This window comes from Caulobacter sp. ALps2 (assembly GCF_058681635.1).
The window spans coordinates 1,790,958-1,903,509 of record NZ_CM178743.1 but is presented as its reverse complement, the minus strand read 5'-3'; the positions used below and the strand labels follow the sequence as shown (position 1 = coordinate 1,903,509).

At 65.9% G+C, this 112,552-nt stretch carries 102 protein-coding genes, 1 tRNA gene and 6 pseudogenes (2 of these 109 only partly in view); 44 read left to right on the top strand and 65 right to left on the bottom strand.

Features of this window, described 5'->3' with window-relative positions; all coding sequences use genetic code 11:
* Positions 1-1,029 carry the 5' portion of a feruloyl-CoA synthase gene (locus ACW173_RS09080; RefSeq protein ID WP_492084736.1) on the bottom strand. It extends 780 nt beyond the left edge of the window, so only the first 1,029 of its 1,809 coding nucleotides appear in the window; it begins with the start codon at positions 1,027-1,029; the stop codon falls past the left edge of the window.
* Positions 1,030-1,145: 116 nt separating this feature from the next.
* Here ACW173_RS09080 and ACW173_RS09075 point away from each other — a divergent pair, with 116 nt between their 5' ends.
* Complete coding sequence (locus ACW173_RS09075) at positions 1,146-1,496, top strand: YciI family protein (RefSeq protein WP_492084734.1); 351 nt, start codon at positions 1,146-1,148, stop codon at positions 1,494-1,496.
* Positions 1,493-2,701 (top strand): RNA polymerase sigma factor, encoded by a 1,209-nt coding sequence (locus tag ACW173_RS09070; protein WP_492084732.1) that lies wholly within the window; start codon positions 1,493-1,495, stop codon positions 2,699-2,701. Before ACW173_RS09075 ends, ACW173_RS09070 begins: the two co-directional genes overlap by 4 nt.
* Here the strand turns inward: ACW173_RS09070 and ACW173_RS09065 are convergent.
* Positions 2,698-4,032, bottom strand: coding sequence for a dihydroorotase (locus ACW173_RS09065; RefSeq protein ID WP_492084731.1), 1,335 nt, complete (start codon positions 4,030-4,032; stop codon positions 2,698-2,700). The genes ACW173_RS09070 and ACW173_RS09065 overlap by 4 nt on opposite strands.
* A 61-nt stretch (positions 4,033-4,093) precedes the next feature.
* Positions 4,094-5,227 carry a glycosyltransferase family 9 protein gene (locus ACW173_RS09060; RefSeq protein WP_492084729.1) on the bottom strand — a complete coding sequence of 378 codons (1,134 nt, stop codon included), beginning with the start codon at positions 5,225-5,227 and terminating at the stop codon, positions 4,094-4,096.
* A gap of 109 nt (positions 5,228-5,336) precedes the next feature.
* Between ACW173_RS09060 and ygfZ the strand changes: the two genes are divergently transcribed.
* Complete coding sequence (ygfZ, locus tag ACW173_RS09055; RefSeq protein ID WP_492084727.1) at positions 5,337-6,131, top strand: CAF17-like 4Fe-4S cluster assembly/insertion protein YgfZ; 795 nt, start codon at positions 5,337-5,339, stop codon at positions 6,129-6,131.
* Positions 6,132-6,196: 65 nt separating this feature from the next.
* On the opposite strand, the gene ACW173_RS09050 is transcribed toward ygfZ, so the two are convergent.
* Positions 6,197-6,619, bottom strand: coding sequence for a hypothetical protein (locus tag ACW173_RS09050; RefSeq protein WP_492084725.1), 423 nt, complete (start codon positions 6,617-6,619; stop codon positions 6,197-6,199).
* Positions 6,620-6,749: 130 nt separating this feature from the next.
* Here ACW173_RS09050 and ACW173_RS09045 point away from each other — a divergent pair, with 130 nt between their 5' ends.
* Positions 6,750-7,340, top strand: a complete 591-nt coding sequence (locus ACW173_RS09045) for a DNA-3-methyladenine glycosylase I (protein WP_492084723.1) — start codon at positions 6,750-6,752, stop codon at positions 7,338-7,340.
* Between the two features lie 113 nt (positions 7,341-7,453).
* Positions 7,454-7,951 (top strand): hypothetical protein, encoded by a 498-nt coding sequence (locus ACW173_RS09040; protein ID WP_492084721.1) that lies wholly within the window; start codon positions 7,454-7,456, stop codon positions 7,949-7,951.
* Here the strand turns inward: ACW173_RS09040 and hisG are convergent.
* Genes hisG through hisS form a run of 3 tightly spaced genes read right to left on the bottom strand, consistent with a single transcriptional unit; the run spans position 7,935 to position 11,582 of the window.
* Positions 7,935-8,915, bottom strand: a complete 981-nt coding sequence (gene hisG / locus ACW173_RS09035) for an ATP phosphoribosyltransferase (protein ID WP_492084719.1) — start codon at positions 8,913-8,915, stop codon at positions 7,935-7,937. The genes ACW173_RS09040 and hisG overlap by 17 nt on opposite strands.
* A complete protein-coding gene (locus ACW173_RS09030; RefSeq protein WP_492084717.1) occupies positions 8,912-10,120 on the bottom strand; it encodes an ATP phosphoribosyltransferase regulatory subunit in 1,209 nt (402 codons plus the stop codon). Before ACW173_RS09030 ends, hisG begins: the two co-directional genes overlap by 4 nt.
* Positions 10,077-11,582 (bottom strand): histidine--tRNA ligase, encoded by a 1,506-nt coding sequence (hisS, locus tag ACW173_RS09025; protein WP_492084715.1) that lies wholly within the window; start codon positions 11,580-11,582, stop codon positions 10,077-10,079. The genes ACW173_RS09030 and hisS overlap by 44 nt, the downstream gene beginning before the upstream one ends.
* A gap of 409 nt (positions 11,583-11,991) precedes the next feature.
* On the opposite strand from hisS, the gene ACW173_RS09020 reads away from it, so the two are divergent.
* The 3 genes from ACW173_RS09020 to ACW173_RS09010 all read left to right on the top strand — a co-directional run bounded on the left by ACW173_RS09020 (position 11,992) and on the right by ACW173_RS09010 (position 17,716).
* Complete coding sequence (locus ACW173_RS09020) at positions 11,992-13,626, top strand: hypothetical protein (protein ID WP_492084713.1); 1,635 nt, start codon at positions 11,992-11,994, stop codon at positions 13,624-13,626.
* Between the two features lie 1,567 nt (positions 13,627-15,193).
* Positions 15,194-15,478: a hypothetical protein gene (locus ACW173_RS09015; protein WP_492084712.1), complete on the top strand. Its 285-nt coding sequence runs from the start codon at positions 15,194-15,196 to the stop codon at positions 15,476-15,478.
* A gap of 189 nt (positions 15,479-15,667) precedes the next feature.
* Positions 15,668-17,716, top strand: a complete 2,049-nt coding sequence (locus ACW173_RS09010) for a TonB-dependent receptor plug domain-containing protein (RefSeq protein WP_492084711.1) — start codon at positions 15,668-15,670, stop codon at positions 17,714-17,716.
* A gap of 132 nt (positions 17,717-17,848) precedes the next feature.
* Here ACW173_RS09010 and pgi read toward each other — a convergent pair whose 3' ends face one another.
* The gene (gene pgi, locus ACW173_RS09005) at positions 17,849-19,483 is read right to left on the bottom strand and encodes a glucose-6-phosphate isomerase (protein ID WP_492084709.1); all 1,635 of its coding nucleotides are present in this window, start codon (positions 19,481-19,483) and stop codon (positions 17,849-17,851) included.
* A 108-nt stretch (positions 19,484-19,591) separates the two neighbouring features.
* Here pgi and ACW173_RS09000 point away from each other — a divergent pair, with 108 nt between their 5' ends.
* Positions 19,592-20,086, top strand: coding sequence for a hypothetical protein (locus ACW173_RS09000; protein ID WP_492084707.1), 495 nt, complete (start codon positions 19,592-19,594; stop codon positions 20,084-20,086).
* Here ACW173_RS09000 and ACW173_RS08995 read toward each other — a convergent pair.
* Entirely contained in the window at positions 20,083-20,703 is a 621-nt protein-coding gene (locus tag ACW173_RS08995) for a thioredoxin family protein (protein WP_492084705.1), read from the bottom strand. The two genes, ACW173_RS09000 and ACW173_RS08995, sit on opposite strands and share 4 nt — an antisense overlap.
* A 172-nt stretch (positions 20,704-20,875) precedes the next feature.
* Between ACW173_RS08995 and ACW173_RS08990 the strand changes: the two genes are divergently transcribed.
* Positions 20,876-21,607: a DUF1353 domain-containing protein gene (locus ACW173_RS08990; protein ID WP_492084703.1), complete on the top strand. Its 732-nt coding sequence runs from the start codon at positions 20,876-20,878 to the stop codon at positions 21,605-21,607.
* Positions 21,608-21,611: 4 nt separating this feature from the next.
* Here the strand turns inward: ACW173_RS08990 and ACW173_RS08985 are convergent, their stop codons facing one another.
* On the bottom strand, positions 21,612-23,762 hold the full coding sequence (locus ACW173_RS08985; protein ID WP_492084701.1) for a protein-disulfide reductase DsbD family protein: 2,151 nt from the start codon (positions 23,760-23,762) through the stop codon (positions 21,612-21,614).
* Positions 23,763-23,959: 197 nt separating this feature from the next.
* On the opposite strand from ACW173_RS08985, the gene ACW173_RS08980 reads away from it, so the two are divergent.
* A complete protein-coding gene (locus ACW173_RS08980) occupies positions 23,960-24,352 on the top strand; it encodes a hotdog family protein (protein WP_492084700.1) in 393 nt (130 codons plus the stop codon).
* Between the two features lie 98 nt (positions 24,353-24,450).
* Here ACW173_RS08980 and ACW173_RS08975 read toward each other — a convergent pair whose 3' ends face one another.
* Entirely contained in the window at positions 24,451-25,239 is a 789-nt protein-coding gene (locus tag ACW173_RS08975) for a SapC family protein (protein WP_492084698.1), read from the bottom strand.
* A 277-nt stretch (positions 25,240-25,516) separates the two neighbouring features.
* A complete protein-coding gene (locus ACW173_RS08970) occupies positions 25,517-27,556 on the bottom strand; it encodes a TonB-dependent receptor (protein ID WP_492084696.1) in 2,040 nt (679 codons plus the stop codon).
* Positions 27,557-27,702: 146 nt separating this feature from the next.
* On the opposite strand from ACW173_RS08970, the gene ACW173_RS08965 reads away from it, so the two are divergent.
* Complete coding sequence (locus tag ACW173_RS08965; protein ID WP_492084694.1) at positions 27,703-28,521, top strand: acid phosphatase; 819 nt, start codon at positions 27,703-27,705, stop codon at positions 28,519-28,521.
* On the opposite strand, the gene ACW173_RS08960 is transcribed toward ACW173_RS08965, so the two are convergent.
* From ACW173_RS08960 to ACW173_RS08945, 4 genes are all read right to left on the bottom strand, one after another.
* Positions 28,518-29,045, bottom strand: coding sequence for a GNAT family N-acetyltransferase (locus ACW173_RS08960; RefSeq protein WP_492084692.1), 528 nt, complete (start codon positions 29,043-29,045; stop codon positions 28,518-28,520). The two genes, ACW173_RS08965 and ACW173_RS08960, sit on opposite strands and share 4 nt — an antisense overlap.
* The gene (aguB, locus tag ACW173_RS08955; RefSeq protein ID WP_492084690.1) at positions 29,042-29,920 is read right to left on the bottom strand and encodes an N-carbamoylputrescine amidase; all 879 of its coding nucleotides are present in this window, start codon (positions 29,918-29,920) and stop codon (positions 29,042-29,044) included. Before aguB ends, ACW173_RS08960 begins: the two co-directional genes overlap by 4 nt.
* Positions 29,920-30,927 (bottom strand): agmatine deiminase family protein, encoded by a 1,008-nt coding sequence (locus ACW173_RS08950; protein WP_492084688.1) that lies wholly within the window; start codon positions 30,925-30,927, stop codon positions 29,920-29,922. The genes aguB and ACW173_RS08950 overlap by 1 nt, the downstream gene beginning before the upstream one ends.
* Before the next feature lie 162 nt (positions 30,928-31,089).
* On the bottom strand, positions 31,090-33,534 hold the full coding sequence (locus tag ACW173_RS08945) for a TonB-dependent receptor (RefSeq protein WP_492084686.1): 2,445 nt from the start codon (positions 33,532-33,534) through the stop codon (positions 31,090-31,092).
* A gap of 188 nt (positions 33,535-33,722) precedes the next feature.
* Between ACW173_RS08945 and ACW173_RS08940 the strand changes: the two genes are divergently transcribed.
* Entirely contained in the window at positions 33,723-35,321 is a 1,599-nt protein-coding gene (locus ACW173_RS08940) for an ArnT family glycosyltransferase (RefSeq protein WP_492084684.1), read from the top strand.
* A 66-nt stretch (positions 35,322-35,387) separates the two neighbouring features.
* Here the strand turns inward: ACW173_RS08940 and ACW173_RS08935 are convergent, their stop codons facing one another.
* Both ACW173_RS08935 and ACW173_RS08930 read right to left on the bottom strand, forming a co-directional pair.
* On the bottom strand, positions 35,388-36,029 hold the full coding sequence (locus ACW173_RS08935) for a 3-oxoacid CoA-transferase subunit B (RefSeq protein ID WP_492084683.1): 642 nt from the start codon (positions 36,027-36,029) through the stop codon (positions 35,388-35,390).
* Positions 36,029-36,739, bottom strand: a complete 711-nt coding sequence (locus ACW173_RS08930; protein ID WP_492084681.1) for a CoA transferase subunit A — start codon at positions 36,737-36,739, stop codon at positions 36,029-36,031. Before ACW173_RS08930 ends, ACW173_RS08935 begins: the two co-directional genes overlap by 1 nt.
* On the opposite strand from ACW173_RS08930, the pseudogene ACW173_RS08925 reads away from it, so the two are divergent.
* From ACW173_RS08925 to ACW173_RS08915, 3 genes and pseudogenes are all read left to right on the top strand, one after another.
* Positions 36,642-36,847: pseudogene (locus tag ACW173_RS08925) on the top strand (hypothetical protein). The gene ACW173_RS08930 and the pseudogene ACW173_RS08925 overlap by 98 nt on opposite strands.
* Positions 36,847-37,428 carry a glutathione-regulated potassium-efflux system oxidoreductase KefF gene (kefF, locus tag ACW173_RS08920; protein WP_492084680.1) on the top strand — a complete coding sequence of 194 codons (582 nt, stop codon included), beginning with the start codon at positions 36,847-36,849 and terminating at the stop codon, positions 37,426-37,428. Before ACW173_RS08925 ends, kefF begins: the two are co-directional and overlap by 1 nt.
* Positions 37,429-37,435: 7 nt before the next feature.
* The gene (locus ACW173_RS08915; RefSeq protein ID WP_492084678.1) at positions 37,436-39,340 is read left to right on the top strand and encodes a monovalent cation:proton antiporter-2 (CPA2) family protein; all 1,905 of its coding nucleotides are present in this window, start codon (positions 37,436-37,438) and stop codon (positions 39,338-39,340) included.
* Positions 39,341-39,352: 12 nt separating this feature from the next.
* Here ACW173_RS08915 and ACW173_RS08910 read toward each other — a convergent pair whose 3' ends face one another.
* From ACW173_RS08910 to ACW173_RS08900, 3 genes are all read right to left on the bottom strand, one after another.
* Entirely contained in the window at positions 39,353-40,384 is a 1,032-nt protein-coding gene (locus ACW173_RS08910; protein ID WP_492084676.1) for a helix-turn-helix domain-containing protein, read from the bottom strand.
* A gap of 386 nt (positions 40,385-40,770) precedes the next feature.
* Positions 40,771-41,823: a ceramide hydroxylase CerH gene (gene cerH, locus ACW173_RS08905; protein WP_492084675.1), complete on the bottom strand. Its 1,053-nt coding sequence runs from the start codon at positions 41,821-41,823 to the stop codon at positions 40,771-40,773.
* Between the two features lie 101 nt (positions 41,824-41,924).
* On the bottom strand, positions 41,925-42,608 hold the full coding sequence (locus ACW173_RS08900) for a YiaD family glycine zipper/OmpA-like lipoprotein (protein ID WP_492084673.1): 684 nt from the start codon (positions 42,606-42,608) through the stop codon (positions 41,925-41,927).
* 176 nt (positions 42,609-42,784) lie between these two features.
* Between ACW173_RS08900 and ACW173_RS08895 the strand changes: the two genes are divergently transcribed.
* Positions 42,785-43,720, top strand: coding sequence for an isopenicillin N synthase family dioxygenase (locus ACW173_RS08895; RefSeq protein WP_492084672.1), 936 nt, complete (start codon positions 42,785-42,787; stop codon positions 43,718-43,720).
* A 132-nt stretch (positions 43,721-43,852) separates the two neighbouring features.
* Here the strand turns inward: ACW173_RS08895 and ACW173_RS08890 are convergent, their stop codons facing one another.
* On the bottom strand, positions 43,853-45,475 hold the full coding sequence (locus tag ACW173_RS08890) for a ubiquitin-activating E1 FCCH domain-containing protein (protein WP_492084670.1): 1,623 nt from the start codon (positions 45,473-45,475) through the stop codon (positions 43,853-43,855).
* 130 nt (positions 45,476-45,605) lie between these two features.
* Between ACW173_RS08890 and trmD the strand changes: the two genes are divergently transcribed.
* The 3 genes from trmD (at position 45,606) to ACW173_RS08875 (ending at position 48,113) form a co-directional block, all read left to right on the top strand.
* On the top strand, positions 45,606-46,343 hold the full coding sequence (gene trmD / locus ACW173_RS08885; protein ID WP_492084669.1) for a tRNA (guanosine(37)-N1)-methyltransferase TrmD: 738 nt from the start codon (positions 45,606-45,608) through the stop codon (positions 46,341-46,343).
* A 3-nt stretch (positions 46,344-46,346) separates the two neighbouring features.
* Positions 46,347-46,748: a 50S ribosomal protein L19 gene (rplS, locus tag ACW173_RS08880; protein WP_492084668.1), complete on the top strand. Its 402-nt coding sequence runs from the start codon at positions 46,347-46,349 to the stop codon at positions 46,746-46,748.
* A gap of 399 nt (positions 46,749-47,147) precedes the next feature.
* Positions 47,148-48,113, top strand: coding sequence for a LysR substrate-binding domain-containing protein (locus tag ACW173_RS08875; RefSeq protein WP_492084666.1), 966 nt, complete (start codon positions 47,148-47,150; stop codon positions 48,111-48,113).
* A 194-nt stretch (positions 48,114-48,307) separates the two neighbouring features.
* Here ACW173_RS08875 and ACW173_RS08870 read toward each other — a convergent pair whose 3' ends face one another.
* On the bottom strand, positions 48,308-49,870 hold the full coding sequence (locus tag ACW173_RS08870) for an MFS transporter (RefSeq protein ID WP_492084665.1): 1,563 nt from the start codon (positions 49,868-49,870) through the stop codon (positions 48,308-48,310).
* A gap of 124 nt (positions 49,871-49,994) precedes the next feature.
* Between ACW173_RS08870 and leuC the strand changes: the two genes are divergently transcribed.
* From leuC to ACW173_RS08845, 5 genes are all read left to right on the top strand, one after another.
* Positions 49,995-51,437 carry a 3-isopropylmalate dehydratase large subunit gene (leuC, locus tag ACW173_RS08865; protein WP_492084663.1) on the top strand — a complete coding sequence of 481 codons (1,443 nt, stop codon included), beginning with the start codon at positions 49,995-49,997 and terminating at the stop codon, positions 51,435-51,437.
* Positions 51,437-52,045 (top strand): 3-isopropylmalate dehydratase small subunit, encoded by a 609-nt coding sequence (leuD, locus tag ACW173_RS08860; RefSeq protein ID WP_492084661.1) that lies wholly within the window; start codon positions 51,437-51,439, stop codon positions 52,043-52,045. Before leuC ends, leuD begins: the two co-directional genes overlap by 1 nt.
* Positions 52,046-52,179: 134 nt before the next feature.
* A complete protein-coding gene (locus ACW173_RS08855; protein ID WP_492084659.1) occupies positions 52,180-52,482 on the top strand; it encodes a putative quinol monooxygenase in 303 nt (100 codons plus the stop codon).
* Between the two features lie 14 nt (positions 52,483-52,496).
* Positions 52,497-53,549, top strand: a complete 1,053-nt coding sequence (gene leuB / locus ACW173_RS08850; RefSeq protein ID WP_492084657.1) for a 3-isopropylmalate dehydrogenase — start codon at positions 52,497-52,499, stop codon at positions 53,547-53,549.
* 64 nt (positions 53,550-53,613) lie between these two features.
* Complete coding sequence (locus tag ACW173_RS08845) at positions 53,614-55,197, top strand: long-chain fatty acid--CoA ligase (RefSeq protein ID WP_492084656.1); 1,584 nt, start codon at positions 53,614-53,616, stop codon at positions 55,195-55,197.
* Here ACW173_RS08845 and ACW173_RS08840 read toward each other — a convergent pair.
* The 3 genes from ACW173_RS08840 to ACW173_RS08830 all read right to left on the bottom strand — a co-directional run bounded on the left by ACW173_RS08840 (position 55,194) and on the right by ACW173_RS08830 (position 57,136).
* Positions 55,194-55,670, bottom strand: a complete 477-nt coding sequence (locus ACW173_RS08840; protein WP_492084654.1) for a GNAT family N-acetyltransferase — start codon at positions 55,668-55,670, stop codon at positions 55,194-55,196. The two genes, ACW173_RS08845 and ACW173_RS08840, sit on opposite strands and share 4 nt — an antisense overlap.
* Positions 55,667-56,062: an SRPBCC family protein gene (locus ACW173_RS08835; RefSeq protein WP_492084653.1), complete on the bottom strand. Its 396-nt coding sequence runs from the start codon at positions 56,060-56,062 to the stop codon at positions 55,667-55,669. Before ACW173_RS08835 ends, ACW173_RS08840 begins: the two co-directional genes overlap by 4 nt.
* Before the next feature lie 78 nt (positions 56,063-56,140).
* Positions 56,141-57,136 carry an aldo/keto reductase gene (locus ACW173_RS08830; RefSeq protein WP_492084652.1) on the bottom strand — a complete coding sequence of 332 codons (996 nt, stop codon included), beginning with the start codon at positions 57,134-57,136 and terminating at the stop codon, positions 56,141-56,143.
* A gap of 95 nt (positions 57,137-57,231) precedes the next feature.
* On the opposite strand from ACW173_RS08830, the gene ACW173_RS08825 reads away from it, so the two are divergent.
* Positions 57,232-58,131, top strand: coding sequence for a LysR family transcriptional regulator (locus tag ACW173_RS08825; protein ID WP_492084650.1), 900 nt, complete (start codon positions 57,232-57,234; stop codon positions 58,129-58,131).
* On the opposite strand, the gene ACW173_RS08820 is transcribed toward ACW173_RS08825, so the two are convergent.
* Positions 58,128-58,670: a hypothetical protein gene (locus ACW173_RS08820; RefSeq protein ID WP_492084649.1), complete on the bottom strand. Its 543-nt coding sequence runs from the start codon at positions 58,668-58,670 to the stop codon at positions 58,128-58,130. The two genes, ACW173_RS08825 and ACW173_RS08820, sit on opposite strands and share 4 nt — an antisense overlap.
* A gap of 203 nt (positions 58,671-58,873) precedes the next feature.
* Positions 58,874-58,977: pseudogene (locus ACW173_RS08815) on the bottom strand (hypothetical protein); the annotation flags it as partial.
* A 133-nt stretch (positions 58,978-59,110) separates the two neighbouring features.
* Between ACW173_RS08815 and ACW173_RS08810 the strand changes: the two are divergent.
* Complete coding sequence (locus ACW173_RS08810; RefSeq protein WP_492084647.1) at positions 59,111-60,250, top strand: hypothetical protein; 1,140 nt, start codon at positions 59,111-59,113, stop codon at positions 60,248-60,250.
* Positions 60,251-60,498: 248 nt separating this feature from the next.
* Complete coding sequence (locus ACW173_RS08805) at positions 60,499-60,936, top strand: uracil-DNA glycosylase (protein ID WP_492084646.1); 438 nt, start codon at positions 60,499-60,501, stop codon at positions 60,934-60,936.
* On the opposite strand, the gene ACW173_RS08800 is transcribed toward ACW173_RS08805, so the two are convergent.
* The 8 genes and pseudogenes from ACW173_RS08800 to ACW173_RS08765 all read right to left on the bottom strand — a co-directional run bounded on the left by ACW173_RS08800 (position 60,933) and on the right by ACW173_RS08765 (position 65,313).
* On the bottom strand, positions 60,933-61,736 hold the full coding sequence (locus tag ACW173_RS08800; protein ID WP_492084644.1) for a hypothetical protein: 804 nt from the start codon (positions 61,734-61,736) through the stop codon (positions 60,933-60,935). The genes ACW173_RS08805 and ACW173_RS08800 overlap by 4 nt on opposite strands.
* Entirely contained in the window at positions 61,733-62,341 is a 609-nt protein-coding gene (locus ACW173_RS08795; protein WP_492084643.1) for a C1 family peptidase, read from the bottom strand. Before ACW173_RS08795 ends, ACW173_RS08800 begins: the two co-directional genes overlap by 4 nt.
* Position 62,342: 1 nt before the next feature.
* Entirely contained in the window at positions 62,343-63,020 is a 678-nt protein-coding gene (locus ACW173_RS08790) for a hypothetical protein (protein ID WP_492084641.1), read from the bottom strand.
* A gap of 3 nt (positions 63,021-63,023) precedes the next feature.
* On the bottom strand, positions 63,024-64,097 hold the full coding sequence (locus ACW173_RS08785) for an IS3 family transposase (protein ID WP_492080530.1): 1,074 nt from the start codon (positions 64,095-64,097) through the stop codon (positions 63,024-63,026).
* Positions 64,064-64,216: pseudogene (locus ACW173_RS08780) on the bottom strand (transposase); the annotation flags it as partial. The pseudogene ACW173_RS08780 and the gene ACW173_RS08785, both read right to left, overlap by 34 nt.
* A 56-nt stretch (positions 64,217-64,272) precedes the next feature.
* On the bottom strand, positions 64,273-64,578 hold the full coding sequence (locus ACW173_RS08775) for an ImmA/IrrE family metallo-endopeptidase (protein WP_492084639.1): 306 nt from the start codon (positions 64,576-64,578) through the stop codon (positions 64,273-64,275).
* A gap of 62 nt (positions 64,579-64,640) precedes the next feature.
* Positions 64,641-64,988 carry a helix-turn-helix domain-containing protein gene (locus ACW173_RS08770; protein ID WP_492084638.1) on the bottom strand — a complete coding sequence of 116 codons (348 nt, stop codon included), beginning with the start codon at positions 64,986-64,988 and terminating at the stop codon, positions 64,641-64,643.
* Entirely contained in the window at positions 64,981-65,313 is a 333-nt protein-coding gene (locus tag ACW173_RS08765; protein ID WP_492084637.1) for a hypothetical protein, read from the bottom strand. The genes ACW173_RS08770 and ACW173_RS08765 overlap by 8 nt, the downstream gene beginning before the upstream one ends.
* A gap of 264 nt (positions 65,314-65,577) precedes the next feature.
* Here ACW173_RS08765 and ACW173_RS08760 point away from each other — a divergent pair, with 264 nt between their 5' ends.
* Positions 65,578-67,611 carry a DUF3363 domain-containing protein gene (locus ACW173_RS08760; protein ID WP_492084636.1) on the top strand — a complete coding sequence of 678 codons (2,034 nt, stop codon included), beginning with the start codon at positions 65,578-65,580 and terminating at the stop codon, positions 67,609-67,611.
* Positions 67,612-67,613: 2 nt separating this feature from the next.
* Here the strand turns inward: ACW173_RS08760 and ACW173_RS08755 are convergent, their stop codons facing one another.
* The 3 genes from ACW173_RS08755 to ACW173_RS08745 all read right to left on the bottom strand — a co-directional run bounded on the left by ACW173_RS08755 (position 67,614) and on the right by ACW173_RS08745 (position 69,323).
* Positions 67,614-68,048 carry a ribbon-helix-helix protein, CopG family gene (locus ACW173_RS08755; protein ID WP_426029595.1) on the bottom strand — a complete coding sequence of 145 codons (435 nt, stop codon included), beginning with the start codon at positions 68,046-68,048 and terminating at the stop codon, positions 67,614-67,616.
* On the bottom strand, positions 68,045-68,566 hold the full coding sequence (locus ACW173_RS08750) for a DUF2840 domain-containing protein (RefSeq protein WP_492084634.1): 522 nt from the start codon (positions 68,564-68,566) through the stop codon (positions 68,045-68,047). The genes ACW173_RS08755 and ACW173_RS08750 overlap by 4 nt, the downstream gene beginning before the upstream one ends.
* A 412-nt stretch (positions 68,567-68,978) precedes the next feature.
* Positions 68,979-69,323 (bottom strand): hypothetical protein, encoded by a 345-nt coding sequence (locus tag ACW173_RS08745; protein ID WP_492084632.1) that lies wholly within the window; start codon positions 69,321-69,323, stop codon positions 68,979-68,981.
* 129 nt (positions 69,324-69,452) lie between these two features.
* Here ACW173_RS08745 and ACW173_RS08740 point away from each other — a divergent pair, with 129 nt between their 5' ends.
* A complete protein-coding gene (locus ACW173_RS08740) occupies positions 69,453-69,776 on the top strand; it encodes a hypothetical protein (RefSeq protein WP_492084631.1) in 324 nt (107 codons plus the stop codon).
* Between the two features lie 437 nt (positions 69,777-70,213).
* Here ACW173_RS08740 and ACW173_RS08735 read toward each other — a convergent pair whose 3' ends face one another.
* The 6 genes from ACW173_RS08735 to ACW173_RS08710 form a co-directional block, all read right to left on the bottom strand.
* Positions 70,214-71,593 (bottom strand): transposase, encoded by a 1,380-nt coding sequence (locus ACW173_RS08735; protein WP_492085922.1) that lies wholly within the window; start codon positions 71,591-71,593, stop codon positions 70,214-70,216.
* A 304-nt stretch (positions 71,594-71,897) separates the two neighbouring features.
* Complete coding sequence (locus ACW173_RS08730; RefSeq protein ID WP_492084629.1) at positions 71,898-73,058, bottom strand: IS30 family transposase; 1,161 nt, start codon at positions 73,056-73,058, stop codon at positions 71,898-71,900.
* 202 nt (positions 73,059-73,260) lie between these two features.
* The gene (locus tag ACW173_RS08725; protein ID WP_492084627.1) at positions 73,261-74,019 is read right to left on the bottom strand and encodes an SOS response-associated peptidase; all 759 of its coding nucleotides are present in this window, start codon (positions 74,017-74,019) and stop codon (positions 73,261-73,263) included.
* 4 nt (positions 74,020-74,023) lie between these two features.
* Positions 74,024-74,419, bottom strand: a complete 396-nt coding sequence (locus ACW173_RS08720) for a hypothetical protein (RefSeq protein WP_492084626.1) — start codon at positions 74,417-74,419, stop codon at positions 74,024-74,026.
* 955 nt (positions 74,420-75,374) lie between these two features.
* Positions 75,375-75,956, bottom strand: coding sequence for a hypothetical protein (locus tag ACW173_RS08715; protein WP_492084624.1), 582 nt, complete (start codon positions 75,954-75,956; stop codon positions 75,375-75,377).
* Between the two features lie 11 nt (positions 75,957-75,967).
* Complete coding sequence (locus tag ACW173_RS08710; protein ID WP_492084622.1) at positions 75,968-76,864, bottom strand: hypothetical protein; 897 nt, start codon at positions 76,862-76,864, stop codon at positions 75,968-75,970.
* 250 nt (positions 76,865-77,114) lie between these two features.
* Here ACW173_RS08710 and ACW173_RS08705 point away from each other — a divergent pair, with 250 nt between their 5' ends.
* Positions 77,115-78,494, top strand: coding sequence for a transposase (locus ACW173_RS08705; protein ID WP_492085922.1), 1,380 nt, complete (start codon positions 77,115-77,117; stop codon positions 78,492-78,494).
* Between the two features lie 578 nt (positions 78,495-79,072).
* Here the strand turns inward: ACW173_RS08705 and ACW173_RS08700 are convergent.
* Positions 79,073-79,315 carry a helix-turn-helix transcriptional regulator gene (locus ACW173_RS08700; RefSeq protein WP_492084621.1) on the bottom strand — a complete coding sequence of 81 codons (243 nt, stop codon included), beginning with the start codon at positions 79,313-79,315 and terminating at the stop codon, positions 79,073-79,075.
* Positions 79,316-79,469: 154 nt separating this feature from the next.
* On the opposite strand from ACW173_RS08700, the gene ACW173_RS08695 reads away from it, so the two are divergent.
* The 4 genes and pseudogenes from ACW173_RS08695 to ACW173_RS08680 form a co-directional block, all read left to right on the top strand.
* Positions 79,470-79,940 (top strand): hypothetical protein, encoded by a 471-nt coding sequence (locus tag ACW173_RS08695; RefSeq protein WP_492084619.1) that lies wholly within the window; start codon positions 79,470-79,472, stop codon positions 79,938-79,940.
* Between the two features lie 254 nt (positions 79,941-80,194).
* The gene (locus ACW173_RS08690; protein WP_492084617.1) at positions 80,195-80,389 is read left to right on the top strand and encodes a hypothetical protein; all 195 of its coding nucleotides are present in this window, start codon (positions 80,195-80,197) and stop codon (positions 80,387-80,389) included.
* Positions 80,352-81,452: pseudogene (locus ACW173_RS08685) on the top strand (recombinase family protein); the annotation flags it as partial. The gene ACW173_RS08690 and the pseudogene ACW173_RS08685, both read left to right, overlap by 38 nt.
* A gap of 615 nt (positions 81,453-82,067) precedes the next feature.
* A pseudogene (locus ACW173_RS08680) lies at positions 82,068-82,184 on the top strand (hypothetical protein); the annotation flags it as partial.
* Positions 82,185-82,375: 191 nt separating this feature from the next.
* On the opposite strand, the gene ACW173_RS08675 reads toward ACW173_RS08680, so the two are convergent.
* Positions 82,376-82,840 (bottom strand): acyl-CoA thioesterase, encoded by a 465-nt coding sequence (locus ACW173_RS08675; protein ID WP_492085957.1) that lies wholly within the window; start codon positions 82,838-82,840, stop codon positions 82,376-82,378.
* Positions 82,818-83,084 carry a zinc-finger domain-containing protein gene (locus ACW173_RS08670; RefSeq protein ID WP_492085955.1) on the bottom strand — a complete coding sequence of 89 codons (267 nt, stop codon included), beginning with the start codon at positions 83,082-83,084 and terminating at the stop codon, positions 82,818-82,820. Before ACW173_RS08670 ends, ACW173_RS08675 begins: the two co-directional genes overlap by 23 nt.
* Before the next feature lie 240 nt (positions 83,085-83,324).
* Between ACW173_RS08670 and ACW173_RS08665 the strand changes: the two genes are divergently transcribed.
* The 3 genes from ACW173_RS08665 to ACW173_RS08655 all read left to right on the top strand — a co-directional run bounded on the left by ACW173_RS08665 (position 83,325) and on the right by ACW173_RS08655 (position 85,833).
* Complete coding sequence (locus ACW173_RS08665; RefSeq protein WP_492085953.1) at positions 83,325-84,287, top strand: ABC transporter ATP-binding protein; 963 nt, start codon at positions 83,325-83,327, stop codon at positions 84,285-84,287.
* A gap of 82 nt (positions 84,288-84,369) precedes the next feature.
* Complete coding sequence (locus tag ACW173_RS08660) at positions 84,370-85,692, top strand: NCS2 family permease (RefSeq protein ID WP_492084615.1); 1,323 nt, start codon at positions 84,370-84,372, stop codon at positions 85,690-85,692.
* 64 nt (positions 85,693-85,756) lie between these two features.
* Positions 85,757-85,833, top strand: a tRNA-Arg gene (locus tag ACW173_RS08655).
* Here ACW173_RS08655 and ACW173_RS08650 read toward each other — a convergent pair.
* The 3 genes from ACW173_RS08650 to ACW173_RS08640 all read right to left on the bottom strand — a co-directional run bounded on the left by ACW173_RS08650 (position 85,804) and on the right by ACW173_RS08640 (position 88,305).
* Entirely contained in the window at positions 85,804-87,465 is a 1,662-nt protein-coding gene (locus tag ACW173_RS08650) for a recombinase family protein (RefSeq protein ID WP_492084613.1), read from the bottom strand. The two genes, ACW173_RS08655 and ACW173_RS08650, sit on opposite strands and share 30 nt — an antisense overlap.
* A 15-nt stretch (positions 87,466-87,480) precedes the next feature.
* A complete protein-coding gene (locus tag ACW173_RS08645) occupies positions 87,481-87,681 on the bottom strand; it encodes a hypothetical protein (protein ID WP_492084611.1) in 201 nt (66 codons plus the stop codon).
* A 102-nt stretch (positions 87,682-87,783) separates the two neighbouring features.
* Positions 87,784-88,305, bottom strand: coding sequence for a hypothetical protein (locus ACW173_RS08640; RefSeq protein WP_492084610.1), 522 nt, complete (start codon positions 88,303-88,305; stop codon positions 87,784-87,786).
* A 131-nt stretch (positions 88,306-88,436) separates the two neighbouring features.
* On the opposite strand from ACW173_RS08640, the gene ACW173_RS08635 reads away from it, so the two are divergent.
* Entirely contained in the window at positions 88,437-88,673 is a 237-nt protein-coding gene (locus ACW173_RS08635; RefSeq protein WP_492084608.1) for a helix-turn-helix domain-containing protein, read from the top strand.
* 471 nt (positions 88,674-89,144) lie between these two features.
* Here the strand turns inward: ACW173_RS08635 and ACW173_RS08630 are convergent, their stop codons facing one another.
* Positions 89,145-90,656: a hypothetical protein gene (locus tag ACW173_RS08630; protein WP_492084606.1), complete on the bottom strand. Its 1,512-nt coding sequence runs from the start codon at positions 90,654-90,656 to the stop codon at positions 89,145-89,147.
* A 329-nt stretch (positions 90,657-90,985) separates the two neighbouring features.
* Between ACW173_RS08630 and ACW173_RS08625 the strand changes: the two genes are divergently transcribed.
* The 3 genes from ACW173_RS08625 (at position 90,986) to ACW173_RS08615 (ending at position 95,223) form a co-directional block, all read left to right on the top strand.
* Positions 90,986-92,473 carry a hypothetical protein gene (locus ACW173_RS08625; RefSeq protein WP_492084604.1) on the top strand — a complete coding sequence of 496 codons (1,488 nt, stop codon included), beginning with the start codon at positions 90,986-90,988 and terminating at the stop codon, positions 92,471-92,473.
* A 20-nt stretch (positions 92,474-92,493) separates the two neighbouring features.
* Complete coding sequence (locus tag ACW173_RS08620; RefSeq protein WP_492084603.1) at positions 92,494-93,429, top strand: DNA adenine methylase; 936 nt, start codon at positions 92,494-92,496, stop codon at positions 93,427-93,429.
* A 486-nt stretch (positions 93,430-93,915) separates the two neighbouring features.
* Positions 93,916-95,223 (top strand): alpha/beta hydrolase domain-containing protein, encoded by a 1,308-nt coding sequence (locus ACW173_RS08615; RefSeq protein ID WP_492084602.1) that lies wholly within the window; start codon positions 93,916-93,918, stop codon positions 95,221-95,223.
* 155 nt (positions 95,224-95,378) lie between these two features.
* Here the strand turns inward: ACW173_RS08615 and ACW173_RS08610 are convergent, their stop codons facing one another.
* From ACW173_RS08610 to ACW173_RS08600, 3 genes are all read right to left on the bottom strand, one after another.
* Positions 95,379-96,521 (bottom strand): acyltransferase family protein, encoded by a 1,143-nt coding sequence (locus ACW173_RS08610; protein WP_492084600.1) that lies wholly within the window; start codon positions 96,519-96,521, stop codon positions 95,379-95,381.
* A 153-nt stretch (positions 96,522-96,674) separates the two neighbouring features.
* On the bottom strand, positions 96,675-97,274 hold the full coding sequence (locus ACW173_RS08605; protein WP_492084599.1) for a polysaccharide biosynthesis/export family protein: 600 nt from the start codon (positions 97,272-97,274) through the stop codon (positions 96,675-96,677).
* A gap of 87 nt (positions 97,275-97,361) precedes the next feature.
* Positions 97,362-98,150 carry a metallophosphoesterase family protein gene (locus ACW173_RS08600; protein ID WP_492084597.1) on the bottom strand — a complete coding sequence of 263 codons (789 nt, stop codon included), beginning with the start codon at positions 98,148-98,150 and terminating at the stop codon, positions 97,362-97,364.
* 260 nt (positions 98,151-98,410) lie between these two features.
* Here ACW173_RS08600 and ACW173_RS08595 point away from each other — a divergent pair, with 260 nt between their 5' ends.
* Entirely contained in the window at positions 98,411-99,256 is an 846-nt protein-coding gene (locus tag ACW173_RS08595) for a transglutaminase-like cysteine peptidase (RefSeq protein WP_492084596.1), read from the top strand.
* A 171-nt stretch (positions 99,257-99,427) separates the two neighbouring features.
* On the opposite strand, the gene ACW173_RS08590 is transcribed toward ACW173_RS08595, so the two are convergent.
* On the bottom strand, positions 99,428-99,580 hold the full coding sequence (locus ACW173_RS08590) for a hypothetical protein (RefSeq protein WP_492084594.1): 153 nt from the start codon (positions 99,578-99,580) through the stop codon (positions 99,428-99,430).
* Between the two features lie 200 nt (positions 99,581-99,780).
* Between ACW173_RS08590 and ACW173_RS08585 the strand changes: the two genes are divergently transcribed.
* The gene (locus ACW173_RS08585; RefSeq protein WP_492084593.1) at positions 99,781-100,434 is read left to right on the top strand and encodes a sugar transferase; all 654 of its coding nucleotides are present in this window, start codon (positions 99,781-99,783) and stop codon (positions 100,432-100,434) included.
* Between the two features lie 24 nt (positions 100,435-100,458).
* Here the strand turns inward: ACW173_RS08585 and ACW173_RS08580 are convergent, their stop codons facing one another.
* The 9 genes and pseudogenes from ACW173_RS08580 to ACW173_RS08540 all read right to left on the bottom strand — a co-directional run.
* Positions 100,459-102,342 (bottom strand): O-antigen ligase family protein, encoded by a 1,884-nt coding sequence (locus ACW173_RS08580; protein ID WP_492084591.1) that lies wholly within the window; start codon positions 102,340-102,342, stop codon positions 100,459-100,461.
* A 52-nt stretch (positions 102,343-102,394) separates the two neighbouring features.
* On the bottom strand, positions 102,395-104,614 hold the full coding sequence (locus tag ACW173_RS08575) for a GumC family protein (RefSeq protein WP_492084590.1): 2,220 nt from the start codon (positions 104,612-104,614) through the stop codon (positions 102,395-102,397).
* A gap of 57 nt (positions 104,615-104,671) precedes the next feature.
* Positions 104,672-105,949 carry a porin gene (locus ACW173_RS08570; RefSeq protein WP_492084588.1) on the bottom strand — a complete coding sequence of 426 codons (1,278 nt, stop codon included), beginning with the start codon at positions 105,947-105,949 and terminating at the stop codon, positions 104,672-104,674.
* Between the two features lie 69 nt (positions 105,950-106,018).
* Positions 106,019-106,615 carry a hypothetical protein gene (locus ACW173_RS08565; RefSeq protein WP_492084587.1) on the bottom strand — a complete coding sequence of 199 codons (597 nt, stop codon included), beginning with the start codon at positions 106,613-106,615 and terminating at the stop codon, positions 106,019-106,021.
* A gap of 374 nt (positions 106,616-106,989) precedes the next feature.
* A pseudogene (locus tag ACW173_RS08560) lies at positions 106,990-108,130 on the bottom strand (methyl-accepting chemotaxis protein).
* Between the two features lie 121 nt (positions 108,131-108,251).
* On the bottom strand, positions 108,252-110,729 hold the full coding sequence (gene gyrB / locus ACW173_RS08555; protein WP_492084585.1) for a DNA topoisomerase (ATP-hydrolyzing) subunit B: 2,478 nt from the start codon (positions 110,727-110,729) through the stop codon (positions 108,252-108,254).
* A gap of 16 nt (positions 110,730-110,745) precedes the next feature.
* Complete coding sequence (gene recF / locus ACW173_RS08550) at positions 110,746-111,903, bottom strand: DNA replication/repair protein RecF (RefSeq protein ID WP_492084584.1); 1,158 nt, start codon at positions 111,901-111,903, stop codon at positions 110,746-110,748.
* 45 nt (positions 111,904-111,948) lie between these two features.
* The gene (locus ACW173_RS08545; protein ID WP_492084582.1) at positions 111,949-112,320 is read right to left on the bottom strand and encodes a VOC family protein; all 372 of its coding nucleotides are present in this window, start codon (positions 112,318-112,320) and stop codon (positions 111,949-111,951) included.
* A gap of 76 nt (positions 112,321-112,396) precedes the next feature.
* Positions 112,397-112,552 carry the 3' portion of an ArsR/SmtB family transcription factor gene (locus tag ACW173_RS08540; protein WP_492085951.1) on the bottom strand. 132 nt of this gene lie beyond the right edge of the window, so the window shows 156 of its 288 coding nt (coding positions 133-288); its start codon lies beyond the right edge, outside the window — the gene reads right to left on this strand; it ends in the stop codon at positions 112,397-112,399.

Below are 112,552 nucleotides of genomic sequence, written 5' to 3'. Positions count from 1 at the left end.
CATCGAGGCGCCGCCGTACTGCAGCACGCGGACCTTCTCGAAAAACTTCGCGGCCAGGGCGTCGTCGCGCTCCAGCTCGCCGACCAGCATGCCCCAGCCAGCCGGAACCATGTTGTGATAGGTCGTGGCGACCTCGCGCAAGTTGCGGATCGTCTCGGTGAAGCGACCGGGCACAGGCTGGCCGGCGTCGATGTACAGCGTCCCGCCCCGGTGCAGCACCATGTGCAGGATGGCGTTGGCGCCCAGGCTGTGGCTCCAGGGCGCGGAATTGACCAGCACCGGCGGCTCGGGGTCGGCGTAGCAGGCTTGGATCTGAGCCGCGTTCAACGCGATGTTGGCGTGGGTGCAGACCACCGCCTTGGGTCGGCCCGTCGAGCCCGAGGTCAGCAGCAGCTTGGCGACGTCATCGGGGCGCGCGACCCCCGCCATGGGCTCGCTCTTGAGCAGGTCGTCGAAGGCCACGTCGCCGGGTCGCGCGTTGCGGCTGACGACCGTGGGCAGGCCGGCCAGGAACGGCGCGGCCAGGGCGTCTCCGAAGGCCTCGGCGTCGTCGGCATAGACGGCGGCCGGCTTCAGTCGTTCGACGGCGTGTCGCAGGCGGGTCAGGTCGGCGCCCTTCAGCCCGTACTGCGGCGAGACCGGCGCGGCCGGCGCGCCCAGGCTCATGGCGGCGTAGGCGATCAGGGCGTGGTCGACGCCGTTGCGGGCCAGGATCAGCAGCGGCTGGCCGCGCGAGAGACCTAGACCCGCCAGCCCGCCGGCCAGGGCCGCGACGCGGTCCTTGGCCTGGGCGTAGGTCACCGTCCGCCAGCCGTCGCCCTGTTCCCCATTGGCGCGCTCCGCCAGCCAGACCCGGTCGGCCGCTTCGATGGCCCAGCGCGCCAGGGGTTCGGTCGTGGTCCGCGTCGCGTCCGAATAGGGCATCGGATTGCGCAGGATCAGTGTCTCCCCGTGACGCTCGACCTCCAGCGCGCGGGGCGCGTAGCGGGCGTCGCGGAAGGGGGCGGTGTTGAGGGTCGATCCGTCCATGGCCTCCGTTATGCGCCCCCCTCGACATTTTTTCCAAGACCTGTCGAATCCACGTGAGCCCGCGCGTCTCTCAGGTCGAAGCGTCGCGATGGCCGCGCGCTCATGGGAGTTGGACGATGCAATACGCCCTGCTGATCTACGAGAACGAAGACCTCTATCGCACCGACGCGGGCCGCTCGATGGACGACATCATCGCCGCCCACCGCGCCTTGGCCGCCGAACTGGCCGAGCAGGGGGTTCTGCGCGGCGGCCAGGGGCTGAAGACCGCCGACACCGCCACCACCGTGCGCAAGTCGGGCGACCAGCACGCCCTGCACGACGGTCCTTATGCCGAGGCTCGCGAGCAGCTGGGCGGCTTCTACCTGGTCGAGGTCCCGGACCTGGACGCGGCCCTGGCCATCGCCAAGCGGATCCCGCTGGCCGGCGACGGCGCGATCGAGGTCCGCCCGATGATCGAGGAAGGTTGAAGACCCTAGACCATACGGCGCGGGAGGCCGGCGGGCGCATCGTCGCCGCCCTGGCCGCGGCCTTCCGCGACCTGGACCTGGCCGAGGAGGCCTATGCCGAGGCCTGCGCGCGGGCCGCCGCCGTCTGGCCGACGGCCCCGCCCCTGGATCCGCCGGCCTGGCTGTACGCCACGGCGCGGCGGCGCGCCCTGGACATGATCCGTAAGCGGAACATTCGCCAGCGCCTGACGCCGGACGACCCGGAACCCGAACCTTCGGCCGAGGACCTGCTGGCCCGCGACACCCGCCTGATCCCGGACGAGCGGCTGCGGCTGATCTTCGTCTGCTGCCACCCGGCCGTCGCGCCCGAAGCCCGCGCGGCCCTGACCCTGCGGCTGGTCTGCGGCCTCTCCGTGCGGGAGATCGCCCGCGCCTTCCTGGTCGCCGAAGCCGCCATGTTCCAGCGCCTGACCCGCGCCAAGAGGAAGATCGCCCAGGCCGGGGTGTCGTTCGAGGTCCCCCGACCCGAGGCCTGGCCCGAACGCCTGGCCGCCGTGCTCTCGACCCTGGAGGTGGCCTATGCCCGCGCCCACGAGGACGCCGCCGGGGCCGGCGAGCATGCCGGCTACGCCCGCGAGATGCTGGACCTGACGGCGGTTCTGGCCGAGCTCTTGCCCGACGAGCCCGAATGCCTGGCCTTCGCCGCCACGGTGCGGTTCGCCGAAGCCCGTCGGCCGGCGCGGCTGGACGCCGACGGGGCCATGGTTCCGCTGGCGGAACAGGATCCGAGACTGTGGAGCCGGCCGCTGATCCACGACGCCGACGTTCTGCTGCGCCGCGCCGCCCGGCTGAACCGGCCGGGACCGCGCCAGCTGCGCGCGGCGCTGCATGGGGTCTGGTGCGTTCGTCGTTCCCTGGCCGAGCCGCCGCCGTGGTCGGCCGTGCTGGCGCTGTACGACCTGGCCGACCGGGACGATCCATTCGTGCGGATCAACCGCGCCGTGGCCCTGGCCGAGCTCGCCGGGCCGGCCGCGGCCTTGGCGGAGATCGAGGCGCTGGACGCGGCGCGGCTGGCCGACTTCCAACCGTTCCACGCGGTGCGGGCCGACTTGCTGGCGCGGCTAGGGCGACAGGGCGAGGCGCTGGCGGCCTATGACCGGGCGATTGACCTGGCGGCGGGTCCGGCGGAGCGGCTGTGGCTTCTCGGCCGACGGAGCGCGCTCTAGCGGGCCAGGGTTTCCAGGAACCGCACCGGCTCGCCACGGCCCTCGGCGACGATCTCGTCGTCACGCATGACCACGATGCCGCGCACGATGGTCGCTTTCGGCCAGGCCTTGGCCTCGAAGCCGTCGAACGGGGTCCAGCCGGCGCGGTTGGCCATCTGCTCGTGGGTGATGACCTTGCGGGCTTTCATGTCGACGATGGTGAAGTCGGCGTCGAAACCCTCGGCGATGCGGCCCTTGTCGGCCAGGCCGAACACCCGGTTCACCCCATGGCTGGTCAGGTCGACGAAGCGCTCCAGGCTCAGCTTGCCGTCGACCACGTGGGTCAGCATCACCGGCACCAGGGTCTGAACGCCCGGCATGCCCGACGGCGAGGCCGGATAGGGCCGGGCCTTCTCCTCGCGGGTGTGGGGGGCATGGTCGCTGCCCAGCACGTCCGCGATGCCGGCCTCGACGCCGCGCCAGACGCCGGCCACGTGATCGGCCGAGCGGATCGGCGGGTTCATCTGGGCAAAGCCCTTCAGCCGCTCATAGGCCTCGGGCGCCACCAGGGTCAGGTGCTGGGGCGTGACCTCGACCGAGGCGACGTCCTTGTTCTGGGCCAGGAAGTCGATCTCTTCCTTGGTCGTCACGTGCAGCACGTGGATGCGCTTGCCCAGCGACTTGGCGATGCGGACCAGACGGTGGGTCGATTGCAGGGCGGCCTGGGCGTCGCGCACCTCCGGGTGGCTGGTCCAGTCGCCGGGACGGGCGAGGGACCGACGCTCGGCCAGGCGATATTCGTCCTCGGAGTGGAAGGCCGCGCGGCGGTTCACATGCCGCAGCACGTTCTCGACACCCTCGTCGTCTTGCACCAGCAGGCTGCCGGTCGAGGCGCCCATGAACACCTTGATGCCGCAGCAGCCGGGCAGGCGCTCCAGCTCGCCCAGGAACGTCGCGTTCTCGTGGGTGCCGCCGACATAGAAGGCGTGGTCGGTGTGCATGCGGTTCTTGGCGCGGGCCAGCTTGTCGGCCAGGGCGTCGGGATCGGTGGTGGTCGGCTCGGTGTTGGGCATCTCGAACACGGCGACCACGCCGCCCAGGGCCGCGCCGCGCGAGCCGCTTTCCAGATCCTCTTTCCACTCCAGGCCGGGCTCGCGGAAGTGGACCTGGCTGTCGATCACGCCCGGCAGCACGGTCAGGCCCGTGGCGTCGAAGATCTCGCCGGCCGAGGCTTGGGACAGATCGCCGATCGCGGCGATCTTGCCGCCCCGCACGCCGATGTCGGTGAAGCCTCGGCCCGCGTGATTGACCACCTCGCCGCCACGCACGATCAGGTCGAAGGTCTGGGTCATGGGGCGCTCCTCGGTGGGTTTGGGCGGTCGTAGGACTGGCCCGCCGCCGAGGCAACCAAAACTAGCTGGCGTCGCGCTCGGAGACACGTTCCTCGGCGAGACCGTCCTCGACACCCTCCGTCTCGGGCGAGACTTCCTCGCCCGCCTCGACGACAGGCTCTGGCGTTTCTTCCGCGACCGCCACCGCCGGCGAGACCTCGGCGTCCGGCTCCGTACGCGCCAGCAAGGCCTTCGCCGCCTTGACCACTGTCGCCACCGGCAGGTCGCTCATATGGCGAATGGCCTGGGAGAGGTCGGGGTCGATGGCCACGAACTGGTCGAAGCCGCGCGGGCCGCGCACGGCCTCGGCGCGGTCGCCCCAGGGGCCATAGCGCCGCTCGTCCGAGGGACCGAAAAGGCCGATGGTCGGCGCGCCGGCGGCGGCGGCGATGTGCATCAGGCCCGAGTCGTTGCCGATGAACAGCCGCGCCCGCTTCAGGCAGGCATAGGCGGTCAGCAGATCCACCTTGCCGGTCAGGTCGATGGTGCGGCCCCGGGCCGAGGCCATGCGCAGCTCCTCGACCATGCGGGTGTCTTCGGGGCCGCCCAGGATCAGCAGGCGACCGCCGGCCATGGGGCCGTCCTTGTCCAGCAGCTGGGCCGCCGTCTGGGTGAAGCGCTCGATGGGCCAGACCTTGCCGATCCAGTTGGCGGCCGGCCCCATGGCCAGGATCGGTGCGCCGTCCTGCTCCCCGTTCAGGCCCAGCAGCTCGTCGGCCAGGGCCTGGACGTCGGGCGAGATATAGAGGTGCGGCGCCGGCGGATCGCCCTCCAGCTTCAGGGTGCGGGCGGCGTCGACCACCTTGTGCGCCACGTCGCCGGGCAGCTTCTTCCAGATCGCCCGCTTGTCGCGGCGCAGGAAGAGGGCCGTGGCGCTGCCGCGCAGGTCGACGACCAGGCTCCACTTCTTGTGGCGCACCTGGTTCCATAGCTTGAACCAGTGCCCCTTGCCTTTGCCCTTGGCCTTTTCCATCACGATCACGCGGTCCAGGCCCGGCACATGGGCGAACAGCGGCGCGGCCAGGGGGCCCGCGACGATGGTGAAGCGCGCGTTGGGGATTTGATCGGAAAGAAGTTTGATCAGGCCGGACGACAGCACCGCATCACCGATGCGTGTGGCCGTGATGAAAAGAATCGGGAAGGCCCGCTGTGTCATCGGACTATCTATAGATCGGTCATTGAGTCGGCGCATCCCACGTTAACGGTTGAGCTTTCCCGATTCTGAGGACTGGCGCGGGTGCGTTCTGGGCGCCACATGTGCGGGCATGAACTCGCTTCGTACCGCCCACCTGGCTTCCCGCGCCGTCATCGCCGTGTCCGGCCCGGACTGGCGCGGCTTCCTGCAAGGCCTGCTGACCCAGGACGTCGAGACCCTGCGGCCGGGCGAGCTGCGCTTCGCGGCCCTGCTGACGCCGCAAGGCAAGCTGCTGTACGACCTGTTCGTGGCGGGAACCCAAGACGGCGCCCTGCTGGACGTGGCGGCCGAGCACCGGGCGGCGATCCTGACACGCCTGACGCTGTACCGCCTGCGGGCCAAGGCGACGCTGGAAGCCGTCGATACGCCGGTGTTCGCGGTGTTTGGCGGCGAGGCGTCGGGCGAGGGCCTCTACCGCGACCCGCGTCTGCCCGCCCTGGGCGCGCGGACCTATGGCGAGCGTGACGCCAATGCCGATGAAGCGGCCTACGACGCCCACCGCCTGGCGCTGGGCGCGCCAGGTCCGGCCGACTGGGGCAGCGAGGCGAACTATCCTATCGAAGCCGATTTCGACCTGTTGGCCGGCATCGATTTCAAGAAGGGCTGCTTCGTCGGCCAGGAAACCACCAGCCGCATGAAGCGGCGGGGGACGATCAAGAACCGCATGCTGCCGATCACCTTCGAGGGCCCCGCCCCGGCCTTCGGGACCGAGGTGCTGGCGAGCGGCGCCTTACGGGCCGGCGAGGTGCTGAGCGGCGCGGACGGCCGGGCCATGGCCATCCTGCGGCTGGACCGGATCGAGGACGCCGAGTTGACGGTGGACGGCCGGCCAGTCCGCGTGGACCGGCCGACCTGGCTCACTTGAGCTAGAGCATTTTGATTTAGAGCCTTTTTATCCGACGGATCGTTTCGACCAGATCGGAAGGGGCTCTAGCGGCAGCTACGATAGCGATCGGGCGACGCGCCGGGACCACCGCGCCAGCCGGGCGGGTTCTCCCAGTTGGTGCCGGGACCACCGCGCGGACCGGGCGGGTTATTGTCGTTGTCGAACCAGCACTTGGCCCGCTGGTTCCACCAGCCGTAACGCGGGTGGTAATAGCCGTAGTCGCGATTGTAGTAGTAGCCGTTCTTGTAGCGGAACTCGACGCGCTTGCCGTGCCAGCGGTAGTAGCGCCGGTCGGGCGACGCGCCCGGACCGCCGCGCCAGCCGGGCGGGTTTTCCCAGTTGGTGCCAGGGCCGCCGCGCGGGCCGGGCGGGTTGTTGTCGCGGTCGCGATGCTGGGCCAGGACAGGCGTGGCGGCGAGCGTCGCGGTGGCCAGCACCATCACGGCCAAGGACTTGAGGCGCTTCATGGCGTCTCCTTCTCACGTTGTTTCGATCCCTCTGGCCCTTCAACGCACGAACCCGCCGATCCGGTCGCGGCCGAATGCATGTTCCCGAAAAGTTCTGGAAAGCCGGCGATCTTTCTGCCAGCTTCACCGCATGATCGAGCACACCCGCTGCACCTGGAGAGGCATGAACGGCGATCCGTTCTACGAGGCCTATCACGACCAAGAATGGGGGGTTCCCGAACGGGATAGCCGCGCCCTCTGGGAGAAGCTCGTCCTGGACGGCTTCCAGGCTGGCCTGTCGTGGATCACCATTCTGCGCAAGCGCGACGCCTTCCGCGCCGCCTTCGCCGACTTCGATCCGGAAAAGGTCGCCCGCTTCGACGAGACCGACCGCGCCCGGCTGATGGCCGACGCCGGCATCATTCGCTCGAACGGCAAGATCGACGCGGCCATCTCGGGCGCGCGGGTCTATCTGGACATGCGCGAGCGCGGCGAGGATTTCGGCGAATTCCTGTGGGACATGGTCGGCGGCGCGCCGATCCAGAACCAGTGGCGGGCCGGCGAGGTCCCGACCCAGACGCCGCTGGCCGTCGAGATGTCCAAGGCCCTGAAAGCCAAGGGTTTCAAGTTCTGCGGCCCGGTGATCGTCTACGCCTTCATGGAAGCCACCGGCCTGGTCAACGACCACCTGGTGACGTGCTTCCGCCACGAGGAATGCAAGGCCATGGGACACCGCCACTGAACGATCGGCGGAGGCGTCGCGAGCCCCCATCATCAGGTCCGAAGGGCTGGCGCCGCCGCCTCGTGACGACACACGGCTTTTCTTGATCATGCTTGGCGAATGCGCGCGCTCGCATGGCCAATCACGCGCGGCGGGGCCTGGCGATCCCCGAGAACGCGCGTGGGCGCGGCATGAGGCTCGGATCATCGCCGTCATGGCCCTGGCGCGGTTGGGCCATGGCGATCAGGGCGCGCCGGCCGCGCGATATTCTGGAAGCGCTTTCAGACCGTTCGGCCGATTTTGACTCTATCGTCAAAAAGCTTGGCCATGGCCCAGATACACCAAACCCGCCGCGGGGGATAATCGCGACGGGCTGGCTATTTTCTCGATCATTCGATCTAGGCGGGCGTTTCCTCCCCGAAACGCCGAAGAACGGGAGCTCTCTTTGGGCTCGTTTCGTCCTTGCAGTGTCTAGAAACGTCAAATTCATGACGGTGTCAACGCGGCAAATCCCTTTTTCGCAAAGGTTTGGCCGAAATTTTGACGCGACCGACGTTGTTTGGACCGAAAAGTCGATTTTATCTCGTGAATCGATGGTTATATTTGACTCATTCGTCAAAACTGACTTTTGAGTACGCCAACGAACCGGTCCAGCACCAGCGAGCGCGACTCGAACACATAGTCCGGACGCGAGACCGTCACCGGCTCGACCCCAGCGGCCGCCAGGGCGGCGGCGGCGTCGAACAGGTCGCCGGTGGCCAGCAGGGCGCCGTTGGCCCGGCGCGAACCGCCCTTGGCGACGAAAGCGGCGACGGCCGACTGCCCCGCGGCGTCCTGCTCGGCCGGCCAGACCAAGGTGGCCAGCTTGCCGGCCCGGCCCTTGGCCTCGACCACCGACAGCATGCGCTGCAGCGCGCCCAGTTGCTCCGGCGACCAGGCCGCGATCAGCGAAGCCGTCAGCTGGGCCTGGCTTTTCAGGATCACGCCGTCCGACAGGATCTTCAGGCCGTTGGCGGCCAGGGTCGCGCCGGTGGTGGTGATGTCGACGACCAGCTCGGCGGCCCCGGCGGCCGGAGCGCCCTCGGTCGCGCCGCTGCTCTCGACGATGCGGTAGTCGGCGACCCCGTGGCGGGCGAAGAAGGCGCGGGTCTGGGTGACGTACTTGGTCGCCACGCGCAGGCGGCGGCCGGTCTTGGCCAGGTGCAGGTGCCCGACCTCGTCGACATCGGCCATGGTGTCGACGTCCAGCCAGCTTTTGGGCGCGGTCACCACCAGGTCGGCGCGGCCAAAGCCCAGGGCCCGCAGCAGCATGACCCGGCTGTCCATGTCGTCGCCGCGCTCGCGCAGCAGGTCCTCGCCCGTGACGCCCAGGTGCAGGTCGCCGCTGTCGAGGCCGGCGGCGATGTCGCCCGCCGACAGCAGGCGCACCGAGACGCCGGGCAGGCCGCCCAGCTCGGCCGAATAGCCGCGCGCGCCGCCGGTCATTTCCAGCTTGAAGCCGCAGTCGGCCAGCCAGGCCTCGACCTGGTCCTTGAGACGGCCCTTGGAGGGGATGGCGAAGATCATCGGACCATTCTTGTCCTGGGCGCCGCTCATTCGCCGCCTCCCGCATAGGCGCGCGCCGGACGGACCATGAAGCCCACCGCGCCGGTGTCGGCGTCGACGCCGAGTTTGCCCACTCCTAGTTTTAGGGGCAGACCGTCATAACGACCGCCAGCGGCCAGCGGCCGCTCAGCGCCAAGAGCCGCTGAATGCACCTCGAACAGATAGCCGTCGTAATAGCCGAAGGCCCGGCCGAAGGCGGCGGCCAGGGTCGCCTTGTCCAGCGGCACGCCGCGCGCGGCCATGCCGGCCAGGCGCTGGCGCCAGCTGGCGACCGCCGTCCGCAGCGCCGCGTTGTTGGATCCCGCCAGCGCCAGGATGGCGTCGAGCGCGGCGTCCGGACGATCGGACACGGCCAGGAAGGCGCGGACCTTGCCGGCCTGCTCCGGATCCAGACGACCGGCCTTGGCGGCCTCGGCGCGCTCGACCAGGCGGTGAGCGATCTCGGCCGGACGGCGACCGCCGACGGGCTCGATGCCGGCCAGGGACCACAGCTCCTGCAACACCGCCGAGGCCTCGCCCTCGGGCAGGCCGGCCAGCAGGGACGTGATCCGCGACGGCTCGGCGCCCGTTTTTCCATTGGGAGGCGCGGCGACGTCGCCGTCCAGCTCGGCCTTCAACTGGCGCGGCTTGGCGAAGGCGCGCTTGAGGCGGGCGGCCAGGGGCGGCGCCAGGTCCAGGCTGTCGACGAAGGCGGCGAACAGCGAGACGTCGCCCAGGATCAGGCCCAGGTCCTCCCGCCCGCCGGCGGCCGAGGCGGCCCAGGCCAGGGCGGCGATCTCGGCGTCGGCGGCCACCGGATCGCCCGCCTCGAACGCCTCGACGCCCAGCTGCAGAAACTCCTCGGCGCGATCCGAGCCGCGCGGGGCGACGCGGAAGGCCTTGCCTTCGTAGCGGTAGCGCCCCGCCCCTCCCCCATTCGCAAAGTGCTGCCGGGCCACGGCCACGGTGAAGTCGGGCCGCAGGGCCGCTTCCTCGCCGCCGTCGCCGGACACGACGAACAGCCGCGAGCGCATGGCCTCGCCGGTCAGGTCCAGCAACAACCCGAGAGGCTGCAGCACCGGCGCGTCGGTCGCCACGGCGCCCGCGCTGAGCAGAGGAGCGCGGATGGCGTCGAGCGCCTCCGCCGGAATGGAACGCTCGAGCCTCAAGTCCTTAGCCCCCGATGATCTTGCGCACGGCGGCGACGAGCTCGCCACGCGGGATGGTCTGCTGGCCGGGCCGCTCGGCCTTCCAGGCGGCGTTGTCGGTCACCCCCTCGGCGGCCTGCCGGCCCGCGTCCAGGTCCTTGATGGTCACCGTGCCGGCGGCGATCTCGTCCCCGCCCAGCATGACGACGGCCGGCGCGCCCCGGCGGTCGGCATATTTCATCTGCGGCTTCATGCCCGAGGTTCCGAGATAGACCTCGGCCGGGATGCCCGCCGCCCGCAGCTGTCCGACCACGGAGAAGTACTCGCCCATGTGCGCCTGGTCGAAGGTGATCACCACCACCGGCCCGCGCGCCACGCCGCCCGGCTCGCGTCCGGCCGCCCGCAGCGCCGCCGCCAGACGGGTGACACCGAACGAGAAGCCCGTCGCCGGCGTCGCTGTCCCGGTGAACCGCGCCACCAGGTCGTCATAACGCCCGCCGCCGCCGATCGAGCCGAACGAGACCTTGTTCCCCTTCTCGTCCGTGGTGCTCAGCAGCAGCTCGGCCTCGAACACCGCGCCGGTATAATATTCCAGCCCCCGGACGATCGACGGATCGATGAAGGCCTGGTCGTCGGCGATCCCCAGGCTGGTCAGCGCCGCGTCGATCCGCGACAGCTCCAAGAGGCCCTCGTCGCCCTCGGCCGAGCCGCCGATCACCTTGGCGATATTGTCCAGCGTCGCCGAACGGCCACCCGCGCTTCCCCCAAGAGTCCCGGCCGACACGAAGTCCAGCACCGAGTCGATCGCTTTACCCTTGAGACCAGCGCCCTTGGTGAAGTCGCCGCTCTCGTCCAGGCGGCCCTCGCCCAGCAGCAGCCGGACCCCGTCCACGCCCAGGCGATCCAGCTTGTCGACCGCGCGCAGCACGGCCAGCTTCTGGCCGGCGCTCTCCGCCCCCGCCGAGGTCAGCAGCCCATTGAGCAGCTTGCGATTATTGATCTTCAGCACCGCCGCCCCGCGCGGCAGGCCGGCCGCTTCCAGCCCCTCGACCGCCATGGCGATGATCTCGGCGTCGGCCTCCGGACGGGCCGAGCCCACCGTGTCGGCGTCGCATTGGATGAACTGGCGGAAGCGCCCCGGCCCCGGCTTCTCGTTGCGCCACACCGGCCCGAAGGCGTAGCGGCGGAACGGCTTGGGCAAGGTCTCCCAGTTCTGCGCCGCGAACCGGGCCAGCGGCGCGGTCAGGTCATAGCGCAGCGCCATCCACTGGTCGTCATCATCCTGCAGCGCGAACACGCCCTCGTTGGGCCGGTCGCTGTCGGGCAGGAACTTGCCCAGCGCGTCGGCATATTCGAACGCCCCGGTGTCCAGGGCCTCGAAGCCGTAGCGCTCATAGACCGCCGACACCGCCTCCAGGATCGCCCGCTCGGCCCGCAGGTCGCGCGCGCGCTTGTCGGCGAAGCCGCGCGGCGCGCGGGCTTCGGGGCGGAAGGTTTCGGCGGTGTCGGGCGTGGTGGAGTCGGTGGTCATTCGTCGGTCCTGAGATCTTCAAGGCTTCGACGGATGGCGCTTGCGCATAAGCCCCATCCGCTAGGCGGGGCTCTGGCAGGGTCGCTGGCTTTAGAGCGAACGGACCCGGCCGATCCCGCGAGGCGAGGTCGGATGGTGGTGGCAGCCGTGGTGGTGCGGCAGGCGGGTCATCGGGCGGGGGTGTAGCGGATGAGGGGCGGCGGGGGAAGGGGTGAGGAAAAATAGGCATCGCAGGTGCAAAAAGATACGTGCGAGAGTTCGCCGAGGATGGACCGAGAGGTCCACCTCGCCTCAATATAGATTTTTCGAATCTATCAAACTCAAATCGAGTTCACAGGCGAGGTAGTAGAAACCTCAGAATGGCGGCAAACGCGTCGCCCTGTGACCTTTCCTCGGGGGAGGATTCAGCTTGATCGAGTCTCTAACGCTTTCTCGCTTTGCGAGGTCTCACATACAGCCAGTATCTCGGGTCTGGTTCGAACTCTCCGACACAGATGCCTTCGACAAGTGCGTTAAGCTTGCACTTCAATGGATGGAGGAGGAACCGAAGAGCAGCGATCACCAACGATCTGGAATTGCGCTACCCGATAAGGCCTGGGAGGGGCTCCCCTTCGACATTTCGGATGAGATCGGGGCCAACCCGACAAAGGCAGCAAGGCTGTCCGCTAGCGATGGGAACTTGTGGTCGTCCAGGCTTGATTGGCCAGACCCAAAACTACCTAGGACATGGATTTCAGAGTTCTTCGTAGAAAAGCGCACCGGCCGAATGGTCCGGTTTGGGGCTCAGGTTATATGTGTGAAGAGGGGAGATTCGTCCCCCTTTGAGATAACCCGACCTACTGTCGTGCAACGGGTCTTGGGCGAGCTGGCTGCCGAGGCAGACGGCCGCAGCCTGAGCGATCGCATTGAGATTTCGGGTGCAAGAGATATCTCGGAAATACTCAGCCTTATATATTCACCCGATCGCCGCCTTCCCGTTCTTGTCATTACAGACGATAGCGATGGGAAAACAGGCGTTTCTCCAGATAACATTGCCAAGAGAATTGCTGGATCAGCTCACATTCTCCATCTTAACAATGAAGCGAGCATAGAACTTAGAAAGAACATCGGGCGCCGGATGTCGGTATTCAACGGCGCCATAAGGCTATATGAGCCTGGCCTAACGGAAGCAAATGAAGATCCATTTGCCCATCCGCTTTGGCTCCGCGAGACAAAATCAGAAAATATTCTTGTTAGACAGATATCCAGCCGAACACTACAGGCTGGATTCCTAGATAGGTCCGAGTATTCCTTTCCGAGGTACTCAACTGTTCGCGACGCTCAGCGGCGAGAAGAAGCAAACGCGGCCGGACCGGGTCCCGTCCCACTCCAGATAGAACTCGAGCAGGCTCGCAAGCTTGCTGCCGAACAAGCTGAGGAGCGGGATGAATGGCACAGCCTCGCTCAAGAAGAACAGGAGCGGCGCTTAGAAGCGGAACGTGAGGTCGAGCGATTGAAAGCCGAGATCTCCCGACTTGAAGCGAAAGCAGTAGCGCTCGAGTTTAAATCCGCCCTGAAACCCGATGACATCGGAGGCGAGAAAGCCGACAGACGGCTCGAATCATATGACGACCTTGAGGATTGGGCCGAGGAAGTCCTACAAGACTCCGTCTATATTCATCAATCTGCACTTAAAGATTGTCGAAAACATGGGCACGACAACATGCTTTCGAAAATAGAAAGCGCTTTGATAATTATGCGCGACTACATGACACCGGCCAGATCAAACAATATCCAGGAAATGCGCGCCCTAGCCAGAAGTAAACTCGCGGAAATTGGGGTAGAGGACTCTCACTGCTTCGTTGATAGGGAAGAAGCAAGAAGAAGTTCAAAGTACATAGTGAGCTATGAGGGCGACCAAAGAGTCATGTACGATCACCTCAAGCATGGAACCGGCTACAATAACGCCAATCAATTCCGCATTTACTATTTTTGGGACGACGTGAAGAAGTGTCATGTCGTGGGTAAGATGCCATCACACCTCCCGAACAACCGAACCAACTAGCCTCTAAATCTCACGGCAAGACCAGCGCGGGGGAGGATCTTTGAGGACGCGGGCTTTCGTGTCGTCGCCACCCGACCTCCCGGTCGGTGCGATCCTTTCATCTCTTGGAGGCTGCAGCGTGCAGGGCTGATCAGGTCAGTCAAGGACGGCTGCGCCGCCGCGGAGCGGCCGCCCGCAGGGCGGTCCTTGAGTGACCTGATCAGCCCTGCGATCGTCTCGCCGTGAGATTTAAGGCGCGCGCCGACCGTTGAGCGGTCGGGCGGCGGTGGGGGAAGGCGCGGGCTTTTCCGAAAATGGAGCCGTCATCCCGCGACTTGTTCGCGGGACCCATTTGTCCGCCGCGGGGGCGGTGCGGACCTGGGCGCTCACGGGGCGGCTGAACGATGGGTCCCGCGCATGAAGCGCGGGATGACGGGTGGTGGTGAGTGGGTGGCGGGCGTGCGTGGTCGGGGAGAGACCCCTCCACCGGCGTTCGCCGGTCCCCCTCCTCCAAGAGGGGAGGATAGCGGAAACTTCCATCGGCTTGCCCCGGTGGTCGCCACCCGACCGCCCGGTCGGGCGGCGGTGGGGAGGCGCGGGCTTTTCCGAAAATAGAGCCGTCATCCCGCGACGTGTTCGCGGGACCCATTTGTCCGCCGCGGGGGCGGTGCGGACCTGGGCGCTCACGGGGCGGCTGAACGATAGGTCCCGCGCATGAAGCGCGGGATGACGGGTGGTGGTGAGTGGGTGGCCGCCGCAGGCGGTCGGGTGGGGGTTGCGCGGCGGACGGTGGCGGGCGATGCGCCGGCGCGCCGGTCTCGGGTGTAACCTCTCACCCTCCCACGCCGAAGGCGTGGGCCCCTCCCTCTCTCCCGGAGAGAGGGATTCACGGGGATTGGCGGTGCTCTATCCTCGGAATTCGCGAGATCGAACTCAGCGAATTCAATCACTTCTCACTTTTACGCGGCTCTGAATGATCCGCGTTCAGAACCGCCCCCATACTCATAGCCATCCCCGTCGCGGGGGAGGGCGTTTGGATCCGGCCCAAAACGGCGGCGGGGGTAGGTTGAGCGGGGCCGCTGGCGGCTCCCGAGCGGTTTTGTCAGGTCACGTCGATTACTCTTTAGGATCGCACGCGGGTGACGGATCGTCCGGGATCAAAGCCATCAGCGGATCGACAGGGCGGTGATCGTATAAGCCGCCTATCGTGGATCGTCGGGGTCGAGACGGATGTAGCCGATCGACTTGGTCCGCGCCCGTCCGGGGGCTAGTGGGGACCCGAGCTGAAATACGCTCACGCCTCCCATCCTCACGGGCAAGAACAGCCTGGCGGAGCGGTCAGCGAGCCGAAACACACAAACCACTACGGTCTCCGGGTTCGCCCGGCCGCTCCGTCGCCTCCCCACACACCTTCAGCGGCTGGCCGCGTGAAGCGGCGGACGTGCGCGCCCTCTAATCTGCTCCCCTTCTGGGGGAGCTGTCGCGGAGCGACCGAGGGGGCATCGCTGGCCTATGCGGAGCTGCCCCCTCCGGCCCTCCGGGCCACCTCCCCCAACGGGGGAGGAGAAGCTTTCAACAGGAGAGAACCATGCCCAAGTCCAAACCGCCGCGCCGCAAGCGTCCGCGCCATCTCGTCAGCCAGACCCGCTCGTTTCTCGACTTCTACGACGAGCTGGAGCGCCTGACCGAACGCGCCGCGCGCGAGGCCGAGGCGCTGGCCGACAAGGTGCCGCCGCACGAACTGGCGCTCATGCGGGCGACCTGCGCCGAGAACCGGCGGATCTTCGCCGAAGGGCGGGCCGATATGCTGGCGCCCAGCCGCACGCCGGTGCTGGACCGGCTGGTGACGGAGGCGCGACGGCGGGCCAAGTAATGTTCCGATATACACCAATTGTTAAGTCAAGCCCGCGGTGAGCCCAGACTTATCCACAAAGCCCAGCAGTCGCGGCAGCGTCAACAGATGAACCCGGTGTAATCTAACCTCGAAGTAATGCACATTTCCGGCTTGTAACTTGAGATGAACGGACGCGGCCGTCAGACCTCTCCTCACTGAGGGGAAACAGTGATGACCAAGACCATTCTGCTGGCCACCGCGGCCAGCCTGTTGCTCGCCGGCGCGGCTCACGCCCAGCAAGCAACCCCCGCGCCGGCCCCGACCGTGGACGCGGCGACCGCCCCGAGCGGCGTGCTGGTGTTCCGGCCCGACTTCTTCGCCGCCCAGCGCCCGAACACGGCGCTGGACATGGTCGACCGGGTGCCGGGCTTCGACGTCGACGACGGCTCGGGCGCGCGGGGCTTCGAGGGCGCGGTCGGCAATATCCTGATCAACGGCAGCCGTCCGGCGTCCAAGAACGACACCGGCTCGAACGTCCTCTCGCGCACCCCGGCCGACCGCGTCGAGCGCATCGAGCTGATCCGCGGCGGCGCCCCGGGTGTCGACATGCAGGGCTATGCCGTGGTCGTGAACGTGGTGCTGAAGAAGGGCGTCAGCCATCAGCAGATCCTGACGGTGAACAACCAGATCTTCGACGGCGGTCGCGACGTGTGGGGCGGCAGCTACCAGTTCACCGCCACCAACGGCGACAAGAGCTGGGGCGTGACTCTGAGCGACGGCACCTCGTCCAGCGACAGCAACGGCGTGGGCCGCAATGTCCGCCACGACGGGACCGGCGCGCTGATCCGCGACGAGGCCTACATCAACGACGGCTGGGGCGGCGGACGCTCGATCCGGGGGAACTATTCCGGCCCCGTGGCCGGCGGCAAGCTGGAGGCCACGGCCCGCTACGGTCGCAACGACTGGAAGGAATGGCAGGAGCTGAGCTCGTCCGTCGCCTTCCGCCGCAGCGCCTATGCCGAGGAGAGCCACTCGGGCGAGCTGGGCCTGACCTGGACCCGGCCGCTGGCCCCGAAGTGGAACCTCGAGACCCGCGCCATCCACAGCTTCGAGAACTTCGACAACGTCTCGATCAGCGACCAGACCCTGTCGGGCGTCAAGGACGCGCAACAGCGCTTCGTGGCCGACGGCGACTCCTCGGAGTCGATCGTGCGCGGCCTGGCGCGCCACGAATATTCCAAGGCCCTGACGATCGAGGCCGGCGGCGAGATCGCCTACAACATGCTGGACGTGAAACAGGCCTACAGCGTCGGCGGCGTGGGCGTGCCCCTGCCCAGCGCGTCGGTCAAGGTCGAGGAACTGCGCGGCGAGGCCTTCACCAAGGCGACCTGGCGGGTGAACCCCAAGCTGACCCTGGAAGGCGGCCTGCGCCTGGAGAAGTCGACCATCAAGCAGTCGGGCGACGCGTCGAACAAGGAAAGCTTCTTCTACGCCAAGCCCCGCTTCCTGGCGACCTGGACGCCCAAGGCCAACAATCAGGTCCGCTTCCGCTTCGAGCGCGAGCTGGGCCAGCTGGACTTCGGCGACTTCGCGGCCTCGTCGGACCTGGACGACAGCACCGTCTATGGCGGCAATGTCGACCTCGAGCCCGAGCAGCGCTGGATCTCGGAGATCAGCTACGAGCGCCGGTTCTGGGGCGAGGGCATCGTCTCGATCGGCTATCGCCACGACGAGATCATCGGCGTGATCGACCGCCTGCCGCTGCCGGACGGCCTGTCGGCGACCGGCAATATCGGCGATGCGACGCTGGACCGGCTGTCGCTCAACATCGTGATCCCGACCGACCGGTTCGGCGTCAAGGGCGGCCGCTTCACGTTCAAGAACGACTGGAACGAGACCCACGTGAAGGACCCGACCACGGGCCTGGACCGGCCGATCTCGGGCATCCGTCCGACCCAGGCCAATATCGGCTTCATGCAGGATCTGACGAAGTACAAGACCCAGTGGGGGATCAACTGGCTGCCGCTGCTGGGCCAGGGCACCTATGACGTCGACCAGACCAATGTCTGGCGCGGCTCGGGCTATTACGAGGCCTTCGCCGAGTACAAGCCGACCCCGACCCTGGCGATCCGCGCCCAGCTGAACCTGTGGGACGACTTCACCATTCGCCGGACGGTCTTCGCCGACCGCGCGCCGAACCGGGCCGTGGCCTTCGTCGAGGACCGCGAGATCAACCCGCGGACCTTCGTCAGCCTGCGGGTGCGCAAGACGTTTTAAGCCCCCTTCCCCCTTGATGGGGGAAGGGTCGGGGATGGGGGTGACCTGCTGAGTTGGACGTCGTGCGCGGCATCCGACGCCGCATCACCCCCACCCTACCCTCCCCCATCGAGGGGGAGGGACCAGACTGGACTACTTCTTCAGGCGAGCAATCAGCGCGCTCGTCGACGGGTCATGCTGGCCCGTCGCGCCGCTCTCGAGTTCGGGCAGGATGCGGTTCGCCATCACCTTGCCCAGCTCGACGCCCCACTGGTCGAAGCTGTTGATCCCCCAGATCACGCCCTCGACGAAGGTCTTGTGCTCATAAAGGGCGATCAGGGCGCCGAAGGTTCGCGGCGTCAGGCGCTCCAGGACCACCAGGGTCGAGGGGCGATTGCCGGCGAAGGCGCGCTGGGGCGCCAGGGTCGCGATCTCTGCCTCGGAGACGCCCTTGCCCCGCAGCTCGGCGACCACATCTTCGGTCGAGCGGCCGACCATGAAGGCCTCGGCCTGGGCCAACAGGTTGGAGAGGAGCTTCTCGTGCATGCCGGCCGGGCCCTCGTCCGACTTGGCGACGCCGATCAGCTCCATCGGGGTGATGTCCGTGCCCTGGTGCATGCACTGGAAGTAGGCGTGCTGGACGTTGGTGCCCTCGTCGCCGAACACCACCGTCGCCGTGCCTCGGGCGGCGGGCTGGCCGTTCGGACCGACCGACTTGCCGTTGCTCTCCATCTCCAGCTGCTGGAGGAACGAGGCCAGGCGGCGCAGACGGTGCGAGTACGGAACGACCGAGCGGGCGCGGCGGTCCAGGCCGTTACGGTTGAAGATCTGGGCCAGGGCGACCAGCACCGGCGCGTTCTTCTCCAGCGGCGCCGCGCGGAAGTGCTCGTCCATGGCCGCGCCACCGTCCAGGAAGCCCTGGAAGGCGTCCCAACCCGCGGCGACAGCCACGGAGAGACTCACGGAGGACCACAAAGAATACCGGCCGCCGACCCAGTCCCAGAAGCCGAACACCCGCTCGTCCGGCACGCCGAAGGCGGCGGTCTTGTCCAGGGCGGTCGAGATGGCGGCCAGGTGCTGATTGGCGCCCTGCTCACCCAGGGCCTCGACCAGCCAGGCCCGGGCGGCGCCGGCATTGGCCAGGGTCTCTTGCGTCGTGAAGGTCTTGGAGACGACGATGACCAGGGTCTCTTCCGGGTCCATGTCGGCCGTGGTCAGGGCGAACTCGGCGCCATCGACATTGGCGATGAAACGCAGGTCGATCGAGGTCTTCACGGGGCGCAGGGCGTCCCACAGCAGGCGGGGGCCCAGGTCGCTGCCGCCGATGCCGATGTGCAGGATGGCCTTGAACGGCTTGCCGGTCGCGCCCTTGATCCGACCCGAGCGGACCGCGTCGGCGAAGGCCTTCATCCGCTGGCGGACGGCGTCGACATCGACCATCACCGGCTGGCCCAGGGCCTTGAAGTCGCCCTCTCCAGAAGAACCTGGGGCAGGCGCGCGCAGGGCCGTGTGCAGGACAGCGCGGCCCTCGGAGGAATTGATCGCCTCGCCGCCGAACATCCGGGCCCGGGCGCCTTCGACATCGGCGGCGTGGGCCAGGTCGAGCGCGGCTTCCAGGCCGGCCTCGTCCCAGGCCTGCTTCGACAGATCCAGGTGCAGGCCGGCGACGTCCAGGGTCAGGGCGTCAAGGCGGCCCGGCTCGGCATCGAAGAACTCGACAATGCGCTTTTCGCCCGCGACCTTGGCGGCGGCTTCCAGGCGGTTCCAGGCGGTGTCGAGATCGGCCATGAGCAGTCCTTCTTTCGAACGTGGTAAATCGCTGTTTACGGAACGGGGCTTATCAAACACCCGCCGCCGCGTCATGGCAGACCAATGACGTTTTTTGCGGGAGTCCCCATGTCCTGTGACGCCGTCGCCTTTTCCGCCATGCTCTGGATGGCTTCGTTCAATCCGGGGCAGGCCGCGGGGCCCGCGCCGGCGGTCATGCAAACGCCTGCCGTGCCGCGATCCGTGGCCGGCGAGCCTTTGTTCCTCGACATCGTCAAGCGCGCCAAGCAGCTCAAGGCCCAGACCGAAGCCTACCGCGCCCAGCTGGCCAAGGCCGACCCGGCCGGCGAGGCGGCGACCTTGAAGGCCTTCGATGTCTTCTCCGGCAAGATCGGCGAGCTGTCGGCCCTCGACATGAAGGGCCACGTGACCCTGAAGGAACGCGGCGCGGTCGACGACCTCAAGTGCATCCTGCGCGGCATCAGCCAGGACTTGCCCGAGAAGCTGACCGCCGTCGGCGCGGCCACGACGATCAAGGCCCAGGACCTGGCCCTGCGCGACATGGTCTATCTGCTGAACGACAATGTCGAAGTGATCACCGCGCCGCCGCGGCCCGCGGCCTAGGCGTCCTTGTATTTCACCGCGCAGCCATAGGGCGCGGCGAACGGCGTCGCGACCTCGCGGCCGGCCTTGACGTCGGACAGGGCCGCGGCGACCAGGTTCTTGGCGGTCTTCAGGTCCTCGACCTTGCTGGTCGGGGTGTCGTCGATAGCGCCCTCGTAGACGACCGCGCCGGTCTTATCGATGACGAACATGTGCGGCGTGGTCTTGGCCTTGTAGAGCGTGGCGACCTTGTTGTCGGAATCCAGCAGCAGCGCCGTCGGCTTGGCGCCCTTGCTGTCCATCCAGGTCTTGGCGGCGGCGCCGTCCGGGAAATGGCCCTGCTTGCCGGGAGCGGACGAGGCGATGGTCAGCCACACGACACCATCGGCGCGCGCCGCCTGCTGCAGGCCCTGCATGTTTCCGGAATAGTGCTTCTTCACATAGGGACAGCCTTCGTTGACCCACTCCAGCACCACGGTCTTGCCGCGGAATTCCGACAGCGAGCGAGGCTTGCCGTCGGCGTCGACGGCGGTGAACTCGGGCGCGGGCTTGGCGTGCGCCAAGGTCGGGACGAGCGCGGTCAGGGGCAGACCTGCCAAGAAAGGAAGACTGGCGACGAGGCGGCGAGTGATCGACATGTCGGTTCTCCAGACCAGAAAGCTCCCCCGCCGGAGACCATCTCACGGATCGCGGGTTTGCGAAACGGTCGCAGGACCAATCCGCGCACGCGTCGAAACTTCGCCATTCTTGCTTGATCCAAGAGAGCTCGACGCCCAGAACGTCCGCACCCTCCCCTTCTCTCCTTGCTCGATGTCCCGCACCAAGATCCTCGCCGCCGTCATCGGCTCCGGCCTGCTCCTCGCCGCCTGCGCGACCGAGACGAACACGACCGTCTTCGTGCCCGTCGTCACGCCCGTGCCGCCCAGCTCGCTGACGCCGCAGCCGATCATGCTGTTCAACCAGACCAAGGACGGCCGCAAGCTGTTCACCCTGGACGCCGAGTTCCCCTATTGCGACGTCGAGACGGGCAAGGTGATCGTGGTGCCGCGCTGGTACGTCACCGACTTCGCCAGCGTGCCCTGGTACGGCCAGGGCTTCGTCGATCCGCAGGGCCCGACCGCCCGCGCCGCCATCGTCCACGACTGGCTCTACACGGTCGGCGAGCCGGGCAAGCGCGAAGAGGCCGACGCCATCTTCCTGCGGGCGATGATCCGCTACGGGGTGACGCCGTTCCAGGCCAACCTGGCCTATCAGGCCGTACGGCTGGGCGGCGAGAAGGGCTATGGCCTGCCGACCGACTGGCGCTTCGTCGACCCCAAGCGCCAGAACCTCATGCAGTTCGCGCCGTTCGCCAAGCCGCGCACCGGCATGGTCCGTTACCTGCCCAAGTGCCAGGGCTTCGGCGCCCTGATCCAGAGCGGCTGGCGCGCCTATCCGATCAAGGTCGAGACTCCGGTGATCCCGCCGCCGGTCGTCGTGACCAAGACCCCGCTGGACAAGGTCAAGGACAAGCTGCCGTTCGGCGGCGAGAAGAAGAAGTAGGCTCTTACGCCCCCGCCTTCTCGATCGCCTCGATCACCAGGCCCTCGGTCAGCAGCTGGGGCAGGATGACCGGCTGGCCGCCGTTCTTCGGATAGACCACGTACAGCGGCACGCCGACGCGCTTGAAGTCGGCCAGCGCCTTGGCGATGACCGGATCGCGATTGGTCCAGTCGGCCTTCAGATAGACGGCGTTCTGGGCCTTGAAGGCCTCGGCGACCTTGGCGCCCGATAGAGCGACCTTCTCGTTGACCTGGCAAGTCACGCACCAGGCGGCGGTGAAGTCGACCAGGATCGGACGGCCGGCGGCCTGGAGTTCGGCGACCTTCTCGGGCGACCAGACCTCGGAGGCCAGGCCCGGACCGGACGGCGCTTCGGTCGACGCGACGGCGGTCGGCGCCTGGGCGCCCAAGGCGCCGAAGGTCGCGACGGTGACCGCGAGGGCCAGGACCGCCAGGGCGACCAGGATCGAGGCCATGGCCGGCCTGCCCGAGGCGCGTCGGGCTTGCGCCAGGCCGTAGAGCCAAGCCCCGAAGGCGGCCAGCACGCCGGCGGCCAACAGATGAGCCAGCGAGAGCGGACCGGACTGCTGGGCGAACACCCAGACCAGCCACAGAGCCGCGCCGTACATCGGGAAGGCCAGGCCCTTCTTCAGCACGTCCATCCACGCGCCGGGACGCGGTAGCAGCTTCAGGAGGCCCGGGATGAAGGCCACGGCCACGAACGGGGCGGCGAAACCAAGAGCAAGAGCCAGGAACACCGCCAGCGAGATGACCGGCGGCTGGGTCAGGGCGTAGCCCAGGGCGCCGGCCATGAACGGCGCGGTGCAGGGGGCGGCGACCACCACGGCCAGGGCGCCGGTGAAGAAGGCGCCGGTCGCGCCGCCCTGGGCCGAGGCGCCCGAGCCGACGTTCTGCACCGAGGTCCCGATCTCGAAGACGCCCGACATGTTCAGGGCCACCAGCAGCATCAGCAGGGCCAACGCCGCGATGACCAGCGGCGACTGCAACTGGAAGCCCCAGCCCACCGCCGCGCCGCCGGCTCGCACGACCAGCAGCAGGCCGGCCAGCGCGAGGAAGGTGGCGACGACGCCCAGCAGGAACACGAGGCCTTGCAGTCGGGCCTTGCCGGCGTCATGGGCGTGGCCGGCCAGGCTGGCGGCCTTCATCGACAGCACCGGGAAGACACACGGCATCAGGTTCAGGATCAGCCCGCCCAGGAACGCGAAGACCAGGGCGCCGACGAGCCCGCCCGAAGTTCCGGTGGCCGGCGCGGTCTCGGCCGGCGGCGCGCCCAGACCCGCGGAGGTCGCTGGCGGCTCGCCCGCCGTGGCGGTGACCTCCCAGGCGCCGGCCTTGGTCGCGATCACGCCTTGCAGCTCGGCCGGAGGCGTTCCGCCGCCGACGAAGTCGTAGCCCGGCTTCAGCGTCAGGGTCAGGCCTTCCGGACCGCGCTCGATCACCTGTTCGGCGGCGTGCTCGATGACCTTGGGCGAGTACGGGAAGAAATAGGCGCCAGCCATGTCGGCGCCCTTCAGCGGACCGCCGGTGACGGCCAGCTTCAGGCTCGTACCGTCCAGCTTGAACACCGCCTTCAGGCCGGCGGGCTTGGGGGCCTTGGCCAGGACGTCGGCGATCACCGATCCCCACTTGGGATCGGCGCCCGCCGCGCCGGCCACGACGGGAAGCAACAGGGTCAGCTTGGCGTCCTCGGGCACGCAGACCTGTTCGCAGACCAGATAGGCGACGTCGGCGCTCAGGCTGATCGTGGTCCCGACCTGGGCGTCGGCCGGCGCGCTGATCGGCACGGGGATGATGACCTCGCCCTCATAGGCGTAGTCGAGCAGCGGACCCAGCTTGGCCTTCTGCGGCGTCGGCCAGACCATGTCGCCGGCGGCCCAGCCCCGCGGCAGGGTCCAGGCGATCTTGGTGGCCTCGCCCGCGTCGCCGGGATTGCGCCAGTAGGTGTGCCAGCCGGGAATGATCTTCTGGCGCAGGGCCACATAGACCGTGCCGCCCGGCGCGACGCCGCTCTCCTGGGCGATCAGCTCGGACTCGATGTGCCCGGAATTGACCACGGGACCGGCGACGGCCGCTCCGGCCAGCAAGGTCGCCGCCAGCAGGGCTTGCAGGGCGAGGGCGGCTCTCTTGAGGAACATGCGCGGGTCCGGACGGAAAACGACTGCGGACGAACACATGGCCCGCCCATATCGGCTCGACAATGGCCAAGTCGCGACGGACAGTCGAGAGAGCCTGTCCATTTCGGGTGATTCACCCGAAATGGATAAACAGGCTCGTTCTTTCGTTGCAGAGAATGACGTTCGCCATTCTCTGGCGGAATCAACCGGAGCCGCCCATGCCCGCCGCCTTCGACGACATCGAGATCGGCCAGGTCGTGAACCTGGGCTCGCGGGCCGTCGACGAGAAGGCGCTGGACGCCTTCATCGCCGCCTTCACCCCCGGCTGGCCGGTCGAGAACGGCGCCCCGGACGGCATGGTCTTCGCGATCTGGACCCGTCTGGACGGCGAGGCCAGCGCCGCCTGGCCGCAGACCAAGCGGGTGGGCGTCGACGCCCTGCGCTGGATGCGCAATCCCCCCGTCGGCGAGCTGCTGCGCGGCCGCATGACCGTGATGGGCAAGGACCCGGTCGGCGAGGGCAAGGGCATCGTCATCGCCCAGCACGATCTGCTGGACGAGGCCGGGCGCCTGGTCTTCTCGTGCCTGACCCGCAGCATCTTCGCGCGATAGTCTCGGCAGGACGAGGTTTCGGCCCCTCCAACGGGCAAAGAAAAGGCGGCGGAGCCGAAACCCCGCCGCCCTTCGATCTTTCGACCGTCAGCCGCCCCTTAGTTCAGGGTCCCGGCTTCGGCCTGCTTCAGCATGGTCTTGTTGATCAGGCGATCCCAACCCAGCAGCGACACCAGGTGCGCGTAGATCTGGGCCAGGGCGCCGTTTTCCTGCAGTTCCTTCAGCTTTTCGGCCGACAGGGTGTTCAGCTTCTCTTCCGAGACGCCGAAGTACTCGGCGACGGTGACCGGCTCGCCGGCCGGAGCGCCGGTTTCGTCCTGCGGCTGGAAGATGGCCTTCTTCAGCTCGAACAGGTCGTTGTCCTTCAGGATCTGGACGAACGAGTCCGTGCGGCGGCGCTCGACTTCGAAGTCGTCGCAGAACTTGATGCAGTTCTGGGTGTACTCGGTCGGCTCGCCCTTGGCGTCGAACAGGGGGGTGTCGCCCTTGGTCGACAGCAGGTCGGAGCCCACGTCGATGCAGACGATGAGGCGGTCTTGGGTGTCGTCATTGGCCAGGACGAACGGATAACGGCGGATATAGGCCGGGATGTAGACGTTCGCCTCGACCGAACCGTCGGCGTTGATGAACAGGTTCTCGGCTTGATTCAGGCCCATCACGGCCAGCGGCACCTTGTCGTCGCCGGCGAAGATCACCGGGAAGGTCAGGGCGGCCGGAGCGAATTCCGAAACGGTCAGCGGCACGGCGGTGCCGGCGGCGGCGAAGCCGTACGGCTTGTCCTTGTGGACCAGGGCCAGCTTGGCGTGCTGCTCGCGGTTCAGCGGCTCCGGCGAGTTGTAGAACAGGACGTTGCCGGAGATTTCGCCGGCGGACTGGGACGTGGTCATGAAGAGCTCTGCGACAAAATTTAGAAACGGACGCTCGAACGCTTCAAGACGACCGCAAAGGCTCGGCGTTCTAGCCGATCCCGGAGAGCGCGGCAATCTGGGCTGCTGTCATGGCGGGATCCTGCGTCCCGGATTCATCCCCGGCGCGAGCCGTTAAGCTTGATGGAGACCGTGCCGGGCGAAGTGTCCGGGACCTGGCAAGGGGGAGCAAAGGCCAGGCCCCGGAGCAACACGATCCCCGGGGCTGCGGGGGATCGTGTGTCTTGTCGGCTATCGGCTAGAAGCGGTAGGCGAAGCCGACGCGGACCGATCGGCCCGGCGCGGGCGCGAAGTCCTTCAGGAACGAGGTGTGCTCGCGGATGGTCTCGTCGGTCAGGTTGCGGCCGTCGACGAACAGGCGAAGGCCCGAGTCGGCCATCGGCTTGAAGGTGACCATGGCGTTGACCTGGGTGTACCCGTCGGTCGGCAGCTCGAAGGTCGCCGTCCGGTTCTGGCTGGCCACGCGGCGCACCTCGGTCTGGACGCTCAGGCGCGGGGCGCTCCAGATCACCCGGCCGGTCAGGGCCCACGGCGGGATGCGGGCCGGCGCGCCGAAGTCGGTCGAGCCGCGCACCCAATCGTAGACGCCTTCCAGCTTCAGCGACCGCTCGCCGCCTTGCCAGGCCACGTACGAGGCCTCGGCCTCGGCGCCGTGGAACTTGGCGTTGGTCTGAAAGTACTGGAACACCGGCAGGTCGTCTTCGACGGCGCCTGTCGGGGCCTCCTCGATGAAGCCGTCGTACCACGCGCCCCACAGGTGGCCTTCCAGGCGCAGGCGATCGCCGGTGTAGCGATAGGTCGCCTCCAGCGAGGTGACCTTCTCGGACTTCAGGTCCGCGTCGCCGACCTCGTAACCGCCGGTGCCCGGGTGCGGACCGTCGGCGAACAGCTCGAACTCGGTCGGAGCGCGGCCGTTACGCGACAGGGCCAGGGCGACAAACTGCTTGTCAGCCGGCTTGTAGAACAGGCCCAGCGACGCCGAGACATTGTCGAACGTCTTGCTGGTGAAGTCGGTCTTCAATTCACGGGAGTCGAAGCGCAGGCCCGCGTCGACGCCCCAGACGCCGCGATCCAGACGCTGCAAGGTGAAGACGCCGTATTCCTTGATGTCGGTCGAAGGCACGAAGGCCTCGTCGCCGATGGCCGAGAAGTGGCGCTCCAGGGCCTGGAAGCCCACCGCGCCCTGCCAGCCGTCGCGTTCCTTCTGGACCAGCTCCAGGCGGCCTTCGGTGCCGTCCGACAGGAAGCGGGTGCCGACCTCGCCGTCCTCCACCGAGACCTCGGCGTGTTCGTACTTGGCGTGGCCGACCGACAGGCGGATCTTGGCGATGGGGCCCAGGTCGACGTTCTGCTCGCCGCGGAAGTCGTAGCGGGTCTGCTGCAGGTGGATCGAGACCGGGCCTTCCGCGTCCGGATCGATCGGCGCCGTTATCTGCAGGTAGGGCACGCCGTAGGTCGTGTCGGTCTTCTTGATCGCCACGCCGAAGAAGCCGCTGTCATGGACGTAGGAGACGCCGGCGCCATAGGCGTCGACCTCGACATCGGTGTTCTTGACGGTCTTGTCCGGATCCGAGGTCAGGCCGTCGCGGTTGGCCAGGCGGGCCGAGACCGGGGTGGTCGGGACCTTGTAGTCGTCGCTCTCGCGGTGATCGGCGTCGATGGCGAAGACCAGCGGGCCCTTGCCGAACTTGGCCGAGCCGTTGATCGCCTTGCCGTCGTCGACGGTCGAGGCCGAGCCGGCGATCCGGCCCTCGAAGCCGTTCTCGGCCGGGCTGGAGGGCACGCGCTCGTCGATGATGTTGACCACCCCGCCGATGCCCGAGCCGCCATAGGCCAGGGTCGACGGGCCGCGCAGCACCTCGATGCGCGAGGCCTCGCCCGGATCGGAGGCCACCGCGTGGTCGGGCGACAGCGACGAGGCGTCGACCTGGCCGACGCCGTTCTCCAGCACGAGCACGCGCGGACCCGACAGGCCGCGGATCACCGGGCGGCTGGCGCCGGGGCCGTAGAAGGTCGAGCGCAGGCCCGGCTGGCCGTTCAGGGTGTCGCCCAGGCCGGCGGGCGGCAGCAGGTCCAGCTTGTCGCGGGTGATGACGTTGACGCTGCTGGTCACGGTGTCCAGCGACACGGCGTAGGGCGCGGCGGTGATGACGACCTTGTCGACCGCGTTGGCCTGATCGCCTTCCGGGGGCGCGGTCGGCGCATCGGCGGCGTGGGCGGAAACGGCGGCGGCGAGCGCGATGAGGCTCGCGGCTGAGAAGGCGACGCGACGAAGCATGAGGGGTCTCTGGACGACTGAAAACTTGGCCGGGGGAGCGGCCGAGAAGAGTGTTATGAAATAACATATCCTCTCGTCAATCCGCTTTCGCTTGACGCGGGATTTTCCCGCCGCTCTGTGGTGGCATGACCTCAGGGACGCATTTCATGACCCGTACCGTGCTGATCGCCGCCGCGTTAAGCGGCTTGGCGCTGGCCGGCTGCTCGACCGACGGCCTGCCCAATCCGTTCAAGCCTCAAGCGGCCAAACCCGCCGTCGTCGCCACCACCGCGCCCTCGGCCGGCTGGGTGAAGCCGCCGCCCGGTTACCTGCCCGCCGGCGCGATCGACGCGGCGACCGTCGTCGGCCCGCCGCCCGCGCCGGACAGCCCGCGCGGCAAGGCCGAGCGCGCGCAGTTCGACGAGACCCGCAAGCTGGTCAATACGGATGCCTGGAGCCGGGCCATCGCCGACGCCGACCTCTCGGGCAAGAACGGCATGAAGAGCTTCTCGTGCGCGGCCGGCGTCACCCTCAGCGCCGAGGCGACCCCGACCCTGGCCAACCTGCTGCTGCGCATGACCGACGACGCGGCCAAGATCTACCAGCCGGCCAAGGCGACCTATCAACGGCCGCGCCCGCCGGTCGGCAACACCGCGCCGATCTGCGTGCCGCGCGAGGCCTGGATCAATACGGACGGCTCGTATCCGTCCGGCCACGGCCTGATCGGCTGGGCCTGGGCCTCGGTGATCGCCGAGCTGGTCCCGGACAAGGCCAGCCCGATCCTGGCGCGCGGCAAGGCCTTTGGTGACAGCCGCATCATCTGCGGCGTCCACTTCCAGAGCGACGTCGAGGCTGGCCGCTACCTGGGCTCGGCCCTGGTCACGCGGCTGCACGACGATCCAGCGTTCCTGGCCGACCTGGCCAAGGCGCGCGACGAAGTGAAGGCCTCGAAGGCCAAGGGCGCGCCGGAGGGGTGTGGCGCCTAGGGCCGCGCCACGAACACCACGTGCTGGCGCAGCGGATCATCCTGCGCCAGGCCGGGATGGTCGAAGTCGCGGACCGGGTCGTGGCTCATGCCGATCCGGCGCATGACGCTCTGCGAGGCGAGGTTGGTTCGAGCGGTGAAGGCGATGATCTCGGCGAGCTTCAGGGCCTCGAAACCGTAGGCCAGCGCCGCCTTGGCCGCCTCGGTGGCATAGCCCTGGCCCCAGGCGTCGGGATGGAAGCGCCAGCCGATCTCGACGGCCGGGTCCATGTTCATCTCGGGCGGAACCCACCAGACGCCGGTCATGCCGACCACCCGCGCGTCGGCCTGGCGCTCGACCACCCAGAAGCCGAAGCCGTGTTGGAGCTCATGCGCCATAACCCGGTCGACGAAGGCGTCGCTCTCGGCGCGGTTGCGGACGCCGCCCAGCCAGGCGCCGACCCGCGAGTCGCCGTTCATGGCGGCGATGGCGTCCCGGTCGGCGTCGACCGCCGGGCGCAAGACCAGGCGGCCGGTGGTGATCAAGCCGGGCGGCCGGCGGCCAGGGCCGTATAGAGCTCCGGCCGGCGGTCGCGGAAGAAGCCCCAGGCGGCGCGGTGCGTCGTCAGGAAGTCGAGGTCGAAGGTCGCGTTGACCAGGCCCTCGTCGGCCCGGCCCAGCTCGCTGACCAGATCGCCCCGATGGTCGGCGATGAAGCTCGAGCCGTAGAAGGTCTGGCCGCCGTTCGGATAGCCGTCCCACGGCTCGAAGCCGATACGGTTGGCGCCGATCACCGGGATGACGTTCGAGACGGCGTGGCCCTGCATCGCCCGACGCCACGGCAGGGCGGTGTCCAGGCTGGGGTCATGCGGCTCGCTGCCGATGGCGGTCGGATAGAACAGGGCCTCGGCGCCCATCAGCGCCATGGCGCGGGCGGCCTCGGGGTACCACTGGTCCCAGCAGATGCCGACGCCCAGGCGGCCGAAACGCGTGTCCCAGACCTTGAAGCCGGTGTCGCCGGGCCGGAAATAGTACTTCTCCATATAGCCCGGGCCGTCGGGGATATGGCTCTTGCGATAGACGCCCAGCAGCGAGCCGTCGGCGTCGGCCATGACCAGGCTGTTGAAGTAGTGCGGGCCCTCGCGCTCGTAGATCGAGATCGGGATCACCACGCCCAGCTCGCCGGCTAGCGGCGCGATGGCCTTGACCACCGGGTGCTCGCGCCACGGATGGGCCTCGGCGAACCAGCGCTCTTCCTGGGCGACGCAGAAATACGGCCCCTGGAACAGCTCGGACGGCAAGATGACCTGCGCGCCCTTGGCGGCCGCTTCACGGATGAAATGTTCGGTCTTCTTGATGTTGGCCCGCGGATCCATGCCGTACGAGGTCTGGATCGCGGCGACGCTGAGCGTGCGGGTCATCAGGCGGTCTCCGGCTCTTGCTGGCTGATGCAGTGGAACGATCCGCCGCCGGTCAGGATGGCGGTCGAGGCCAGACCGATGACCTGACGCTCGGGGAATAGGCCCTTGATCACCTCGACGGCGAAGGCGCCCGACTCCTCGGCGTAGATCGGCACGATGACCGCCTCGTTGGCGATCAGGAAGTTCATGTGCGATGCCGGGATCGGCTCGCCGTCCTCGTCCAGGATCTTGCCCGGCGAGGGGATGCGGACGACCTGCAGCGGAGAGCCGCGGCTGTCGGTCATGCCGGCCAGCAGCTTGGCGGTCTCGGCATAGACGTCCGCGTTCGGATCATCGGTCCCGTAGGCCATCGGGCAGGCCACCACGCCCGGCGCCACGAAGCGGGCCAGGTTGTCGACGTGGCCGTCGGTGTGGTCGTTCAGCAGGCCATCGCCCAGCCACAGCACCTTCTTGGCGCCCAGGGCGTCCGCGAGGGCCGAGGTGGCCGAGGCCTCGTCCCAGCCGGCGTTGCGGTTCGCGTTCAGCAGGCACTGGCGCGTGGTCAGGACGGCGCCGTAGCCGTCGTGGTCCAGGGCTCCGCCTTCCAGGATGAAGGGGTTGCGCACGAGCGGAGCCCCGGAGGCGGCGGCGATCTGCTCGGCGACGATGTCGTCGCCCTCCAGGCTGTACTTGCCGCCCCAGCCGTTGAACTGGAAGCCGGCGGCCGAGGCCGCGCCGTTGGCGTCGACGAAGATCGGGCCGGTGTCGCGCAGCCAGATGTCGCCGAACTGCCCCCGCACGATCTCGACCGTCGTGTCGCCCAGAAGGGCGCGCGCCGCGGCCTCGGCCTCGTCGCCCACGACCATCAGGCGCACGCGCTCGCCGCCCGGACCGGCCAGGGCGCGGGCGAGGTCGGCGACCTCCTGTTGAGCCTGCTCCAGGTCTTCCCGCCACAGCTCGGCGTGGCTGGGGAAACCCACCCACATGGCGCGGTGGGGAGCCCACTCGGCGGGAACGGTCACGGTCATGGTCGAAAACCCGAAGGGGGTGAAAAACGAAGGGGGCGCAGATGGCCCCTCGAAGGCGCGAGGTCAAGCGCCGCCTCATTAGCAAACCTACGTGACAAAGAAAAAGGGCGGCCCGTGAGGACCGCCCTTCTCTTGGTCTTGGCTGTTTCCAGCGCCGGGTTCTTAGAACTCGGTGCGCAGGGTGAACTGCACGGTGCGCGGGGCGCCGACATAGTAGGTCGGGGCGCTGGCGTTCGAACCCGTGACCGCGACCGCGTTGGTGCGCGAGCTGATCGAACCGAAGTAGGTCTCGTTGAACAGGTTGTTGACGTTCAGCTGAGCGTAGGTGCGCTTGGCGAACGGCAGGTCGTACTTCACCGACATGTCCCACACGGTGTAGTGCGGAGCCACTTCGTCGTTCACGTCGGTCGAGAAACGATCGCCCGTGAACTTGCCTTGCACGCCCAGGTGCAGGGCGTCGGTGATGTCCCAGTCGACGCGGCCACCGAAGGTGTACTTCGGGGTCTCGACGATCTGCTTGCCCTCCAGCGCCAGCGTGTTGCCAGCGGCGTTGAGCCGCAGGTCGTCCTGGATCTCGCTCTTGTTGTACGAGAACGAGGCCGACACCGTCAGGTACTCTTCCGGAGCCCAGGCGGCCTGCGAGTCGAAGCCATAGCCCTTAACGTCGCCGACGTTGCGGTCGATGCTGATGCCCAGGTCCGCGTCGTACGATTGCACGATGCGGTTCTTGAAGTCCGTCTTCCACACGGCGGCGGTCGCCATGAACGTCGGGTTCGAGTAGCGATAGCCCAGGTCGTAGGTCTTGGTCGTTTCCGGCTGGGTGTCGGCCGGGGCGCCCACGCCGTTCACCAGGGTGGCGGTGTACAGGTTGTCGGTACGCGGCGCCGAGAAGCCCTCGGCGTAGCTGACATAGACGCTGCCGACAGCGCCCAGGTCATAGCTGGCGCCCGCGTTCGGCAGCACCTTGTCGTACTTCACCGTGGCCTTGAACGGCTTGATGAACTTCGTCGCCGAGGTGCCGAAGGTGACGCTGCCGTCAGCGGCGGCGGCGTTCGGGGTCTGGGTGGTGCAGTTCACGTTGAAGCCCGTGACCACGCCGGCCAGGCTCGAGGCGTTCTGCGTGTAGCAGTACTGGTTCAGCTCGCGCTTGAAGAAGGGCGCGCGGACGCCGAGGTTCACGACCAGGCGGTTGTCCATGAACTTGCCGCGGTATTCGGCGGCGGCCTGGTTCAGCTGAGCGATCGAGAAGCGGTCGCGAGCACGCAGGAAGCTGCCGTCCGAGGTCAGGACCTTGGCGCCCTGGCCGTCCTTGCCGCCGAACACGTTGGTCGTCGTGCCATCGGCGTTCAGGGTGGTGTACTCACCCGTCTGACGGTGACGGCCGTAGTCGCCGGTGTAGGCGACGCGGATGCGGTGATTGTCGCTCAGGTCCCAGATCAGCGAGCTGGTGACGCTGTAGCGGCGGGTGTTGGTGACGCTCGGCGCGAAGAACGCGACGGTGTCGGCGGTGTCGCCGTCGCCGTTCAGGTCCTTGGCGGCGCCGTTCGAGCCGCGGACCTTGGCGTCACCTTCGCTGATGGTCGCCAGCTGGGTGCCGCCATCGGCCAGCACGTACTGGAACGAGGGGTCGACGGTCAGACGGACGTTGTCGGCCAGGTGGAACAGGGCCGAGCCGCGCAGGCTGCCGGTGTTCGACGGGTTGACCTGACGGCCGTAGAAGTTGGAGCAGTTGCCGGGAACGACGACGCCGCTGACGGCCGCCGGGTTACAGACCGCGTCGAAGTCGTAGTTCTTGCCGAAGTTGCGGAAGTCCGACAGCGTGATCGAACGGATGTTGTTGTTGCGGTTCTCGTTGTAGTTCGCGGCCAGGCTGATGAAGTCGCCGCGGTCACCGAGGTCCTGCATGATGCGGGCGTTGAACTGCTTCTTCTCGAGCGTGCCCGGGCCCTTCCACTTGTCGTACTTCTGGTACGAGCCGGCGACGAAGGCCTTGGTGCCCCACGGGCCGAATTCGCCCGAGTCCAGCATCAGGAAGCCGCGGCGATAGTTGTTCTCGCCGACCGAGGCCGTGGCGATGCCGCCGAACTCGTTGCCCGGCTTGCGGGTCACGTAGTTGATCGTGCCGCCGGTGGCCGAAGCGGTCGGGCTGTCGACGTCGGTCGTGCCCAGGTTGACGCTGGCGCGGCTGATCAGTTCGGCGTCCAGTTGCTGGTTCGGGTACACGGCGTAGTTGCCGGTGTCGTTCAGCGGCACGCCGTCGAAGGTCACCGAGACGCGGTTACCGTCGAAGCCGCGCAGGCGCAGGTTGCCGCCCGACGAGCCGTACGGGTCGTTGTTGGTGAAGCTGACGCCCGGCAGCAGGTTCAGCGATTGGAAGACGTTCTGGCCGGTCGATTGCGAAGCCAGGAACTCGGCGTCCACCGAGGCGCGCGACTTCGGCAGCGTCTCGACGATCTGGCCGGCGATGGCGCGAGCGCCAGCGGCGGTGACGACGATGTTCTCGACTTCATTGGCTTGCGAGCCGGTCGACTGGGCGAAGGCCGAGCCGCTGGCGACCAGGCAACCGACCAGGGCGGTCGTCGCCAGGGCGAAATTTCTCATACGCATTTGAAGGATCCCCTCATTTTTTCGACGCGCCTGCCGTCGGACCGGCATGATCAGCGTCGTTGGGGCCGTTTAGCGAAAGTTTTAGAAGGTTTGGTGACGGAAAGGCCACGGCATCCCGTAAACTGTCATAAACGTCCGTTAACGCGGAAGAATTGGTCAAATTTTTCTTACTTGGCTAATTAGGCGTCATGCGATCAGCCAGCCCATCCTCCGAAATTTCCGCCCCGTCCTCCGCGGAATCGCGCGCCTGGCGGCTGACGCTGCTGATGGTCGGAGGACTGACGATTCTCCGCCTGATCGCCTTGTTCACGACGCCCCTGGAGCTGTACCCCGACGAGGCCCAGTACTGGCTTTGGTCGCGCGAACTGGCCTTCGGCTACTTCTCCAAGCCGCCGATGATCGCCTGGCTGATCTGGCTGACGACCCATATCGGGGGCGACGCCGAGCCCTGGGTGCGACTGTCCGCCGCGCTGCTGCACGGGGCCACCGCCCTGGTGATCCACCGTATCGCCCGCAAGCTCTACGGCGCCCTCCCCTATGGCCATTGGGCGGGCCTCGTCGCCGCGGCGATCTACAGCCTGATGCCGGGCGTGGTTTTGTCCTCGGGTCTGATCGCCACCGACGCGCCGCTGCTGTTCTTCCTGGCCCTGACGATCTGGGCCTATGTCGCCCTGGCCGAGGAGACCGCGCCGCGCCGCTACTTCATCGCCGCCGGCATGGGCCTGGCCCTGGGCTGCGCCTTCCTGTCGAAATACGCGGCGATCTACGCCCTGGGCAGCATCGTCATCCACTTCGTGATCTCGAAGGAGGCCCGCAAGCGCTGGTGCCCGGCCGCCGCCGTGCTGTTCGTCACGACCTTCGTCCTGACCCTGGCCCCGAACTTCGCCTGGAACGCCAGCCACCACTTCTCGACGGTCAAGCACACGGCCGCGAACGCCAACTGGGGCGCCCACACGCTGTTCAACTTCCGGGAACTGATCGAGTTCGTCGGCTCGCAGTTCGGGGTGTTCGGCCCCCTGCCGTTCGCGGTGCTGCTGGGCGGCGCGATCTGGCTGGGCGTCAAGAAGAAGATGACCTCGCCCGACCTGCTGCTGGTCTGCTTTTCGGCCCCGCCGCTGATCATCGTGGCCGGCGAGGCCTTCGTCTCGCGCGCCAACGCCAATTGGGCCGGGGCGGCCTTCGTGGCCGGCTCGGTGCTGACCGCCGGCTGGCTGCTGCGCTGGAACGCCCGTCGCTGGATGATCGCCGGCCTGGCCGTCCAGGCCGTGTTCGCCGCCTTCTTCATCGCCTGCATGATCAGCCCCAAGGTCGTCGACGCCACGGGCCTGTCGAACGGCTTCAAGCGCGTGCGCGGCTGGGACCAGACCGTCCAGGCGATCATCGAGCGCTCGCGCGAGGAGCAGGCCCTGCGTGGCCCCTTGAGCGCCGTCGCGATGGACGACCGTTTCGTCTACAACGCCGCCGCCTATTACGGCCGCGACTATTTCGGCCAGCCAGGCGCGCCGCCGCTGCGCATGTGGGTGCACGAGGCCTACGCCCAGAACCAGGCCGAGGCCGAGACGCCGCTAGACGCCGATTACGGCCGCCGCGCCCTGATCGTCAGCCTGGAGGGCGGCTACCGTCCCCAGATCGAGCAGGACTTCAAGGCGCGCTCCGGCCTGCAGATCGCCCGCGTGCGCCTGGACAAGAAGCGTTCGCGCCGCGTCGACCTGTTCATCGCCGAGGGTTTCGCGCCCCTGCCCCGCGATCCGATCACGGGTCTGCCGCCGCGGCCGCGGAAGAAGTAGCGCGCGAATTCAAGTGTCATCCCGGACGGCCCGCGGGGCCGATCCGGGATGACACGGGTCTTGGGCTTAGAGAGAAACCTCGAAGGTCGCCTCGGTCTTGGCCTTGACCTCGTCCACCGTCACGCCCGGCGCCAGCTCGATCAGCTTCACCGGCGTCTTGCCGCGATTGATCTCGAAGACGCCCAGCTCGGTGATCAGCAGGTCGACCACGCCAGCGCCGGTCAGCGGCAGCGAGCACTGCTTCAGGAGCTTCGGCGCGCCGGACTTCTCGCAGTGGTCCATGACCACCACCACGCGCTTGACGCCGGCCACCAGGTCCATGGCCCCGCCCATGCCCTTGACCATCTTGCCGGGCACCATCCAGTTGGCCAGGTCGCCGTTTTCGGCCACCTGCATGCCGCCCAGGATCGACAGGGCGATGTGGCCGCCGCGGATCATCGCGAAGCTGTCGGCCGACGAGAAGTACGAGCTCGAATCCAGCTCGGTGATCGTCTGCTTGCCGGCGTTGATCAGGTCGGCGTCCTCTTCGCCCTCATAGGGGAAGGGACCCATGCCCAGCATGCCGTTCTCGCTTTGCAGCGTCACGTGCATGCCTTCCGGGATGTAGTTGGCCACCAGGGTCGGGATGCCGATCCCGAGGTTCACGTAGAAGCCGTCCCGCAGCTCCTTGGCGGCGCGGGCCGCCATCTCGTCGCGCGTCCAGGCCATTACGCGGTTTCCTTCTGGCGAGTGGTCACGCGCTCGATGCGCTTCTCGAACTTCGCGCCCTTGACCAGGTGGTCGACATAGATGCCGGGCGTGTGGATGGCGTCCTTGTCCAGGGCGCCGATCGCGACCAGCTCCTCGACCTCGACGACGGTCTTCTTGCCGGCCGTGGCCATCATCGGATTGAAGTTCCGGGCGGTCTTTCGATAGATCAGGTTGCCCTCGGCGTCGGCCTTCCAGGCCTTGACGATCGAAAGGTCGGCGACCAGGCCGCGCTCCATCACGTACATCTCGCCGTCGAACTCGCGGACTTCCTTGCCCTCGGCCACCAGGGTGCCGTAGCCAGTGCGCGTGAAGAAGGCCGGGATGCCCGCCCCGCCCGCACGAATGCGTTCGGCCAGCGTGCCCTGCGGATTGAACTCGAGCTCCAGTTCGCCGCTGAGGTAGAGCTGTTCGAACAGCTTGTTCTCGCCCACATAGGACGAGACCATCTTCTTGATCTGGCGGTTTTCGAGGAGAATCCCCAGGCCGAAGCCGTCGACGCCGCAATTGTTGGAGATGACCGTGAGGTCCTTCGTCCCCGCCTCGCGGATCGCCGCGATCAGGTTCTCGGGAATGCCGCACAGGCCAAAGCCGCCGGCCATGATGGTCATGCCGTCGAACAACAGCCCGGCCAGGGCCTCGACGGCGTCTGTCTTCACCTTGTCGACCATGGTGTCTCCCTATCCCGGTGATAGTAGTCCCGTGTTTGGCGAACCGTGTCGCCCGAGCCACGAAGAAATTCAACCCTTGATGAAATTATTTCCGGAAGGGCCGCTTGATGTCCGACGCTAACACCGGCTCCGTGACGCCCGCCACCCCGGGGGTGCTTCTGGTCCTGGCCCATCCGGCGCTTGAACGCTCGCGCGCCAATCGCGCCCTGGCCAAGGCGGCCAAGGGCCTTTCCGGCGTCACCTTCAAGGACCTGTACGAGACCTATCCGGACTTCGTGGTCGACATCGAGACCGAGCAGGCGGCGCTGGTGAAGCACGACGTCATCGCCCTGCAGTTCCCGCTGTACTGGTACTCGACCCCGGCCCTGATGAAGGAGTGGCTGGATCTGGTCTGGCTGCACGGCTTCGCTTATGGCGAGGACGGCGAGGCCCTGAAGGGCAAGCGCCTGTTCGTGGCCTGCACCACCGGCGCCAGCGCCAAGGCCTACCATATGCACGGCTACAACCGGTTCTCGATGGACGAGTTCTTGCGGCCGCTGGAGCAGACCGCGCACCTGTGCGGCATGGAATGGGAGACGCCGTTCGTGGTTCACGGCGCTTCGGTGAAAGACGACGCGGCCCTGAGGGCCGAGGCCGAGCGCTACAAGGCGCGCGTGGCCTCGCTGACGCCAAAGAGCGTGGAGGCTTAAGGACGGCATGGAGAACTTCCTCACCCAGACCCTGGTCTATCTGGGCGCGGCCGTCATCTCGGTGCCGATCGCCAAGCGGCTGGGGCTCGGCTCGGTACTGGGTTACCTGATCGCCGGCGTGGTCATCGGCCCGTTCGCCCTGGGCCTGGTCGGCGAGCAGGCCGACGTCATGAAATTCGCCGAATTCGGCGTCGTCATCCTGCTGTTCCTGATCGGCCTCGAGGTGCAGCCCTCGATGCTGTGGGACATGCGCAAGGCCATCTTCGGCCTGGGCGGAGCGCAGGTGCTGGGCACGGCCAGCGCCATCGCCGTCGCCTCCCTCGCCCTGGGCCTGCCCTGGCAGACGGCCATGGCGGTCGGCCTGGTTCTCGCGATGTCCTCCACCGCCATCGTGCTCCAGACCCTGGACGAGAAAGGGCTCAGACAAGGGCCGGTCGGCCGCGCCGCCTTCGGGGTGCTGCTGCTGCAGGACCTGGCGGTGATCCCGATGTTCGCCCTGCTGCCCCTGCTGGCCACCGGCGCGGCGCATCACGCCGAAGCGGGCGGCGGTCATGGCGGGGGCAGCCTGGTCGCCCACCTGCCGATCTGGGCCCAGACCCTGTCGGTGTTCGCCGCCGTGGGCGGGGTGATCGGCGGCGGCCGTTATCTGGTCCGCCCGCTGTTCCGCTTCATCGCCAAGGCCCGCCTGCGCGAGATCTTCGTCGCCGCGGCCCTGCTGATCGTGGTGGCCGTGGCCAGCCTGATGCAGGTCGTGGGCCTCTCACCGGCGCTCGGGGCCTTCCTGGCCGGGGTGGTGCTGGCTGAAAGCGAGTTCCGCCGCGAGCTGGAAAGCGACATCGAGCCGTTCCGGGGCCTGCTGCTGGGCCTGTTCTTCATCACCGTCGGCGCGGGCGTCGACCTGCCGCTGGTGGCGCGCCAGCCCCTGGTCCTGGCCGGCATCGTCATCGGGCTGATGGTCCTGAAGTTCCTGGTCATGTTCGGCATCGCCCGCCTGTTCGGGGCCCCCAAGCGCGGCGCGATGGCGGTGGCCACCGCCCTGGCCCAGGGCGGCGAGTTCGCTTTCGTGCTGCTCAGCTTCACGGTCGGGGCGGGCGTGATCGGCGCGCAGCTGGCCGCCTTGCTCACCGCCGCCGTCGCCGTCTCGATGGCGCTCACCCCGGTGGCCATGATCCTGTACGAGCGCGTGGCGGCCCTGATGGACGCGGCCATTCCCGACGTGGTCCCCGACACCGGCGACTTCGACGAGGGCGAACCGGACATCATCATCGCCGGCTTCGGACGTTTCGGGCAGATCACCGGCCGCCTGCTGACCGCCAACGGCTTCAAGTCGACCATCCTGGACAGCGACATCGAGCAGATCGAGCTGCTGCGCCGTTTCGGCCGCCGGGTGCACTATGGCGACGCCACGCGCCTCGATTTGCTGCGCGCCGCCGGGGCCGAACGGGCCCGCATGCTGATCGTCGCCCTGGACGACCGCGAGAAGACCGTCGAGCTGGTGGAGACCGCCCGCAAGGCCTTCCCGAACCTGGTCATCCTGGCCCGCGCCTGGGACCGCCGCCACGCCTACGACCTGCTGGCCAACGGCGCCGACGCGGTCGAGCGCGAGACCTTTGAGTCGGCCCTGGCGATGGGGACCACCGCCTTGCAGAAGCTGGGCTTCCGCGCCCACCGCGCCCACCGCGCCTCGGCCTTTTTCCGCCGCCATGACCGGCGGGTGTTCGAGGAGCTGCGCCCGATGTGGGGCCAGGAGGAAGCCTATATCCTGGCCTCGCGCGACGCGGCCCAGACCATGGACCGGCTGCTGGACGCCGACCTGCACCGCATGCGTCCGGGCGACGCCGGCGGGGCCTGGGACACGGCCAGCCTGGACGAGGAACTGCGCGAACGAGCGCAGCAGGAGGGTACGACCTAGGACAAGGAGGGGCTAGGCGGCGTCCAACGCCTTCAGCCAGTCCGGCAGCCCGCCGTTCGCGGCCTTCTGGACGCTGGCGCGGGCGGCGGCGGACGCGCCCTGTCCGCGCGCTTCGCCCGGCGTCATGCCGAACCGCGTCTTGAACGCCCGACTGAAACTGGACCAGACGGTGAAGCCGTAGCGCTCGGCCACCTGGCTCATGGCCAGCGACTGGGCCGGGTCCGACAGGGCCTCGAACACCCGGCGCAGGCGGCGGTTGCGGATGTGCTCGCTGACCCCGCCCAGCGGCGCGAACAGCCGATAGAGCGAAGCGCGCGACACGCCGAAGCGGCGGCACAGCAGCTCGGCGTCCAGGTCCGGGTCGTGCAGATTGGCGTCGATGAACCGCCGCATCCGGGCGCGCTGGGTCTCGGCCGCCGCCCGCCGCGTCTCCTCGCCGCGATGGCCCAGGGTCAGGCCGGCCAGCAGGTCGGTGGTCGCCCGGCCGACGCCATAGGCCTCCTCCGGCAGCAGGTCGGGCGCCACCCGCATAAGGCTCTCGGCATGGGCCTTCAGCAGCTTGGCTCCGGCGCTCTCGCGGCGCAGGACCAGGCCATGCAGCGGGTCCAGGTCGATGTCGCGGGCGTCGAAGGCGTCACGCGGCAGGGCCAGGTTGATGTTGGTGCAGTGGGTCGTCTCGGACTGGAAGGTGCGAGTCAGATCCAGCAGGCAGACGTCGCCAGGCCGCGCCACGGTCTCGCCGCCACCGGCGCGCCGGTGGTCCTCGCCGTCGACGATGATCTGCACCAGGACAAGCTCCAGCCCCGTGGCGGCGATCTTGCGCGCGTCGCGGCCATAGCCGAACACACCACCGCTCATATGGGCCTGGCCCAGCAGCAGCGGGCCGATGTTGAAGCTGTTGATCCCTAGGTCCGGCCCGCGCTCGGCCGCGTCGCGCAAGCGAGTGTCGAATACCGGAGCGATAGCCTCGGCATAGGCTTCCGCGCCTTCGCGGCCCGGAGTGATCCGGGTGCCGGCTTGAAACTGGGGCAGCGAAGGCGGCATGCAAGCAACTCGAACCAACGATACGCGAGCCTTGAGCCAGACGCCGAAAGACGCGAGCCGTCAATGTCCGGGATACCCACGTGCGCGGAGTCTCAGATTCATGACTGGCCGTCTCAAAGGCGGGAACCTTGGTTGCTCCCCCCGCCACCGGGCTCTACGGGGTGCCCTAGCACGAGGCCGACGCATCCATTCCCTTGGCAGCGTTCTCGTGCTGAGCGGTCAGGTCCGGTCGGCCCAGCTGTGGGGGACTCGGGTTCGGTCGGACCACCGCGTGAAAACAGCCCAAGCCTTTACGCGACGCGAGGCCCCGCCGGTCCCGCGTCGCTTTTTTTGTCCGGCCGCTCGCGGCTCGCCCTCCGCGGCGGCGGGCGGGCCTGGACTGTCGTTTAGCGCGCCGGCTGTGTCTCGACGTCCTTCCGGCCCACGCGGCGGAAGAGGTCCGCCAGGGCTTCGAACAGGCCATTCTCGGACGCCTGATGATAGATCGAGTCCGCCGCGAACGCCTGGGCCAGGCGCGCATGGGCCTTGCCCAGGTTGTGATAAGGCAGGCGCGGCAGCAGGTGGTGCAAGGCGTGATAGCGCAGACCGACCGGAGCCCACAGCTCGGACGCCAGGTTCGGCGGCGGCACGTTGACCGAGTCCAGGAACTGCTCGTCGAGGGTCATCTTGCCCCCGTCGTTGTCCCAGTGGTGGGCGACCAGGGTGCGGGCCTGGTTGACGAAGGTGGCGACGGCGAAGATCGCCAGGCCCGTCAGCACGAACCGCACCGGCAGCCAACCCGCGACCGTCGCGGCGATCACCGCCCACGACCACAGCCAGCAGGCGACGTCCTGGGCGATCCAGCCGACGCGCCAGCGATGCAGGTCCTCCCGCACGAAGTCGGGATTGATCATCAGCGCCGACAGCTTGGTCTTCACGTAGCGGCCCAGGGCCGGGATCACGAACGACAGCGGGACCAGGACCGCCGAGCGCAGGATCACGCCCAGCGGCGCCAGCAACGCGACGAACAGGAAGGCGGCCAGCTTCAGCGGCGTGAAGCGCGACAGCGGCAGATATTCCGGATCCAGCGCGGTGCCGAAGCGGTCCTTGATGTGATGGATGTTGTGCACCCCCTCGTACATCAGCGACGGAGTCATCAGCGGCACGCCGACCAGGGCGTTCCAGCCGAACAGGAAGCCCGGCGTCTCGTCGGCGCGCAGGTGGGTCAGTTCGTGGATGAAGCTCAAGGCCCTGTACAGGGCCAACACGCTGACCAGGCCCGCGGCGAGGCCGAGCGCCAGGCTGGCGGTCGTCGCGGCGACGTGGAAGCCGCCCCACATCAGGGCGACCGAAATGACGAGGTCGATCCAGTAGACGGCCGCGTTCGGCGTCATCAGGTCCTCGGTCAGGCCATGGGCCTGCTTGGTCAGACTGACGCCTTGGCTCGCCAACTTGTTCACTTCGACCTCGCGCCGTCTCGATAAGGAGAACGAATTGGCGACGGCGCGAGGGAAAAGCAACCGTTTGGATCAAAGGCGCGACAATTCCGCGCCCTTAAGCGTTACTGCGTGAGCGGCCGCAGAATGATCTCCACCCGGCGGTTCTGGGCCCGGCCGGCGGCGGTGGCGTTGTCGGCGATCGGCTGGCGCTCGCCCATGCCGGCCACGAAGACACGGTCGGTCAACACTCGGCCTGGTCCGGTCAGATAGCCGGCCACCGCGCTGGCGCGACGTTCCGACAGGGTCTGGTTGTAGTCATCCGGACCACTCGAATCGGCGTGACCCACGACGTCGATCGTCGTCTGCGGATAGGCGTTCAGCGTGCGAGCCACGTCGTCCAGAACACGGGTGAACTGCGGCTGCACGTCGGACTTGTCGACGGCGAAGGTGACATCGCTGGGCATGACCAGCACGATCTGGTCGCCGTTACGGCGGATCATGACGCCCGAGCCTTCCAGGCTGCGGCGGAAGTCGGCCTGCTGGCGGTCCATGTAGTTGCCGATGGCGCCGCCCGCGAGCGCGCCGATGCCGGCCCCGATCAGGGCGTTCTTGCGGCCCTGCTCGCCCTTGTTGGTGTTGGTCAGATAACCCAGCACGGCGCCGACACCCGCGCCGGTCAGGACACCCGTCCCGGTGTTGTTGCGCACCGGCATGCCCGTATACGGATCGGTGGTGGTGCAGGCGGTCAGGCCGATCGCGCCCATCAGGACGGCGGCCAAAGCAGTCTTGCGCCCAAAATGTGCCATGTGTCGCAACCCTCGTGTCTTTGTTGTAGATCAGGTCAACGGGCAAACGCCCTTGTTACGGTCAAGTTCCACTATCGCACCTGACACCAGGATGAACGGTCTTCGTTTCGCCCTCGGCTCGGTGTAGTAATAAGGGACTTACTCATCTCACACCCGCTCTTTTGGGGCTCGCCGACGTGTCTACCTCCGCCATCGAACCGATCTCGTTCACCCTTTACGGCAAGGACTTCCCGCGTTTCGCCCAGGAGCTGGGCGCTTCGTTCGAGCGCTACGGCTTCGCCGTGTTGTCGGAATACGACATCCCGCAGGACCGCATCGACGCGGCCATCGCCGACACCAAGGCCTTCTTCGCCCTGCCGGTCGAGACCAAGAAACAATATGCCGGCGTCAAGGGCGGCGCGCGCGGCTACATCCCGTTCGGCGTCGAGACCGCCAAGGGCGCCACGCATCACGACCTGAAGGAATTCTGGCACATGGGCCGCGAGCTGCCGCCCGGCCACCGCTTCCGCGCCACCATGGCCGACAATGTCTGGCCGGCCGAGATCCCGGCCTTCAAGCACGACGTCAGCTGGTTCTACAACGCGCTGGACACCATGGGCGGCAAGGTCCTGGAGGCCATCGCCACCTACCTGAAGCTGGACCGCGACTTCTTCAAGCCGACCGTCCAGGACGGCAACAGCGTACTCCGCCTGCTGCACTACCCGCCGATCCCGCTGGACGCCACCGGCGTGCGCGCCGGCGCCCACGGCGACATCAACACCATCACCTTGCTGATGGGCGCCGAGGAAGGCGGGCTGGAGCTGCAGGACCGCAACGGCGACTGGCTGCCGATCAACCCGCCCCCGGGCTGCATCGTCATCAACATCGGCGACATGCTCGAGCGCCTGACCAACCACGTCCTGCCCTCGACCATCCACCGCGTGCAGAACCCGCCCCCCGAGCGCCGTCACCTGCCGCGCTACTCGACGCCGTTCTTCCTGCACTTCGCGTCCGACTACGAGATCAAGACGCTGCCCAACTGCGTCACGCCCGAGAACCCGGACCGCTATCCGGAATCGATCACGGCCGACGAGTTCCTCCAGCAGCGGCTACGCGAGATCAAGCTGGCGTAGGGAAAACAGGGTCTCTGCTCCCCCTCTGGGGGAGCTGTCGCGAAGCGACTGAGGGGGCGTCGCCGGCCAAGGCCGAGATGCCCCTTCCGGCCCGCTGGGCCACCTCCCCCAGAGGGGGAGGAGATCCAAGACCTACTTAGCGATCCTCAGCGCCGAGATTTCCTGGGCGATCGACTTGAACGTCGTCTTCAGCTCAGAGCCGTTGGCGGGGAAGAAGGCCATCTCGCTCTTGCTGGCGCAGTACTGCAGCATGCTCTTGGCGGTGCTGTCGTCCACGTCGAAGCCGACCGTGTAGATGGTCAGGCCGTATTTGGACTTCTTCATCTCGTCGCACATCTTCTTGGTCTGCGCGAAGGGGTCGCCGTTGGTGGCGTTGCAGTTGATGTGGTCGCTGCTCGAGCCGCTGCCCGAGCCCGCATCCTTGGCGATGACGCCCTTGCAGTAAGGGGTGTTGAACGCGCCGTCGGTCATCAGCACCACGACCTTCATCAGATCCTTGGTCAGATAGGCGGCCGGCCGCTGGGAGGCGTTGGGCCACAGATAGCCGAAGTCCGGCGAGACCATGTACCAGCCCCAGGCGAAGCCGATCTGGCCGGCGGTCGAGCCTCCGATCGCCAGGCCGTTGATCTGCGACTTCAGCATGGTCTTGTCGCTGGACAGCGGCGTGATCGTCGCGGCCGGGCAGGGGTTGGCCGAGTTGCTGTCGTCCTTCGTCGTCGGATAGTTGGTGCCCACGTACGCGGTGCTGGGCGCGACGTCGGTATAGGCGTTCGACCCCGTCCGCTCGCTGACGCACGTGCTGATGTCGCGCTCCTCGGACGTGCCGCTGGCGCTGGTGAAGGCCAGAACCTTGCAGCCCGGATTGGTGCTCTTCTCGCAGGTGGCCGAGCCGCCGGAGGTGTAGGCGTTGGTGTTGGAGGTGTTGGCGTCGATCGTGAAGGTGTTCGTCGTCACGGACTTGACGTTGTAGGTCTTGCCGTTCAGCGCCGTCATGCCCAAGACGCCCGAGAACGAGATCTGGTCGTTTACGATGAACCCATGGCCATTCGAGGTCACCACCGCCTGGTTGGCCTTGGTGATCTTGGTGATGACGCGGACCGGGACGGGGCCACGAACGGCGTCGGCATAGGCGCCGACATTGACGCCGACCGAGTACGGGATGATCGCCACCTTCGAATAGAACGGCGTCTGGACGTCGCGGACGATGATGTCCACCAGGTCGGACGACGCCGTCTTCAGGTCTGTGATCCGCGAGCCGGACATCGAACCCGTGATGTCCAGCACGACCGCCACTTCCAGATCCTTGGACGAGCGGACCACGTCCGACGTCGCCACGACATTGAAGTTGGTCCCGGTCCACAGGTTGGCGATGACCGGCTTCAAGGTCCCACTGGCCGTGCCGATGATATGGTTGGTCGCGCCGTTCTTGAAAGTGGCGTTCGCGGCGGTCAGGCCCAGGTTCAGGCTCTCGATCTCGGCCTCGAAAGCCGGGTCGCCGATCGCTTCCAGCTCGGCGTTGGTCGTGGCGGTCGAGCGGGCGGCCATCAGGGTGGCGGCGTCCAGGGCGTCCTGCATCTGGCGCCGCTGCAGGCCGATGCGCCCCAGGTCGACCAGGGCGAAGACCAGGACCGACAGCGGGATGGCCAACAGGGCGAACTGGACGGCGATCGCGCCGCGCTGGTCGCGCCGCAGACGGCCGCCAAAGGCGTGGGCGCCTTCGCTCAGGCGTCGGATGAGGCGGCTCGGGGTCGACATGGGGCGGGTCTCAGGCGAGGTTTTTCGCCCTGAACTTGGCCCAGGAGGGTGAACAAGCCGAAAACGCCGTTGGTGAACGCCCCTTCGACGCCCCCTTCGACTCCGGGACTTCGTGGGCTAAAGAGCGCCCATGCCGTTCACCGCCACCGTCCTGACCATGTTCCCCGAGGCCTTTCCCGGCCCGCTCGGCGTCTCGATGATCGGGACCGCCTGGAAGGAACAGGACCTGTGGCGTTTGGAAACACTGGACATTCGGGCCTTTTCCAAGGATAAGCGCGGCTTCCTCGACGACACCCCCGCGGGTGGCGGCGCGGGAGCCGTGCTCAAAGCGGACGTCATCGCCTCCGCGCTGGACAGCGTGGACCTCGATGGTCGGCCGCTTTTGTACATGAGCGCCCGGGGCAGGCCCCTGACCCAGGCGCGCGTGAGAGAGTGGTCCAAGGCGCCCGGTATCGTGGTGCTGTGCGGCCGTTTCGAGGGGGTGGATCAGCGGGTGCTCGACGCCCGGGGGTTCGAGGAGGTCTCGGTCGGAGACGCGGTTCTCGCCGGTGGCGAGGCGGCGGCGATGGTCGTGATCGAGGCGTGCGTTCGACTTGCCCCGGGTGTTCTGGGGAATATCGAGAGCACGCTGGAGGAAAGCTTCGAGGACGGCCTCCTGGAGCATCCGCAGTACACGCGACCGCGGACGTTCGAAGGACGGGATATCCCCGAGGTGCTGCTATCGGGCGATCACAAGCGGATCGACCAATGGCGCAAAAGTATGCGTGAAGAAACGACCCGCGAGCGGCGGCCCGACCTCTGGGACGCGCATCTCGCCAATCAACAGGCAAAAGGCGTCCCCAAAAGGGGAAAGCCCAAAGGAGAATAGACCATGGCGATCAACATCGTCGCTCAACTCGAGCAAGAAGAAGCGGCCCGTCTGCTGGCCGTCCGCGCGATCCCGGACTTCCGTCCCGGCGACACCCTGCGCGTCAACGTGAAGATCAAGGAAGGCGAGCGCGAGCGCGTTCAGGCCTACGAAGGCGTCTGCATCGCCCGCGCCGGCACGGGCGTCCACGAGAGCTTCACGGTCCGCAAGATCTCGTTCGGCGAAGGCGTGGAACGTCTGTTCCCGCTGCTCTCGCCGAGCATCGAAAGCATCGAAGTCAAGCGTCGCGGCGTCGTCCGTCGCGCCAAGCTGTACTACCTGCGCGACCGTCGCGGTAAGTCGGCCCGTATCGCCGAGCGTTCGGGCGGCCCGAAGGTCGCGGCCACGGCTTCGTCGGAAGACTAAGCTCCGGCTTTTCGGACTTGAATGGGGCCCCGGCGGAAAACGCCGGGGCCTTTTTCTTTGGCGCCTAGTCTGGACGCTAGAAGGGCGGCCATGGCCCCGCGCCGGGTCAAACCGTCGGTCACGTCGCGCGCCCCGCCCGTCTTCGGGACGTGGGGAGCGCATGCGGCGGAAGCCTTATCGCGGCGCGATCAGGCGCGGGTGTTTCTCGGGCGGGCTGGGCGTACGCAGGGCCGCCCACAGCTGCTGCAGGGCCAGCAGCCATCCGAACGAAGTTTCCTTATGCATCTTGAGCGCCTGGTCCATCATCGCGGCCCTCCTTGGCTGCCGATGACGTGGAAGATCGTCGTTCAGCGACCGGGTGACAAACGCGGCGTCCTTGGCTATGCATAAGCTGGACTTATGCCAGACATTCTTTCCCGCCTGCCGCTCGCCGCCATTCGCGTGTTCGAGGCGGCCGCTCGCCTGAAGAGCTTCACCCGCGCCGCCGACGAGCTGGGCGTGACCCAGGCCGCCGTCAGCTGGCAGGTGAAGGCCCTGGAGCAGCGCCTGGACCAGCCGCTGTTCAACCGCCTGCCGCGCGAGGTGACCCTGACCCCGGCCGGCGAGCGCCTGTCGCGAGCGGCGACCGAGGCGATCTCCCTGCTGCGCGCGGCGGTCTCCGACCTGGTCGAGGTCGAGGAAGGCGTGCTGTCGATCACCACCGTCCAGAGCCTGGGCGGCCAGTGGCTGGCCCCGCGCCTGGGCGGCTTCCAGATCGCCCACCCGCGCATCGCCGTGCGGCTGGAGGCTTCGAGCCGGGTCATCGACCTGTCGCGCGAGGGCGTCGACATGGCCCTGCGCGGCGGCCAGGGCAGATGGCCGGGCATGACCGCCCACTTTCTTGTGCCGGCCGTCCAGACCCCGCTGGTCTCGCCGGAGTTCCTGGCCCGGATCGGTGGCCTGTCGCGGCCGGAGGACCTGCTGGACATCCCCCGCATCGGCATCGCCCGCGAGTGGGAGGAGTGGTTCCAGGCGGCCGGCGTCGCGGTGGCCGACGATCGCCTGACCCCGCGCCTGGCCTCCGACGCCCAGGCCCTGGAAGTGGCCAGCGCCCTGGCCAGCCACGGGGCGGCCCTGGGCTCGCCGATCTTCTTCGCCCGCGAGCTGGCCGAGGGGCGCCTCGTCATGCCGTTCGACGTGGTGGCGCGCTACACTGGCGGCTACTGGCTGGCCTATCCCAGCGACCGGGCCCGGGTGCGCAAGATCGCCGCCTTCCGCGACTGGGTTCTGGCCCAGGCCGCCGCCGATCCTCTGATCGCTCGTTACGCCGCGCTGGCGCCCCTGGAGTCGCCCGCCGGCTCGCCGCTGGCGCGTTCGACCCCGTAGTCAAGCTTAAGTGCGATCGCACCCTCCTTGACAAACCCGCGTTCCGTGACATGGTTAAACCACCCCCGGCTCAGGTCGGGCTTCCAGACCGTCTCCTTTCTAGTGGACGGCCCTTTCCGGGCGGAGCCATCGGCCCCCGGAAGCAAAGAATGATGCTAGGGCGCGCCGAAACCACTGGCGCGCCCTATGTCGTTTCAAGATGCTTTGCTGATCCCGCGCCTGCCACCGCGACGAACCTTTTCGGCGTCACGCTCGGCCTGGCTCTCGCGGGCCCGGCCCAGGCGGCGCTGCACCCGGGCGTCGCGCAGCAGGGCGGCGGGGACGTCGGTCAGCAGCTTGAGGCCCGCGATCGGCGACAGGTTGCGGACCTCACGGCGGGCCTGGGCGAGCACCTCGCCGACCATGGCCTTGCTGTCGACCTCGCCAGCCTCGTTGACCAGCGACAGGCGGTGCAGGGCGTAGAGCCCGAGGACGAAAGCGATCAGGAAGTAGAAGTCCCAGTTGGACACCCGCAACGGCGCCAGGGTCAGTACGTCGCCGGGACTGGTCCAGCGCAGCAGGATCTCCAGCCGTCGCGCCGCGAAGAAGTCGGCGAACACCCCGCCCAGCACCGGCGCCAGACCGGCGGCGGCCGAGCTGATCAGGGCGTTGGTCGCGATATAGGCCGTGGCCGAGCCGCGCGGCGACAGCTTCATGGCGATATTGCCCGACGACAGGGTCACTCCGGCCGTGGCCAGGCCCATCAGGGCGTGCAGCCCCACCAGATAGGCCATGACCCAGGCCCGCTCCTGGATCTGCGAGGCTCCGACCATGGCGGCGATGCACAGGATGAACAGGGGCGCGGCCACGGCCAGCACCGACTTGTTGGCGAAGCGGTCCGACAGTAGGCCCCAGCTGCGCAACGCCAGGACGTTGGTCGCCTGGCTGACCACGCCGAGGATGACGACGAAGGTGATGTCCAAGCCCAGCTGTTTGACGAAAAACACCGTGAAGAACGGCGTGGCCAGGTTCACAGCGAACTGCCAGCTGGCCAGAAAGACGATCAGTCGCCGGAAGTTCTGATCCTTCAGCGGGGCCTTCAGCAGCGGCAGCAGGCGGACGGTCTCGGTCGGGGCCAGCATGCGCGGCTCGGGCGTCAGGGCCAACTCGCGGCAGCTCAGCAGCCCCATCACGAAGCCGAACAGATAAAGCCCCGCGAAGGCCGTCGGCCGCCAGCTCGACCCCTCGGGCGCGCGGTCCAGGGCGAAGGCGGCGACCAGGCTGGCGATCAGGGCGACGATGGTGGCGTTGATGGTTCGCTTGGCGAAAATCTGGCCCAGGCGCTGCTCTGGCGCCAGGTCACGCACCCAGGCGTTCCACGCGCAGCCGCCGAAGGTGGCGACGCCGCCATAGAACACCTGCAACGCCACCAGCGCCGCCAGGGTCGCTCCGCCCGCGCTGGGGGCCAGCGCCAGAAGCGCCATGCCGGCCAGGGCGCAGCGGCTGACCAGGCTGGCCAGGATGGCGATACGCTTGCGGGTGCGAAGCTTCTCGACCAGCAACACGCCGGGCGCTTGCAGCAGTTGCACCCAGAAGGCCGCCGCGGCCAGCAGGCCGATCGTGGTGTTGGAGGCGCCCAGGTGCAGGGCGAAGGCCGTCAGGATCACCCCGCTGGTCACCGCCGTGCAGGCGTTGGAGAACCCCGCCTCCAGGACCAGATGCCGCAGGCCGCGCTCGCGCTCGTCCTCGCTCAGTTGCGCCGCTGGTGAAAAAAACATGCGCGGTACCAGCTTCACGACGCCACGAAGGGGCACGAACGATCGCCAGACAGCGATCGAACAAAGGATTCTGGGCGTTTCCTCGCTTTACGCGCCCCTCGCGAAGGCCTAGATGCGGGGCGCTATGACCCGCACATCCAAGACCCTCTACGACAAGATCTGGGACGCTCACGTCGTCAACGAACAGGACGGCGAAGCGATCCTCTACATCGACCTGCACCTCATCCATGAGGTGACCACCCCGCAGGCCTTCGCCGGCCTTCGCGCGGCCGGCCGCAAGGTGCGTCGTCCCGACCGCACGCTGGCGGTGGCGGACCACAACATTCCGACCGAGGGCCAAGCCCTTGGCGTCGACGCGGTGGCGGACGAGGAGGCGCGCCTGCAGCTCAAGACGCTGGCCCGCAACGTCGCCGACAACGGCATCGAATTCTTCCCGATGGGCGACATCCGCAACGGCATCGTCCACGTGGTCGGTCCCGAGCAGGGCCGCACCCAGCCGGGCATGACCATCGTCTGCGGCGACAGCCACACCTCGACCCACGGCGCCTTCGGGGCCCTGGCCCACGGCATCGGCACGTCCGAGGTCGAGCACGTCCTGGCGACGCAAACCCTGCGCCAGAAGAAGGCCAAGAACATGCTGGTCCGCGTCGACGGGAGCCTCCGCCCCGGCGTCACCGGCAAGGACATCGCTCTCGCCGTGATCGGCGAGATCGGCACCGCCGGCGGCACCGGCTATGTCATAGAGTTCGCCGGTCAGGCCGTGCGCGAACTGTCGATGGAGGGCCGCATGACCCTCTGCAACCTGACCATCGAGGGCGGCGCCAAGGCCGGCCTGGTGGCCCCGGACGACAAGACCTTCGCCTATATCCAGGGCAAGCCCGCCGCCCCCAAGGGCGCGGCCTGGGACATGGCGCTCAGCCACTGGAAGACCTTCTTCACCGACGACGACGCCGTCTACGATCGCACCGTGGTCATCGACGGCGCGGCCCTGGTCCCGATGGTCACCTGGGGCACCAGCCCCGAGGACGTCATCCCGGTCACTGGCGCCGTCCCCGATCCGGAAAGCTTCGCCACGCCCGACAAGCGCGCTGCCGCCCACCGGGCGCTCGATTATATGGGCTTGACCGCTGGTCAACCGATCTCGGAAGCCCGCATCGACCGCGTCTTCATCGGCTCGTGCACCAACAGCCGCATCGAGGACATGCGCGCCGCCGCCGCCGTGGTGCAGGAAGCCTTCCTGCACGGCCGCCTGGTGGCCCCGCACGTCAAGGCCATGGTCGTGCCCGGCTCGGGCCTCGTGAAGGAACAGGCCGAGGAAGAGGGCCTGGACGCCATCTTCAAGGCCGCCGGCTTCGACTGGCGCGAACCCGGCTGCTCGATGTGCCTGGCGATGAACCCCGACAAGCTGGCCCCGCAGGAGCGCTGCGCCTCGACCAGCAACCGCAACTTCGAAGGCCGCCAGGGCCGCGCCGGCCGCACCCACCTCGTCTCGCCGGCCATGGCGGCGGCGGCGGCGATCGCCGGCCACTTGGTGGACGTGCGGACATTCCTGGAGGAGACCGCCTGATGCGCGCCTTCACCCGCCTCGACGGCCGCGCGGCTCCGCTGGAGCTGGCCAATATCGACACCGACCAGATCATCCCCAAGCAGTTCCTCAAGACCGTGGAGCGCGAAGGGCTGGCCAAGGGCCTGTTCTACGATTTCCGCTTCGACGGCGACGGGAAGGAGATCAGCGACTTCGTCCTGAACAAGCCGGAATACAAGAACGCCAGCGTGCTGATCGCCGGTGACAACTTCGGCTGCGGCAGCTCGCGCGAGCATGCCCCGTGGGCCCTGATGGACTTCGGGATCATGTGCGTGATCTCGACCAGCTTCGCCGACATCTTCAACAACAACTGCTTCAACAACGGCCTGCTGCCGGTGGTGGTCAGCCCCGAGGACCTGTCGCTACTGATGGACGAGGCCAAGGGCGGCAACCACATGGTCAGCGTCGACCTGGAGACCCAGACCGTGGTCTCGCCGTCGGGCAAGTCGATCGGCTTCGACATCGATCCGGTGCGGAAAGAGAAGATGCTGAAGGGCCTCGACGCCATCGGCGAGACCCTGATGCACGGCGGCGATATCGACGTCTATGAGAGCAAGCGCGCGATCAGCCAGCCCTGGCTGGAAGCCTGAACAGCCTCCCCTCCCCTTGATGGGGAAGGGCAGGGGGGGGGTGATGCGGCGGTTCGGCCGCGCTAAACCCTGACAGGCTTTCCCCCCCATCCCCGACCCTTCCCCCATCAAAGGGGGAAGGGGGAGATTCCGAGATGACCCTCATCCTCGCCGGCACGATCCGCATCGCCCCCGAGCGCCTGGCCGAGCTGCGCCCGCATCTCCGCGCCCAGGTCGAGGGCACGCGCGCCGAGCCGGGCTGCCTGGACTACGCCCTGACCGAGGATCCGCTCGATCCAGGCCTGATCCGCGTCTACGAACATTTCGAAAGCGAGACCGCGTTGGAATTCCACCGCGCGACCGCGCACATGGCCGCCTGGCGCGCCGCCTGCGCCGAACTGGGCGTGCACGGCCGCGACCTGTCGTCGTTCGACGTTTCCGCCTATCGCAAGATCTGAAGAGAGAACCCTTCATGTCCACCCTGCTCCTCCTGCCCGGCGACGGCATCGGTCCTGAAGTCTGCGCGCAGGTGCGCCGCGTGGCGGCCGCCCTCACCCCGGACCTCCAGGTGTCGGAAGCCCCCTATGGCGGCTCCAGCTATGACGCCCACGGGACGCCGCTGCTGGACGAGGTGCGCGACCAGGCCATCGCCAGCGACGCGGTGCTGATGGGCGCCGTCGGCGGTCCGCAGTGGGCCAACGCCCCGCGCCACCTGCGTCCGGAAGCCGGCCTGCTGAACCTGCGCAAGGCGATGAACGTCTATGCCAACCTGCGCCCGGCCTACTGCTTCGAGGCCCTGGCCGGCGCCTCCAGCCTGAAGACCGAGCTGGTCTCGGGCCTGGACATCATGTTCGTGCGCGAGCTGGTCGGCGGAGTCTATTTCGGCGAGCCGCGCGGCATCGAGACCCTGGCCGACGGCCAGAAGAAGGGCTTCGACACCGCCATCTACACGACCAGCGAGATCGAACGCGTCGGCCGCGTGGCCTTCGAGCTGGCCCGGGGCCGGACCAACAAGGTCCACTCGGCCGAGAAGTCGAACGTCATGGAGTCGGGCCTGCTGTGGAAGCAGGTCATCACCGAGCTGCACGCCCGCGAATATCCGGACGTCCAGCTGGAGCACATCCTGGCCGACAACTGCGCCATGCAGTTGGTCCGCGCGCCCAAGCAGTTCGACGTCATCGTCACCGACAACCTGTTCGGCGACATCCTGTCGGACGCCGCGGCCATGCTGACCGGCTCACTGGGCATGCTGCCCTCGGCGGCCATCGGCGATCCGGACAAGCCGGGTCTGTACGAGCCGATTCACGGCTCGGCTCCCGACATCGCCGGCAAGGGCCTGGCCAATCCGCTGGCCGCCATCCTGTCGTTCGAAATGGCCCTGCGCTGGTCGCTGAAGCAGGCCCCGGCCGCCGACGCCCTGCTGGCGGCGGTGAAGAAGGCCCTCGACGCCGGCGCCCGCACCAAGGACCTCGGCGGATCGCTGACCACCGCCCAGATGGGCGACGCGGTGCTGGCGGCGCTGTAGCCCCTTCCCGAACAACCGTTGCAGGCCCTAGGCTCCTCCCAACAAGAAACGTTGGGAGGCGCCGATGAACCAGGGCCTGATGCAGACGACGCCGCTGATGATCAGCGGCATCCTGACCTATGCCGCCCAGGCTCACGGGACGCGTGAGATCGTCTCCCGCCAGGTCGACGGCCCGCTCCACCGCTACGACTATGCCGGCCTGGCCCGTCGCGCCGCCCAGGCGGCCCACGCCCTGCGACGTCTCGGGGTGAGGGCCGGCGACCGCGTCTCGTCCCTGGCCTGGAACACCCACCGGCACCTGGAGCTGTTCTACGCCGTCCCCGGCATCGGCGCGGTGCTGCACACGGCCAATCCCCGGCTCTTCGACGAGCAGATCGTCTACACGATCAATCACGCCGAAAGCGGCGTGCTGTTCTACGAGCGCAATTTCGCGGCCCTGGTCGCGCGGATCGCCCCGCGGCTGACCACGGTGAAGACCTTCGTCATGCTGTCGGACGAATACGACGCCCTGATCGCCGGCGAGCCGGAAACGATCGACTGGCCGGTCTTCGACGAGAATGCCGGGGCCTTCCTCTGCTACACCTCGGGCACGACGGGCGATCCCAAGGGCGTGCTCTATTCGCATCGCGCCGTGGTGCTGCACGCCATGGCCGGCGGCCTGAACAGCGCGTTCGGCTTCACGGCCTTCGACGTGGTGATGCCCTGTTCCAGCCTCTACCACGCCACCGCCTGGGGCCTGCCGTTCAGCGCGCCGCTGTGCGGGGCCAAGCTCGTTTTGCCGGCCGACAAGATGGACGGCGCCTCCTTGCACGCGCTGATCGAGGGCGAGGGCGTCACCTTCACCGGCGGCGTGCCGACCATCTGGACCATGTACCTGGCCTGGCTGGAAAAGAACGACGCCTCGCCGACCACGCTGAAGCGGGTCGTCATCGGCGGCAGCGCCGTGCCGCGCGCGATGGCGGAGGCCTTCAAGCGGCTCTACGGCGTCCAGACGCTGCAGATCTGGGGTATGACCGAGACCTGCCCGATCGGCGTCGTCGCCACCCCCACGCCCGCCCTCGCCGCCCTGGGCGAGGAGGCCATGGACGAGGCCATCTGGACCCGCCAGGGCCGGCTGCAGTTCGGCATCGAACTCAAGGTCGAGACCGAGGACGGCGGCGATGCGCCCTGGGACGGCGAGACCTCTGGCGCCCTGCTGGTGCGCGGTCCCTGGGTGGTGCGGCGCTACTTCCGCCAGGACGCCGACGCCGCCCGCGAGGACGGCTGGTTCGACACCGGCGACATCGCCACCCTGGACGCCCACGGCTTCATGCGCATCACCGACCGCCAGAAGGACGTCATCAAGTCGGGCGGCGAGTGGATCAGCTCCATCGACCTGGAGAACGTCGCCGTCGGCTGCCCCGGCGTGAAGATCGCCGCCGTGGTCGGCGTGCCGCATCCCAAGTGGGAGGAGCGGCCGCTGCTGGTCATCGAGGCGCATGAGGGCTTCGAGGTGACCAAAGCCGCGGTGCTGGACTATCTGGCGCCGAGGATCGTCAAGTGGTGGACGCCCGACGATGTCGTGTTCGCCCCGGTGCCGCTGACCGCGACCGGCAAGATCGACAAGAAGGTGCTGCGGGAGGCGTGGAAGGGCCATCTGGGCGGCTAGAACCGCAACCGCCAGCTCTCCGACACCAGCCCCTCGGCGAAGCCGTCATAGTCCCAGCTCTTCTCCAACTGGAATCCGAACCGCGCGTAGAGCCGCCGGGCCGGCAGCAGGTTGGCCTGGGTCCACAGCACGACCTCGCCATAGCCGGCCTCCCGCGCCCGCGCCAGGCACGCCTCGACCAGGGCCTCGCCGACGCCCAGCCCCCGCGCCGAAGGCTCGACCAGCAGCAGGCGCAGGCGGCCGACCGTGTCGGTCTCCTTGACCAGCATGATCGAGCCGACCTTCTGGCCCTCGTGCTCGGCGATCCAGCAAGCTTCCCGCTCAACGTCGAAGGTCTTGACGTAGTCGGCGACCACCCCGGCCACCACGCCCTCGAACCGATGGTCCCAGCCTTCCTCGGCGGCGTAGAGCGCGCCGTGGCGCTGGATGATCCAGCCCAGGTCCCCCGGCGCGGGCTGGCGCAGGCGGATCATGCCTCGACCAGCGCCTTCAGCTTGGCCAGGTCCCGCGCCACGGCGGCGGCGTCGCGATCGAAGGCCGCGTCGTCGAACATGCCCGGCGGCCGGTAGAGGGTCATGCCGACCTCGGCGCCGTCGCCATTGGCCACCACCCGCAGCGGCATGTAGAGCTCGGTCCCGTCGGGCAGGGTCACCCAGTGGTCCAGCACGCCATAGTCGTTCGGCGGTGAGAACTTCACATGGACGTCGCCGCCCGGACCGTGGGCGACCCACCGATCACCCTCTCGGGTCAGGCCCGAGGCCAGGCCCGCCGCCCACTTCGTGAAGCTCTCCGGATCCTTGGTGAAGGCGTAGACCGCCCGCGCCGGCTTGTGGATCCGGATGCTGATGTGCCGGGACTCGAACATGAAGCCTACTCCGTCTTCATCTGGGGCCGTCATCTGGGGCCTCCATCTGACGACGGTCCCGGCCCGTCACGCAAGAGGTCAGCGTTCGCTGTCCAGGTGGGACATCATCGCCGTGGCGTAGCGCGTGCCCGCCACCGCCTGCGCCGGCATGGCGGCCTCGATGGCGGCCAGGTCTTCAGCGGTGAAGTTCACCTCCAGCGCGCCCAGGGCCTCGCTCAGGCGATCCCGGCGGCGGGCGCCGATCAGCGGAATGATGTCGTCGCCACGCGAGGCGACCCAGGCGATGGCGGCCTGGGCCGTGGTCACGCCCTTGGCCTCGGCGACCGCGCGCAGGGCCTCGACCAGCGCCAGATTGGCGTCGAGATTGTCGCCCTGGAAGCGCGGGCCAGTGTTGCGGAAGTCACGAGCATTCATCGCCTGGGCCTTGGTCCAGTGGCCGCTGATCAGGCCGCGCGACAGCACGCCATAGGCGGTCATGCCGATGCCCAGCTCACGCAGGGTCGGCAGGATGTCCTTCTCGACGCCGCGCGAAACCAGCGAATATTCGATCTGCAGGTCGACGATCGGCGCGACCTTGGCGGCCCGGCGGATGGTCTCCGAGCCCATTTCCGACAGGCCGATGTGGCGCACATAGCCCGCCTGGACCATCTCGCTGATCGCCCCGATCGTGTCCTCGATCGGCACGGCCGGATCCAGGCGCGAGGGACGGTAGATGTCGATATGGTCGACGCCCAGCCGCTTGAGGCTGTAGGCCAGGAAGTTCTTGATCGCGGCCGGGCGGCCGTCGAACCCCAGGAACTGGCCGTTGGGATCGCGCAGGGCGCCGGTCTTGACGCTGAGCACCAGCTTGTCGCGCTTGTGGGTCTTCAGCGCCTCGCCGATCAGCATCTCGTTGTGGCCCATGCCGTAGAAGTCGCCGGTGTCGATCAGGGTCACCCCCGCCTCGACGGCGGCGTCGAAGGTGGCCAGGCTCTCGGCCCGATCGCTGGGGCCGTACATGTCGGACATGCCCATGCAGCCGAGGCCGAAGGCGGAAACGACGGGGCCGGTCTTGCCGAGTTTGCGGGTCTTCATGGGGATCTCTCCGGGTTGGTGGAGAGGGTTATGCGCCTCGGCGCGCCGTGCGATAATCCGACAAGGTCCGCACGGGCCGTTCGGAATTTCGCACAATGCAGCATGCCGACTTCGCCGATCTCGACGCCTTCACGGCCGTGGCCCAGGCGCGCGGCTTCCGCGCCGCGGCGGCTCTGCGCAACGTCTCGGCCTCGTCACTGAGCGAGGCGGTGCGGCGGCTGGAAACCCGGCTGGGCGTGCGCCTCCTGAACCGCACCACCCGCAGCGTCACGCCCACCGAGGCCGGCCAGAAGCTGCTGGAGCGCCTGACCCCGGCTCTTGCCGACGTCGCCCTGGCGCTGGACGAGGTCAACGCCTTCCGCGACAGCCCGACCGGCGCCCTGCGCCTGAACGTGCCGCTGGTCGTGGCCAAGGTGGTGATGCCGCGCCTGATCCCCCGGTTCCTGGCCCAGAACCCCGGCGTGTCGGTCGAGATCATCGCCGAGGACAGCTTCATCGACGTGCTGGCCGCCGGCTACGACGCCGGGGTGCGCTATGACGAGCGGCTGGAGAAGGACATGATCGCCGTGCCGCTGTCGGGGCCGCAGCGGTTCGTGCTGGTCGGCTCGCCGGCCTATTTCGCCGCCCACGGCCGGCCCGCCCATCCGCGCGACGTCCTGGACCACGCCAGCATCCGGCACCGCTTTCCCAGCGGCGCGACCTATGCCTGGGAGTTCGAGAAGGACGGCCAGACGATCCGCCTGGATCCGCCCGCCCGGCTGACCAGCACCAATCTCGACCTGGAGCTGGCCGCCTGCGAGGCGGGCGTGGGCCTGCTGGCCACCTTCGAGGACTTCGTGGCCGAGCCGATCGCGGCGGGACGGCTGGAAAGCGTGCTGGACGACTGGCTGCCGCCGTTCAGCGGCCCTTATCTCTACTATCCTAGCCGCCGCCACATGCCCGCCCCGCTGCGGGCCTTCGTCGACTTCGTGAAGACCGAAAGGATGGGCCCCTAGGCGGCTTCCGCCCGCGCCGCCCGGTTGAACAGCCAGGCCGCGAGCAGCCAGGCGCCGGTGAGGATCCCGCTGGCGACAAAGCCTTCGAACGAGCCGATCAGCTGGGCGATGATCGCCACCACGGCCTGCGGGAACGCCGCCGCGACCATGGCCCGCGCCAGCCCCGCCGCCTTGAACCGCCCGACATAGGCGCCGGCGGCCGCGACCAGCACGACGCCGCCGAACATCAGATTGGCTGGACTGTCCTCGTCGCCGATGATCCCCACCGCCCCGCTGACCCAGATGACCAGGAAGGCGATGGCGACCGCCACGGCGACACCGGCCCGGAACGCCAGGCTGCCCGACGCCCGCACGGCCAGCTCGAACGTCCCGCAGGCCAGGGCCAGGATCGCCCCCCAGACCACGAAGTCGAACGGCGTCCAGGCGACTTCCGTAGTGAAGCGCATGGCGACGGCGGGGGTCAGCAGCAGCAGGGCGGCGGCGATCCAGACCAGCAGGGTCCAGCGGCCGCCGCGCTTGAGGGGGATGTCGGTGGTCATGGATGAGGCCTCGGGTGGAAGGAGGCTGGACCGTGGGCGGTGGGACGCCTGAGCGGCATGAGGGAAATGTGAGGTCGGGGTGAAATCGACGGCGGGCGCGTCGATGGGGATGGGTGTTGAAACCCTCTCCCAGAGGGAGAGGGTGATCAAAGGCACGAGCACTCACCGCCCTCCATCCCCACCTCCAAAACCTCCTGTACAGTCTACCCACCTCGTCGCGAGGAAAGGGCGCATGGCCAGCGACCGGTGCGGCGGCGGGGAGTGATCGAGCGGGGGCAGGTTCGAGGGGGATACTCGGACGGTCGGGCGTTTCCTCCAACCGACACAAGCTCTCAGTGGCCGTCTAGCTGAGGGCTAGATCGCAACGTCCGAGCGAAACCTTGCGCAAGACAACTTTTGCCGCGAGTGTGTGAGTCGTTGCGCGGGGGCGTTGTCATCTTATGGCTTTTCTAGTCTCGGACTTCAGTGCTCAAGTTGCACGGACAGATCGTCGCCAGAAACGGGAAGCGATCCGCATCGCCGTCTTGGGTATATTTGGCGAGCTAGGCTCACTAACCAGCGAAGTTAAAAAGCGCATCCGTGAAGGGCCGGGGTATGTTTCCTATCGGGCCTTGTTGGTCGAGGAAGCTGGCGACCTGCTTTGGTACTTCGCGGCGCTCGGTCAGAGCATTGGCTCTCCGTTCCATACGCTGCTGACTGACGCAGTCGGTTTCGATGTTGCGGAAACCACCCCTTTCGCGGATCTGCAGCGCCAGTTAAAGGCGCAACCCAGCACCGCCGAACAGGACCCATGGCTGTTGGCAGCTAGCGATGCGGGGCGGCTGGCTGATGCAGCGAGCCGGGGTCAATTGGGACCCGAATTGCGCCCCCATGTGGTCTCCGCGTTGGCCAGCGCAATTCGCGCGATGGTCAGCCAGGGCGTGAGCATTGCAAACGCCGCGCGGCATAATTCGGAGAAGAGCACCTCCCGTTTTCCGACTGAGAAGATCCCCCTAGCATTGTATGACGAACGGAAACTGAAATCCGGGGAACAGCTCAGAGCTGACGAAAAACTACCAAAAATCATGTCCTTCGATTTTGAGGAGACAAAGATCGGTAGCAAAAAGTACGTCATCCAGAAGGTCTTCACTATCAAAGTCGGAGATCCGTTGACGGACAACATCGGCGAGGAAGATGATTACCGATTTCACGACGTTTTCCACCTAGCATTTGCTGCAAATCTTGGCTGGTCTCCAGTGTTGAGAGCTCTTCTGAAAGCGAAAAGGAAGAGCGTTCCCCGTCTTGATGAGAACGAGGACGGAGCCCGCGCCATTCTGATTGAAGAGGGAATTTCTACCTGGGTATTTAATCAGGCAAAACCGCATTATTTTGAGGGGGTAAAGCGGGTTGACTATATGATACTTAAGACGATTAAGGAGTTTGTTAGAGGATACGAAGTTCAGGATCAGCCATTTTGGGCTTGGGAACGGGCTATTCTTCAAGGCTACGAGGCTTTTCGACAACTTAAAGTCGCTCGACGCGGGCGCGTCGATATGAACCTAGAGGCTCGCGAAATTCGATTCATCCCCTCGGAGGGTTAGCAATGTCATCCTGGACCCAGAACTTGGTTCAGCGCCTTGCCGAGGTGTCCCTAGCGAACGTCTTTAACCCCTACTCCGACCGCTGCCCTCTGCACGACAGCGAAGAAGCGGCTGCGATACGGCGGGGCAATCTCTCCTCGATACTCAGTGCGTCATGCGCTTACGGCGCCAGCAGCATTTGGTTCGGCCGGGACCTTGGCTATCGCGGGGGAAGGCGGACGGGCCTGTCGCTCACAGATGAGGCCCGAATGCACAAGTTCGGTGAGTTGATGCCAGATGCGCGAGTGGGAAAAGCCACGGTCGGCCCGGCGGTCGCGGAGCGCACGGCAACAACGATTTGGAGCATCATCGAGCGCATGCCCGCGCCGCCGATCCTCTGGAATGCGTTTCCGCTGCACCCCCACTTGCCCGATGAGCCAATGTCGAACCGGTCGCACACCGCCAGCGAGCGTAGGCAGACTGTTTGGTGCATTCATGAACTTATGGAACACGTGCAGCCCAAAACCCTCATTGCAATCGGCAATGATGCCGCGAACGCGCTCGCGGACCTTGGACTGGAATTTGAAACTGTCCGGCATCCCAGCTACGGCGGTACCAAAGACTTCATTCGCGGGATGGAGCGTATCCTGGATCTCGACCATAACGATCGAAGCACGCTCCCGCTAATGGCTCTAGCTGAAGCCTAGGCTCCGCAGTCAGCCAGAAATGCCGATACCGCGCCAGCGTTGCTGCCGCCTACATGTGCCTCAAGTATCGCCTGAGAGGCGATGCACGTCAGTGGGCCAATTTCCGCCCCGGCCTCAAGAGCGATGAAGGCTTGAAGGCGGGCCAAGCCAACCAAGTTTCCGAGCGCCTTTTCGACGTAATAATGCGATCGGTAGAAGGCAGTTAGGCGCACCTTTGCCTCATCATCCACCTTGATTGAAAGGTGGCTTAAGCATGGTCCGCCCCTTGGATAATTCTTATCTTTTTCAGGCAAGTAAGTTGTGAGCTCGAATGCCTCGTCAGCTATCGCAAGCTCGTAGTGCGTTTTGCTGCCCAACCCGGTTGAAACCCGACGCTTAACCTTATCCACCAATGTAGAGAGCGGATTAATGATCACGCCCTGACCATCAACCATTGGCTTTCCTTTTAGGTCTCTTCTTCTGGTGATCCTGTCGAAATAATTACCCCATTGCTTTTTCACTTTGGGGTATATTTCGACATCGTATCGCGAAAACAATCCCTCTCGCTTGTTTTTAATGTAAAAGTCGAGCGGAAATATCGTGTTCGCCGTGGCGGTAACAGTATTTATATCGGAAATATTTGCAAAGTCATCAAATTTTGAAATCACCGAGGAGTCTTCATAAGAAAATTCTCCCGGGTTGGAGACACTGTAAATCAAGTTATAAGCCTGACCTTTCTTCTCCCGCAGCAGGCGCACGGCCTTGAGCCATGCCTCAGATATACTAACGCTATCTGACAGGGTGGAAAAATTATCGATCATGAAGCCCCCGAAAGTTCAATAAAGATACCGCCAGAAATATAACTCCAATGTACCCAAATACTTCCTCCGTCGCCCCAATCCGCTCCCCATGAATTTCGGAGTCGAAACAGGCGATTGCCCGCAACTACCTTTGATCCAACGATTAACATAGCGTGCCGGGCTTCAGTTGGTCTGCGATCTTTGCTGGACAAAAATCCCGAGGGGGCAGCGAGAAAAAACTCTTCCCCAATTTCCAAGGCGACCACTACTGATCGCATATTCTTCAATAGCTCAACTATACGGGCTTCATCGAAGCTGAAAGCATCTGAGCAGCTCGTGTAAAACGGCTTTTCAAGCCCCGATTTAACTACTCCCCCATACGGCCAGTCATGCTCGTATGTTTGGCCACTTTCATGAAGTGTGTGGAGAGCTGAGGACAAGCTGATTGCCTGGTTTCCTGAATGCCCCATCTCCGCAGACGCTAATGAGTGAAGACACTCGGGAGATAGGTCGTCGGTGCAGGCTCGCTTTACGCGGTGGCAATCGCTTAGGGCAAACGAAAGACAAGTGGGACGAGGTCCCTGATCTCGTGCGGGTCCAAGCTGACTCGATAGATCGAAATCCACGCTATGCAGCTTCCATGCCCAGGTGAGCGCGGTTAGCGCGCGACAGTCCTTCTTCCCGCTCCTTGATCGTGAGGTGGAACTCAGAGACTTGTTGACCAGAATCCCAGGGGCGCCCGTGTGAGAACCCAAACTTCACCGGCCCCTGGGCTTCCGCCCGAAGAACAAAGGTCTTCAGGCCAGGCTGGCCAACGGTCGTGTCATCAACATCGGTCCAGTCAGCGATCGGGGTGAGCGCGCCCGGGTAAGGGAGTTGAGGGCGTTGTAAAAAACCGCTGCCAGCGTTCTGCGTGAGCTGCACTCCAATTAGGTCCCCTGCCGTAACCGGAAGGCTATCTTGCTTCACGTCGCGCTCGCTGAGCAGCCATGCATCAGACCACGGACTGGACCAGTCGTCGCTTCGGCGGATCGCTCGTTTGATGAGCTTGGGCTTTACATCAAGTGCGGCTGCTGACTGGTTGCCGTCGATTATTCGATTGCGAAACAGCGCCCTCACTGTCGCGTCGTAGCTCGTGCCGCAGCGTAACGACAATTGGTAGGCAATGTGGGGCACGCCAAGATCAGCGGCGGACCATGACTGCGCCTTGGCGTGATGGACGATAAGCCAGCTTGGCAGCAGAAACTCACCCGCAAAGGAGTCGGCTTCAATTTCTTGCAGCCTTGATGCTGACGTGACCCCCATTTCTCATCCAGCCATAACGAGAGTCCTGGGTTGATTTGAGCCTTGGTGTTGGTGGGTGGCAAGAGGCCGGCGCGCGGAGCTATCAGCCTGCGCAGCGTGCCGGCCGGTCTCTCCGCAGAAGGCGCTGGCGTACTCCCTGGGCGTCATCCAGCCGAGCTTGGAGTGCGGCCGGCGCTCGTTGTAGTCGCGCCGCCAGGTCTCCAGTACGGCGCGGGCGTGCGGCAAGGACCGGAACAGGGTCTCGTTCAGCAGTTCGTCGCGTAGCCGGCCGTTGAAGCTTTCGTTGTAGCCGTTCTGCTGGGGCTTGCCCGGTGCGATGTAATGCCAGCCCACGCCGCTGTCGTCGGTCCAGGCCAGGATGGCGTTGGAGGTGTATTCGGTCCCATTATCGCTGACGATTGTGTCGGGCCGCCGCCCGCGCTGGGCGATGATGGCATCGAGCTCGCGCGCCACTCGCCGGCCTGACAGCGAGGTGTCGGCCACCAGGGCCAGACACTCGCGCGTGCAGTTGTCGATCACCGTCAGGATCCGGAAGCGGCGGCCGTCGGTCATCTGGTCGGAGACGAAGTCCAGGCTCCAGCGCTGGTTGGGCGTCAGCGGGACCTCCAGAGGCCGCCGCGTGCCGATCGCCCGCTTGCGCCCGCCGCGCCGGCGCACGGTCAGCTTCTCCTCGCGATAGAGCCGCTGGATCCGCTTCTTGTTGACGACATGGCCCTCGCGTTTGAGCAGCACGTGCAGCCGGCGATAGCCGAACCGGCGGCGTTCCTGGGCCAGGGCCTTCAGCCGCTCGCGCAGCACGCCGTCGTCGGTCCGCGTGGCCGCGTAGCGCACGCTCGTCCGATCCACGCCCAGAACCCGGCACGCCCGCCGCTCGCTCATCTCGTAGGCCGACCCCAGATAGGCGGCGGCCTCCCGATGCGCGGCGGGCGTCACCACTTTTTTCCCAGCAGATCCTTCAGCGCGACGTTGTCGAGCATCGCCTCGGCCAGCATCCGCTTGAGCTTGGCGTTCTCGTCTTCCAGCGCCTTGAGCCGCCGCGCCTCCGACACGTCCAGCCCGCCATACTTGGCCTTCCACTTGTAGAAGGTCGGCGAGCTGAGCCCATGCTTGCGGCACAGGTCCGCCACCGGCACGCCCGCCTCCTGCTCGCGCAGGATTCCGATGATCTGTTCTTCCGTGAACCGTGATCGCTTCATTCGTCCGTCCCTTTCCTGGGGCGGACTCTAGTTATTTCTGGAGGAGTTTCAGGGGGTCACGTCAATGCGAAGCCAGCCGGAGAGGCTCCCTCAATGTTGGACGCCGCTCTGCGGAGGACATCGCGACTATCCAGGCTTGGCTTGTGTTCCAAAACCGCATGGCCAAGTTCGTGGGCGGCGGTGAAGCGCTGAACCGAGGGGGGCCGCTTGGTCGACAGGAGCACCCCGGGAGTGTCGCCGCGGAGATAAGCACCAAGCAGGCCATCAAGTGGTCGGAAAACCACCAGGATTTCCAAAGACGCAAGCACGCCTAAAACGTCAATCTGGCCCGACGTTTCGGAGATCCGGCTTTGGGCCTCCATGATTCCGAGAAGTCGCTGCGCGGCCTTCGCACCCTTAAGCCTTGCCAAGCGGACTCGGCTGTTCATTTGGATGACGAACCGGACCGCGACTTCAGGTAAGCCGCAAACCTCTGAAGTTCGCCGATATCCCCATCAGAAAGGCCATCGACGGCCCGAGCTAACAAAGCAACCTTCTCGTCCTTAGTGGGAGTATCTGCACCGCCGGTGAGGTATTCGACATTACGGCCTAACACCTTCGCAAGCCGTGGAAGCTCGAGCGCATCGATCCCCCTAGAGCCGTCCTCTATCTTGGAAATGGCAGAGCGTGGAACTCCGATAGCCTTGGCTACCTCTTCCTGCGAAAGCGATAGGTAGCCCCTCGCTTCCTTGACCCTTTGCCCCAGAAGGGTGCGAGCCTTATCCTCAGTCATTAACGTCCCCCTTAATGACAAGCTTCTCGACCTTCGGAACTAGGTCGGCCAACAACTCATCGAATGATTCGTAGCCGCCGGATTTGATGAGCCTTTCCGGCACGTCGCGCCCGATGACTTTTTCGATTTCCAGCAACGCCCGAACCACGCGGTGAGAGTCGATCTCAATTATCGGCGTGAGGATCGACGCCTTCCCTTTCGGTTCCGGGGCGAGCGCGGCCAGCGTCTCCGTCTCGACCTTCTCGCTAGCCCACCAATCGGACAGGGCCGCGATCACTTGCGCTTTGGGAAAGACGCCAACGACTAGCTTTGTATCAGTGGTCATAGGTGTGTTCCCTTTTGGAACTCACGCTACCAGATTCGTTCGAAATTGGAACATTCCTGGAACGAGATTTGGGTCGAATCTTATGGCAAGATTGAAGCTTCCGGCCCGAACGGGCGGAAGCGGCTGTCTGCACACTGGTTTTTCCCGGCCCACTCCGTTGGCCATGGTCTTGGCAAAGCCGCCGAGAGTTTCTTTTTCAACGCCATGCTTCTCCCCAATCCGGCCCGCCGTTGAAATCCACCCCCGCAGGCGCAAGCTCGCCGGATGGACGACCACCTGCTGGATTTCGAGCTGCGCCCCGGCCGCATCCGCAACGACGGGCGGCAAGCGGCCGGTCGCGCCGGTCGCCTTGGTCGTGTCGTCTCCAAGCGCGCGGGCGGCAGTCCACGGCGGATGGCGCCGAGCGGCGGCAATGTCAGGGCGCCGAACGCGCCCGGCCGCTGCTCGCGGATCGGCCGGGGCCAGGACGCCGCTAATGGTCTGAAGCGGCAGGCCGCCCAGCGTCACGCCAGCGGCTACCGCTCGCGCCGCGTGGTCGTTAAGGGCCGCATCGTGGGCTTGAAGGCCGGCAGCCAGGCGGCCGGCGCCCATCTGCGTTACCTCGTCCGCGATGGGGTCAGCCGTGACGGCGAGCCGGCCCGGCTCTATGGCGCGGACTCCGACAATGTCGATGGCGCGGCCTTCACCGAGCGCGGGGCCGGCGACCGTCGCCAGTTCCGGTTCATCGTCGCCCCGGAGGACGGCGCGGAGCTGTCGGACCTGCGGGCCTATACCCGCGAGTTGATGGATCAGATGCAGATCGACCTGGGCACGCGCCTGGACTGGGTCGCGGTCGATCACTTCAACACCGCCCACCCGCACACCCATGTCGTCATCCGGGGCGTGGACGACCGGGGCAAGGACCTGATCATTGCCCAGGACTACATCACCGCCGGCCTTCGCCACCGGGCCGAGAACCTGGCCACCCTGGAGCTAGGGCAAGAGACCGAGCTGGAGATCAGGAGGAAGCTCCAGGCCGAGATCACCGCCGAGCGCTTGACCCGCATAGACCGGGCGATGATCCAGGACCTCGACGCCAGCCGATCCCTCGACCTTCGCCCCGCCTCGGGACAGGTCCGCGCCGAGGCCGACGCCACCTTGCGGCTTGGCCGCCTCAAGACCCTGGAGGGCATGGGCCTGGCCGAGCAAACCGCGCCCGGCGTCTGGACCTTGTCCAACGACATCGAGCCGACCTTGCAGGCGCTTGGCGAGCGTGGCGACATCATCAAGGCCATGAGCCGGGCAATCAGTCGGCGGGGCCTATCGCGCCCGGCCGAGGCCCTGGTCATCGACACCGATGGCGAGGGCTCGACGCCGAAGGTCGGCCGGGTCATCGACAAGCGTCTGGTCGATGAACTGGACGACCGCATGGGCCTGATCGTCGATGGTCTCGATGGCCGGGTCCGTCACGTCAAAGTCGATGGCGACACGGCGACCACGATCCCCATAGGCGCCGTCGTCGAGACCGGGGCGCGGCGGGCCAGCCGTCCGGCGGATCGAACCATCGCCAGCCTCGCCGAGGATGGCGTCTACCGGCCCAGCGATCACCGGCAGCGCCTGGAGAGCGGAGAGATGCGCCTAACGCCCGGCGCCAACGCCGACGATCTCGTCGAGTCCCATGTTCGCCGGCTGGAGGCGCTACGGCGGGCCAAGGTCGTCGAGCGCCTGGACGCAGACCATTGGAGCGTCCCCGGCGACTTCCTGGCCCGCGCCGAGGCCTACGAGGCGACACATGGCCGCCGCGCCCAGGTCCGGCTGCTGTCGGCCTTCGATCTGGACCGCCAAGTCACCAGCGATGGCGCGACTTGGTTGGATCGCCAGCTTGTCGGCAAGACCCCGCCCGAGGCCGCGCCCAGCGGGTTTGGCGGCGAGGTCGGGCGAGCGCTGGAGCGCCGCCGCGAGGCGCTGGTCCGCCAGGGCCACGCCAGCCGCGCCCACGACGGCGGCTGGCGGGCCAAGCCCGATCTTCTGCGCACTCTGGAGCGCCAGGAAGTCGCCAAGGTCGGGGCGGCCCTGGCCAAGGAGAAGAACCTACCGTTCCGCGTTCCCGAGACCGGCGAGACGGTGAAGGGCAAACTTGCCGACAGCGTTCAGTTAGCGTCGGGCAAGTTCGCGGTGATCGAGGGGAGCTATGACTTCAGCCTCGTGCCCTGGCGCTCGACCTTGGATTCGTATCGCGGTCAGCAGATCGCCGGCACGCTGGAGCCCGGCGGCGGGATCGCTTGGCAGCTTGGACGAAGCCGAGGCCTTGGCATCTGAGATCAGGCCTTGGGCGCGCCGTCCTCGTCGAACTGACCGCCGTTGGACTCGAAGGCCTGATCGGCCAGCGACGCGCCGCTGGAGAGGCGCCGTCCAAGCGCCTCTAGGAAGCTGGCATATCGCTTCTGCCCCAGCGCCTGCACGGCGGCTTGATCGCCCGAGGTGACGATCGGCGTCGTGCCCAACCATGTGCGGATGAAGATCGCCAGGGCCTCGTTGCTGACCTGGGCCTCTCGTTCGACCCGCTCGATATGGCGGTTCATCCGGTCCAGCCGCCGCAGCAAGGCGGCCTCAGTGCGCTCGGCGCCATCCGGCGACAGGAACGAGGCCACCGCCGCGCGGACGATCTCCGACTTTGGCCGCCGCATACGGGCGGCCGTCTTGTCCAGTTCCTTGGCCAGGTCCGGCGGCAGATAGACCTTGGTTTCGACTTTCATCGGGGATCTCCGGCGCCCGCCAGGAGGTCGTTGTCGTCGGTCAGGCCCAAGCGCTTGCGCATCAGCCAGGCGCGATGACGGGCGCGGGTGTAGGGCGATGGGGTTTGCGCCACGGCGATGCGCCCGCCGACATGGCGCCAGTGATCGGGCGCGACGCGCTCGGGGCGCAGGCCCTGGGCTTCGATGGCGTCGATCGCCGTCAGGCCGGCTTGGACTTTCACCCAGGTCTTCAGGTCCAGCAGTATCTCGGCGCCGGGGGTGACGAAAGGAACAGGGTCGAAGGGCTCGCCGGTCGCCACGGCCCGCAGGACCCAGAGTCGCGATAACGTCGTGCCGTACTGGCCGGCTTCCCAATGGACGACGGCGAAGACAGCGCCGGGGGCGAAGGACGCCGCGCGGCGGCGGCGGTCGATCTCGCGTTCATCACCGATGCGGCCGAAGCGTATCCAACGCTGAAATCGGCCCTTGAGCCAGATCAGTTGGACTTCAGTTGGCGGCGATTGGGCGGATGGAGGCATGGTGCCGCCATGGTCGGCCCAACGCTCACAGCTTCAAGGGGTGATGAAACGCCGTCGTAGAAAGACAGGCTCTAGGAAAGAGACGGCGGGTTTCCCTACCATAGACCACCGTCCTATCCACCTTCCGCCATTGTGCCCAATGTCCGGTTTTAGGCGCGACGCTCATTTCTCCACCCGACCCTAGTCGGGCCTTGGCTTCTCAGCGGGAATTCTGCGCCGTTCACGTCGGAGTAGCAGGAAGGACGCCGCGAACAGCGCCAAGACGGCTATGCCGAAGATGTCGGCCATTGATGTCATCGCTGCGAACTTCCAGCCTAGAATCGCCACGGCGAACAGATTCAACAGCGCAATGAGCACTAGCCTTGAACGACGCATTGCATTCCCCTTCACCACCCTAGTCGGGCTCTCCGGATCACTGCTCTGCTTTCAGCGCCTCAATCACTGCGAACGCCTCAATGACTAACGCAGCAATAGCGTAGGCGGCGAAGAGTATTGGCTTCGCTTTGGCCTGGGCCACGATCCCTGTGAAGGCATCATCCAGGGAGGGGCGTGGTCGCATGGACGCCCAGTGCAGGAGCAACCCTCCGCACCAGCCAATTGGCAATGCGGTGGCAAACCATATCAGCAGCAACCCATCGCCAGCTATTTCCGAAAGCGCGACCATGGCCAGCATGTAGCCCGAAGCGACAGCGAACGCCTTGGTACTGATGCGAAGACGTGACCAGCGATCAGCAAGAGATGGAGCTTCATGGGCCATGGCATAGCTATGTGGGGTTCGATCCGCTTGTTCAAGATATCAGTCCGCAGGGAACGGTTCAGCCTGACTTCAGCAAACACCCTGCGCGGACATTGACGCTTTTGACCCGTGTGCGCCTAGAATGCTGTCATGACGTCAGACGATATTGAAGCCGCAATCGCCGCCGCTCTTACCGCAAAGGGTTCCGGAGCACTGCCATTCGAACGGATGATAGAGTTGATCGAAGCTGGTCGATCACGCGGCTTATCCGTCTCGACTATCGACGCAACATGCGACGGCGGCGGGCAGCCAAGATCTGACCTGGGCTTTCACGTCGATAGTGATGATCTGGACAGGATGGCTTGCGACAGCGCAGGTCGTGCCAACACTACGGCCAAGTGGGCCAGAGAAAGCTATGAGGCGGTGACGATCGAGGATGGCGTCGAATTCGAGGTCTGGTTCTGGCGGGATTGATCAGGCTCGACGTCTTTTTCCACCCCTAGTCGGACGTTGCGCACATCAAGCGTACGCTTATGGTTGAGCTATGAGCCAATCTTCTTGCCCAATCTCGTCTCAGCTCACGCCGCGCGAATACGTTCGCTTTTGGTGGGCGATCATCTGGAGGAGTTCTCTTCTTGGCTTTTTCGCGGGAAGTATACTCGGCGCCGTCGTCGGCATGATCCTAGGAGCGCTAGGTTATGCACGTTTCGGGGCGGCAGGTGGCGCTGTGGCTGGAGGGTTTGCGAACTTCGTCGTCAGCTACTTTGTAATTCGACATGTGTTGGGCAAGCAGTTTGCCGGGTTCAAGTTGGTTGTTGAGCGTCCAGCGGGGATCGTCTCCTAACCACCGATGTTGTTGAAAAAGGCCTCTGATCTGGCGAGCGCTGAGCAGCGTTGAGAGTTGTTGTCGCTCAGGCTGGTGAGACCTGAGGCTGCTGCTGGGCGAGCTTGGCGAGTTTGCGGAGGTTTTGGGCGGTGGCGGCGAGGAGGAACTCGTCTTTGGCGCCGTTGGGACCTCGTAACCTGAGGCGATCGAGCCCGACGATGCGCTTGAGGTGGGCGAAGAGCATCTCGACCTTTTTCCGTTCGCGCCGGGAGGTGATGTAGGCGTCGGTCTTGGCGATGTCGCGGGCCATGTCGCGCGCGCCCTCGTGGATCGAGCGGGTCACTTTTCGATAGGGCTGCTTGGGACAGCAGGCCGCCTTGAGCGGGCATGGCTGACAGTCGTGGGTGCTGGCGCGATATCGGATGGTGTCGTCGGCCGGAGCGTTGTTGCGAGGGACCTTGAAGGCGCGCCGGCTGGACTTGAGCAGCTTGCCGCCCGGACAGGTGTAGGCGTCGGCCTGGTGGTCGAAGCTGAAGTCGGCTCGGGAGAAGGTCCCGTCATCGCGCTGGGATTTGTCGAAGACAGGAATGTGGGGCTCGATGCCCTGATCATGGACCAGCCAGTCGAGCATCTCGGCCGTGCCGTAGGCGGTGTCGGCGGCCAGGCGCTCGGGATAGAGACCAAGGCGGTCGTTGGCCCGCTCGATCATGGTGCGACAGGCGGCCAGCTCGCCCTGGCGGACCGCCGTCGAGGGCTCAACATCGACGATCACCGCATGATCCAGGTCGATCAGGTAGTTGGTGCAGTAGGCGAAGCTGGCCGGCCCGGCTTGGGCGGCGGTCCATCGCGAAGCCGGATCCGAAAGTGAGATATACTTGGGGGTGACGGGCGTGGCCGCGCCGAAGGCCGCGTCGTCCAGGACCGCCAGATACTCCTCGACGGCCCGCCCGGCGGCCTCTGCCGGCAAGCCTGCGGCGCCGTCGACGGCGGTTCTGTGCCGGCTGGCGTCGGCGCGGATGATACTGGCGTCAACGGCGAAGCCCTCGCCACCGACCAGGCCCTCGGCCATGCAGCGGCGCACCACGCTCTCGAACAGCTCTCGCAGCAGATCGCTGTCACGGAAGCGGCCGTGGCGGTTCTTGGAAAAGGTGGAGTGATCGGGCACGTCGCCGTCCAGGCCCAAGCGGCAGAACCAGCGGTAGGCGAGGTTGAGGTGGACCTCCTCGCACAGTCGGCGCTCGGAGCGCACGCCCATGCAGTAGCCGATCAGCAGCATCCGGATCATCAGCTCCGGATCGATCGAGGGCCTGCCGATCGCGCTGTAGAACGGCGCCAAATGGGCCCGCACGCCTTCCAGATCGACGAACCGATCGATGGCGCGCAGCAGGTGATCCTGGGGCACGTGCCCATCGAGCGAGAACTCGTAGAACAGAGCCGGCTGCTCGATCCGACGCTCGCCCATCATGGCCGAAACCTCCTGCTTCAACAGGAGTGAATCAGGCCAGAGGCGCCGCTTCAACCGGCCTTTTTCAACACAATCCACCCATCTCGGACCTTGAGAAGGTCCGCTTGCGGGTAGCCGTTCGGAGGCTAAGCTGATCCCATGCGATATCTGTTCCAGTTCGGGTTTGAGACCCCTGCGGAGTTCAAAACAAACTCCGCTAGCGGCTGGGACGATCAGTCCAGTGAGGCCATCTGGATCAATGCGCCTTCAGCGGAGGCAGCGCTTGCATGGGGGCGTTCCGTAACTTCCGCAATCGACGGTGGGCTCAACTGATCGCCGCAACACACTCGGCGAAGGTCTCTGCTGGGGTTCGATAGAGCAAGGTCTTTCTGGGCCGTTCGTTGAGCTGCCTGGCGATGGCGCTGAGCTGGGCCTGGCTGTGCAGGGACAGGTCGGTTCCGTGCGGCAGGTACTGACGCAGCAGCCGGTTGGTGTTTTCGTTGGAGCCCCGCTGCCAGGGCGATCGAGGATCACAGAAGTAGACCTCGACGTTCGCGGCCAGGGCCAGCCGCTTGTGGTCGGCGAGCTCCTTGCCGCGATCCCAGGTCAGGGACCGGTAGAGTTCGTCAGGCAGTTTTCGGGACTGTTTGATCAGGGCCGAGACGACGCTCTGGGTGTCCTTGTTGGCGACCTTGACCAGCATGACGTAGCGCGAGTGTCGCTCGACCAGCGTGGCGACGTAGCTGTTCCTGGACCCGCCGATCAGGTCGCCTTCCCAATGGCCGGGTACGGCGCGATCCTCGACGCAGGACGGCCTCTGGCTGATGGAGACCGCGTCCCTGATCTGGCCCAGGCCGTTGCGCTTGAGGCTGGCGTGGCGGGAACGGCGAATGGTCCGCCGGGCCCTGAGATGGTCCAGCAGCTCCTTCTTCAGCACCCCTCGGGTCTGGATGAACAGGCTGCGGTAGATGGTTTCGTGCGACACCTGATTGTGCGCCTCCCCGGGCCAGGTGCGCTTGAGCCAGCCGGCGATCTGCTCGGGCGACCATTTGCGTTGCAGCTTGGCGGATACTGTCCGGGCCAGGGCGGGTCGGCAAGCCAGCTTGCATCGCTTGGGACGCAAGGCCCGGTCCCACGCCGCCTGATCGGAGCTGGTCGCTCGATACCGGTCAGGCCCGCCGTTGCGCAGGATCTCGCGACTGATCGTCGATGGCGATCGGCCCAGCGACCGGGCGATCCCCCGCAGCGAGCAGCGGCTGCTGAGACCTCGGGAGATTTCCTCCCGCTCGCTCAGGCTAAGCGCCTGAGCCGCTCGCCGCCGGTCTGGAGGCCGGATGCCGCCCGTCGGCGAAAGCACCGAAAACACCGACGAGGACTCCCGATCAAACCGTCGTCCGATCGAACTCATCGACTCGCCGGCCTTCCAGCGATCCCAGATTTCAGCCCGCTGGGCCGCCGAGTAGTAGATGCGACGCCGCTGCTTCATCACCCACGCTCCCTCTCCTAAGAAAAGTTAGCGTGTTGCGGCGATCAGTTGAGCCCACCACCCAAGTCGGACGTTAAAGGGGGCGGTTAGCCGGGTCTGGTCTCGGCGCTAAGCTCGCCTCCAACGACACCGATGTAGTCGGTCCGCCCGTCCGCGTGTTGCTCGACCTTCGAGCAGATGACCGCTGCGCGAAAGCCGGAGATCAGAGGAGGGTCGTCTCGGGGTCTTTCGGCGGGTCCTGCTTCTGACCCATGCCCCGGCTCACGATCATCAACGCGTCGTCGTGTAGCGGACGCTGCAGGGCCTTGGCCTCGTCCCATGGCGCATGCATCCAGACGTCGCGCTCCTCTTCCGTCGTCAGGATGACGGGCATGGCCTTCGAGTGGATTGGACCAACGACACCGTTCGCGTCCGTCGTCAGGAAGGCGAACAGGTCGCAGGTCTCGAAGCCGGTCTTCATCTTGCGCACGCAGGTGTAGTCGCGGGTCTCGACGCCGGCGAAGAAGGCTAGCGGGCGATCCTGGCCCAGGGCGAACCAGACGTTCTCGCCAGCCTTGCCACCTACTTGGTTTGGCTCGGCGAATGAGGTGAGTGGGACTAGGCACCTGCGCTCCGGCGCCAGCCATTGCGTCCAAAACTTGGTCTGGCGGATGTTGGTCGTGCCCGGGTCCGGCTCCTTCTTCAGGAGTTCCTCAAAAGCCGCTTCGTCGATCACATGGCCCTTGAGCCGCAACTTCTCAGCGCGGTCCTCGGCAGCCTTCCGGCGGGCAAAGAATGGAGAGGGCATGCCCCAACGCGCCATGACCAGTTCTTTACCGCCGTTGGCGGCGTGTCGAACGATCGGCGCAGGGTAGTCGGGGAATATGCCCGGAAGGGGGGGAAGGTTGCCGACGCCGTCGATGGCTTCAATGAACGCCAAAACCTCGGATTGGCCGCGCCTCATGCTGTAGAGGTTGCACATCGCGTCAGGCCCTTAGCCAGATCGAGACAGCCCAGCTGTCGTCGGCCGGTTCCTCGCCGATGTGTTGGATAAACTCGACATGCTCGGCGTCGGGATGCGCGGCCCAGAAGTCGCCTTCGGACTTCCACTCGCCGATGAACTCCAGGTCCGCCGGGTGGTCGGGCTTCGGCGTAACCGGCGCGTCCGGCGCGACCTGACCGGTAAGCCACACCTTCACCTCGACCTCATCGTCAGGGCCGATCCAGCGGTTCTCGATCCGCTCGACCAGCGGATGCCGGTCCCAGAACGCTTTGTCATGCGGCTTGCCGATCGCAGCGAGCGCTGCGCCGTCCAGATAAAAGCGCTGGACCTCGTTGGTCTCGCTATCGACGATGCGCCAGGCCCAGGACTGTTCAGTCATGTCGGTCTCCTTGGGAGCGGAAGCTAACGATCAGTCTGTCCGGCGCCTAGCGGCGGTCGCCGGAGATGTTAGCCTTGCCCTTGGCGCCGCAAACGCTGCAGCGAAGGCCGCGAGCCAGCTCCATCGGCGTTCGGGCGGGGCCAACCTTCAGCAGGATGGCCTTCCTTGGCCAGATGACTGAGTAGCCGCAGGCGCATTGGATCGTCAGGCGCGTCAACTTCCCTGTGCGTGGATCCATGTCAGCCATGCGTCAGGATTCAACCGGCGGCTCCACCTGTCGAACGGCTCGCCACCAGGGCCAGCTTCGACCGTTCCCGCGCTGAACCTTCTCCATCTCGAACCACGCACTCTCGCCCTCGAAATCAGGCACGTCCTCCACCGCCACAAACTCGACCGCTGAACGCCGTCCTGAGCCTGTCGCTCGGGGGAAGGTGAAGCTAAGAGTGGGTGACCGCGGATCGCCGTGCGTGCGACGCATGCGAGTCAGCTTCTCGACCGAGCGCAGATAGACGCGGGGCGGTTGCGGCGCGCGGGTTCGCACGCGCTCTCCAGCACGTTGGGCCGTCATGGCGATGTCTCCGATGTTCTGCTAATGTTCTCGTTCGGGCTGAGCGGAGAGTCAAGGCGGGACGATTGCCAGCCACACTTCTCTGGCGCTGGAGATTTCGACACCCAGCAGGGGGAGTTGTCCGGCTGTGAGCGGTGCCCGGATTTCCGCTCACGACCCATCCAGGACTTCGCTAGGCCCGCTCGTTGGCCTAATCGCCTCAGTGCTCGCCCGATGAGTAAGGCTTAGACTAACGTCGCTTCGCATTGTCTGCCCCCGCACATCCTCCGGCGGTAGCGCCGGCTTCCGGCTGGCCGGGAGTGTGGAGGCGCGCGCTCCGCGCCTCCCGGTGTCAACCTATTAACTTTAGCGCCGGGGACTCTACATAAATGGTTCGATCAAATTAGATTACTTGGGCTCCGCAAACGTGCAGGGAGCGAAATTTTCGTAAGTAATTGGACGTTTGTAGGCATCGCCTAACAGAGCCATAAGCGCATCGAACGAAACTGGTTGCTTTCCTCTCACTCGCGCCAGGTCTAGCTCTTTGTTCGCACTATAAAATATGCCAATCGGCCCGCTTGATCTTTTATACAGAATGGCGAAGTTGGAGTTTCTCTTGCTTTGAAGGATATAAAGAGGCCCGTCTGGAACAGCATGGTGACCAGGAGGGTAAGTCACCTCGCCGACGACAACTGTTTGAATATCACCCACTGACCAGCCATCGCCAGTTTTCAGCGCTGTCGCGCAGGTACGCGGGAGTGCGATCGATGAAAACGCGGTTTTGAGACAATAAAGCTCCGTCGTTGAACAGTCCTCCAAAGAGTCTGAGGTTCCATCACCAAGCCGATCAGCGCTGGATAGATGTCGATTGAAATCGAAAATCATATTTTCGAAAACGAATATCTTTTCCGTAGACCATGGGGCGGCTTGCGTGGAAGCAGACGCGAAGGTCAGGGCGAAGACAGAAAAAATTTTCGCAAGCATAGACATTGTTGCTCCCTTCACCAGGCGACCGGCGGCCCGGCTTGGCCGGGTGTTGGGGTATAAGCATACCCATAAGGTGCACCTTGCCAAATCGGCAGCCCGATTGATTGCATCACTTCACGGGTGGCAACGTTCGTGAAAACTTCCGCTTTCTTGCCCCACTCCGACGCATTGAAGTTGTTTATGTTGAAGTTCGGCGTGTTTTGAGCCTGATGGTAGGCCCTATAATCATTCACCATCTGGTCACGATACGCTTGAACGGCTGGCAACGTATGAGCCAATTCGTGGATCAAGTAATAATAGATACCCGATACTCCACCTTGCCCGTAATAGGAGCCTTTGCCGGGCTCGTTAGTGAGGATCGTTTTATAGTTTACCTCGCTAAAGAGTTGCGCCTCCCGGACAGCCCCACCAGCACCGTTTCCATAGTCAATATCTGAGACCTTGTAGGCAAACGCATCCCACCTGAGAGCTACTTCGAAGCCATTGATGGTGTTGTTTCGCGGAAGTTGCCAAACCTGCTGCGAGGACAACGAACTTATCGCTTGCTCAACCGTCAGAATGCCTTTTTCTAGAAGCGCGGCAACATTCAGAGATCCGGCGAAATCCGGGTCATTTTCCAACGTCATAACCGTAACCGGCGGCGCAAGGGGATTCGGAGTAGTGCCGCCGCTAAAGTATTCATTAATTACAAGTTGATCTACGGGAAGAATATTGTTCCATGTGTTAAACGCCCACACAGAATACACTATACCACCATTTAGGTCGATTGTTGGATTCGGGCTAAGCGGTGTACGTCGTTGAACTCGCTCCCCCGCAATCACTACTTCCTCAACCACATTGTTTTCCGGAAGATCCGTATTTAGCGGCATCACGCCCGGATGGTCGGATGGCAGGAAAGTGACGATGTCCATATTCTGCAAACTCCAGATACAACCTAGAGCTATCGGTAGCGCGCTCGCCAATAAGAAGAAAGGGGGCCGCGCAAAACTTTTTGTTGAATAACTGTACTATTGGCCGTGGCAAAACGCCCTGTCGTTTTCAACAGAGTTTGTCGTTGAGCGCGGACGCCAATGTCCGCTCCCCACCGATTGTGTTGAAAAAGGCCGGTTGAAGCGGCGCCTCTGGCCTGATTCACTCCTGTTGAAGCAGGAGGTTTCGGCCATGATGGGCGAGCGTCGGATCGAGCAGCCGGCTCTGTTCTACGAGTTCTCGCTCGATGGGCACGTGCCCCAGGATCACCTGCTGCGCGCCATCGATCGGTTCGTCGATCTGGAAGGCGTGCGGGCCCATTTGGCGCCGTTCTACAGCGCGATCGGCAGGCCCTCGATCGATCCGGAGCTGATGATCCGGATGCTGCTGATCGGCTACTGCATGGGCGTGCGCTCCGAGCGCCGACTGTGCGAGGAGGTCCACCTCAACCTCGCCTACCGCTGGTTCTGCCGCTTGGGCCTGGACGGCGACGTGCCCGATCACTCCACCTTTTCCAAGAACCGCCACGGCCGCTTCCGTGACAGCGATCTGCTGCGAGAGCTGTTCGAGAGCGTGGTGCGCCGCTGCATGGCCGAGGGCCTGGTCGGTGGCGAGGGCTTCGCCGTTGACGCCAGTATCATCCGCGCCGACGCCAGCCGGCACAGAACCGCCGTCGACGGCGCCGCAGGCTTGCCGGCAGAGGCCGCCGGGCGGGCCGTCGAGGAGTATCTGGCGGTCCTGGACGACGCGGCCTTCGGCGCGGCCACGCCCGTCACCCCCAAGTATATCTCACTTTCGGATCCGGCTTCGCGATGGACCGCCGCCCAAGCCGGGCCGGCCAGCTTCGCCTACTGCACCAACTACCTGATCGACCTGGATCATGCGGTGATCGTCGATGTTGAGCCCTCGACGGCGGTCCGCCAGGGCGAGCTGGCCGCCTGTCGCACCATGATCGAGCGGGCCAACGACCGCCTTGGTCTCTATCCCGAGCGCCTGGCCGCCGACACCGCCTACGGCACGGCCGAGATGCTCGACTGGCTGGTCCATGATCAGGGCATCGAGCCCCACATTCCTGTCTTCGACAAATCCCAGCGCGATGACGGGACCTTCTCCCGAGCCGACTTCAGCTTCGACCACCAGGCCGACGCCTACACCTGTCCGGGCGGCAAGCTGCTCAAGTCCAGCCGGCGCGCCTTCAAGGTCCCTCGCAACAACGCTCCGGCCGACGACACCATCCGATATCGCGCCAGCACCCACGACTGTCAGCCATGCCCGCTCAAGGCGGCCTGCTGTCCCAAGCAGCCCTATCGAAAAGTGACCCGCTCGATCCACGAGGGCGCGCGCGACATGGCCCGCGACATCGCCAAGACCGACGCCTACATCACCTCCCGGCGCGAACGGAAAAAGGTCGAGATGCTCTTCGCCCACCTCAAGCGCATCGTCGGGCTCGATCGCCTCAGGTTACGAGGTCCCAACGGCGCCAAAGACGAGTTCCTCCTCGCCGCCACCGCCCAAAACCTCCGCAAACTCGCCAAGCTCGCCCAGCAGCAGCCTCAGGTCTCACCAGCCTGAGCGACAACAACTCTCAACGCTGCTCAGCGCTCGCCAGATCAGAGGCCTTTTTCAACAACATCCACCCCTTGCTGAAGTTCGGAAGGTCCGCTTGCGGGACCCCCATTTGATGCAGGGGCGCGGGGGTCCGGTTTCCGGCGACGGTCCAATTTCTGTTCCCGACCCGTTGCGGACTCGCGCTTGGGTGCGGCAAGGTGGCATATGATCGAAGGGTGCCAAGGCTGCGGTAAACCGCTCACAGACGGTCGGTGGGACCCGCTTTGCACGCGCTGCGCGCTCGCGGCTGCATGGCCTTGGGGCTATCTGAAATGGACCGCGATTGCTGCAATCGCTGGCGGCATCTTCGCCGCCATCCTCCACGTCGCATAACCACCCTCAACCGCCCGTCGAAACGTCGGCTTACCGGTCATAGGCGCAGGAAGTGCCGGGCAGAGATCGCCCCCTCAAGGGCGGCTTCGCCGCCGCCTGCGGCGATGCGCTTCGCGCACCCTTGACCGGCCGCTCTCCGCCCGGCTTGGGCTCGGCAAGCGGTTTAAGCCGGATCAGCCGCGTTCCGCGCCTGCGGCTTAACCGCGAGGCTAAGGTTTGAGGCGAACGCCGGGGCCAGTACCGGCGGCCTCGTCGGCCTCCAGAAATTCGACGCCGGCTTCCTCCAGCGCGCGTTGGATAGCTTGCACGTTGGCCACTGAACTCCTGCCCGTGCCGACTTCGCCCTCCATTCGACGGATGGTTTGAAGGGACACGCCCGCCGCCTTCGCCAGATCGGCACCCGTCCAATCGACCAGGGCTCTGCCCGCCCGTATTTGCGCACCTGTCAGCATGAGTGTTACTTTTTGAGCCGTATGGGACTTTTTGATTGATTTGGCGGAATCGGAGTGATAGCCTGACGATAACCACTGAATCAGGACCTACGCTATGGGCCAGCGTCGAAAGACGGGCGACGGTACGCGCCTGCCTGAGATTTCACGTCGCACGGTGATCGGCGCGACCGTCGTTCCGTTGGCGGGGCCTGCGCGGGGAGCGGCGCCCGTAGAGGCCGCCAGCATCCCCGCGCGGTGCGCCGACTGGCTTGCCCGAGATCATGAGATCGACCGGCTCGGCCGGCGATGGTCGGAGCTGGAGACCTCGCTTGTCGCCCAATATCCCTATTTCAAACTGACCGAACGTCAGGTCAGCGCCTTGCCAGAGGGCAAGGAGATGGACGCCATAACCGCCGAATGCGACCGGCTCTACAAAGCCCGCGACGCGGCCCTTGAGACGCTGGCCAAGCTCAAGCCTCGGACCGTCCAAGACGCCACGGCTATGCTCTCCATCGCCTTTCGCCTCAACTACTGTGAAGACGGCGAGGCTTGGCCCTTCATCCGTGAAGCCCACAAATTCCTCACCAAGGCCTGCTGTCCCGACTGTGGCGCGGCTTACGCGCCCAGCGGATTGTTGCCGGGTTAGCCGCAGTGATTTGGGAGTCGAACCCCGGATCGCTGCGTGTGACCTCCGCAATCGCTGCGGGTTTGATGCGGCTGGCGGCCAGGGCGCGAATTAATTTCGACCTCGTCAGGTCTTTCCGATTGACGCCGGGAGTATCCGAAGAGGTTCCCGCCGTATCCCGCAGTTCGACATCCATTCGTGCGGGGGCTCAGGCCCCGCCGTTGACCGGGACCGACACCGATCCAACGCTTTGGGCTCCCTCCAAGGAGCCCAACATGGACGAGGACGCTCCGGTGCCGGAAGGCGCCGCTACCACCGCCAACGAGCCCACGCAGATCAGTCCCCGCGCCGACGCTGCCCTGCGCACTCTGGCGCGGCTTCTAGGCCGTCAGATCGCTCGCGAACATTTCCGGCGCAGCCTTGCCGCCGCCAATGACGACGCCGCCTCACCTGAGGCGAGCGAGGAATAACCGACCCGGAGCCCCGTCCATGACCCGTGTTGCGATCTACGCCCGCTATTCGGACGACAAGCAGTCGCCCAATTCCATCGAGGATCAGGTCCGCATCTGCCGGATGCACGCCGACAAGCAGGGTTGGCGGGTGGTGGAGATCTATTCCGATGCGGCGATCTCAGGCTCGACGGTGATCCTGCGTCCTGGCGTCCAGGCCTTGTTGCGCGACGCCATGGCCGGCAGGTTCGACGTGGTGCTAGCCGAGGCGATGGACCGGCTGAGCCGCGATCAGGAGGACATCGCCGGGCTCTTCAAGCGCCTGCGGTTCGCGGGCGTGCCGATGGTCACCCTCGCCGAGGGCGAGGTCTCCGAGCTTCACGTCGGCCTCAAGGGCACAATGAATGCGCTGTTCCTCAAAGACCTGTCGGCCAAGACCCATCGGGGCAACCGGGGCCGTGTGGAGGCGGGCAAGGCCCCAGGCGGCAACTCCTACGGCTACAAGGTCGTGCGCGAGATCAACGCGGCGGGCAAGGTCACGACGGGCGAGCGGGAGATCATCCCGCATGAGGCCGAGGTTATCCGGCGCATCTTCCGCGACTACGTGGCGGGCAAGAGCCCGCGCCAGATCGCCATTGAGCTGAACGGCGAGGGCGTGGCTTCGCCCAAGGGCGGCCTATGGAGCGACAAGACCATCCGGGGCGTCCCGGCGCTTCAGACCGGCATCCTCTATAATCACCTCTATGTCGGTCAGATGGTCTGGAACCGCCGCCGTGATCTTCGCGACCCAGACACGGGACGGAGCCGCCACCGGGTCAACCCAATCAGCGAATGGGTCCACGCCCAGGCCCCGCATTTGCGGATCATCGACGATGAACTTTGGCAGGCGGCCAAGGCCAAGCAGGCCGAATACAGCAAGGCCTATCAGGACGCCTTGGCCAAGGGCGCCGAGCCTTGGCGGGCCGCCGCCAGCGGTGTGCGTCCGCTGACTCTGCTGTCGGGCCTGATCGTCTGCGGCGTTTGCGGCGGAACGGTCGCTCGGCGTGGCAACAATCGCTTGGCCTGCGTCGCCCACATCAACGGCAAGGGCTGTTCGAACGCCAGCGCCGTGCGGGGCGACAGCCTGGAGGCGCGGGTTCTGGTCGGCCTGAAGGACCAGATGATGGCGCCCGACTTGATGGCCGACGCCATGCGGGCGTTCATCGAAGAGACCAATCACCTCAATCAGCAGCGCCGGGCCAATGAGGGTGCGGACCGTCAGCGCCTGGAGAAGGCCAGGAAGGCTATCGCCAGCATAGTCTCGGCTATCGAGGACGGCGGCTATAGCCGACCGCTGATGGAGCGGATGCGAGGGCTGGAGACCGAGGTCGAAGCGCTGGAACAGGCTCTTGCCCAGGCGCCGCGCGATATCCCCGACGTTCATCCCAACGTCGCCGACAACTACCGCCGTAAGGTCGAGGTTCTCACCCAGGCGCTCAATGATCCCGATGGGCGGGTCCAGGCGGCGACCGCGCTACGCGCGCTTATCGACAAGGTGGTGATTACGCCCACCGGCCGGCGCGGCGAGGTGAACGTGCGCCTGTTTGGCGATCTGGAGACAATGTTGCTCTGGGCGCAGGACAAAGGAGGCCGGGAGACTAAGCCCGTTCGGGGTTTTCTGACGGCTGTCGGGGAGGGTGTGTTGGTGGCGGGGAGCGAGCGGTCCGGGGATGAGCTTGCTGGGCTCACCCGCCCGCCGTCGGCGTGGTTGGAGGTAAAAGGGTATGTCCTGGCCTGGAGTGGCCCGCCCTCTTCGACCGTCGGAGCTAGCGGAAACGCTCAGTTCCGGGTTCCGGTAAGGCCTGAACAGGGCCACCCGACGGGACGCTGGCGAATAACGGTCGCGCGGAGCGTTCGGGCTTCGTCGAAACGGTACTTACACACTCACACACCGGGCGTGGCCCGGCGCTCCGCGTCCCTTTCCACTCCCTTCAGCGGTCTCCCGCGTGAAGCGGCGGACGCGCGCCCTCAGAACACCGGCAGCGGACGAGGCTTGCGGTCGTCGCCGATGGCCACGAAGGTGAAGACGCCTTCGGTGACCTTGTGGGCCTGTTCGGCGTCGCGACGGCGACGCCAGGCCTCGACCTGGACCTTCAGCGAGGTGCGGCCGGTATGGACCACGCGGGCGAACAGGCTGACCTCGTCGCCGACGAACACCGGGCTGATGAAGGTCATGCCGTCGACGGCGATGGTGGCGCAGCGGCCGGCCGCGCGGTGGAAGGCGATCGAGGCCGCGGCCAGGTCCATCTGCGACAGCAGCCAGCCGCCGAAGATGTCGCCCTCGGGATTGGTGTCGGACGGCATGGCGATGGCGCGTAGCACCGGCGCCTCGTGCGGCCACTCGGCCTTTTCCCAGGCCTTGGCCAGGGTCTCGGCCCGCTGGGCCTCGGGGAAGGTGTCGGTCACGGACTTAGTGGCCGCCGGCGCCTTCATAGACGCCCGGAGCCAGGCGCTCGTCCTCGTCGCCCTCGCCGGTCGCGGCGACGAAGCGGCGGTCGCAGTACGAGCAGTCGACGAAGCCGGCCGCGCCCATCTCCAGCCACACGCGCGGGTGGCCCAGGGCCCCGCCGACGCCGTCGCAGGCGATGCGGTGCGAGCGGACCATGATCGTCTCCGGCGCGGGGCCGGCGATCGCGTCGACATCCATGGCGGTCGGAGCGGTGGGGGTCTTGGCCATATCGGCGAGTCCTTAGAATTCGAGCGCGACAGCCGAAAGTGGCCGCCGGTTTCGGCGCCCGTCGCGCGCCAAACTAGAGACTGGAGACTTTCTCCTGAGAAAGGCTCCAGACGCGGCCTTGGCGCGGCGGCGAACGAGGCATACCTATGCGACGCTCAAAGGCGCCGTCAATCGACGCGCGCCCTAGCGGGCGTTTCTGGCGACGTTTCCCACTCCGCCGTGTTGCTATCTGGACGATCCATGGACCTGCCCGCCTACGCCATCGAAGCCGAAGGCCTGTACAAGACCTATGCCGGCACGAAGACCTCGCCGGAAAAGCGGGCCCTGAACGGCATCGACCTGAAGATTCCGCGTGGCTCGATCTTTGGCCTGCTGGGTCCCAACGGCGCGGGCAAGTCGACCTTCATCAACATCCTGGCCGGGCTGGTGCGCAAGAGCTCGGGCACGGTGAAGATCTGGGACCGCGACATCGACCTGCGGCCGCGCGACGCCCGCGCCGCCATCGGCGTGGTGCCGCAGGAGCTGGCCGCCGACGTCTTCTTCACCCCCCGCGAGTCGCTGGAGGTGCAGGCGGGCTTCTATGGCGTGCCCAAGAACGAGCGTCGCACCGACGAACTGCTCAATGCGCTGGGCCTGGGCGACAAGGCCAATGCCTATGTCCGCCAGCTGTCGGGCGGCATGAAGCGCCGCCTGATGGTGGCGAAAGCCATGGTCCACCAGCCGCCGGTGCTGATCCTGGACGAGCCGACCGCCGGGGTCGATGTCGAGCTGCGCCGCCAGCTCTGGCACTATGTGAAGGGCCTCAACGAACTGGGCGTCACCATCGTGCTGACCACCCACTACCTGGAAGAAGCCCAGGAGCTGTGCGACGAGATCGCCATCGTCAATCGCGGCGAGGTGGTGGCCTGCGAACCCACCGCGACCCTGCTCCGCCGGATGGACAGCCGCAACGTCGTGGTCACGCCCGACGATCCGGTGACGACCGCCCCGGCCCTGGCCGGCTTCGACACCAAGCTGCGGGCCAATGGCGCCTTCCAGGTCAGCTATCGCACCGGCCAGTCCAGCGTCGAGCAGGTGCTGGCGGCCGTCCGCGCCGGCGGCATCCAGATCAAGGACATCGCCACCGAGGACCCCGACCTGGAGGACGTCTTCCTGGCCCTGACCTACGGCGACCCAAACGCGGCCGATCCGACCAAGGACTGACGTCTTCGCTTGCGTTCCAGGAAACGCGTCGCCAACACTCCCGCTTCGGATCGGGACTTGAAGTCGGGTTTGGGGGCGTACGATGAGTTTCCTGGAAAAGCAGTTCGGGCTTTCGGCCCAGGGGACCTCGGTGCGCACCGAGGTGCTGGCCGGCTTCACCACCTTCCTGACCATGGCCTATATCGTGATCGTCAATCCGGCGATCCTGGGCCAGACCGGCATGCCGATCGCCGCCGTCGCCGCCGCCACCTGCCTGGCGGCGGGCCTGGGCTCGATCCTGATGGGGCTGATCGCCAACTATCCGATCGCCCTGGCGCCCGGCATGGGCCTGAACGCCTATTTCACCTTCACCGTCGTCAAGGGCATGGACCTGCCGTGGGAGACCGCCCTGGGCTGCGTCTTCCTGTCGGGCGTCGCCTTCCTGGTGCTGACCGTCGCCGGCATCCGCCAGCTGATCGTCGGGGCCATTCCGCGCCCGCTGTTCTCGGCCATCGCCGCGGGCATCGGCCTGTTCATCGCCTTCATCGGCCTGAAGGAAGCCGGCATCATCGTCGCCAATCCGGCCACCACCGTGGCCCTGGGCGACCTGACCCAGCCGACCGCGATCCTGGCCATCCTCGGCCTGGTCATCATGAGCGGGCTGATGGTCTGGCGGGTGAAGGGCGCGATCCTGATCGGCATTCTCGTGGCCGCCGCCGCCGGCTGGGCCCTGGGCCTGGCCAAGGTCGTCCCCGGCGAGTACGGCCTGGCCGCCCTGACCGCCACCGCGTTCAAGCTCGACATCCCGGCCGCCCTGAACCTTAACGGCGGGGCCGGCATGGCCATCGCGGAAGTGATCTTCGTCTTCCTGTTCGTCGACCTGTTCGACAATGTCGGCACCCTGGTCGCGGTGACCAAGAAGGCCGGCCTCGTCCAGCCCGACGGCACGATCCCGCGCCTGAACCGCATCCTGACCGCCGACAGCATCGCCACGATCGGCGGCTCCCTGGCCGGCACCTCGACCGTGGTCAGCTATATCGAGAGCGCCTCGGGCGTCGCGGCCGGCGGCCGCACCGGCCTGACCGCGATCGTGGTCGGCGTGCTGTTCCTGCTGACCCTCTTTTTCGCGCCCTGGGTCCAGGCCATCCCGGCCGCCGCCACCGCCCCGGCCCTGATCATCGTCGGCTCGCTGATGGTCGGCGCCCTGGCCGACATCGACTGGGACGATCCCGGCGTGGCCATCCCCGCCTTCCTGACGGTCATCGCCATCCCGCTGACCTTCTCGATCGCCAACGGCCTGGCCTTCGGCATCACCGCCTTCGCCGTCCTGAAGCTGGCGCGCGGCCAGGCCAAGCCGGGCGACTGGCTGCTGTTCGTGCTGGCGGCCCTGTTCATCGCCCGCTTCATCTACATGGGCGCGGCATGAACCCGTTTGCGCGTTCGCCGCCTTTCGGCTAAGACCCGCTTCCGCCCGGTCCGCCAGGGCGCATGCACCCGTAGCTCAGCTGGATAGAGCGTTGCCCTCCGAAGGCAAAGGTCACACGTTCGAATCGTGTCGGGTGCGCCACTTCGGTCTAAAACTGCGAACCTCGACCAGAGCCGACTGGTCTCCCGCCGAAGCGGCCATGGTGCGCAGTAGTTCAGTCCTCCCGCCCATGATCTTGATCTCCTCTGTGGAGAGCACCTCCACGCGCTGAGCGACGGCGCGGACCTGGGCGCGGCGATATTTACCATCCGCGTCTCGCAAGCTCTCGCGGGTCGCGCCTGCCATACGCTCGATGGTCTCGGGCGTGATCATTGGCCCCAGCTTCTCGATCGCCGCTTCAGCTCGGTCGGCGTCGGCCGTGGCCTCGACCTTGATAGCCTCAAGCTCTCTGATCCGATCTTTCAGACCTTCGGCACCCTGGCCGACCAGACCGTCCTCAATGGCGGCATAGAGCCTGGTCAGCTTGTTGGCCGCCTCGGCCGACCGCTTGCGCAGCTCGCCGACATGCGAGCGCCGACGGTCGATCCACTCCACGCGGCGATCAAGGACATTGCCCATCAACATGAAGAGGCGGTCGGTCTGGACGAGCCTGCGCTCCAGATGGGCGACGACGGCGTCATCCAGCTTGCTCATCGGCACGGTGATGCCCGCGCAGCCGTCCTTGCCCATCCGGGCCTTGGTCGAGCACGTGTAGTAGCGATAAGCGCCGTTCTTGCCGGTCCGCAGGGTCATCGCCCCGCCGCACAGACCGCAGAAGCAAATGCCGCCTAGAAGCACCGGGCTGTTCACGAACCGGGAGTGCATGACGCCAGGGCTGCGCAGCTTCAAATGATCCTGCACGGCCTGCCATTCGGCCTCGGTGACGATGGCCGGGATCTTGGCCACGGCGTGCTCGGCGTCTGGCTTGCGACAGCGGTTCTTGTGGTCGGTGAAATTGAACCGGTGCTCGCCCTTGTAGGTGGTGCGGGTCAGCACCTTGTGGACCGCATCGATCCCGAACTTGCCGCCGTCTTTGGTGCGGATGTTGTTGTCGTTGAGCCAGGTGGCGATGGACTTGAGGCCCATCGGTCCTGACCCATCCACGCCCTGGAGGGCGGCCTTGTAGATCTTACGGACCTTCTCGGCCTGGATCGGGTCGATCTCCAGCTTCTTCTTGAGCTTGGCGCCGCGCTGCTCGGCGATGATGACCCGATAGCCGAGCGGCGGCCGAGAGCCGTTCCAGAACCCCTGACGGGCGTTCTCCTTCATGGCCCGCAGAGTGTGCTTGCCGTTCTCCTTGGACTGGTACTCGTCGAAGAGCGTCATGATCTTACGCATCATGTCGCTCATCGGATCGTCGCCCAGCTCCTGGGTGATTGAGACGACCTTGACCCCGTTCTTCGCCAGCTTGCGGGCGTAGAACTCGAACAGGAACTGGTCGCGAAAGAACCGCGAGAACGAGTGGACCAGGATGACGTCGAAGGGCGGCGGCTTGGCCGTCGCCGCCTCGATCATCTCCTGAAAGGCCGGGCGCTTGTCGTCCGTGGCGGTGTTGCCCGGCTCCAGATACTCGGTCGCCACCTTCCATCCGCGTCCAGCGCTGAACGCCTCAAGCTGGCGCCGCTGGTCGGGAAGGGAGAGGTCATGTTCGGCCTGACGGCCGGTGGAGACACGAAGATAGAGCGCCGCCTTGGAAACGGGCGGCGCGGAAGGGGCTAGGCGCGCACGGCCCATGTCGTCCTCCGGGTTCTAGGGGATGGGGCCGAACAACTCGTCCAGCAGGTCGCCGAAGAAGGCTTCGACGAGGCGAACCTCAAGGTCGCTGATCGGCACCATGTCCGGCCAATCGTCGGTGACCTTGATCGGCTTGTCCGAGTGGCGGCGACGGCGGCGGATAACGCGGACCGGGGCGCTTTCAGGCTCGGGATGCTTCGGCTGACGAGGGGCCATGCCCCAACGGTCCGAGCCGACGCGCGCGCGGCAAGCAAATCCGGCGCGCCGTTATCTACGGGAACGAAAGACAATCTGGCGGCAAGGTCGCGGCTCGCGCGCTCACGCCGTGGGGAGGCTCTTGGGCACATAGGCCTCTCCGCAGCGGGGGCATGTCGCCTGGGCGACGAAGTCCAGCGCCTTGCGCACCAGCGGCGCGGTCGGGCCTGGATCGTGGATCTCGATGCGGGCGGCGATGATGATCAGGCTGGCGGCTTCATGGACGTTGGCCGGGGTCATCTTGGTAATGGCCCGATAGAGGCGCTTGCGTCGGCTGAACAGGTCGTCGAGCTGCTTCTCGATCGCCTCCATTTCCGGTCCCATGGGCAGGCCCCGGCGCTCGCGGTCGTTCATGCGGAAGTAGTCGAAGCTGGCGACCGCTTCCGTCTCCAGCGCCGCCCAGCGGCGCGCCAGGTGGTCGCTCTCAAAGTCCAGCGTCAGCCATTGGGCGCAGCGGCCGATGAGGGTGTCCGCCGCAGGCGTCGGTGGGGCGTTGCCGACAGCGCAGACGATGGGCGCCGCGCCCGCGACCGCCAGCAGGGCGCGGCGGGAGAAGAGGGTCGGATCGGCCTGGTCTTCGGACATGGGGTAGCCCTCGGCGCGAGCGCTCGGCCCGACCTGCGCGCAGGTCGGTGGAGTTTGAAAGGAATGAGGGTACATTCAAACGAATTACGGTGACTGAGTCAACGCAATTCGTTCACTTGTGGAGCAAAACGTTGACCATCCTCGCCCCACCGCAGGTTCGTATGGCGCGCGCAGCCCTCGGGATCAGCGTTCGAGAACTCGCCCGTATCTCGGGCGTCGCGGAATCCACGATCCTTCGGTTCGAGACCGGTCGCGGCGGAATCCTCGCCGCTAACCTCGACAAGGTCCAAACCACACTTGAGGAAGCCGGAGCGGTTTTCATACCCGCCGACGCCAACGGCGGCCCAGGCGTTCGCCTGTCGAAATAGGGAGTTTGTCGGGCCAGGACCGTACACGGTCGGGGCTCGCCCTGAAGCGCTTGGAGAGCCTATTGCCGGGCGGGCTGGTGAGGGTCAAGGGCGGCTTCGCCGTCGCTCCGCGATGGCGCCGAAGGCGCCACCCTTGACGCTCATCAGCCCGTCCGGCCCTTGCTCCGCCAAGCGCTCCAGGGCGGGAACCGGCGAGCGTAAAAGGCCGAAAAGGGCCTAGGGTCCCTACTAGGGCGCTGAGTTTGCTGCGGAAATGCCGATGTTAGGGCAGCGGCCCGAAAGAGGGTTCCTGTAAAAGCTCAACACCATCATGCACTTAGGGGCCGAAGGTACCTGTGCTTTTATCTTGCCTTAGTATTTGTGGTGCTGATTTTCTTCGTCCTGGCTCCAGACACAGCCATATCCTCTTGCAAGAATTTCCCCAAACGGTTCGGCAGCATTCACGCCCATGCCCACGCCGATTATCAGCGGTCAGTCGGCAAGTCGTGTAAGCCCAAGCGTTCGCTCGACCTGCTTTCGCATGTTGGTGAGCCCCCTCGTGTCGCTTGGCGTCGTTGGAACCGTGATCGCATCAAGGCCCACAAATCCCGCCTGGGGTTCGAGCCGTACATGCTTGTTCCGTGACTTCTCGCGATAGCCATGGCGACCTAGCAGCTGAGTCACCTGATCGGCCAGCCGACCGGGGTCTTTAGTTGCTCGCTTCAGGTCCTCCAACAGCTCATGTAGGCCGTCTGATGCAGGCAGGGCTTCGACCGCCGCTAGTATTGCCAAGGTTCTCGCATCGAGGCCCTCTACCTCGGAACGCGCCCGTGCAACTTTCGCCGCTGCCCGCAGGCGGTCTTGGAACTCCCCTGGGTAGATTTCCGGGCCGAGCCTCGCGACCATATCTGCCGGAAGTATCCCGCCGTCGGGCTCTGCCCCCTCGACCAAGCTTGTCTGCGCAAGTTGTTCCTTCAACTGGCCAATTTGATCCTTCAGTGTCGTGATTTCCTCCTCATACAGCTCCTCGCTCTCCCGCTGGCTTAGAAGAGACCGCTTCCGCTCGCGCTGCGCGCGAAGCGCCTGCTCTTGTAGTTCCGTCCAATCCCAACCATCAGCCGGCATGTGGCTGCGGATCAAGCAGGCCAAATCTTGCGCGGCCTTCTGTAAGCTCTGAGGATCAGAGAGGTATCCTCCGAGGTAGAGCTTCCGGCTGAGTCCGCGCCCAGGAAGCAGGAGCCCGATGGTGCCTCCATAGACATTTCGCCCTTCGCTGGCGTCACGAAGGCGGAAGGAAAAGGCCCGATCGGGCTCAATTACCACGTGGGCGACTCCGCCTAACTGAAAAGCCAAGCGGACCAACTCGCTATGTGGCAATGCCCAGCGGCCATTATTGACTGCAGATACATAGAGGACCGGCAGGTGCCGGCTCGCTGTTCCTGCATAGACAGCTTCTGCGATTTGCATCGACGCGCCGTCATCGCCTAGCCACAGAGGCTGATCTGTGACGTCGAGAAGACTGTCTCTGCCGCCCCAGGTATCTTTGAGCAAGTTTTTCAAAAGATACGGTTTTCGAGGCGTCTCAAGGTTGGCGCCGGACCGTTGCGCGATGCATTGCGTGCGCAAGCGTATGAGGTCTTGACCACCGTCCGCCGCGCCTTTCCGCAACACAGCCTCAGTTCGCCAAAGCCTCCCGTCTTTATCCGGGAAGTCGTGACGGAAGCCGATGGCTTCCCCTTCAGCGCCGGCTGGCAACACCCTCAGGCGCAGCTCCTCACCATTCCGAGCCCGGATTACGGGAGCTTCAGCATCAAGGTCCCTTTCGTCGGCGTTATCCAGCACGGTGCTGTACTCGGTGCCGCGAAGCCAACCGATAACTTGCGCAAGAAATGTCGCCGAATTGGCTACGGGGCGAACTGGAAACTCAGTCGAAAAGCTGGTCATCACCGCATCGTCGCGGCCGCCGCGGCCCAGGCTTCCGGCTACGCTCGCTAGTCGTTGCATGTTTATCTCCCCGGCGCGCTTGTGTGTGCTTCTCGGACGAAGCGGAGCCTTGCCTGAAGACAAATCCGACGCAACTACTGCTTCCCGCCGCGCGTACCCGTTCGCCGCGCTCACGGGCAGCGATAAGCCGGGGGCGCAGGCAGAGCCGCTTGAAAGCGATTAACGCTTTGGCGTGATGTCGCCGTGCAACCGGTTTCAGGCTGCCGTGTTCCCAGCGATTGTCCCGGCAACTCCTGCCGCCAACTCAACCTCCCGCCTGACTGCCGCTGCGCAATCACCCTTGATGGTTGCGATAACGACCAGTACCGTCGCCGCGTCGGGGAGACAAAATGGCAGCGAAATCAATCTCGGTCGAAGACCTTCGTCTTGACCTAAGAAACCCACGCATCTCTGAGGCATCAAGCCAGCGCGACGCGCTCCAGAAGATCATCAGGGACCAAGACATCAAGCTCGTTACGCTTGCGGAGAGCATCGTCGAGGACGGGCTTAATCCGATGGATCGCTTCCTGGTGGTTACATCCGAAGATGAGCCTGGGAAGTTCGTCGCGCTTGAAGGCAACCGCAGACTCGCCGCTCTCAAGGTACTTCGGAACCCGTCGGTCCTCACCGGCATGGAGGTGCGCCCCCCAATTCAGAAAAAGTTCGAGGAGCTTGCCGGGCTGTTCGACAGCGCAGCGCTTCAGTCCCTAGATTGCTACGAAGTCGCCTCCCGGGAAGACGGGGCAATGTGGATCAACCAACGCCACACTGGTGAAAACGACGGGCGCGGCATCGTTGACTGGAGTGGTGTTGCAAGTTCGCGCTTCAGAGGCGGCGACCCCGCTCTGCAAGCCTTAGATTTCGTTGTCGAGCGAGGAACGCTTTCGGCCGACGAAAAGCAAAAGGTCGCGACACGATTCCCGATCACAACTCTAGACCGACTCCTCTCTACGCCGGCCGTAAGGACCGCGATCGGGGTTGAGATCAGCGGCGGCAAGCTCCTCACCGGGTTGCCGTTCGTCGAGGTAATGAAACCGCTCCAGCGGATGGTTCGAGATCTCGCGTTCGGCGCGGTGACCGTTACCCACCTTAAGCTTCAACCGCAGATGGTCGCTTATGTTAGCGGCCTTGGGTCAGACCTGCCTGAGTTGTCCACGGCGGCGCCTACACTCATCGCCGTGGACGAACTTTTTCCGCCCGTCCAGACCGGCTCTGGCGGTAGCGGCGGTAGCGGCGGTAGCGGCGGCGCCGGCGCGGGGGCCGGAATTGGCGGCGGAACTGGCGGCGGAACTGGCGGCGGCGGGGCTGACGCTGGCGCTGGCGGGACAAGCGGTGCTGGAGCAGGTGGCGGAACCGGCTCGACGGGTACCGGTGGAAAGAAGCGGCCGGCAAGCCGTGGCAATGCGCTGATTCCAAAGTCTTGCGCGTTGCGAGTGTCGAACTTGAAAATAGCCGAGGTGATGAAGGAGCTACGCGCCCTTCCAGTGAAAACTTATCCGCACGCCATCTCGGTTCTCTTTAGGGTCTTTTTGGAACTGTCCGTGGATGAATATCTAAAGAGACATGGCATTACGCTGACCTTCACTGCCTCCGGCGGCCATGTGGGGGAAAAGAAACTGCGAAAAAAAGTCGAAGATGCGGTGGCTCACATGGTAGCCGCCGGTGCACCTCAGAAAGAACTGGCAGGCATTATAAAAGCCATGGCAGACACGAATAACCCCCTCCACACCGAGACCCTCAATGCCTACGTGCACAACGCCTTCTTTTCACCGAAGGAGCGCGATTTGACTGTGGCCTGGGACAATGCGCAGCCGTTTTTCGAGCGACTATGGCCATGAACCGAAGCGAAAACCGGCCCATGCCGCGACGCCTCACTCATTTCACGCCGCTTCGCTACCCCGGCGGAAAGGGCAAGCTCGCCGCCTACGTGAAGGCGCTGATGTCGGCAAACAATCTTTTAGACGGAGAGTATGTGGAGCCGTATGCAGGAGGTGCGGGCATTGCGCTAGAACTGCTGCTGCATGAGTACGTCACCCGCATCCACATCAACGACGTCAGCGAACTAGTCCACGGATTCTGGTGGAGCGTGCTCCATTCGCCAGAAGAGTTGTGCCGCCTGATCGTCGACACGCCGCGCACGGTAGGGGCTTGGGACACGCAGAAAAAAGTCCTTATGAACCCTTCGGAACATTCAAAGCTCGATGTGGGCTTCGCGACGTTTTTTCTAAATCGAACGAACCGATCGGGCATCTTGAATGGCGGCATCATCGGGGGACGTGATCAGCTTGGCCCCTGGAAGATCGACGCACGGTACAACGCGCATGAACTTGCCGCGCGGGTTCAAGCAATCGCGCGACTATCTTCTCGAATTGAGCTTACAAATCTAGATGCAGTCGCGCTACTTGCAGAAGGGGCAAATAAATGGCCCAAAAAGACCCTGATATACCTCGACCCCCCGTACTACGCAAAGGGCCGGGAACTCTATTACAATTTCTACAATCATGAGGACCACGCCGCAGTAGCCGCGTATGTTCAAAATCACGTCGCTGATCAGCAATGGATTGTGTCCTACGACAACGTGCCGGCGATCTGTGAAATGTACTCTGAGCGCCGTCGTTCGATTTACAGCATTGGCTACAGCGCTCGCGGGACCCGCCAGGGGTCCGAAGTGATGTTCTTCTCCGACACCCTGAATGTGCCGCCTCTAGTAGGGCCGGTGGTCCCCTCTGAGCAGCCCCCGTTCACGCCGGCCAATCGGGCCCCGGAGTTCGAGGCAGCGGGGGCGATGAGCTAGTCCATATTGTCACTGGAGGGGCTGACCGATGCTCCTCCGGTTCGGCGATCTTTCTGCAATGAGACCGCTTCGTCCGTTAGCCACCCCTCCTCGTCGGGTTCGCGGAGCTGCTTTCGGGTGCCTGGGTGTTGTCGCTGATGGCACCCGTATTGCGCTTCAGATCGCTAGCGCCCATTCATAGTTCTCATGGGTGTCCGTATCAGCGCACCGCTTCGCGCACGTTCTCAAACATTCCCAGAGTTTCCCGCAGGCGCCCATAAACAGACTCCCGCAGCGCTAGCGGGTTGGGCAGTGCGCATTTGCGCCCGATCACAAAAACTCATTCCGTTCGCGCCGAGCCAAGAGATTTCGATCCCCTTCCCCCGTCTCACTTGCTGGAGGCGCGGAATTCTGAGCTTTGAACGTATGCGCCTCAGCCCCCTTCATGCCGCATTTGCCGCCGTGTGTGTTCTGGTCTCGTCTGTGGGAGGCGCGCAGGCGCAAGGCTTGGCCTGGACGCCCGTCGCCGCCGAGGCGGTGCCGGGGAGCCCAAGTCGGCTCTATCCTTTTTTCGCCGCCCATCGCGATCTGGCTCTCGACGGCTATGTTGAGCAGGAGGTCTTCGTGTCCGGACGGGCAACGCCTCTCTCGACGCCCTACGGCTCCGCGCCTGGCGAGACCGCGTCGGCGACGGGGGCGGCTAAAGCTTTCAAGACGCGAGTTCTCGTCCGTCGTCCTGACCGCCCCGAACGCTTCAATGGCGCGGTCGTAATCGAATGGCTCAACGATTCAAACGGCTTCGACGCGGACAATGTATGGCTGGCATTGCAAGATCACTTGGTGGCTTCCGGCTATGCTTGGATCGGGGTGTCTGCCCAGGGCTTCGGCGGCGTTGAGACGCTCCGGACCTGGAGCCCGGCGCGATATGGCGACCTGCGGATTGAGCACGACGGCGCCATGGCGCAGGAACCGCTGTCGCTAGATATCTTCCGACAAATCGCGGCGGACCTGCGCCGTCGAGGTGCCGCCAGCTTGCTAGGCGACCTGCAGCCGACCACCGTGATCGCCGCTGGCCAATCTCAAAGCGCCATCTGGCTCGCGAGTTTCATCAATTCAGGATTAGCGCAGGCGCGAAACTTCGATGGGTTTCTCCTGATCTCCGCCACAGGCGCCAAGATCGATACCGCGACGCCGGTGCCGGTGCTGCGCATTGTCGCGGAGGGAGACGCCGCAAGCTCTGACGCCGAGAACCAGCCCGAGGATGCTCCTCACTTTCGGCAGTGGGAGATCGCTGGCTCATCGCATGTTGATCGCCATCTACGCGCGGCGCGTGAGCCGGTGCAGTTGCGCGATCTCGGAAACTCGGTTCAAGCGACGATCGCTCCCCTTTGCAAGATCGCAGCTATCGGGACGGCATCGCCGGCCTACCTGGTCGAAGCTGCGGGCCTAGACCGTCTTGTCGCCTGGTCACGAGGCGGCGCACCTGCCCCGACCGCGCCGCGTCTGGCGAGAAAGATGGACGCCGACGGCCATTTGAGTCGCAACTCCGAGGGGGTGGCGCAGGGCGGTATCCGGCTGCCTGACGTCGCGGTGCCTGTGGGTCTCAATATCGGAAGGAACAGCGGCGCGGCGGCCTGCGGTTCACAGGGGTACTTCCTGCCGTTTGATCTGGCGAACTTGCGCAAGCTCTATCCCAGCCTTCAGGTCTATCGAGACGCTGTCGCTCGTAACGTCCGGGAAAACGTCGCCGCTGGCTTTCTCCTGCCTAAGGACGGCGACCTTATCGTGAAAGCCGCGCACGACGCTTCGTGGTGATTCCATAGCTACCTGACATGCCCACGTCAGGTTCGTGGAGTTTCCTTTCTTTGGCGGGGCGTTGTCGTTGATGGCGGCTGGATTGCGCTTCAGATCGCCAGCGCCCACTCATAGTTCTCACAGGCGTCCGTATCAGCGCGCCACTTCTCTGAAAATCAGATCAACTCCGGCGCCAGACGCGTCGGTTGACGGCTGACCAGACGGTCGCTCCAGCGCCAACGGCGGCCGTAGTGCATGGCCGGCTCCTCGACCAGCTTGGTCATGCCCCAGCCCACCAGTAGCGCCACCGGCAGGGCGGCCAGACTGACGAGCCCCTGGACGGGCGTGGCCAGGTCCGGCGCGGCGCCGAGCAGGCCGCCATGCATCAGGCCCAGCACCGGCATGTGGGTCAGGTAGATGCAGTAGCTGTTGGTCCCCAGGAACCGCAGGATCGGCGAATGGTAGACCTTGGCCTCCGGAGCGCCGTGGACGATGGCCAGCAGGTAGCCGGCGCAACCGGCCGCCACCAGCGTGGGCGAGAACACCAGGAACACGGTCGGCGCCAGCATCTGCAAGGCGAAGGTCGCGATCAGGGCGATCAGCGGCGAGGCTCGCAGCCAGATCATCCAGCGCGCCCAGTCGACGCCGCCCCGCACCATGGCCACGGCGCCTAGCAGACCCAGGACAAGGATGTCGGCTCGGGCCGGCAGCAGCACCAGGCCGGCATAGTCGCCGCTGGGTCCGGTTCCGGCCAGGATCGCGCGCAGAACGATGGCGACCAGTCCCGCGCCGATCAACCAGCCGGTCAGCCGGCGCAGGGGCGTGAACACCAGCACGGCGGGAATGACGAGATAGAAGTGCTCCTCGACCGCCAAGGTCCAGGTCGGCGCCAGCCAGTGCGCCCCGATCGAGGCGTGGTCGATCATGAAGAAGGTCTGGGTGAAGGACAGATAGGACCACAGCGGGAACTGCACCGGCGTGTCGGTCCAGGCCGGCAGCATCTCGACCAGCGCCCAGACGATCACCGTGACCAGCACATAGGGCGGCAGGATGCGCAGGCAGCGGCGAGCGTAGAACACCAGGAAGAAATTGGCGTGGTCCTTCTTCTCCAGGATCAGCTTGCCGATCAGGTAGCCGCTCATCACGAAGAACATGTCGACCGCCACCCAGCCGAACATCAGGGCGCGCAGGCCGTGCGGAAGCTCGCCGAAGAAGTGCGAGAGCACCACCAGCAAGGTCATCATGCCCCGCAGGCCCTCCAGGGCCGGCAACCGGGCGCCGGCGGCCTGATCGGCTGGCGCGTGTTCGGCATGCGACATGAGAGAGCCCTCGGGGTTGAGAAACTCAACCTATGGGACTCATCTTGATGCGACCTTAAGACGCGGAGCGCCCTGAAGGGTTGAGCGCGCTGAAACGAAAAAGGCCCGGCGGTGTCCGCCGGGCCTCGTGTCTTCCAGCTTGTGGCGCGCTGCCTAGAAGAAGCGTTCACCCAGACGGATGGTGTCGCCGGGGGCGACCACGATCGAGGGGGTCAGCTCGGACTTCTGCTCGGTGGTCTCGCCGTTGTGCTTGATCCAGACGTTCTTCTTGTCGGCGCGGTAGGTGAAACCGCCGGCGGTGGCCACCGCGTTCAGCACGGTCAGGCCCGAGGTGTAGGGATAGGTGCCCGGCTTCTCGACCTCGCCCAGGATGTAGAACGGGCGGAAGGTCAGGACCTCGACGCTGACGCGCGGGTCCTTCAGATAGCCGTCGCTGAGGGCCTTTTGGACGACCAGCTGGAACTGACCGACCGTCATGCCGCCCGCCTTGACCTCGCCGATCAAGGGCAAGGACATCAGACCGCTGCCCGTGACGAAGAATTCGCCGGAGAGCGACTGCTCGCCGTAAACGGTGACCCGGACCTTGTCACCGGTGCCGAGCAGGTAGTCCAGGGACTGGGCCGGCGCGGTCACCGGCGCGCCGCCGGCCGCGGGCTGCTGGGCGTGCGCGACGCCACCCAGGGCGCCAACCGTCATACAGACGGCCAACGCCAGCATCGCGAGAGCACGCGAGAATTTCGAAACACCGATCATGGCGAAGCTTCTCACCTTAGAGACTTGTCGATCCTGGGATCTGAGATGCCACATCGCACGTGACCGCGAGATGAACAAGGTGAAGTCTCAGGCCGCGCGCGCTTTACTGAACTGAATGATCTTCGGTTCGCCGCCGTCAAGTCTAACGGCGGTCAGGACGCCAGTCGCATAGGCGCCCGTATCGACATTGATCCGCTGGCGCCCGACGAAAACCTCTTCGGTAGGCGTGTGACCATGGACCACCGTGGCCTTCAGGCCGTGCGGATTGTCGAGGAACTCGTTGCGGATCCATAGCAGGTCGGCGGCGACCTGGCGTTCCAGCGGCAGGCCGGGCCTGACGCCGGCGTGGACAAAGACATAGTCGCCATAGACGACCATCAGCTCCAACTGCTTGAGGAACATCTCGTGGGCCGGCGGGAAGGCGGCGCGGAAGGCCTGGCGGGTCTGCTCCCACACCTCGGGCTCGGCCCGGCCCACGGGACGCTGGACGCCGTACGAGGCCATGGTCTCGCCGCCGCCGTATTCCACCCACGACGGCCCGGCCATCGGGTCGTCGAGGAAATGCAGCAGCGTCTCTTCGTGATTGCCCATCAGGGCGCGGAACTCGAAACGCCCTTCGGCCCCTTGGGCCATCAGCGAGATCAGCCGGTCGATCACCGCCGACGACTGGGCGCCGCGATCGACATAGTCGCCCAGCATGATCAGAACCGGCGGGTCGGTCCGGCCCATCGAGCGGAAGTCTTCGGTCATCCGCTCGATCAGACCGTCCAGCAGGTCGAGCCGTCCGTGAACATCGCCCACGGCGTAAACCACACGCCCCTCGGTGGACGCGGCGCGGCGGGCTTGCGGCTTGGGACGGAACAGGGCTTTGAACATCGCACTCGCCGAGGTGGCGACAGGGCGCCGGACTGGATTTCGTCGATTTTGCCCCAGGTGGCGGCGCGGTTCAACGGTGCCCGCTCGTGTTTACTTACAATTTAGCATGATCCTTTCCCCTCAATTTACCAAGTAAATTCGGGTTTGATTTGAGTTAATTTCGAAATAACCATGGTTCAATATTTGAATTAAACCATCTAAATTCAGCTCAAATTCGGCTCGCGAATGAATATTGGCCCCACGAACACAGCGGGGTCAGCATGTTCAACACGCGCAACATTGTTCTCGGACTCATCAGCGCCGCCGCGATGATGACCAGCGCCAACGCCCAGGCGGGTTCGATGCCGTTCCAGCCGCGCGGTGAAGGCGTCCAGGCGCCGCTGGGCTTCGCCGAGCTGTGCCGTCGCGACACCGAGACCTGCGGCCTGCCGAACAGCCAGCTGGCCCTGATGGGCCTGGGCGCGCGCGCCAGCTTCGCGCCGACCTCGTCGATCGGCGCCGCCCCGCCCCACCGCTTCGATGCGCCCAAGACCGCTTCGGTCGACGCCGAGGACGACGGTCTGGCCCTGGTTTCGCTTGAGACTCTCGAAGTCGTCACGGTCGCCGAGATCGAGGACTTCATGCCCGCCGCCGCGCCGAGCCTGAATGTTTCGGACGTGGCGCCCGCCGCCGTGACCTTCGCCGCCGCCGAACCGGCCGTGCTGTCCTGGACCTCCCGCGAGCAGCGCGACCAACTGAAGCTGCTGAACCAGGTCAACCAGACGGTCAATCGCGAGGTCAAGAAGGCCAGCGACCTGGATCTCTACGGCATGCCCGAATACTGGTCGCTGCCGCGCCTGGTCGACGGCAAGCTGTATGGCGACTGTGAAGACTACGCTTTGGAGAAGCGCCGCCGCCTGATCGCCGCGGGCGTTCCGGAAAGCGCCCTGTCGCTGGCCGTCGCCGTTACGGCGCGCGGCGAAAGCCACGCCGTGTTGATGATCTCGCTGAAGAGCGGCGACATGGTGCTGGACAACCTGACCCCCTGGGCCACGCCGTGGGAAGACCTGAACTATCGCTGGGTCCAGCGCCAGGTCCCGGGCACCGCCCTCTGGACCACCATCTGATCGCTCCCCCGATCGATGATGAAAGCCCCGGACCTGACGGTCCGGGGCTTTTTTGTTTGTCGAACGGCGTGGAGAGGCGGGTGTCCGAATGCGTTCGCGCCCGCCCCGGCGGAACCGGAGCGGGCGCGAAAGTCATGGGATCGCCGGGCGGAAGGACCGCCCGATGAGAGGCTAGAAGATGCGGGCGACCGTCAGGGCCAGACCGGCCCACAGGCCGATCGAAACCATGGCGCCCAGACCCAAACCGACGAGCGGCGGCATGCGCTTGCCACGCGGCGCTTGGGCGACTTCAACCTGGGCGAAGGACATTTTGACGTCGATCATCGATCAGCACTCCTGATGCTCTCGATGTAACGTCACTACAAATAAGGACGCCTGAATAAACAGAGTCTATTACACGTTAAGCATACGGGCCTGGGGTTGTGGATTTTTCCCCGCGACGCTGTGAGTCATTTGCGCTAGCGTGGCGGGGTCGGAACTGGAAACCAGTCCGCGACGTGGTGGGGAACTATGAGGGTGATCTGGTGGACGGGGGATCGTATACCGAACTTCTCGCGCCAGGATTGAGCGGGCGACTGCCTCCGGTGGCGGTTGACTTGCGAAAGCGCGCTCTGGACGTCCTGGCTTCGGCCCTTCTGTTGGCGCTGTTCGCCCCGCTGCTGCTGCTGGCGGCGCTGCTGATCAAGCTCGAGTCTCCCGGTCCGGCGCTGTTTCGCCAGACCCGTGGCGGCCTGGCCGGCGCCAAGTTCCAGATCTTCAAGCTGCGCACCATGCACTGCCGCGAAAATGGGCCGGACGTGGTCCAGGCCCAGCGCGGCGACAACCGGATCACGCGGATCGGCCGCATTCTGCGCGCCACCAGCATCGACGAATTGCCCCAGCTGCTGAACGTACTGCGCGGGGACATGTCCCTGGTCGGCCCTCGGCCGCACGCCGCCGCCCACGACGACTACTACGGCATGCGGATTCCGGAATACTACGCTCGCTACCAGGCGCGCCCTGGCCTTACGGGCTGGGCCCAGGTCAAGGGCCTGCGCGGCGGCACCGAGACGGTCGACGCCATGCGTCGGCGGGTCGAGGCCGATATCGACTACATCCAGACCTGGTCGATCCTGAAGGACGCCAAGATCGTCCTCCTGACCATTCCCAGCCTGCTGGTCAGCGACAACGCCTACTAGGGGCCAACCGGCTGAAGAGCGGGCCTATCGAAGCGGCTGAAGCTTGGCCTGAGCGCGCGCGGTGCGTTCGGCCACGATCAGGAACGCCAGGCCGATCCGGCCCGATGGGTTACGGATGCTGTTGGCCAGCGCCTTCAGGCGACGCTCGCCGTTCCCACGCCCGTACTCGGCCCGCACCTGATACATCACCTGCAGGCGCGCGGCCTGGGTCAGCGACGGCCAGTTCTCATAGGCCAGGCGCGTGCGGCTCATGAACAGGCTGGTCTGCAGCGGAGCGACCGCCAGCGAGTGCTCGAGCGCCGCATTGGCGGCGGCGACGTCGTTGCGCTGGAAGTCCACGGCGGCCTTGCGCAGCCAGGCGCCGCCGGAACCGGGCCGCATCGCCACTTCACGGCGGCTCAGGGCCTCCAGCCGCGCCTTGGCGGCGGGATCGGCGGAATTGCGGGCCAGCCCCGCCTCGATGCTCGTGGCCAGCACCTCCGCCGAGGCCGTGGGCATGGCCGACAGGTCCCCGCCGAAGCGCGAGGCGACCAGGGGAACGGCGACCAGGGTCGAGACCAGCAGGGCGAGGCCCGCGAACGTCATCGTACCCCATGAGGTCTCGGACTTGGCGCCACGTCGACGCAGCGGCGCGGTGGCGGTCATCGCGCCCAGTCCGACGGCGAACAGCGCCTGTAGCGCCGGCACCTGGACGGCGAAGTCCGACAGGCCGTGCAACAACACCACGACCGTCGCGGCGATGGTGGCGCGGGCCAGGGCGCCCAGCGTGCCCGGCTTGATCGCCTCGACGCCGACACGCCACAGCGTGACCAGCAGCCAGGCCAGCATGAACACACCGCCGACGACGCCGCCCTCCTCCAGCCACTGGAGATAGAGGTTGTGGGTGGCGCGGACGTCGAACAGGACCCGCAGGTTTTCGGTGTTCGTGATCAGTTGGTTCACGACCGGGAACGAGCCCAGGCCGAAGCCGAACCAGGGCGAGGTCTTGAAGGCTTCCCAGTGCGCCGTGAAGATCGCCTGGCGGACGGCGACGTCGCCTTCCAGGCTCTCCAGGCGCGCCGCCGTCAATTCGGCGCTGCGCATGGCCACCCCGACCACGACCAGCAGGGCGGCCGCGCCGCCGATGAGGGCGACGGTTCGCGCCTTACGGCCTTGGGCGATCACCTGCCAGGTGAGCAGGATGGCCAAGCCCACGACCGTGGAGAAGACGCCCCCGCGCGACGCCGTCAACGCCAGGGCGACGCCGAAAACCGCCGTCAGGCCCAAACTCAGGCTGGCGTCCATGCTCAGGCGGTCCAACCGCAGGGATCCGCCCGCCCGCTGGAGAGCCTGTGAGAAGAAGGTCGCACCGAAGACACCGCCGACGCCCATCAGGGTCGCGGCGCTGTTGGGGCTGAGCAGGGTGGCGGTCAGGCGGCGACCGGCCCGCAGGCTGACATGGTCGACGATCGCCAGGGCGGCATAGGCGCCCAGCGCCAGCAGCAGCCACCAGACCATGGCCCGGCGGCGGGTCTCGGACGCGCCGATGATCTGGGCGGCCAGGAACAGGCAGGCCAGGCCCAACAGGCGCAGGAGGTTCAGAAGCAGGGACGAGCGATCGACCGTGATCGCGCCCCCCTCGGTTCCCAGATAGAGCCAGACCGGGTGGGCGCCGCCGGGACCGAACGGCGTCAAGCTCCAGGCGGTCGCGATAAGCACGGCCAGGAACATCAGGCTGGGCCAAGGCGAGGTGAGGACGCTGGGCAGCTTGCGGGCCCAGCCGCAGAAGGCCAGCAGGCCCAGCAGCAAGGCCGCGTGCAGAGCGCCGAAGACCGTGGCCACCGCCACGTCGCTGGCCCCGAACGTGACGATCTCGGCCGTCACCAAAGTAACGAGGGCGCCGATCGCGACGCCCTCTGAGACTTTCAACTTGCGTGTCTTGGAAGCGTCGGGCGACGGCGCGCCCCCGCCCGTCCGCGTCCTAGTCCGCATAGTACTTTCGATAGTTGGCGTAATAATAATAGGAGTCGCCGTAGCCGTAGCGGGACTGGGCCTTGAGGTCCATCTGGGTCAGGGCGACGCCGGCGATGAACGCCCGCGTGCCTTGCAGCAGGGTCAGGGCCGACTGCACGGCCTTCACCGGCGTCTTCTTCCAACGGACCAGCATGACCACGGCGTCGGCGTGCGGCGCCAGGATGCGGGTGTCGGCGATCGCCAGCAGCGGCGCGGTGTCCAGCAGAACGATCTCGTAGCGGTTACGCAACTCCTGCAGCAGGCGGTGCATGGCCGACGAGCCGAGCACGTCCCGCGGCGTATAGGCCGACTTGGCCAGCGGCAGGATATGCGCGCCGCTCTCGTCGTTGATCAGCGCCTGGTCCAGGGTGGCGACGCCATTCAGCACTTCCAGCAGGCCGACCGAGGCTGGCTCCTTGAGGAACTGGCTGATCGCGCTCTGGCGCAGGTCGCAGTCGACCACGATGACCTTGGCGCCCGAAGTCGCCAGGGTGCGAGCCAGGGAGAACGTCGTCGTGGTCTTGCCTTCGCCCGGCAGCGACGAGGTAACCGCGATGACCTTGACCGTCTCGCCGACCTTGGAGAACAGGATCGACGCCCGCAGCTTGCGCAGGCTCTCGGCGAAGCTCGAGAGCGGCTTGGCTAGCAGATAGTCCGGCGGCGTCAGGCCCTTCAGGACCTTGGCGTCGTCGACCGTGGTGCTCAGGCTGGGAACCGCGCCCAGATAGGGCAGGCCCAGACGGCGTTCGACTTCGTCCTCGGTGAAGAGGCCAGCCATCAGGATCTCGGCCAGCACGACCGCCGCCACGCCCGCGCCCAGGGCCAGCACCAGACCCAGGGCCAGGTTCAGCGACGGCTTCGGGTAGCTGGGGCCGGTCGGGATCTTGGCCGGCGACACCACGCGGGCGTCGGCCTGCTCGATGCCGTCCTGGGCCGTGGTCTGCTTGAAGCGGGCCAGCAGGCTTTCGTACAGCGTCTTGACCGATTGGGACTTGCGCTCCAGCTCGGCCAGGCCGATGGCGGCCCGGTTGTTGCCGGCCAAGGTGCCCTTGGATTGGGAGACGCTCGAGGCCACCGAGCCGGTGCGCTGACGGGCGACCTGAGCCTGGGCTTCCAGGTTCGAGATGATGCGACGGATCTCGGCCTGGATTTGGTTGTCTACATCGGCCAGCTCGCGTTTGGCCTTCAGGAGATCCGGGTGACGGTCGCCGTAGCGACCGGCGAGATCGGCGACCTGGGCGCTCTTGGTCGCACGCTGCTGACGCAGTTGCTGGACGACCGGGGAATTCAGCGACTCTCCGACATCCTCGCCGGTGCTGCCGCGCGCCAGCTGCTGCCGGGCGATGTTCAGGCGGGCGTCGGTTTCGGCCTGCGCCGCGCGGCTGAGAGCGAGTTGCTGGTTCAGGCCAGAGATTTCCTGCTCGGTCAGCGTCGCGCCTTCGGCGCTGAGCAGGTTGTTGGCGATCTTGTATTGCTGGACCGCCGCATCCGCTTGCTGAACTTGGTCGCGCAACTCGGCGACGCGAGTGTCCAGCCATTCATTGGCCTTGGCGGTCGCGTCGAACTTCGCTTCCAGCTGTTCGGTCAGGTACAGGTTGGCGAAGGCGTTCGCCAGCTCCGAGGCCCGCTTGGCGTCGGTGTGGGTGTACTCGACCGAGATCAGATAGGTCAGGCCCGCGCGGCGGACCTTAAGACCCCCCAGCACATTGTCGACGATCCGCTCTTGCTGGCGCTGCAGCTCGACCGGGTCGGTCGTCGCGACCGGCGCGGCGGCCTTCTTGAGCGATGACAACCAGGCCGCGGCGCCCTTGGCGTCCGGCAGATAAGGGTTGAAGTACGGATCCTGCTGGAGCTTCAGGTCCTTGACGACCCGGCTGGCCAGAGACCGCGACTTGAGCACCTCCACCTCGGTGTCGACGACGGACGAATCCGCCGGCAATCCCGAGAGCACCGCATTCATGTCGGTGACCTGCTCTTTCCGCACGTCCAGCATGACCTGGGCCACGGCGGTGTATTTGGGCGTCTGCTGCAAGGTGAACAGCACGACGGCGGCGAAGACCACCACCGCCACGGCCGCGAAAAGCCGGAAGCGTCGCCTGAAGGTCGCGATCGCGATGTTCAGATCAAAAGACAACGCTCCGGTGTCATTCACCGGAGCGTTCGAAGTTTCAAAACCGGAGCCGTCCATGGGTACTCTCAGTAGACGGCAAACCTTGCCGTTTCGTGGACGTTTGGAGTGTCGTTCTTAGAACTGCAGAGCGACCGAAGCGATCAGCTTGTTGTCCTTGAACGAAGCGCCCGAGGCGGCGCCGCTCGATTCCTGCTTCAGGTAGTTGTAGGTCAGGAACAGACCCACACGACGGTTCAGCAGGTAGGTCGCGGTAGCCGAGAAGTTGTCGCGCTTGTCGTCGCGATCAACGCCCTTGTAGTTGTCCTTGCCGTGCGTATAGGCCGCCGACAGCAGGACGTTACGCAGCAGTTCGTGATCGATCGAAGCGCCGATGTTGTTCGAGATGTAGCCTTGCGACCCGACCGCGGTCGATTCCTCGATCGAACGGGAACCGTTCAGACCGACCGTCGTCAGCTGGGTCGGGAACCACTCGAGGCGGCCGAGCGCGCTGAAGCCGTCGATGTCGGTGAACAGCGGGTTGTCGTAGGACTGCTTCATGTAGCCGACCTGGACATCGCCACGCACCAGTTCGGAAACGTCGAAGTTGGCGCCGACGCCAAGCACGTAACCGTCCGACGTACGGTCGGTGGCCACGGTATTGTCGTCGTAGTCCTTCTTGTTGCCGAGGGCCGACACATAGAGCGCCGTGTCCGGGCTCACCGCGTATTCGGCCTTACCGCCATAGGTCAGTTCGTTACGGTCACGGAAGTCCTGGTCGATGGTGGCGACGCCGGCGAGCGGAACCGTCCGACGAACGTCGTCGTAGTTGAAGTCCTTGTCTTCCACGCGGCCGATCAGGCGCAGGCGGTTGAACTCCTTGGTCAGCACGATCGAACCTTGGTTCAGATCGTATTCAACCGGCTCGGCGGCCGCCGAGGGAGAGGTCGGGTTCGTGCGGGGTTCGACGAGGTGCTGGGTCTGGACCGAACCGGTGATGTTCGAGCCGCGCGCGATGTCGACACGACCGTTGGCCGACAGGGTGTATTCTTCGGCGTCTTCCGTCCCGTTGTCAGAGTAGCGGATGATGTTGCCGCCGGCGAAGAAGCCCAGGGCGTGGCGCGACCAGTCCGAACGCACGGCCAGTTCCGGCTTCACGCGCCAGATATTGTCGTCGACCTTGCCGGTCGCCGAGGCGTAGATGTTGTCGTTATGCTCGAAATCGACCGTCACGCGCGGATACAGCGTGAAGCCGCCAGCCTTTTGGCCGGTCGCTTCATAGTCCGGGCGCGGGCGCTGACGAACGGAAACGTTCTTGTCGCGCTTGAAGTTGGAGCCGAGATCTTGCGCCTGAGCAATCTGAGGCGCGGTCAACGCGATACAGGCCGCAATGGCCGAGCACGTTAGAGTTCGCATGGTTTATCCCCACCAGTAAGCGGTGGCCGGCGCGCGTCGTGACGCACCGGTCCACCCGAGGTTTATCGCTTAGCTGCCGCAGTAGGCAGCGACAACGCCGGCGCACGGATCGTACGGAGCCGGGGTCGTCGTCGTCGTGCCGCCAGCGCCAGCGCCGGCGGCGGCGCCGCCGTCAGTGGTCGTGGTCGAGGACACGCCTTGCAGGCTGACCAGGACGCTGGGAGCGCCGCCGGCGTCGGTCGCGGCCGTCGTCGTGACGGTGGCCGATTGACCGGTAGCCGCCAGCTGTTGTTGCACGGCCGGGGCCGTGGCGACGGTCTGAGCCATTTCAGGAGCCACCGCGGCGGCGACCTGGACAGCCACGCCGGCGCTGACCGTGCCGCTCGACACCGCTTGCACCAGAGCCGCGGCGATCACGGTCGGCGAAGCGCCCGAGGCGGCCAGGGCGGCGGAGACAGCGGCCTGAATGGCGGCCAGCTTGGCCTGAGCCGACAGACGGGCGAAGCCCGGCTGAGCGGCGGCCGAAGCAGCGGCTTGTTGGATGGTCCCTTGCAGCGATTGAGCCGTAGCGACCGGTTGATTTTGAGCCCAGACGGCGCCAGCGCCGATCGGGGCGAGCGCGACAGCCAGGCTAATGGCGATAGCGCGAACGCGGTTAGAAGCCATTGCTCCCTCCAATTGAACGGGGTCCCTTTAGGACAACGTAAACGAATGCTCTAGCCCGGATTACGCTTTTTCGACGATTTCTCGGCGACACCGTCTCAAGAAGATCACACAACGCCGCAATCTTCGCGCGAATAAGAGAACGCAACCGGACCTATAGACTTAGAATATGACGAGCCTGCCCCGCCGTGGGCCATACGCAGAGTTTTTATCGGCGGTCTGGTTAGGCCTAAAAAACCATGTACAGCCACGCCTTGCAACGGCGCTCGCGTAGAATCCGTGGTTAATGCCGCGAATCTGGTCGGTTTCGCCCTATAGGCGATCAGATCGTTCGAATATTTCGCAGTCAGCTTGGTTAAAACCAAGCAGAAAAGGGACTAAGCCGCCGCGGAAGTTGCCATGGCGACTTGCTGGCGCTGCACCAAACACCCATACCAGCCCAATCCGGCATAGGTTTCGTAGCCTGGCGTGAGGGCATAACCCACAGTCACGTCGCCATCGGCGTAGCTTCCCATCGTCCCGCCCAAGACATTCAGCGGAAAGATTTCGCTAAGCACCCCTTGATTGTCGGACGAGGCCAATACTCGGCCCTTTTGGTCCAGCAGCATGACGCGCGAGCGTTCGCGCTCCTCGGGCGTAAGGCGCACGCCGTCGACCACGGCCTGGGCCTGCGGCCGCCAGTCGAAGTGAACCCCCAGCACGCCCAGCACCTTGCCCTTGGCCTGCCCGCCCTCTCGGATGGCCGTGGCGTAGGTGGCGACCGGCGCGTCGCCCAGGGCGCGAGCCTTCTCGATGTCACAGGCCACGAAGTCGTCGCCGGTGGCGGTGCGCATGCCGTCCCGGAACCACTTGGCGTCGGCGACGGACTGGCCGACCACGCCCGGATACTTGCCGGGCCGGCCGTTGGCCACGACCCGTCCCTTGGTGTCGCAGATCCACAGGTCGAGATAGACCGTATAGGCGTCGAGGATCACGCCCAGGCGCTCGCTGGCGTAGCGGCGCGCGGCCGCGTCGTCGCCCTCGGCCAGGCACGCCACGACGGCGGAGTCGGTCGCCCACCAACGCACGTCGCAGGTGCGCTCATAGAGGTTGCGATCGACGATCTCGATGGCATTCAAGGCCAGATCCGCGAGCCGCTGGCCACGCATGTGCCCCAGGATCGCCCCGCCGATGGCCGACAGCTCGTCGAGATCGGCGCGCACCTGGCTCTCCAGGTCTCCCGCCACCGCGTCGATCTCGGTCGAGATCTTCTTGAATTCCTCGGCGACGATGGCGAAACCCTTGCCGGCCTCGCCCGCGCGAGCGGCCACGATCAGGGCGTTGATCGCCAGCATCTTGGCGGCGCGATTGACCCGGGCGATCTCGCCGATCTTGGCCCCCGCCACGCTGGACAGGCGCTCCGACAGATCGAGGATCCGTTCCGGACGGAGACTGGTGTCTTGGTCCATCGGAAAAAGCGCCCCCACGCAAACTTTCGAGCGAATCGGCCCGATCCACGCAAGATGACGCCCTCGTCATCGCCACGCGATGACACGAAAGGTCACACCAAAATGAGTAGGCCGTCCAGATGCGAAAAAGCGCCGGAACGCCCGCGAAACGGGCGCCCGGCGCTGAAGATTTCAGCGAGGAGAACGCCGTTCTAGACGTCGACCTCGGCGTCGAGGGCGTTTTCCTGGATGAACTCGCGGCGCGGCTCGACCAGATCGCCCATCAGGCGGCTGAACATGTCGTCGGCGTCGTCGGCATGATTCACCCGCACCTGCAGCAGCGTGCGCGCTTCGACGTCCAGAGTGGTCTCCCACAGCTGATCGGGGTTCATCTCGCCCAGGCCCTTGTAGCGCTGGATTGTCAGGCCCTTGCGGCCGGCGTCCAGCACCGTGTTCACAAGGTCCAGCGGACCGCGGACGGTGGTCGACTTGTCCTTGCGGCGGAATACGGCGCGGGCCGAGAAGATCTCGGCCAGCCGGACGGCGCGCTCGGCCAGGCGGCGAGCGTCGGCGGCGTGCAGCAGCACGTCGTCCAGCACCACCCGTTCCGACACGCCACGACGCACGCGGCTGAACACGAAGCCGGTATCGCCGCGCTCGCCGCTCCAGGGACCATCGCCCTCCTCGGCGTAGAGGTCCAGGCGGGTGGCGGCCGCCACGGGGTCCGGCGTCTCGCCCAGCAGGCCGGCCAGGGCCGCCTGCTCGATGGCGCTGGCCGGAGCCCGCGAGGCCAGGCGGTCGATATTGCCCTTGGCCGAGCGGCAGGCCTGGACCAGGGCCAGGAGGTCCTGGCCGGTCATGCGCTCGCCCGAAGAGAGGTCCAGCTCGGCCCCGTCGACGCCTTCGTCGACCAGGAAGGCGTCCATCTCGCTGTCGTCCTTCAGATAGCGCGAGGACTTGCCCTTGGCGGCTTTGTAGAGCGGCGGCTGGGCGATGTAGATGTAGCCGCGCTCGATCAGCTGCGGCATCTGCCGGTAGAAGAAGGTCAGCAGCAGGGTGCGGATGTGGGCGCCGTCGACGTCGGCGTCGGTCATCAGCACGATCTTGTGGTAGCGCACCTTGTCCGGATTGAAGTCGTCGCGGCCGATGCCGGCCCCCAGGGCGGTGATCAGCGTGCCGATCTGGTCGGACGAGAGCATCTTGTCGAAGCGGGCGCGCTCGACGTTCAGGATCTTGCCGCGCAGCGGCAGGACGGCCTGGTTGTCGCGGTTGCGGGCCTGCTTGGCCGAGCCGCCGGCCGAGTCACCCTCGACGATGAAGATTTCGGACTTGGCCGGGTCGCGCTCGGAGCAGTCGGCCAGCTTGCCGGGCAGCGAGGTGATGTCCAGGGCGCTCTTGCGGCGGGTCAGTTCGCGCGCCTTGCGGGCGGCTTCGCGGGCGGCGGCGGCCTCGGCGATCTTGCTGACGATCTGCCTGGCCTCGTTCGGGTGCTCCTCGAACCAGGTCGAGAGCCCTTCGGCCACCAGGTTCTCCACGGCCGGGCGCACTTCGGACGAAACCAGCTTGTCCTTGGTCTGCGAGCTGAACTTGGGGTCCGGCACCTTGACCGAAAGCACGCAGGTCAGGCCTTCCCGGGCGTCTTCGCCGCCCAGATTGACCTTTTCCTTCTTCATGATGCCCGAGCTCTCGGCATAGCCGGTGATGATCCGGGTCAGGGCCGCGCGGAACGCCGAAAGGTGCGTGCCGCCATCCCGTTGCGGGATGTTGTTGGTGAAGCACAGCATCTGCTCGTGATAGCTGTCGTTCCACCACAGGGCGAGATCGACCTCGACCTTGTCCTTGACGCCGCGCACCGAGATCGGGGCCTTCAGCAGCGGGGTCTTGGCCTTGTCCAGGTGGCGGACGAAGGCCTCGATGCCGCCGTCATAGTGCAGCTTTTCTTCCCACGGCTCGGCGTCGCGATGGTCCTTGAACCAGATCGTCACGCCCGAGTTCAGGAACGCCAGCTCGCGCAGGCGGTGTTCAAGGGTCTTCCGGTCGAATTCGATGAACGCGAAGGTCTCGCGCGACGGGAAGAAGGTCACTTCCGTGCCCGATAGCAGCTCGCCGGCCTTAGGCCCCTCCTCGCGCATCGGCGAGTCGCCCGTGACCTTCAGCGAGGTCACCGCGTCGCCGCGCTCGAAGCGCATCTGGTGGACCTTGCCGCCCCGGTGGATCAGCAGTTCCAGCCAGTCCGAAAGGGCGTTGACGACCGAGACGCCCACGCCGTGCAGGCCGCCAGAGACCTTGTAGCTGTTCTGGTCGAACTTACCGCCGGCGTGCAGCTGGGTCATGATGACCTCGGCCGCCGAGACGCCCTCGCCCTCGTGGATGTCGGTGGGGATGCCGCGACCGTCGTCGGTGACCGTCACCGAGCCGTCGGCGTTCAGGATCACCTGGACCTTGGTGGCGTGACCGGCCAGGGCCTCGTCGATGGCGTTGTCGACCACCTCGTAGACCATGTGGTGCAGGCCCGAACCGTCGTCGGTGTCGCCGATGTACATGCCGGGGCGCTTGCGGACGGCGTCCAGGCCCTTCAGCACCTTGATCGAGTCGGCGCCGTACTGGGCGGCGGCTTCCTCGGTCGTCATTTCCGGGGAGCTCACTTCGGCCGACACTTCGGGAACTTGGTCTTCGGTGTTCTCGGTCATTCGTCTTCCAGGGCGGTCAAGCCAGTGGGTCCAGGCCGGCGTCGCACACGCGAACGCCTAGCGCCCGACCCTTGAGATGGTCGAACAGCGACTCGTCCGTGCCGGTGAGGAAGGCCTGGAGCTTGAGCGCCGTGAGTTCGTCGGCCAATGCGGCTCGTCTCGTAAGATCGAGATGCGCGGCGACTTCGTCGAGCAATATTACAGGATTCGGCGCGGATTCCGCACGCGAAAGTCGCGCCGCCTGGGCCAAAACCAGGTTCAAAATCAGCGCTTTTTGCTCTCCGGTCGAGCATTCCGCCGCCGGACGGTCCTTCTCGACGTGGAAGATGGCCAGATCGCCCCGATGCGGACCGGTCAGAGCCCGCCCGGCGGCCCCGTCACGGGTCCGCGCGACACTGAGCGCGGCGGCTAACCTTTCCTCGATTTCGGCGAACGGGACCCCGTCCAGGGCCAGTTTCTCCCACTCGCCGGTCAAGGTCAGGCGCGCCTGCGGGAAAGGCCGGTCGCCGCGGCTGTCGATCTCGTTCTGCAGGGCCTGAAGCGTGCGGGCGCGGGCCTGAGACAAGAGGGCGCCGCTTTCGGCCAGGCGGGCCTCCAGGGCGTTCAGCCAGGTCGCGTCGGGCGCGGCCCCGGCCTCGGCCGCGTCGGTCAGCAGCCGCATGCGCTCGCGCTGGGCCTTGTCATAGGCGTTGGCGTTGGCCGCGTGGCCCGGCTCGCCGGCGAAGACCAGGCGATCGAAGAACTTGCGGCGCTCGGTGGCGGCCTCCAGGAACAGGCGATCCTGGGTCGGGGTCAACCAGATCGGCCTTACGTGGTCGGCCAGCCGGCCGGGCGAGACGGTCTCGCCCTCGATACGCACGGTCCGGCGGGCCGCCCCGCCCTGCTCGACGCCGGCGCCTATGCGGATCGGAGCGTCTTCACCACTCTCGACCTCCGCGGCGACGGCCCAGGCCCGGCCCACGGCTTCACCGGGCAGCCGGCGACCGACTTCGGCCATGCTGGCGCCGCGCAAGCCCTTGCCGGGGGTCAGCAGGCTGATCGCCTCGAGGAGATTGGTCTTGCCGGCCCCGTTGGCCCCGAACAGGTAGACGCTGCGCCCCTCGGTATCGAGGCGGGCGCGCTCGTACGAGCGGAAGTCCGTCAGGGTCAGGGAAAGCAAAGCGGCCGACGCCATCCGGCGTTCTTAAGCGGTGTCGTCGGCCGATGCTACTGACGGCGATCAGCCGATCTTGTAGCCGCAGAGCTTGTTGCCATCCAGATCGCGGAAATAGGCGAAATAGGCCTTGGGCATCCGCGCGCCCGGCTGGCCTTCGTCCTGACCGCCCAGTTCCAGCGCCTTGGCGTGGAAGGCGTCGACTTCTTCGACGGTGTCGAAGGCGAACCCGCCCATCATGCCGTTGCCGATACAGGCCGGATTGCCGTCGTACGGGCCCAGCACCCCGAACATGCAGCCGTCGCCGCGATAGAGGCGGCCGCCCGACGGGTGCTCGAACAAAGGCTTGAAGCCGATCGAGCCCAGCAGGCCGTCATAGAAGGTCTTGGCCTTCTCCAGGTCGTTCGAGCCGACCGTAAGGTAACTGAGTTTGGCCATGGGCCGCCTCCCGTTTTCTAAGGAAACGGACCTTAGCGCCCTTATGAGCCTCCGCAATATGACCCTTACGTCAGGATCACCGTTCCCACAGCGAACGGTGACCATAGACCCAGGCGCCGACGTCGGCGAAACGGTCGGTGACGATCGAACAGGTCCGCACGCGGCCCGACTTGCTGCTGACGATCCATCCGGATCGTTCCAGGATCTTCAGGTGCTTCATGAACGAGGTCAG

Coding starts and splice junctions, on each gene's coding strand:
- ACW173_RS09075 (WP_492084734.1), top strand. CDS start 1,146: ATGCAATACGCCCTGCTGATCTACGAGAACGAAGACCTCTATCGCACC.
- ACW173_RS09065 (WP_492084731.1), bottom strand. CDS start 4,032: ATGACCCAGACCTTCGACCTGATCGTGCGTGGCGGCGAGGTGGTCAAT.
- ACW173_RS09060 (WP_492084729.1), bottom strand. CDS start 5,227: ATGACACAGCGGGCCTTCCCGATTCTTTTCATCACGGCCACACGCATC.
- ygfZ (WP_492084727.1), top strand. CDS start 5,337: ATGAACTCGCTTCGTACCGCCCACCTGGCTTCCCGCGCCGTCATCGCC.
- ACW173_RS09050 (WP_492084725.1), bottom strand. CDS start 6,619: ATGAAGCGCCTCAAGTCCTTGGCCGTGATGGTGCTGGCCACCGCGACG.
- ACW173_RS09045 (WP_492084723.1), top strand. CDS start 6,750: ATGATCGAGCACACCCGCTGCACCTGGAGAGGCATGAACGGCGATCCG.
- ACW173_RS09040 (WP_492084721.1), top strand. CDS start 7,454: ATGGCCAATCACGCGCGGCGGGGCCTGGCGATCCCCGAGAACGCGCGT.
- hisG (WP_492084719.1), bottom strand. CDS start 8,915: ATGAGCGGCGCCCAGGACAAGAATGGTCCGATGATCTTCGCCATCCCC.
- hisS (WP_492084715.1), bottom strand. CDS start 11,582: ATGACCACCGACTCCACCACGCCCGACACCGCCGAAACCTTCCGCCCC.
- ACW173_RS09015 (WP_492084712.1), top strand. CDS start 15,194: ATGCCCAAGTCCAAACCGCCGCGCCGCAAGCGTCCGCGCCATCTCGTC.
- pgi (WP_492084709.1), bottom strand. CDS start 19,483: ATGGCCGATCTCGACACCGCCTGGAACCGCCTGGAAGCCGCCGCCAAG.
- ACW173_RS09000 (WP_492084707.1), top strand. CDS start 19,592: ATGTCCTGTGACGCCGTCGCCTTTTCCGCCATGCTCTGGATGGCTTCG.
- ACW173_RS08995 (WP_492084705.1), bottom strand. CDS start 20,703: ATGTCGATCACTCGCCGCCTCGTCGCCAGTCTTCCTTTCTTGGCAGGT.
- ACW173_RS08990 (WP_492084703.1), top strand. CDS start 20,876: ATGTCCCGCACCAAGATCCTCGCCGCCGTCATCGGCTCCGGCCTGCTC.
- ACW173_RS08985 (WP_492084701.1), bottom strand. CDS start 23,762: ATGTTCCTCAAGAGAGCCGCCCTCGCCCTGCAAGCCCTGCTGGCGGCG.
- ACW173_RS08980 (WP_492084700.1), top strand. CDS start 23,960: ATGCCCGCCGCCTTCGACGACATCGAGATCGGCCAGGTCGTGAACCTG.
- ACW173_RS08975 (WP_492084698.1), bottom strand. CDS start 25,239: ATGACCACGTCCCAGTCCGCCGGCGAAATCTCCGGCAACGTCCTGTTC.
- ACW173_RS08970 (WP_492084696.1), bottom strand. CDS start 27,556: ATGCTTCGTCGCGTCGCCTTCTCAGCCGCGAGCCTCATCGCGCTCGCC.
- ACW173_RS08965 (WP_492084694.1), top strand. CDS start 27,703: ATGACCCGTACCGTGCTGATCGCCGCCGCGTTAAGCGGCTTGGCGCTG.
- aguB (WP_492084690.1), bottom strand. CDS start 29,920: ATGACCCGCACGCTCAGCGTCGCCGCGATCCAGACCTCGTACGGCATG.
- ACW173_RS08950 (WP_492084688.1), bottom strand. CDS start 30,927: ATGACCGTGACCGTTCCCGCCGAGTGGGCTCCCCACCGCGCCATGTGG.
- ACW173_RS08945 (WP_492084686.1), bottom strand. CDS start 33,534: ATGCGTATGAGAAATTTCGCCCTGGCGACGACCGCCCTGGTCGGTTGC.
- ACW173_RS08940 (WP_492084684.1), top strand. CDS start 33,723: ATGCGATCAGCCAGCCCATCCTCCGAAATTTCCGCCCCGTCCTCCGCG.
- ACW173_RS08935 (WP_492084683.1), bottom strand. CDS start 36,029: ATGGCCTGGACGCGCGACGAGATGGCGGCCCGCGCCGCCAAGGAGCTG.
- ACW173_RS08930 (WP_492084681.1), bottom strand. CDS start 36,739: ATGGTCGACAAGGTGAAGACAGACGCCGTCGAGGCCCTGGCCGGGCTG.
- kefF (WP_492084680.1), top strand. CDS start 36,847: ATGTCCGACGCTAACACCGGCTCCGTGACGCCCGCCACCCCGGGGGTG.
- ACW173_RS08915 (WP_492084678.1), top strand. CDS start 37,436: ATGGAGAACTTCCTCACCCAGACCCTGGTCTATCTGGGCGCGGCCGTC.
- ACW173_RS08910 (WP_492084676.1), bottom strand. CDS start 40,384: ATGCCGCCTTCGCTGCCCCAGTTTCAAGCCGGCACCCGGATCACTCCG.
- ACW173_RS08900 (WP_492084673.1), bottom strand. CDS start 42,608: ATGGCACATTTTGGGCGCAAGACTGCTTTGGCCGCCGTCCTGATGGGC.
- ACW173_RS08890 (WP_492084670.1), bottom strand. CDS start 45,475: ATGTCGACCCCGAGCCGCCTCATCCGACGCCTGAGCGAAGGCGCCCAC.
- trmD (WP_492084669.1), top strand. CDS start 45,606: ATGCCGTTCACCGCCACCGTCCTGACCATGTTCCCCGAGGCCTTTCCC.
- rplS (WP_492084668.1), top strand. CDS start 46,347: ATGGCGATCAACATCGTCGCTCAACTCGAGCAAGAAGAAGCGGCCCGT.
- ACW173_RS08875 (WP_492084666.1), top strand. CDS start 47,148: ATGCCAGACATTCTTTCCCGCCTGCCGCTCGCCGCCATTCGCGTGTTC.
- ACW173_RS08870 (WP_492084665.1), bottom strand. CDS start 49,870: ATGTTTTTTTCACCAGCGGCGCAACTGAGCGAGGACGAGCGCGAGCGC.
- leuC (WP_492084663.1), top strand. CDS start 49,995: ATGACCCGCACATCCAAGACCCTCTACGACAAGATCTGGGACGCTCAC.
- leuD (WP_492084661.1), top strand. CDS start 51,437: ATGCGCGCCTTCACCCGCCTCGACGGCCGCGCGGCTCCGCTGGAGCTG.
- ACW173_RS08855 (WP_492084659.1), top strand. CDS start 52,180: ATGACCCTCATCCTCGCCGGCACGATCCGCATCGCCCCCGAGCGCCTG.
- leuB (WP_492084657.1), top strand. CDS start 52,497: ATGTCCACCCTGCTCCTCCTGCCCGGCGACGGCATCGGTCCTGAAGTC.
- ACW173_RS08845 (WP_492084656.1), top strand. CDS start 53,614: ATGAACCAGGGCCTGATGCAGACGACGCCGCTGATGATCAGCGGCATC.
- ACW173_RS08840 (WP_492084654.1), bottom strand. CDS start 55,670: ATGATCCGCCTGCGCCAGCCCGCGCCGGGGGACCTGGGCTGGATCATC.
- ACW173_RS08835 (WP_492084653.1), bottom strand. CDS start 56,062: ATGTTCGAGTCCCGGCACATCAGCATCCGGATCCACAAGCCGGCGCGG.
- ACW173_RS08830 (WP_492084652.1), bottom strand. CDS start 57,136: ATGAAGACCCGCAAACTCGGCAAGACCGGCCCCGTCGTTTCCGCCTTC.
- ACW173_RS08825 (WP_492084650.1), top strand. CDS start 57,232: ATGCAGCATGCCGACTTCGCCGATCTCGACGCCTTCACGGCCGTGGCC.
- ACW173_RS08820 (WP_492084649.1), bottom strand. CDS start 58,670: ATGACCACCGACATCCCCCTCAAGCGCGGCGGCCGCTGGACCCTGCTG.
- ACW173_RS08810 (WP_492084647.1), top strand. CDS start 59,111: ATGGCTTTTCTAGTCTCGGACTTCAGTGCTCAAGTTGCACGGACAGAT.
- ACW173_RS08805 (WP_492084646.1), top strand. CDS start 60,499: ATGCACAAGTTCGGTGAGTTGATGCCAGATGCGCGAGTGGGAAAAGCC.
- ACW173_RS08800 (WP_492084644.1), bottom strand. CDS start 61,736: ATGATCGATAATTTTTCCACCCTGTCAGATAGCGTTAGTATATCTGAG.
- ACW173_RS08790 (WP_492084641.1), bottom strand. CDS start 63,020: ATGGGGGTCACGTCAGCATCAAGGCTGCAAGAAATTGAAGCCGACTCC.
- ACW173_RS08775 (WP_492084639.1), bottom strand. CDS start 64,578: ATGGAGGCCCAAAGCCGGATCTCCGAAACGTCGGGCCAGATTGACGTT.
- ACW173_RS08770 (WP_492084638.1), bottom strand. CDS start 64,988: ATGACTGAGGATAAGGCTCGCACCCTTCTGGGGCAAAGGGTCAAGGAA.
- ACW173_RS08765 (WP_492084637.1), bottom strand. CDS start 65,313: ATGACCACTGATACAAAGCTAGTCGTTGGCGTCTTTCCCAAAGCGCAA.
- ACW173_RS08760 (WP_492084636.1), top strand. CDS start 65,578: ATGGACGACCACCTGCTGGATTTCGAGCTGCGCCCCGGCCGCATCCGC.
- ACW173_RS08755 (WP_426029595.1), bottom strand. CDS start 68,048: ATGAAAGTCGAAACCAAGGTCTATCTGCCGCCGGACCTGGCCAAGGAA.
- ACW173_RS08750 (WP_492084634.1), bottom strand. CDS start 68,566: ATGCCTCCATCCGCCCAATCGCCGCCAACTGAAGTCCAACTGATCTGG.
- ACW173_RS08745 (WP_492084632.1), bottom strand. CDS start 69,323: ATGGCCCATGAAGCTCCATCTCTTGCTGATCGCTGGTCACGTCTTCGC.
- ACW173_RS08740 (WP_492084631.1), top strand. CDS start 69,453: ATGACGTCAGACGATATTGAAGCCGCAATCGCCGCCGCTCTTACCGCA.
- ACW173_RS08735 (WP_492085922.1), bottom strand. CDS start 71,593: ATGATGGGCGAGCGTCGGATCGAGCAGCCGGCTCTGTTCTACGAGTTC.
- ACW173_RS08730 (WP_492084629.1), bottom strand. CDS start 73,058: ATGAAGCAGCGGCGTCGCATCTACTACTCGGCGGCCCAGCGGGCTGAA.
- ACW173_RS08725 (WP_492084627.1), bottom strand. CDS start 74,019: ATGTGCAACCTCTACAGCATGAGGCGCGGCCAATCCGAGGTTTTGGCG.
- ACW173_RS08720 (WP_492084626.1), bottom strand. CDS start 74,419: ATGACTGAACAGTCCTGGGCCTGGCGCATCGTCGATAGCGAGACCAAC.
- ACW173_RS08715 (WP_492084624.1), bottom strand. CDS start 75,956: ATGTCTATGCTTGCGAAAATTTTTTCTGTCTTCGCCCTGACCTTCGCG.
- ACW173_RS08710 (WP_492084622.1), bottom strand. CDS start 76,864: ATGGACATCGTCACTTTCCTGCCATCCGACCATCCGGGCGTGATGCCG.
- ACW173_RS08705 (WP_492085922.1), top strand. CDS start 77,115: ATGATGGGCGAGCGTCGGATCGAGCAGCCGGCTCTGTTCTACGAGTTC.
- ACW173_RS08700 (WP_492084621.1), bottom strand. CDS start 79,315: ATGCTGACAGGTGCGCAAATACGGGCGGGCAGAGCCCTGGTCGATTGG.
- ACW173_RS08690 (WP_492084617.1), top strand. CDS start 80,195: ATGGACGAGGACGCTCCGGTGCCGGAAGGCGCCGCTACCACCGCCAAC.
- ACW173_RS08675 (WP_492085957.1), bottom strand. CDS start 82,840: ATGAAGGCGCCGGCGGCCACTAAGTCCGTGACCGACACCTTCCCCGAG.
- ACW173_RS08670 (WP_492085955.1), bottom strand. CDS start 83,084: ATGGCCAAGACCCCCACCGCTCCGACCGCCATGGATGTCGACGCGATC.
- ACW173_RS08665 (WP_492085953.1), top strand. CDS start 83,325: ATGGACCTGCCCGCCTACGCCATCGAAGCCGAAGGCCTGTACAAGACC.
- ACW173_RS08660 (WP_492084615.1), top strand. CDS start 84,370: ATGAGTTTCCTGGAAAAGCAGTTCGGGCTTTCGGCCCAGGGGACCTCG.
- ACW173_RS08650 (WP_492084613.1), bottom strand. CDS start 87,465: ATGGGCCGTGCGCGCCTAGCCCCTTCCGCGCCGCCCGTTTCCAAGGCG.
- ACW173_RS08645 (WP_492084611.1), bottom strand. CDS start 87,681: ATGGCCCCTCGTCAGCCGAAGCATCCCGAGCCTGAAAGCGCCCCGGTC.
- ACW173_RS08640 (WP_492084610.1), bottom strand. CDS start 88,305: ATGTCCGAAGACCAGGCCGATCCGACCCTCTTCTCCCGCCGCGCCCTG.
- ACW173_RS08630 (WP_492084606.1), bottom strand. CDS start 90,656: ATGCAACGACTAGCGAGCGTAGCCGGAAGCCTGGGCCGCGGCGGCCGC.
- ACW173_RS08625 (WP_492084604.1), top strand. CDS start 90,986: ATGGCAGCGAAATCAATCTCGGTCGAAGACCTTCGTCTTGACCTAAGA.
- ACW173_RS08620 (WP_492084603.1), top strand. CDS start 92,494: ATGCCGCGACGCCTCACTCATTTCACGCCGCTTCGCTACCCCGGCGGA.
- ACW173_RS08610 (WP_492084600.1), bottom strand. CDS start 96,521: ATGTCGCATGCCGAACACGCGCCAGCCGATCAGGCCGCCGGCGCCCGG.
- ACW173_RS08605 (WP_492084599.1), bottom strand. CDS start 97,274: ATGATCGGTGTTTCGAAATTCTCGCGTGCTCTCGCGATGCTGGCGTTG.
- ACW173_RS08600 (WP_492084597.1), bottom strand. CDS start 98,150: ATGTTCAAAGCCCTGTTCCGTCCCAAGCCGCAAGCCCGCCGCGCCGCG.
- ACW173_RS08595 (WP_492084596.1), top strand. CDS start 98,411: ATGTTCAACACGCGCAACATTGTTCTCGGACTCATCAGCGCCGCCGCG.
- ACW173_RS08590 (WP_492084594.1), bottom strand. CDS start 99,580: ATGATCGACGTCAAAATGTCCTTCGCCCAGGTTGAAGTCGCCCAAGCG.
- ACW173_RS08575 (WP_492084590.1), bottom strand. CDS start 104,614: ATGGACGGCTCCGGTTTTGAAACTTCGAACGCTCCGGTGAATGACACC.
- ACW173_RS08570 (WP_492084588.1), bottom strand. CDS start 105,949: ATGCGAACTCTAACGTGCTCGGCCATTGCGGCCTGTATCGCGTTGACC.
- ACW173_RS08565 (WP_492084587.1), bottom strand. CDS start 106,615: ATGGCTTCTAACCGCGTTCGCGCTATCGCCATTAGCCTGGCTGTCGCG.
- gyrB (WP_492084585.1), bottom strand. CDS start 110,729: ATGACCGAGAACACCGAAGACCAAGTTCCCGAAGTGTCGGCCGAAGTG.
- recF (WP_492084584.1), bottom strand. CDS start 111,903: ATGGCGTCGGCCGCTTTGCTTTCCCTGACCCTGACGGACTTCCGCTCG.
- ACW173_RS08545 (WP_492084582.1), bottom strand. CDS start 112,320: ATGGCCAAACTCAGTTACCTTACGGTCGGCTCGAACGACCTGGAGAAG.